Annotated in this window: 109 protein-coding genes, 1 tRNA gene and 1 pseudogene (1 of these 111 running past the window's edge); 52 read left to right on the forward strand and 59 right to left on the reverse strand. The window is 56.9% G+C overall.

Annotation, left to right across the window (positions count from 1 at the left end; genetic code table 11):
- Positions 1–1169 carry the 3' portion of a Gfo/Idh/MocA family protein gene (locus DSD31_RS19905; protein WP_004858665.1) on the forward strand. The gene continues 10 nt to the left of window position 1, outside the view, so 1169 of the gene's 1179 nt are visible here — the last part of the coding sequence; its start codon lies beyond the left edge, outside the window; the stop codon is at positions 1167–1169.
- A gap of 156 nt (positions 1170–1325) precedes the next feature.
- Entirely contained in the window at positions 1326–2690 is a 1365-nt protein-coding gene (locus DSD31_RS19910) for an MFS transporter (protein ID WP_069476206.1), read from the forward strand.
- Positions 2691–2759: 69 nt separating this feature from the next.
- On the opposite strand, the gene DSD31_RS19915 is transcribed toward DSD31_RS19910, so the two are convergent.
- Positions 2760–3251 carry a YajQ family cyclic di-GMP-binding protein gene (locus DSD31_RS19915; protein ID WP_004858653.1) on the reverse strand — a complete coding sequence of 164 codons (492 nt, stop codon included), beginning with the start codon at positions 3249–3251 and terminating at the stop codon, positions 2760–2762.
- A gap of 198 nt (positions 3252–3449) precedes the next feature.
- Here DSD31_RS19915 and panE point away from each other — a divergent pair, with 198 nt between their 5' ends.
- Both panE and yajL read left to right on the forward strand, forming a co-directional pair.
- Positions 3450–4361: a 2-dehydropantoate 2-reductase gene (panE, locus tag DSD31_RS19920; protein ID WP_064368311.1), complete on the forward strand. Its 912-nt coding sequence runs from the start codon at positions 3450–3452 to the stop codon at positions 4359–4361.
- A complete protein-coding gene (gene yajL / locus DSD31_RS19925; RefSeq protein ID WP_004858649.1) occupies positions 4324–4917 on the forward strand; it encodes a protein deglycase YajL in 594 nt (197 codons plus the stop codon). Before panE ends, yajL begins: the two co-directional genes overlap by 38 nt.
- Positions 4918–4983: 66 nt before the next feature.
- Here the strand turns inward: yajL and thiI are convergent, their stop codons facing one another.
- Positions 4984–6432 (reverse strand): tRNA uracil 4-sulfurtransferase ThiI, encoded by a 1449-nt coding sequence (gene thiI / locus DSD31_RS19930; protein ID WP_004858647.1) that lies wholly within the window; start codon positions 6430–6432, stop codon positions 4984–4986.
- Between the two features lie 302 nt (positions 6433–6734).
- Here thiI and xseB point away from each other — a divergent pair, with 302 nt between their 5' ends.
- The 4 genes from xseB to DSD31_RS19950 all read left to right on the forward strand — a co-directional run bounded on the left by xseB (position 6735) and on the right by DSD31_RS19950 (position 10798).
- Positions 6735–6977, forward strand: coding sequence for an exodeoxyribonuclease VII small subunit (gene xseB, locus DSD31_RS19935; protein ID WP_004858644.1), 243 nt, complete (start codon positions 6735–6737; stop codon positions 6975–6977).
- The gene (gene ispA / locus DSD31_RS19940) at positions 6978–7877 is read left to right on the forward strand and encodes a (2E,6E)-farnesyl diphosphate synthase (protein ID WP_004858640.1); all 900 of its coding nucleotides are present in this window, start codon (positions 6978–6980) and stop codon (positions 7875–7877) included.
- A gap of 16 nt (positions 7878–7893) precedes the next feature.
- Complete coding sequence (gene dxs, locus DSD31_RS19945; RefSeq protein WP_044347619.1) at positions 7894–9756, forward strand: 1-deoxy-D-xylulose-5-phosphate synthase; 1863 nt, start codon at positions 7894–7896, stop codon at positions 9754–9756.
- A 67-nt stretch (positions 9757–9823) separates the two neighbouring features.
- Complete coding sequence (locus DSD31_RS19950; protein WP_004858633.1) at positions 9824–10798, forward strand: aldo/keto reductase; 975 nt, start codon at positions 9824–9826, stop codon at positions 10796–10798.
- 49 nt (positions 10799–10847) lie between these two features.
- On the opposite strand, the gene pgpA is transcribed toward DSD31_RS19950, so the two are convergent.
- The 6 genes from pgpA to nrdR all read right to left on the reverse strand — a co-directional run bounded on the left by pgpA (position 10848) and on the right by nrdR (position 15076).
- Positions 10848–11315: a phosphatidylglycerophosphatase A gene (gene pgpA, locus DSD31_RS19955; protein WP_004858630.1), complete on the reverse strand. Its 468-nt coding sequence runs from the start codon at positions 11313–11315 to the stop codon at positions 10848–10850.
- 28 nt (positions 11316–11343) lie between these two features.
- Positions 11344–12318 (reverse strand): thiamine-phosphate kinase, encoded by a 975-nt coding sequence (gene thiL / locus DSD31_RS19960; RefSeq protein WP_004858626.1) that lies wholly within the window; start codon positions 12316–12318, stop codon positions 11344–11346.
- A 76-nt stretch (positions 12319–12394) separates the two neighbouring features.
- Entirely contained in the window at positions 12395–12814 is a 420-nt protein-coding gene (gene nusB, locus DSD31_RS19965; RefSeq protein WP_004858621.1) for a transcription antitermination factor NusB, read from the reverse strand.
- A gap of 22 nt (positions 12815–12836) precedes the next feature.
- Complete coding sequence (gene ribH / locus DSD31_RS19970) at positions 12837–13307, reverse strand: 6,7-dimethyl-8-ribityllumazine synthase (RefSeq protein WP_004858618.1); 471 nt, start codon at positions 13305–13307, stop codon at positions 12837–12839.
- 212 nt (positions 13308–13519) lie between these two features.
- Positions 13520–14623 carry a bifunctional diaminohydroxyphosphoribosylaminopyrimidine deaminase/5-amino-6-(5-phosphoribosylamino)uracil reductase RibD gene (ribD, locus tag DSD31_RS19975; protein ID WP_064357448.1) on the reverse strand — a complete coding sequence of 368 codons (1104 nt, stop codon included), beginning with the start codon at positions 14621–14623 and terminating at the stop codon, positions 13520–13522.
- A 3-nt stretch (positions 14624–14626) separates the two neighbouring features.
- The gene (gene nrdR, locus DSD31_RS19980; RefSeq protein WP_004858609.1) at positions 14627–15076 is read right to left on the reverse strand and encodes a transcriptional regulator NrdR; all 450 of its coding nucleotides are present in this window, start codon (positions 15074–15076) and stop codon (positions 14627–14629) included.
- A gap of 148 nt (positions 15077–15224) precedes the next feature.
- Here nrdR and DSD31_RS19985 point away from each other — a divergent pair, with 148 nt between their 5' ends.
- The gene (locus DSD31_RS19985) at positions 15225–15767 is read left to right on the forward strand and encodes a SadB/YajI family lipoprotein (RefSeq protein ID WP_113991405.1); all 543 of its coding nucleotides are present in this window, start codon (positions 15225–15227) and stop codon (positions 15765–15767) included.
- Between the two features lie 293 nt (positions 15768–16060).
- The gene (locus tag DSD31_RS19990; RefSeq protein ID WP_004858604.1) at positions 16061–16945 is read left to right on the forward strand and encodes a nucleoside-specific channel-forming protein Tsx; all 885 of its coding nucleotides are present in this window, start codon (positions 16061–16063) and stop codon (positions 16943–16945) included.
- Between the two features lie 51 nt (positions 16946–16996).
- Here the strand turns inward: DSD31_RS19990 and DSD31_RS19995 are convergent, their stop codons facing one another.
- From DSD31_RS19995 to queA, 8 genes are all read right to left on the reverse strand, one after another.
- Positions 16997–17692: a helix-turn-helix transcriptional regulator gene (locus tag DSD31_RS19995; RefSeq protein WP_032716748.1), complete on the reverse strand. Its 696-nt coding sequence runs from the start codon at positions 17690–17692 to the stop codon at positions 16997–16999.
- A 47-nt stretch (positions 17693–17739) separates the two neighbouring features.
- Positions 17740–18117: a VOC family protein gene (locus tag DSD31_RS20000; protein WP_044347615.1), complete on the reverse strand. Its 378-nt coding sequence runs from the start codon at positions 18115–18117 to the stop codon at positions 17740–17742.
- 87 nt (positions 18118–18204) lie between these two features.
- Positions 18205–19596, reverse strand: coding sequence for a M24 family metallopeptidase (locus DSD31_RS20005; protein ID WP_004858597.1), 1392 nt, complete (start codon positions 19594–19596; stop codon positions 18205–18207).
- Positions 19597–19709: 113 nt separating this feature from the next.
- Complete coding sequence (secF, locus tag DSD31_RS20010) at positions 19710–20681, reverse strand: protein translocase subunit SecF (protein WP_004858587.1); 972 nt, start codon at positions 20679–20681, stop codon at positions 19710–19712.
- 10 nt (positions 20682–20691) lie between these two features.
- Positions 20692–22539, reverse strand: a complete 1848-nt coding sequence (gene secD / locus DSD31_RS20015; RefSeq protein WP_015585040.1) for a protein translocase subunit SecD — start codon at positions 22537–22539, stop codon at positions 20692–20694.
- 25 nt (positions 22540–22564) lie between these two features.
- Positions 22565–22897: a preprotein translocase subunit YajC gene (yajC, locus tag DSD31_RS20020; RefSeq protein ID WP_004099423.1), complete on the reverse strand. Its 333-nt coding sequence runs from the start codon at positions 22895–22897 to the stop codon at positions 22565–22567.
- A 22-nt stretch (positions 22898–22919) separates the two neighbouring features.
- Positions 22920–24047 (reverse strand): tRNA guanosine(34) transglycosylase Tgt, encoded by a 1128-nt coding sequence (gene tgt / locus DSD31_RS20025; protein ID WP_044347607.1) that lies wholly within the window; start codon positions 24045–24047, stop codon positions 22920–22922.
- 53 nt (positions 24048–24100) lie between these two features.
- Positions 24101–25171, reverse strand: a complete 1071-nt coding sequence (queA, locus tag DSD31_RS20030; RefSeq protein WP_032689270.1) for a tRNA preQ1(34) S-adenosylmethionine ribosyltransferase-isomerase QueA — start codon at positions 25169–25171, stop codon at positions 24101–24103.
- A gap of 252 nt (positions 25172–25423) precedes the next feature.
- On the opposite strand from queA, the gene acpH reads away from it, so the two are divergent.
- The 7 genes from acpH to fba all read left to right on the forward strand — a co-directional run bounded on the left by acpH (position 25424) and on the right by fba (position 31405).
- On the forward strand, positions 25424–26005 hold the full coding sequence (gene acpH, locus DSD31_RS20035) for an ACP phosphodiesterase (protein ID WP_004858570.1): 582 nt from the start codon (positions 25424–25426) through the stop codon (positions 26003–26005).
- A gap of 169 nt (positions 26006–26174) precedes the next feature.
- A complete protein-coding gene (locus DSD31_RS20040; RefSeq protein ID WP_004858569.1) occupies positions 26175–26777 on the forward strand; it encodes a peroxiredoxin in 603 nt (200 codons plus the stop codon).
- 428 nt (positions 26778–27205) lie between these two features.
- Positions 27206–27661 carry a PTS sugar transporter subunit IIA gene (locus DSD31_RS20045; RefSeq protein WP_004858568.1) on the forward strand — a complete coding sequence of 152 codons (456 nt, stop codon included), beginning with the start codon at positions 27206–27208 and terminating at the stop codon, positions 27659–27661.
- Positions 27655–27942: a PTS sugar transporter subunit IIB gene (locus DSD31_RS20050; RefSeq protein ID WP_004858566.1), complete on the forward strand. Its 288-nt coding sequence runs from the start codon at positions 27655–27657 to the stop codon at positions 27940–27942. The genes DSD31_RS20045 and DSD31_RS20050 overlap by 7 nt, the downstream gene beginning before the upstream one ends.
- Before the next feature lie 168 nt (positions 27943–28110).
- Positions 28111–29502: a PTS ascorbate transporter subunit IIC gene (locus tag DSD31_RS20055; RefSeq protein ID WP_004858563.1), complete on the forward strand. Its 1392-nt coding sequence runs from the start codon at positions 28111–28113 to the stop codon at positions 29500–29502.
- A 62-nt stretch (positions 29503–29564) separates the two neighbouring features.
- Positions 29565–30527, forward strand: a complete 963-nt coding sequence (locus DSD31_RS20060; RefSeq protein WP_004858562.1) for a carbohydrate kinase family protein — start codon at positions 29565–29567, stop codon at positions 30525–30527.
- 17 nt (positions 30528–30544) lie between these two features.
- On the forward strand, positions 30545–31405 hold the full coding sequence (gene fba / locus DSD31_RS20065; RefSeq protein WP_004858561.1) for a class II fructose-1,6-bisphosphate aldolase: 861 nt from the start codon (positions 30545–30547) through the stop codon (positions 31403–31405).
- Between the two features lie 89 nt (positions 31406–31494).
- Here the strand turns inward: fba and DSD31_RS20070 are convergent, their stop codons facing one another.
- The 3 genes from DSD31_RS20070 to DSD31_RS20080 form a co-directional block, all read right to left on the reverse strand.
- Positions 31495–33363: an amidohydrolase gene (locus tag DSD31_RS20070; protein WP_113991272.1), complete on the reverse strand. Its 1869-nt coding sequence runs from the start codon at positions 33361–33363 to the stop codon at positions 31495–31497.
- A 24-nt stretch (positions 33364–33387) separates the two neighbouring features.
- Positions 33388–33933, reverse strand: a complete 546-nt coding sequence (locus DSD31_RS20075; RefSeq protein ID WP_044350262.1) for an antibiotic biosynthesis monooxygenase — start codon at positions 33931–33933, stop codon at positions 33388–33390.
- A 183-nt stretch (positions 33934–34116) separates the two neighbouring features.
- On the reverse strand, positions 34117–34758 hold the full coding sequence (locus tag DSD31_RS20080) for a hydrolase (RefSeq protein WP_004858552.1): 642 nt from the start codon (positions 34756–34758) through the stop codon (positions 34117–34119).
- 337 nt (positions 34759–35095) lie between these two features.
- On the opposite strand from DSD31_RS20080, the gene DSD31_RS20085 reads away from it, so the two are divergent.
- A complete protein-coding gene (locus DSD31_RS20085; protein ID WP_015585047.1) occupies positions 35096–35998 on the forward strand; it encodes a LysR substrate-binding domain-containing protein in 903 nt (300 codons plus the stop codon).
- Here DSD31_RS20085 and malZ read toward each other — a convergent pair.
- From malZ to phoB, 5 genes are all read right to left on the reverse strand, one after another.
- Positions 35989–37812 (reverse strand): maltodextrin glucosidase, encoded by a 1824-nt coding sequence (gene malZ, locus DSD31_RS20090; RefSeq protein ID WP_113991273.1) that lies wholly within the window; start codon positions 37810–37812, stop codon positions 35989–35991. The two genes, DSD31_RS20085 and malZ, sit on opposite strands and share 10 nt — an antisense overlap.
- Before the next feature lie 136 nt (positions 37813–37948).
- Positions 37949–39322, reverse strand: a complete 1374-nt coding sequence (gene proY, locus DSD31_RS20095; protein WP_004858545.1) for a proline-specific permease ProY — start codon at positions 39320–39322, stop codon at positions 37949–37951.
- A 122-nt stretch (positions 39323–39444) separates the two neighbouring features.
- Entirely contained in the window at positions 39445–40764 is a 1320-nt protein-coding gene (gene brnQ, locus DSD31_RS20100; protein ID WP_004858542.1) for a branched-chain amino acid transporter carrier protein BrnQ, read from the reverse strand.
- A gap of 414 nt (positions 40765–41178) precedes the next feature.
- The gene (phoR, locus tag DSD31_RS20105; RefSeq protein WP_004858536.1) at positions 41179–42474 is read right to left on the reverse strand and encodes a phosphate regulon sensor histidine kinase PhoR; all 1296 of its coding nucleotides are present in this window, start codon (positions 42472–42474) and stop codon (positions 41179–41181) included.
- 21 nt (positions 42475–42495) lie between these two features.
- The gene (gene phoB / locus DSD31_RS20110) at positions 42496–43185 is read right to left on the reverse strand and encodes a phosphate response regulator transcription factor PhoB (RefSeq protein ID WP_004204861.1); all 690 of its coding nucleotides are present in this window, start codon (positions 43183–43185) and stop codon (positions 42496–42498) included.
- 209 nt (positions 43186–43394) lie between these two features.
- Between phoB and sbcD the strand changes: the two genes are divergently transcribed.
- From sbcD to DSD31_RS20125, 3 genes are all read left to right on the forward strand, one after another.
- Entirely contained in the window at positions 43395–44597 is a 1203-nt protein-coding gene (gene sbcD, locus DSD31_RS20115) for an exonuclease subunit SbcD (RefSeq protein WP_032716742.1), read from the forward strand.
- Positions 44594–47752, forward strand: coding sequence for an exonuclease subunit SbcC (gene sbcC, locus DSD31_RS20120; protein ID WP_048757421.1), 3159 nt, complete (start codon positions 44594–44596; stop codon positions 47750–47752). The genes sbcD and sbcC overlap by 4 nt, the downstream gene beginning before the upstream one ends.
- 325 nt (positions 47753–48077) lie before the next feature.
- Positions 48078–48440, forward strand: a complete 363-nt coding sequence (locus tag DSD31_RS20125) for a hypothetical protein (protein ID WP_004858526.1) — start codon at positions 48078–48080, stop codon at positions 48438–48440.
- 48 nt (positions 48441–48488) lie between these two features.
- On the opposite strand, the gene mak is transcribed toward DSD31_RS20125, so the two are convergent.
- A complete protein-coding gene (gene mak, locus DSD31_RS20130) occupies positions 48489–49394 on the reverse strand; it encodes a fructokinase (RefSeq protein WP_015585050.1) in 906 nt (301 codons plus the stop codon).
- 91 nt (positions 49395–49485) lie between these two features.
- Between mak and rdgC the strand changes: the two genes are divergently transcribed.
- A complete protein-coding gene (gene rdgC / locus DSD31_RS20135) occupies positions 49486–50397 on the forward strand; it encodes a recombination-associated protein RdgC (RefSeq protein ID WP_004858522.1) in 912 nt (303 codons plus the stop codon).
- A gap of 65 nt (positions 50398–50462) precedes the next feature.
- Here the strand turns inward: rdgC and ppnP are convergent, their stop codons facing one another.
- From ppnP to aroL, 4 genes are all read right to left on the reverse strand, one after another.
- Positions 50463–50747, reverse strand: coding sequence for a pyrimidine/purine nucleoside phosphorylase (gene ppnP, locus DSD31_RS20140; protein ID WP_002890284.1), 285 nt, complete (start codon positions 50745–50747; stop codon positions 50463–50465).
- Positions 50748–50834: 87 nt separating this feature from the next.
- Complete coding sequence (locus tag DSD31_RS20145) at positions 50835–51512, reverse strand: AroM family protein (RefSeq protein ID WP_004858517.1); 678 nt, start codon at positions 51510–51512, stop codon at positions 50835–50837.
- A 251-nt stretch (positions 51513–51763) separates the two neighbouring features.
- Entirely contained in the window at positions 51764–51955 is a 192-nt protein-coding gene (locus tag DSD31_RS20150; protein WP_004858514.1) for a YaiA family protein, read from the reverse strand.
- A gap of 98 nt (positions 51956–52053) precedes the next feature.
- A complete protein-coding gene (aroL, locus tag DSD31_RS20155; RefSeq protein WP_004858511.1) occupies positions 52054–52611 on the reverse strand; it encodes a shikimate kinase AroL in 558 nt (185 codons plus the stop codon).
- Between the two features lie 334 nt (positions 52612–52945).
- On the opposite strand from aroL, the gene DSD31_RS20160 reads away from it, so the two are divergent.
- A complete protein-coding gene (locus DSD31_RS20160) occupies positions 52946–53647 on the forward strand; it encodes a DUF2076 domain-containing protein (RefSeq protein WP_004858508.1) in 702 nt (233 codons plus the stop codon).
- On the opposite strand, the gene DSD31_RS20165 is transcribed toward DSD31_RS20160, so the two are convergent.
- Positions 53644–54102, reverse strand: coding sequence for a YaiI/YqxD family protein (locus DSD31_RS20165; RefSeq protein WP_004858502.1), 459 nt, complete (start codon positions 54100–54102; stop codon positions 53644–53646). The two genes, DSD31_RS20160 and DSD31_RS20165, sit on opposite strands and share 4 nt — an antisense overlap.
- Before the next feature lie 116 nt (positions 54103–54218).
- On the opposite strand from DSD31_RS20165, the gene proC reads away from it, so the two are divergent.
- Positions 54219–55028, forward strand: coding sequence for a pyrroline-5-carboxylate reductase (gene proC / locus DSD31_RS20170; RefSeq protein ID WP_004858499.1), 810 nt, complete (start codon positions 54219–54221; stop codon positions 55026–55028).
- A 75-nt stretch (positions 55029–55103) separates the two neighbouring features.
- On the opposite strand, the gene psiF is transcribed toward proC, so the two are convergent.
- From psiF to DSD31_RS20205, 7 genes are all read right to left on the reverse strand, one after another.
- Positions 55104–55424, reverse strand: a complete 321-nt coding sequence (gene psiF / locus DSD31_RS20175; RefSeq protein WP_004858496.1) for a phosphate starvation-inducible protein PsiF — start codon at positions 55422–55424, stop codon at positions 55104–55106.
- Between the two features lie 91 nt (positions 55425–55515).
- Positions 55516–56946 (reverse strand): alkaline phosphatase, encoded by a 1431-nt coding sequence (gene phoA, locus DSD31_RS20180; protein ID WP_032724335.1) that lies wholly within the window; start codon positions 56944–56946, stop codon positions 55516–55518.
- An 87-nt stretch (positions 56947–57033) separates the two neighbouring features.
- Positions 57034–57294, reverse strand: coding sequence for an anti-adapter protein IraP (gene iraP, locus DSD31_RS20185; RefSeq protein WP_004858488.1), 261 nt, complete (start codon positions 57292–57294; stop codon positions 57034–57036).
- A 229-nt stretch (positions 57295–57523) separates the two neighbouring features.
- Positions 57524–58516, reverse strand: a complete 993-nt coding sequence (gene idnR / locus DSD31_RS20190; RefSeq protein ID WP_004858486.1) for a DNA-binding transcriptional regulator IdnR — start codon at positions 58514–58516, stop codon at positions 57524–57526.
- A 65-nt stretch (positions 58517–58581) separates the two neighbouring features.
- Positions 58582–59871, reverse strand: a complete 1290-nt coding sequence (locus tag DSD31_RS20195; protein WP_015585052.1) for an MFS transporter — start codon at positions 59869–59871, stop codon at positions 58582–58584.
- Between the two features lie 105 nt (positions 59872–59976).
- Positions 59977–60741, reverse strand: a complete 765-nt coding sequence (gene idnO / locus DSD31_RS20200; RefSeq protein WP_015585053.1) for a gluconate 5-dehydrogenase — start codon at positions 60739–60741, stop codon at positions 59977–59979.
- Positions 60742–60920: 179 nt separating this feature from the next.
- Complete coding sequence (locus DSD31_RS20205; RefSeq protein WP_004858477.1) at positions 60921–62120, reverse strand: multidrug efflux MFS transporter; 1200 nt, start codon at positions 62118–62120, stop codon at positions 60921–60923.
- 303 nt (positions 62121–62423) lie between these two features.
- Between DSD31_RS20205 and ddlA the strand changes: the two genes are divergently transcribed.
- A complete protein-coding gene (ddlA, locus tag DSD31_RS20210) occupies positions 62424–63521 on the forward strand; it encodes a D-alanine--D-alanine ligase (protein ID WP_004858474.1) in 1098 nt (365 codons plus the stop codon).
- Positions 63522–63622: 101 nt separating this feature from the next.
- On the opposite strand, the gene DSD31_RS20215 is transcribed toward ddlA, so the two are convergent.
- Positions 63623–63832, reverse strand: a complete 210-nt coding sequence (locus tag DSD31_RS20215) for a DUF2754 family protein (protein ID WP_004858472.1) — start codon at positions 63830–63832, stop codon at positions 63623–63625.
- Positions 63833–64086: 254 nt separating this feature from the next.
- Here DSD31_RS20215 and DSD31_RS20220 point away from each other — a divergent pair, with 254 nt between their 5' ends.
- Positions 64087–64389, forward strand: a complete 303-nt coding sequence (locus tag DSD31_RS20220; protein ID WP_113991274.1) for a DUF2755 family protein — start codon at positions 64087–64089, stop codon at positions 64387–64389.
- Here DSD31_RS20220 and DSD31_RS20225 read toward each other — a convergent pair.
- From DSD31_RS20225 to DSD31_RS20235, 3 genes are all read right to left on the reverse strand, one after another.
- The gene (locus tag DSD31_RS20225; RefSeq protein ID WP_032724334.1) at positions 64386–65513 is read right to left on the reverse strand and encodes a DUF1615 domain-containing protein; all 1128 of its coding nucleotides are present in this window, start codon (positions 65511–65513) and stop codon (positions 64386–64388) included. The genes DSD31_RS20220 and DSD31_RS20225 overlap by 4 nt on opposite strands.
- A 40-nt stretch (positions 65514–65553) precedes the next feature.
- Entirely contained in the window at positions 65554–66774 is a 1221-nt protein-coding gene (gene sbmA, locus DSD31_RS20230) for a peptide antibiotic transporter SbmA (protein WP_004858462.1), read from the reverse strand.
- A 119-nt stretch (positions 66775–66893) separates the two neighbouring features.
- A complete protein-coding gene (locus DSD31_RS20235; protein ID WP_004858460.1) occupies positions 66894–67427 on the reverse strand; it encodes an isochorismatase family protein in 534 nt (177 codons plus the stop codon).
- A gap of 200 nt (positions 67428–67627) precedes the next feature.
- On the opposite strand from DSD31_RS20235, the gene ampH reads away from it, so the two are divergent.
- The 3 genes from ampH to olsF all read left to right on the forward strand — a co-directional run bounded on the left by ampH (position 67628) and on the right by olsF (position 71777).
- Positions 67628–68785: a D-alanyl-D-alanine-carboxypeptidase/endopeptidase AmpH gene (gene ampH, locus DSD31_RS20240; protein WP_004858455.1), complete on the forward strand. Its 1158-nt coding sequence runs from the start codon at positions 67628–67630 to the stop codon at positions 68783–68785.
- 115 nt (positions 68786–68900) lie between these two features.
- Positions 68901–69875 (forward strand): porphobilinogen synthase, encoded by a 975-nt coding sequence (gene hemB / locus DSD31_RS20245; RefSeq protein ID WP_004858446.1) that lies wholly within the window; start codon positions 68901–68903, stop codon positions 69873–69875.
- 183 nt (positions 69876–70058) lie between these two features.
- A complete protein-coding gene (gene olsF, locus DSD31_RS20250; RefSeq protein WP_015585058.1) occupies positions 70059–71777 on the forward strand; it encodes a bifunctional ornithine lipid synthase OlsF in 1719 nt (572 codons plus the stop codon).
- A gap of 103 nt (positions 71778–71880) precedes the next feature.
- On the opposite strand, the gene tauD is transcribed toward olsF, so the two are convergent.
- The 4 genes from tauD to tauA are packed head-to-tail and all read right to left on the reverse strand — an operon-like array spanning position 71881 to position 75294.
- Positions 71881–72732, reverse strand: a complete 852-nt coding sequence (gene tauD / locus DSD31_RS20255; RefSeq protein WP_064357461.1) for a taurine dioxygenase — start codon at positions 72730–72732, stop codon at positions 71881–71883.
- Positions 72729–73556, reverse strand: a complete 828-nt coding sequence (tauC, locus tag DSD31_RS20260) for a taurine ABC transporter permease TauC (RefSeq protein ID WP_004858438.1) — start codon at positions 73554–73556, stop codon at positions 72729–72731. The genes tauD and tauC overlap by 4 nt, the downstream gene beginning before the upstream one ends.
- Positions 73553–74320, reverse strand: coding sequence for a taurine ABC transporter ATP-binding subunit (tauB, locus tag DSD31_RS20265; protein WP_004858436.1), 768 nt, complete (start codon positions 74318–74320; stop codon positions 73553–73555). Before tauB ends, tauC begins: the two co-directional genes overlap by 4 nt.
- An 11-nt stretch (positions 74321–74331) precedes the next feature.
- Positions 74332–75294, reverse strand: coding sequence for a taurine ABC transporter substrate-binding protein (gene tauA / locus DSD31_RS20270; RefSeq protein ID WP_004858433.1), 963 nt, complete (start codon positions 75292–75294; stop codon positions 74332–74334).
- Positions 75295–75769: 475 nt separating this feature from the next.
- On the opposite strand from tauA, the gene DSD31_RS20275 reads away from it, so the two are divergent.
- From DSD31_RS20275 to fbpC, 6 genes are all read left to right on the forward strand, one after another.
- Positions 75770–76399 carry a response regulator transcription factor gene (locus DSD31_RS20275; RefSeq protein WP_015585060.1) on the forward strand — a complete coding sequence of 210 codons (630 nt, stop codon included), beginning with the start codon at positions 75770–75772 and terminating at the stop codon, positions 76397–76399.
- Positions 76399–77940 carry an MASE1 domain-containing sensor histidine kinase gene (locus tag DSD31_RS20280; protein WP_004858426.1) on the forward strand — a complete coding sequence of 514 codons (1542 nt, stop codon included), beginning with the start codon at positions 76399–76401 and terminating at the stop codon, positions 77938–77940. Before DSD31_RS20275 ends, DSD31_RS20280 begins: the two co-directional genes overlap by 1 nt.
- Before the next feature lie 84 nt (positions 77941–78024).
- Positions 78025–79326, forward strand: a complete 1302-nt coding sequence (gene uhpC / locus DSD31_RS20285) for an MFS transporter family glucose-6-phosphate receptor UhpC (protein WP_113991275.1) — start codon at positions 78025–78027, stop codon at positions 79324–79326.
- On the forward strand, positions 79326–80357 hold the full coding sequence (locus DSD31_RS20290) for an ABC transporter substrate-binding protein (protein WP_004858421.1): 1032 nt from the start codon (positions 79326–79328) through the stop codon (positions 80355–80357). The genes uhpC and DSD31_RS20290 overlap by 1 nt, the downstream gene beginning before the upstream one ends.
- A 75-nt stretch (positions 80358–80432) precedes the next feature.
- Entirely contained in the window at positions 80433–82511 is a 2079-nt protein-coding gene (locus DSD31_RS20295) for an ABC transporter permease (RefSeq protein ID WP_048022710.1), read from the forward strand.
- Between the two features lie 11 nt (positions 82512–82522).
- The gene (gene fbpC / locus DSD31_RS20300; protein ID WP_004858415.1) at positions 82523–83569 is read left to right on the forward strand and encodes a ferric ABC transporter ATP-binding protein; all 1047 of its coding nucleotides are present in this window, start codon (positions 82523–82525) and stop codon (positions 83567–83569) included.
- A gap of 789 nt (positions 83570–84358) precedes the next feature.
- Here fbpC and mmuM read toward each other — a convergent pair.
- Positions 84359–85291: a homocysteine S-methyltransferase gene (gene mmuM / locus DSD31_RS20305; protein ID WP_004858411.1), complete on the reverse strand. Its 933-nt coding sequence runs from the start codon at positions 85289–85291 to the stop codon at positions 84359–84361.
- Positions 85278–86684 carry an S-methylmethionine permease gene (mmuP, locus tag DSD31_RS20310; protein ID WP_004858407.1) on the reverse strand — a complete coding sequence of 469 codons (1407 nt, stop codon included), beginning with the start codon at positions 86682–86684 and terminating at the stop codon, positions 85278–85280. Before mmuP ends, mmuM begins: the two co-directional genes overlap by 14 nt.
- Before the next feature lie 223 nt (positions 86685–86907).
- On the opposite strand from mmuP, the pseudogene eat reads away from it, so the two are divergent.
- The 3 genes and pseudogenes from eat (at position 86908) to eutC (ending at position 90460) form a co-directional block, all read left to right on the forward strand.
- Positions 86908–88286, forward strand: a pseudogene (eat, locus tag DSD31_RS20315) (ethanolamine permease).
- A 9-nt stretch (positions 88287–88295) separates the two neighbouring features.
- A complete protein-coding gene (locus DSD31_RS20320) occupies positions 88296–89684 on the forward strand; it encodes an ethanolamine ammonia-lyase subunit EutB (RefSeq protein WP_015585064.1) in 1389 nt (462 codons plus the stop codon).
- Positions 89681–90460, forward strand: coding sequence for an ethanolamine ammonia-lyase subunit EutC (eutC, locus tag DSD31_RS20325; RefSeq protein ID WP_113991276.1), 780 nt, complete (start codon positions 89681–89683; stop codon positions 90458–90460). The genes DSD31_RS20320 and eutC overlap by 4 nt, the downstream gene beginning before the upstream one ends.
- Before the next feature lie 106 nt (positions 90461–90566).
- On the opposite strand, the gene DSD31_RS26355 is transcribed toward eutC, so the two are convergent.
- On the reverse strand, positions 90567–90743 hold the full coding sequence (locus DSD31_RS26355; RefSeq protein ID WP_015585065.1) for a hypothetical protein: 177 nt from the start codon (positions 90741–90743) through the stop codon (positions 90567–90569).
- Between the two features lie 250 nt (positions 90744–90993).
- Here DSD31_RS26355 and DSD31_RS20335 point away from each other — a divergent pair, with 250 nt between their 5' ends.
- From DSD31_RS20335 to phnE (DSD31_RS20370), 8 genes are all read left to right on the forward strand, one after another.
- Positions 90994–91803 carry an ABC transporter substrate-binding protein gene (locus DSD31_RS20335; protein WP_004858392.1) on the forward strand — a complete coding sequence of 270 codons (810 nt, stop codon included), beginning with the start codon at positions 90994–90996 and terminating at the stop codon, positions 91801–91803.
- Position 91804: 1 nt separating this feature from the next.
- Positions 91805–92623 carry an amino acid ABC transporter ATP-binding protein gene (locus DSD31_RS20340; protein WP_064357462.1) on the forward strand — a complete coding sequence of 273 codons (819 nt, stop codon included), beginning with the start codon at positions 91805–91807 and terminating at the stop codon, positions 92621–92623.
- Positions 92620–93372 (forward strand): amino acid ABC transporter permease, encoded by a 753-nt coding sequence (locus tag DSD31_RS20345; RefSeq protein WP_004858385.1) that lies wholly within the window; start codon positions 92620–92622, stop codon positions 93370–93372. The genes DSD31_RS20340 and DSD31_RS20345 overlap by 4 nt, the downstream gene beginning before the upstream one ends.
- Positions 93362–94066, forward strand: coding sequence for an amino acid ABC transporter permease (locus tag DSD31_RS20350; RefSeq protein WP_004858383.1), 705 nt, complete (start codon positions 93362–93364; stop codon positions 94064–94066). The genes DSD31_RS20345 and DSD31_RS20350 overlap by 11 nt, the downstream gene beginning before the upstream one ends.
- A 172-nt stretch (positions 94067–94238) precedes the next feature.
- Positions 94239–95081 carry a phosphonate ABC transporter ATP-binding protein gene (gene phnC, locus DSD31_RS20355; RefSeq protein WP_004858380.1) on the forward strand — a complete coding sequence of 281 codons (843 nt, stop codon included), beginning with the start codon at positions 94239–94241 and terminating at the stop codon, positions 95079–95081.
- A gap of 23 nt (positions 95082–95104) precedes the next feature.
- Positions 95105–96046 carry a phosphonate ABC transporter substrate-binding protein gene (phnD, locus tag DSD31_RS20360; RefSeq protein WP_004858378.1) on the forward strand — a complete coding sequence of 314 codons (942 nt, stop codon included), beginning with the start codon at positions 95105–95107 and terminating at the stop codon, positions 96044–96046.
- Positions 96047–96113: 67 nt separating this feature from the next.
- Positions 96114–96986 (forward strand): phosphonate ABC transporter, permease protein PhnE, encoded by an 873-nt coding sequence (phnE, locus tag DSD31_RS20365; RefSeq protein WP_004858375.1) that lies wholly within the window; start codon positions 96114–96116, stop codon positions 96984–96986.
- A complete protein-coding gene (gene phnE / locus DSD31_RS20370; RefSeq protein ID WP_004858372.1) occupies positions 96983–97864 on the forward strand; it encodes a phosphonate ABC transporter, permease protein PhnE in 882 nt (293 codons plus the stop codon). The genes phnE (DSD31_RS20365) and phnE (DSD31_RS20370) overlap by 4 nt, the downstream gene beginning before the upstream one ends.
- Positions 97865–97933: 69 nt before the next feature.
- Here phnE (DSD31_RS20370) and DSD31_RS20375 read toward each other — a convergent pair whose 3' ends face one another.
- On the reverse strand, positions 97934–98596 hold the full coding sequence (locus DSD31_RS20375; protein WP_113991277.1) for an HAD family hydrolase: 663 nt from the start codon (positions 98594–98596) through the stop codon (positions 97934–97936).
- A gap of 178 nt (positions 98597–98774) precedes the next feature.
- On the reverse strand, positions 98775–99584 hold the full coding sequence (locus tag DSD31_RS20380; protein WP_044347146.1) for a sulfite exporter TauE/SafE family protein: 810 nt from the start codon (positions 99582–99584) through the stop codon (positions 98775–98777).
- 102 nt (positions 99585–99686) lie between these two features.
- On the opposite strand from DSD31_RS20380, the gene DSD31_RS20385 reads away from it, so the two are divergent.
- Positions 99687–100469, forward strand: coding sequence for an AraC family transcriptional regulator (locus tag DSD31_RS20385; protein WP_015585069.1), 783 nt, complete (start codon positions 99687–99689; stop codon positions 100467–100469).
- 24 nt (positions 100470–100493) lie between these two features.
- Here DSD31_RS20385 and DSD31_RS20390 read toward each other — a convergent pair whose 3' ends face one another.
- From DSD31_RS20390 to DSD31_RS20400, 3 genes are read right to left on the reverse strand one after another with little or no spacing between them, the layout of a single operon-like run.
- The gene (locus tag DSD31_RS20390) at positions 100494–102281 is read right to left on the reverse strand and encodes an aryl-sulfate sulfotransferase (RefSeq protein WP_004858358.1); all 1788 of its coding nucleotides are present in this window, start codon (positions 102279–102281) and stop codon (positions 100494–100496) included.
- A 24-nt stretch (positions 102282–102305) separates the two neighbouring features.
- Positions 102306–103049 (reverse strand): ABC transporter ATP-binding protein, encoded by a 744-nt coding sequence (locus DSD31_RS20395; protein WP_113991278.1) that lies wholly within the window; start codon positions 103047–103049, stop codon positions 102306–102308.
- Positions 103046–104614 (reverse strand): ABC transporter permease, encoded by a 1569-nt coding sequence (locus DSD31_RS20400; protein WP_113991279.1) that lies wholly within the window; start codon positions 104612–104614, stop codon positions 103046–103048. Before DSD31_RS20400 ends, DSD31_RS20395 begins: the two co-directional genes overlap by 4 nt.
- Positions 104615–104834: 220 nt before the next feature.
- Between DSD31_RS20400 and DSD31_RS20405 the strand changes: the two genes are divergently transcribed.
- Complete coding sequence (locus DSD31_RS20405) at positions 104835–105902, forward strand: ABC transporter substrate-binding protein (protein ID WP_015585073.1); 1068 nt, start codon at positions 104835–104837, stop codon at positions 105900–105902.
- Here the strand turns inward: DSD31_RS20405 and DSD31_RS20410 are convergent.
- Positions 105899–106843 (reverse strand): LysR family transcriptional regulator, encoded by a 945-nt coding sequence (locus DSD31_RS20410; protein WP_113991280.1) that lies wholly within the window; start codon positions 106841–106843, stop codon positions 105899–105901. The two genes, DSD31_RS20405 and DSD31_RS20410, sit on opposite strands and share 4 nt — an antisense overlap.
- A gap of 341 nt (positions 106844–107184) precedes the next feature.
- Here DSD31_RS20410 and DSD31_RS20415 point away from each other — a divergent pair, with 341 nt between their 5' ends.
- Entirely contained in the window at positions 107185–107751 is a 567-nt protein-coding gene (locus DSD31_RS20415; RefSeq protein ID WP_004858341.1) for a C40 family peptidase, read from the forward strand.
- Positions 107752–108426: 675 nt separating this feature from the next.
- Here the strand turns inward: DSD31_RS20415 and phoE are convergent.
- Positions 108427–109479 carry a phosphoporin PhoE gene (phoE, locus tag DSD31_RS20420; protein ID WP_004858338.1) on the reverse strand — a complete coding sequence of 351 codons (1053 nt, stop codon included), beginning with the start codon at positions 109477–109479 and terminating at the stop codon, positions 108427–108429.
- A 290-nt stretch (positions 109480–109769) separates the two neighbouring features.
- Here phoE and proB point away from each other — a divergent pair, with 290 nt between their 5' ends.
- The 3 genes from proB (at position 109770) to DSD31_RS20435 (ending at position 112328) form a co-directional block, all read left to right on the forward strand.
- The gene (gene proB, locus DSD31_RS20425) at positions 109770–110873 is read left to right on the forward strand and encodes a glutamate 5-kinase (protein WP_004858334.1); all 1104 of its coding nucleotides are present in this window, start codon (positions 109770–109772) and stop codon (positions 110871–110873) included.
- A gap of 10 nt (positions 110874–110883) precedes the next feature.
- Positions 110884–112137: a glutamate-5-semialdehyde dehydrogenase gene (proA, locus tag DSD31_RS20430; RefSeq protein ID WP_113991281.1), complete on the forward strand. Its 1254-nt coding sequence runs from the start codon at positions 110884–110886 to the stop codon at positions 112135–112137.
- Between the two features lie 115 nt (positions 112138–112252).
- A tRNA-Thr gene (locus tag DSD31_RS20435) sits at positions 112253–112328 on the forward strand.
- Between the two features lie 459 nt (positions 112329–112787).
- Here the strand turns inward: DSD31_RS20435 and DSD31_RS20440 are convergent.
- From DSD31_RS20440 to DSD31_RS20450, 4 genes are read right to left on the reverse strand one after another with little or no spacing between them, the layout of a single operon-like run.
- Positions 112788–112991, reverse strand: coding sequence for a hypothetical protein (locus DSD31_RS20440; RefSeq protein WP_012542743.1), 204 nt, complete (start codon positions 112989–112991; stop codon positions 112788–112790).
- Complete coding sequence (locus DSD31_RS26360) at positions 112988–113164, reverse strand: hypothetical protein (protein ID WP_012967825.1); 177 nt, start codon at positions 113162–113164, stop codon at positions 112988–112990. Before DSD31_RS26360 ends, DSD31_RS20440 begins: the two co-directional genes overlap by 4 nt.
- The gene (locus DSD31_RS20445; protein ID WP_094909189.1) at positions 113165–113500 is read right to left on the reverse strand and encodes a hypothetical protein; all 336 of its coding nucleotides are present in this window, start codon (positions 113498–113500) and stop codon (positions 113165–113167) included.
- Complete coding sequence (locus DSD31_RS20450; RefSeq protein WP_094909244.1) at positions 113493–114014, reverse strand: hypothetical protein; 522 nt, start codon at positions 114012–114014, stop codon at positions 113493–113495. Before DSD31_RS20450 ends, DSD31_RS20445 begins: the two co-directional genes overlap by 8 nt.
- Between the last annotated feature and the right edge of the window lie 1329 nt (positions 114015–115343).

Raw genomic sequence — 115343 nt, forward strand, 5'->3', positions numbered from 1 at the left:
GCATGAAACCCCTGTCCCGCTCCCTGCGATGGGGAATGGTCGGCGGCGGAGCCACCAGCCAGATCGGCTACAGCCACCGCTCGGCCGCGCTACGTGACAATGTCTTTACCTTGCTGGCCGGCGCTTTTGATATTGATGCCGAACGCGGACGTCAGTTTGGTGAACAGCTCGGGATCGCGCCGGGACGCTGCTATGCCGATTATCAAACGCTGTTCCGCGAAGAGGCCCTGCGCCCTGACGGTATTGAAGTGGTATCGGTAACCACGCCGAACAATACCCACTTCGCCATTACCAAAGCGGCGCTGGAAGCCGGACTGCACGTCATCTGCGAAAAACCGCTCTGCTTTACCGCCGCGGAAGCCCAGGAGCTGCGGGAGCTGAGCATCAAGCATAACAAAATCGTCGGCGTCACTTACGGCTATGCCGGGTATCAGATGATTCAGCAGGCGCGCCAGATGATTGCCGACGGGCTGCTCGGACAGATTCGAATTATCAATATGCAGTTTGCCCACGGTTTTCATAATGAAGCCGTTGAGCTGCAGGCGGAGTCAACCCGCTGGCGCGTTACGCCGAAGTATGCCGGACCAAGCTACGTGCTGGGCGACCTGGCAACGCATCCGCTCTTTGTGGCCGAAACGATGGCACCGCACCTCAACATTCGCCGTCTGATGTGTTCCCGCCAGAGCTTCGTTGCATCGCGCGCGCCGCTGGAAGATAACGCCTTTGTGCTGATGGAATACGATAACGGCGCCGTCGGCTCAATGTGGACCAGCGCGGTCAATAGCGGCGCGATGCACTCGCAGAAGGTGCGGATCGTCGGTGAGAAAGCCAGCATCGAGTGGTGGGATGAGCATCCTAACCAGCTCAGCTACGAGGTACAAGGTGAGCCGGCGCGGGTACTTGAACGCGGCATGCCGTATCTCAGCGCCGCGGCCCTGGCAGACGATCGTATCGGTGGCGGCCACCCGGAGGGGCTGTTTGAAGCGTGGGCAAACCTCTACCGGCGCTATGCGATAGCCATCGATGCGATGGATCGGGGCGATCGCGCGTTTCTGGAGAGCTTCTGGTACCCGGACGTTGAAGCAGGTCTGCACGGCGTCTACTGGGTGGAGCAATGCGTGAAATCCGCCGATGCCGGCAGCCAATGGGTTGACTTTAATTTACAATAAATGCCATTAACCAGTGGAGTCTTCTCCACTGGTTTCTTTGTTTTCCCCGCGTTTACCTCATCATGCAACACAGCGGTAATATCTGTTAAACAAACATTTATTTACGCTTCTGGCTACCACCACTACACTAGTCGCAGTTTTTAGATTGAGGTGGTAATGAACGACAATAAAATGACGCCAGGTGAACTGCGCGCGACCTGGGGTCTGGGGACCGTATTCTCGCTGCGTATGCTCGGCATGTTTATGGTTCTGCCGGTTTTGACCACCTATGGCATGGCGTTACAGGGCGCCAGCGAAGCGCTGATTGGCCTGGCCATTGGTATCTATGGCCTGGCTCAGGCCGTATTCCAGATTCCGTTCGGCCTGCTCTCCGACCGTATTGGTCGTAAACCGCTGATTGTCGGCGGCCTGTTAATCTTCGTTATCGGTAGCGTAATCGCCGCGCTAAGCGACTCCATCTGGGGCATTATTCTTGGACGCGCGCTGCAGGGTTCCGGCGCTATTGCCGCAGCGGTCATGGCGCTACTCTCCGATTTAACCCGCGAACAGAACCGCACGAAGGCGATGGCCTTTATCGGCGTCAGTTTTGGCGTCACCTTTGCCATCGCCATGGTGCTGGGACCGATTATTACTCACCAGCTGGGCCTGCATGCGCTGTTCTGGATGATCGCCGTCCTGGCGACGATCGGCATCCTGCTGACGCTGTGGGTGGTGCCAGACAGTCACAACCACGTCCTGAACCGTGAATCGGGTATGGTAAAGGGCTGTTTCAGCAAAGTACTTGCCGAGCCGAAACTGCTGAAGCTCAACTTCGGCATTATGTGCCTGCATATCATGCTGATGTCCACCTTTGTGGCCCTGCCAGGGCAGCTGGAAGCCGCCGGTTTCCCCGCCGCCGAACACTGGAAAATTTACCTGGTCACCATGCTGATTTCGTTTGTCTCGGTGGTGCCGTTTATCATCTATGCCGAAGTGAAGCGCAAGATGAAACACGTGTTCCTGTTCTGCGTCGCGCTGCTGCTGGTGGCCGAAATTGTCCTGTGGGGGGCAGGCGGCTATTTCTGGGAGCTGGTCGCCGGCGTTCAGCTGTTCTTCCTCGCCTTCAACCTGCTGGAAGCCCTGCTTCCCTCTTTAATCAGTAAAGAGTCGCCGGCGGGCTATAAAGGTACCGCGATGGGCATCTATTCGACCAGCCAGTTCCTTGGCGTGGCGATTGGCGGCGCGCTGGGCGGCTGGGTAGACGGCTTCTTTGATTCACAAACCGTATTCCTGCTTGGCGCGCTGCTGGCGATGCTGTGGCTGCTGGTTGCCGGGACGATGAGCGAACCGCCGTACGTCAGCAGCCTGCGGGTCGAAATTCCCGATGAGGTGGTGGCCGATGGCGCGCTGCAGGAGCGTCTGCAGCGCGCAGATGGGGTCAAACAGGTTCTGGTGGTGCCCGACGAACGTTCGGTGTATATCAAAATCGACAGCAAGGTGACCAACCGCTTCGAAATTGAGCAGGCCATCAAAGGGGTATAAAAAAAGCGGGGAATGCCCCGCTTTTTTATTGGCTGACGTTTACAGATGATACGCCAGCGCACACCCGACTTAGTCGCGGAAGTTTTTGAACTGGAACGGCTGTCCCAGGTCGCCGCCGCGCACCAGCGCCATAACCGCCTGCAGATCGTCGCGCGCTTTACCGGTGACGCGAATCTCTTCGCCCTGAATTTGCGCCTGCACCTTCAGCTTGCTGTCTTTGATCAGCTTGACGATTTTTTTCTGCGTCGCGCTCTCAATCCCCTGCTTCAGCTTCGCATCGACAAACCAGGTTTTCCCGCTGTGTACGAACTCATCCGGCACTTCGATAGAACTGCCTTCAATGCCGCGTTTTAACAGCTTCGCACGCAGAATATCCAGCAGCTGGTTAATCTGGAAATCAGATTCGCTGAGGACCTTGATGGTCTCGTTTTTTTCGTTCAGTTCGAAGCTCGCTTCAACGTTACGAAAATCAAAACGCGACTCCACTTCACGGGTCGCATTCTCTACGGCGTTTCGAACTTCCTGAAGATCGACTTCAGAGACAATATCGAAAGATGGCATCTTTTCCTCTCCTTCTGTTTCTTTTGCGTTGCATAATACCCGCAACGCGACATAACTCAACTGGTTATCCCGCAAGCATAGCCGATGTTCAGATGCGCAATGCCCGCCAGGCCACCGCGGTGTGGGCTGCAGCCGGTAGCGCAACGAGTATATACTTTAGCTATAAATGCCTGGGGTAGTCGCAGGTGAGGAGGAACAATGAAAGTAACCGTACTCGGATGCGGTGCGCTGGGGCAGCTGTGGCTAACCGCGTTATGCAAACACGGACACGATGTCCAGGGCTGGTTACGCGTCCCACAACCCTTTTGTAGCGTCAATCTGATCGAGACTGACGGGACGATTTTTAATGAGTCGTTAACCGCCAACGATCCTGACTTTCTCGCCAGCAGCGACCTGCTGCTGGTGACGCTAAAAGCCTGGCAGGTCTCCACCGCGGTAAAAAATCTGGCGCACACTCTACCCGCCGCGTCTCCGATCCTGCTTATCCATAACGGGATGGGGACCATTGATGAACTGAAAGGCGTGCAGCAGCCGCTGCTGCAGGGCTCGACAACCCAGGCCGCACGCCGCGACGGCAACGTCATTGTGCACGTCGCCAACGGCACGACGCATATCGGCCCGGCGAAAGACTATCCGCAGGATTACAGCGACCTGGCTGATACCCTGCAACGCGTCCTGCCGGACGTCGCCTGGCATAATAATATCCGCCCGGCAACGTGGAGCAAGCTGGCGGTCAACTGCGTAATTAACCCGCTGACGGCGCTGAAAGAGTGCCGCAACGGCGATTTGCGCGACTACCCGCAGGAAGTTGAGGTCATCTGTCGGGAGGTCGCTGCGGTCATGGAGCGCGAAGGTATTCATACTTCACCGGAAAACCTGTTATTTTATGTCCATCAGGTAATTGAAAGTACGGCAGAAAATATCTCTTCGATGTTGCAGGATATCCGCGCGCAGCGTCGTACGGAAATCGACTATATCACCGGTTTTCTACTGAAGCGCGCCCGCGCTCACGGCCTTGCCGTACCGGAAAACGCCCGTTTGTTTGAACTGGTAAAGCGTAAGGAGAATGAATATGAGCGCGTCGGCACTGATTTGCCTCGCCCCTGGTAGCGAAGAGACCGAAGCGGTCACCACAATGGATTTACTGGTCCGCGGCGGCGTGCAGGTCACCACGGCCAGCGTCGCCAGCGATGGCAGCCTGACCATCGTCTGCTCGCGAGGCGTCAAGCTGCTGGCGGATGCGCCGCTGGTAGCGGTCGCCGACGGCGATTATGACATTATCGTTCTTCCCGGCGGGATAAAAGGCGCGGAATATTTCCGTGACAGCCCGCTGCTGGTAGAAACGGTCCGCCAGTTTCATCTTTCCGGACGCATTGTCGCCGCCATCTGCGCGGCGGCGGCGACCGTACTGGTGCCGCATAACCTTTTCCCGATCGGCAACATGACCGGTTTTCCGGCCCTCAAGGATCGCATCCCTGAAGAGCAGTGGCAGGACAAGCGCGTGGTCTGGGATCCGCGGGTCAACCTGCTCACCAGCCAGGGGCCTGGAACATCCATCGATTTTGCACTCAAAATGATCGACCTGCTGGTCGGGCGTGAAAAAGCCCATGAGGTTGCGTCACAGCTGGTCATGGCGGCGGGAATTTATAACTACTACGAAGCCTGATTTGCCGAGGCGGTCGCCCGGACAAGGCAGAGAGCCTTATCCGGGATGACCGTGATTGTTCGCGGTTTACGGGCGGTAAACCTTCACGTTCTCAAAGCCCTGCTCACGCAGGTACAGCGCCTGCAGACGGCTCATCACGCCGCGTTCGCACCACAGCAACCAGGTTTTGCTCTGGTCGAGATTGCCGAACTGGGTGCTCAGCTTGTAGAACGGCAATGACACAACGTCAACGCCTTCAACCTTCAGCGGCTTCTCATCCTGTTCGTCTACGGAACGAATATCCAGAATGACGTCGTTCGGGCTAAAGCCGGTCACGGTTTCAACTTCCACCACGTCCTGCTGAGTCTGCTGGGCGATATCGCGAATATCCACGTTATTCGCTTCCGCCACCACTTTATCGAGGATGCTAAAGTCGAAGTTCTCTTCTTCTGCTTCAATCTTCGCCTTCACCGCTTTCACGGTCGGGCTCTTCGAAATCACACCGCAATATTCCGGCATGGTGCGGGCAAAATCTTCGGTGCCGATTTCACGGGCCAGGTCGATGATGTGCTCTTTATCGTGCGAAATCAGCGGACGCAGAATCAGGGTGTCGGAGACATTATCAATCAGACGCAGGTTGGTCAGGGTCTGGCTGGACACCTGGCCCAGCGCTTCGCCGGTCACCAGCGCCTGCACGCCATAGCGCTCGGCGACTTTCGACGCCGCGCGGATCATCATGCGCTTCAGCACCACGCCCATCTGACCATCGTCGACTTTTTCGAGGATCTCCCCCACGACCGGTTCGAAGTTAATCGCCACGAAACGAACGCGGTGCGAACTGCCGAAGCGGTTCCACAGGTAGTGCGCCACCTGACGAACGCCAATTTCATGCGCGGCGCCGCCAAGGTTAAAGAAACAGTAGTGCACGCGACAGCCGCGACGCATCAGCATGTAGCTGGAGACGCCGGAGTCGAAGCCGCCGGAAATCAGCGACAGCACATCTTCCTGCGTGCCGATCGGGAAACCACCGATGCCTTCGTAGCGCCCTTTTACCAGCAGCAGACGATCGTTTTCAATTTCCAGATTGACCGTAATGTCCGGGTCAGTCAGCTTCACGCGCGCCGTTTCGATATGCTGGTTCAGGCCACCGCCGACGTAGCGTTCCACTTCGATAGAGGTAAACTCATGCTTGCCGCGACGTTTTACGCGCACGCAGAAAGTCTTGCCTTCCAGCGCTTCGCGCCACAGCGGCAGCGTTTTCTCAAAAATATCGTGCAGTGAGGTAAACGGGACGTCTTCGACTTCCAGAATATGGTGGATACCCGGGATTCGGGTCAGCGCATCGCGAATAACCGGACGCTGATTTTCGTCTTTCGCGCGAACTTCGATATGATCCCAATGACGAACGACGGCAAGCGTCTCATCATAGTTTTTGAGAACGTTACGAATGTTCCCGGTTAAGATCTTAATGAAGCGCAATCTCACGGATTGGCTTTTGATGGTGATTTCCGGGAACAATTTAATGATAAACTTCATGGCGACAATAGTTCGTTGGCAAGCCCGACGGGGCTTTAAGCAAAAGTTGTACTGCAGTGCACCGCGGTGCCTGCATCCAGGGAGCGCAGTATATCACCATTGAGTACATTGCGCCTCGCATTGCGCGTTTTACATAAAATCATTCAGGATGCCCGCGCGCGACGGGGGCATAACCCACTTGTCAGCCACCCGTTTGCGCGCTTTCGGCAACGATTCCGCGAAAGGATGAGGTGTATATTTGCTTAACCACGTGACTTCGTTACCATATTGGTGTCGCGACATTACAAGAGTCTATATTCACTATGCCAAAGAAAAATGAGGCCCCGGCCAGCTTTGAAACCGCCCTGGGCGAGCTGGAGCAGATTGTTAATCGTCTGGAAAGCGGCGCGCTACCGTTAGAAGAGGCGCTCAGCGAATTTGAGCGCGGCGTACAGCTGGCGCGTCAGGGGCAGGCCCGATTGCAGCAGGCCGAACAGCGCGTCCAGATTCTGCTGGCCGACAGCGAGGATAGCCCGCTGACGCCGTTTACACCGGATGCTGAATAAATGGACTTCTCGCAACAATTACACGCTTGCGTTGAGCAGGCCAACGACGCGCTACGCCGTTTCCTCGCTCCGCTGCCTTTTCAGAACACTCCACTGGTTGAAGCCATGCAGTACGGCGCACTATTAGGCGGTAAACGCCTGCGTCCGTTCCTCGTCTATGCTACCGGCGAAATGTTCGGCGTCAGCCGGACAACGCTGGACGCACCGGCCGCCGCCGTTGAATGCATCCATGCTTACTCTCTGATGCATGACGATCTGCCCGCCATGGACGATGACGATCTGCGCCGCGGTCTGCCGACCTGCCACATTAAATTTGGCGAAGCGAACGCAATTCTTGCCGGAGACGCCCTACAAACGCTGGCATTTTCTATACTGAGTGATGCGCCGATGCCTGAAGTGCCGGACAGCGATCGTCTGGCGATGGTTTCGACGCTGGCTCACGCCAGCGGCGTCGCCGGAATGTGCGGCGGACAGGCGCTGGATCTGGAAGCCGAAGGCCACCAGGTTGACCTGCAGGCGCTGGAGCGTATTCATCGCCACAAAACCGGCGCGCTGATATGCGCCGCGGTGCGCATGGGCGCGCTGAGCGCAGGTGAACGCGGTCGTGCGGCCCTGCCGGCGCTCGATCGCTATGCGCAAAATATCGGTCTCGCCTTCCAGGTCCAGGATGACATTCTTGACGTGGTAGGGGATACTGCGACCCTTGGCAAACGTCAGGGAGCTGACCAGCAGCTAGGCAAAAGTACTTATCCTGCGCTTCTGGGACTTGAACAAGCGCGTAAAAAAGCGCACGACCTAATTGAAGATGCCCGTCAGTCGCTGAGTGAGCTGGCCGCGCAATCTCTGGATACTACGGCACTGGAAGCGCTCGCGAATTACATAATTCAGCGCGATAAATAAACAATAAGAGTCTCTGATGAGTTTTGATATTGCCAAATACCCAACCCTGGCACTGGTGGATTCCACCCAGGAGTTGCGTCTGTTGCCGAAAGACAGCCTGCCGAAACTGTGCGACGAACTCCGGCGCTACCTGCTGGACAGCGTCAGCCGTTCCAGCGGGCATTTTGCCTCCGGCCTCGGCACGGTCGAACTGACCGTGGCGCTTCACTACGTCTATAACACGCCTTTTGACCGTTTGATCTGGGACGTGGGCCACCAGGCCTACCCGCATAAAATTCTGACCGGACGCCGCGATAAAATCGGCACCATTCGGCAGAAAGGCGGGCTGCATCCGTTCCCGTGGCGCGGCGAAAGTGAATATGACGTGCTGAGCGTCGGCCACTCATCGACCTCCATTTCTGCGGGTATCGGGGTGGCGATTGCCGCGGCGAAAGAAGACAAACAGCGACGTGCGGTCTGCGTCATTGGCGACGGCGCCATTACCGCAGGTATGGCGTTTGAGGCCATGAACCATGCGGGCGATATCAAACCCGATCTGCTGGTGGTGCTGAACGACAACGAAATGTCGATCTCCGAAAATGTCGGCGCGCTGAATAACCATCTGGCGCAGCTGCTCTCCGGAAAACTGTACTCCACGCTGCGCGAAGGCGGCAAAAAGGTCTTCTCTGGCGTGCCGCCGATTAAAGAGCTGCTCAAACGCACCGAAGAACATCTCAAAGGGATGGTCGTTCCCGGAACCCTGTTTGAAGAGCTGGGCTTTAATTACATCGGCCCGGTTGACGGTCACGATGTCCTCGGTCTGGTCAATACGCTGAAAAATATGCGCGACCTGAAAGGACCGCAGTTCCTGCATATTATGACCAAAAAAGGTCGCGGCTATGAGCCGGCGGAAAAAGACCCGATTACCTTCCACGCGGTGCCGAAATTTGACCATACCAGCGGGGTCCTGCCGAAAAGCAGCGGCGGCCTGCCCTCCTACTCGAAAATTTTTGGCGACTGGCTGTGCGAAACCGCGGCGAAAGACAGCAAGCTGATGGCCGTTACGCCGGCTATGCGCGAAGGCTCGGGGATGGTCGAGTTTTCCAGAAAATACCCTGACCAGTATTTCGATGTGGCGATTGCGGAACAGCACGCGGTGACGTTCGCCGCCGGCCTGGCGATCGGCGACTACAAGCCGGTGGTGGCCATTTACTCCACCTTCCTGCAGCGCGCCTACGATCAGGTGATCCACGATGTCGCTATCCAGAAGCTGCCGGTTCTGTTTGCCATTGACCGCGCGGGAATCGTCGGCGCCGACGGACAAACGCATCAGGGAGCATTCGATCTCTCCTTCCTGCGCTGTGTTCCGGATATGGTGATCATGACGCCGAGCGACGAAAACGAGTGCCGTCAGATGCTCTACACCGGCTATCACTACAATCAAGGGCCGAGCGCGGTTCGCTACCCGCGCGGGACCGGCACCGGCGCCACGCTGGAGCCGCTGGCTTCATTGCCGATCGGCAAAGGCGTGGTGAAACGCACGGGCGAAAAAGTGGCGATACTCAACTTCGGCACTCTGCTGCCGGAAGCGGCGCAGGTGGCGGACAAGCTCAACGCCACGCTGGTCGATATGCGTTTTGTCAAACCGCTCGATGATGCGCTTATTTTGCAGCTTGCCGCCGATCACGATGTGCTGGTGACGGTGGAAGAGAATGCCATTATGGGCGGTGCGGGCAGCGGCGTGAATGAGCTGCTGATGGCTCATCGTCGTGTGGTTCCGGTGCTGAATATCGGCCTGCCGGACTTCTTTATTCCCCAGGGAACCCAGGAAGAAGTGCGCGCCGACCTCGGCCTTGATGCCGCCGGTATCGAAGCCAAAATCACCGCCTGGCTGGCCTGAACCCTCTCCGCTAACGGCGCCTGCTATGCTTAAAGGATACCCTTTATGTTGATAGCAGGAGCCGTTCATGCACTACATCACACCTGAAGCAACCCACCTGCGGGTCTCCCGACTTTGCCTCGGCTGTATGACCTTTGGCGAGCCGGATCGGGGCAAGCACGCCTGGACCCTACCTGAAGAGAGCAGCCGTCCGCTCATTCAACGTGCGCTGGAAGGCGGCATCAACTTTTTTGATACCGCCAACAGCTACTCTGACGGCAGCAGTGAAGAGATTGTCGGCCGTGCGCTGCGCGATTTCGCCCGCCGTGACGAAGTAGTGGTGGCCACGAAGGTGTATCACCAGGTCGGGGATCTGCCGGAGGGCCTCTCGCGTGCGCAGATCCTGCGCTCTATCGATGACAGCCTGCGCCGCTTAGGTATGGAATATGTCGACCTGCTGCAGATCCATCGTTGGGACTACAGCACACCGATTGAAGAGACTCTGGAAGCGCTAAATGAGGTTGTTAAGGCCGGGAAAGCACGCTATATCGGCGCCTCATCGATGCACGCCCGCCAGTTTGCGCAGGCGCTGCAGCTTCAGGAGAGCAACGGCTGGGCGCGCTTTGTCACCATGCAGGATCATTACAACCTGATCTATCGTGAAGAAGAGAATGAGATGCTGCCGCTGTGCCATCGTGCTGGCGTATCGGTCATCCCCTGGAGCCCGCTGGCGCGGGGTCGCCTCACCCGTCCGTGGGGCGAAACCACTGCCCGCCTGGTCTCTGATGAGTTTGGCAAATCGCTCTACAGCGCAACCGATGAAAACGATGCGCAGATTGCGCAGAATCTTGCTGAAGTGGCGGAAGAACTCGGCGCCAATCGCGCCCAGGTGGCGCTGGCCTGGCTGCTGAGTAAACCCGGCGTCGCGGCGCCAATCGTCGGAGCCTCCAGACAGGAGCAGCTCGACGACCTGCTGGGCGCGGTGGATTTAACGCTGACGCCTGAACAGGTAGAAAAGCTGGAAGCGCCGTACCAGCCGCATCCGATTGTGGGTTTTAAATAAGCGGGCCGCCCGGGCCACTGGCCCGGGCAAACTCACCCGAGGAGTGAGCTCAGAAAAGACCAATCGGCCAGTGATGGCCTATGACATACAGCACGCCCGCCGAAATCACGCCGGCGACGATATCATCGACCATGATCCCCATCCCGCCGTGGATATTGCGGTCAAACCAGCGAATCGGCCACGGTTTCCACATATCAAAAATGCGGAAGATCACAAACCCGGCGGCGACCCATTGCCAGTCAAGCGTCGGTAGCGCCATCAAGGTGATCCACATCCCGACAAATTCGTCCCAGACGATGCTCCCGTGATCGTGGGTACCCATATCTTTCGCCGTGCGATGGCAGATATAAACCCCGATACAGATGCCCATCATCACCACCAGCGAATAGAGCTGCCAGGGAAGAAAGGTCATCAGATACCAGAACGGAATCGCCGCCAGCGAGCCCATTGTGCCTGGCACCACGGGGCTTAACCCGCTGCCAAAACCGGTCGCCAGCAAATGCCAGGGATTCAGCATATTGAGGCGGCTTTTTGCGATATCTTTACTACGCACCAAAGTGATCGTACCCCTGTAAATCCAGCTGGACCGGTTTACCGGATTGCATCAACTGCAAACCGTCCGCCTCGGCGCTAATCTGTCCAATGCAGGTAAAGCGCGCCCCAAGCTGGCCGATAGCCACATCAAGCGCGCCGCGATTAAGTTCAGGCACGGTAAAGCACAGTTCGTAGTCTTCACCGCCAGAGAGCGCCCAGCGCAGCGCCTGCTCCCTCTCTGCATGGCGCAGCAGCGCATCGGATAACGGCATTGCGTCAAGATCGATCCGCGCGCCGCAGCCGCTGGCCTTCAGAATATGCCCCAGATCGGAAATCAGACCGTCGGACAGATCAATGGCCGAGCTGGCCAGATCGCGCAGCGCCTGTCCTTGCAATACGCGCGGCATCGGGCGCAAATGGCGCGCCAGCAGGTAGTCGGCATCAGCGGCTGACGCCACCACCAGACGATCCTGCAAAATGGCCAATCCTGCGGCGCTGTCGCCGGGGGTGCCGGTGACGTATATCCAGTCGCCAGGTTTCGCCCCGGAACGCTTCAAAGCGCGCCCAGGCGGGACAAAACCGTGAATACCCAGGGTCATCGACAGCGGACCGCGAGTGGTATCACCGCCGATCAGCTGCATATCGTAATAGTTGAGCTGCATGAACAGGCTGTCGCTGAACGCTGCCAGCCACGCTTCATCCGCTTCCGGTAGCGTTAACGCCAGCGTCAACCACGCCGGTTCGGCGCCCATCGCCGCGAGGTCGCTCAGATTGACCGCCAGCGCCTTGTAAGCCAGATCGGCAGGATCGATATCAGGTAAAAAATGGTTGCCCGCCACCAGGGTGTCGGTGCTGATTGCCAGCGTTTTTTTCTCGGGAATGTTCAGGAGAGCGCAGTCGTCGCCGATGCCGGTTTCCACATCGAGACGCATGCTTTTTACGCGATCAAAATAACGGGCAATCAGGGAAAATTCGCCGCATGCCATACGTTATGCCTCAGCAAAAGAAAAGAATAAGGCCGGACCTTGCGTGGATGACATCCCGCGAGACCCGGCCTGGAGTTTACTTTTTGTTGGGACGAATTGCCGGGGCTGCTTTGTCCAGCACGCCGTTAACAAACTTATGACTGTCTTCGGCGCCAAAGGTTTTCGCCAGTTCGATAGCTTCGTTAATCGCAACTTTGTACGGAACATCGTCACGTTTAGACAGCTCGAACAGGGCGATACGCAGTACCGCTTTCTCCACCTGACCCAGCTCTTCAAGCAGGCGGGACAGGTACGGCTTCATCAGGCCGTCGAGGTATGCGCTGTTAGTCGCCACTCCGGACAGCAGTTCGCGGAAATACAGAACGTCGACATCTTTGACATCCTGTTCCGCCAGGAACTGGTATTCAACATCAGCGATGTCGTTCTGGGACAACTGCCAGGAGTAAAGCGCCTGGACGGCACACTCACGGGCGCGGCGACGAGCAGCAGGTTTCACGGAATTCCCCTTACAAAAAAATTCAGGCCTTGATGGCTTTCAATACGTTAATCATTTCCAGCGCGGTCAGCGCAGCTTCTGCGCCTTTGTTACCGGCTTTGGTACCAGCGCGTTCGATGGCTTGTTCAATGCTTTCTGTCGTCAGAACACCAAAAGCTACCGGGATTTCGCTGTCCTGCGCGACATGTGCGAGGCCATTGCTTGCTCCGCCAGCCACATATTCAAAGTGCGCGGTACCACCACGAATCACCGTACCCAGAGCAATCACTGCGTCATATTTACCGGTTTTAGCCAGCACGCCAGCCGCCAGCGGCAGCTCATACGCGCCTGGAACCCAAACAACGGTAATATTTTCATCTTTTACCTGACCGATGCGCTTGAGTGCGTCAATAGCACCTTCCAGCAGGCTGTCATTGATAAAGTTGTTGAAACGCGCAATGGTGATGGCGACGCGAGCGTCCGGGGTAGCAACGTTAGCTTCAATAATGTTCATACTCTTCCTTCGGGTTCATATAGCCCCGCAAGGGGGGCGGATTCTATCATAATAATTTATACACTTCATCCTTCAAACTGCCTCCGCGTTGGCTGCGCCTGTCGATCCCGGTCGCTTACCGCTGTAAGCAAGCGGGGGTTCTCGGGTTGGCTGCCTCGACGCATCTTGAATGATTTCGCGTAGCGATGCTGTTTTCCCTTGCCAGGGGGAGATCATGCGCCCACTAAATGCAGGCAAAGATCGGGGCCTACCTGGCGTATCTCGTTGAATTTGAAATGGGGGGCATCAGCCAGTTTCTCAAGCCCCGGCAGCACGCATAGCCCGCGTGCGTCGCTGCCTAACAGTTTAGGCGCAATATAGACGATAAGCTCGTCCACCAGTCCGGCCTGCAACAGCGCGCCGGCGAGCGTCGGGCCCGCTTCCACCCAAATGCTGTTAACCTGCTGTTTGCCAAGCTGCATCATCAGTAACACCAGATCGAGATGGCCGTTATGTTCCGGCACGATCAGCGTTCGCACGCTTTCCGGCCAGCTGCGATCATCGGCCTGAGTGCGGGCAAACAGCGTCTCTCCCGCCTGCTGCACGATGCGGTGCTCAGGAGTAACGCGATTATGGCTATCGATCACAATACGCAGCGGCTGACGCAGATTTTCCTGCGGGTAGCGGGCGCGAATATCGGCATCGAGCTCTTCCCAGCGTACGGTTAATGCCGGATCGTCTGCCAGGACGGTCGCGCTGCTGGTCAGGATCGCATGGCTTTGCGCACGCAGGCGCTGCACGTCGCGTCGCGCCTGCGGCGAGGTAATCCACTGACTTTCGCCGCTGGCCATCGCGGTGCGACCATCCAGCGAAGCGCCCATTTTTAGCTGTATGTAAGGGAAACCGGTGCGCATCCGCTTAAGAAAGCCTTTGTTCAGCGCTTCGGCTTCGCCCATCATCAGGCCGTGGCTGACGTCAATTCCTTCCTGCTGCAGGCGATACAGGCCGCGCCCGGCCACCTGCGGGTTAGGGTCCTGCATGGCGGCCACGACGCGGGTAACGCCCGCGGCAATCAGCGCGTCGCAGCACGGCGGCGTTCGGCCGTGATGACTGCAGGGTTCCAGCGTCACATAGGCAGTGGCGCCCCGGGCTTTTTCGCCGGCCATGCGCAGCGCATGAACTTCCGCATGCGGCTCGCCGGCACGATAGTGAAAACCTTCGCCGACAATCTCGCCGTCCTTGACGATCACACAGCCGACATTCGGATTGGGATGGGTCGTAAAGCGCCCGCGCTGCGCCAGCTTAAGCGCTCGCGCCATGTACATTTCATCATGCATGGCTTAGTCCTGTAAGCGGGCGATCTCTTCGCCGAACTCTTTGATATCTTCAAAACTGCGATAGACGGAAGCAAAGCGGATATAGGCAACTTTATCGAGCTTTTTCAGCTGCTCCATCACCAGGTTGCCGATCATTTTGCTCGGGACCTCGCGCTCGCCGGTACCGCGTAAATGGGTTTTGATATGATTGAGCGCCATTTCCACATCATCGGCGCTGACCGGCCGTTTTTCCAACGCTTTCAGCATTCCGCTGCGCAGCTTATCTTCATTGAAGGGCTCCCGCACATCGTTGCTCTTGACCACACGCGGCATCACCAGCTCTGCCACCTCGAAGGTGGTGAAACGTTCGTTACAAACCAGGCACTGCCGACGACGACGCACAGAAGAGCCCTCACCCACCAGACGAGAGTCGATCACTTTGGTATCTACGGCGAAACAGAAAGGGCAATGCATAGCGCGTCCTGACAGGAAGTTAAACTGACGGGTAGTTTACCGCGAAGTGCCCCGACAACAAAGAAAGAGCTTTTGAGACAAAGGATCTATGGCTCGTGGACGGAGACGATCTACCATAAAGTATCCCCTGAAAACGGAATCCATGACCATGACAAGACGTTATTTGAAGCTGGCGATGCTGACCACGCTGTTCACACTCAGCGCCTGCGCGCAGCAAAGCGAAGTCCGTCAAATGCATGAAAGCGTAAGCACCTTGAGCAAAGAGATGACTCAGCTTAATCAGCAGACGGTGAAAATTAACCAGCAAAACGCTCTGAATGCGAAATCCACCAGCGGCGTTTATCTTTTGCCCGGCGCCAGGACTCCGGCGCGCCTCGAAAGCCAAATCGGCACATTGCGTATGTCGCTGCGTGATATTGCCGCCAACGCCGACGGTACCCGCCTGACGCTGCGTATTCAGGGGGAATCAAACGACCCGCTACCGGCGTTTAGCGCCACCGTTGCCTGGGGGCAAATCAGCGGCACCACGCAGAATTATCAGGAAGTTAACGTGCACGATCGGTTGATTAGCGCCCCCGCCAGCATCCTGGCGCCGAGCGACGTTGATATTCCGCTACGTCTGAACGGCATCACGCCGGAGCAGCTCGGCTTCCTGCGCATTCACGATATCCAGCCCGCAACCGCACAATAATCCCCTTCACCGGGTGTCGCCGACACCCGGGCCCCCCGTCCAGAAATCCATTTACAATTTTTCTAAACAGTTCAGTAAAAATTGACTGTATGGATGAATTTCAGTGGCATTCTGTCAGGAAATGCATAGAATCGTGAACGCAATCGATTACGTATGTTTACGTTATGTGAAACAACACGTATTTTTGTGAGCAATGATTTCTATAATAGACCCCCACAGAAAGACGAAATATTTAGAAACGCTTCGGCAACGTTCTTAACGCCTTTTGGCTTAATTTAAACAGTGGCATCATTATGAAAAAAACATTACTGGCAGCAGGCGCCGTACTGGCGCTGTCCACATCGTTCACTGCTGGCGCGGCAGAAAACGAAAAACCGCAGTACCTGTCTGATTGGTGGCACCAGAGTGTAAACGTGGTGGGTAGCTACCACACCCGTTTTGGACCGCAAATCCGTAACGATACCTATCTGGAATACGAAGCGTTTGCTAAAAAAGACTGGTTTGATTTCTATGGCTATATCGATGCGCCGGTGTTCTTTGGCGGTAACAGCACGGCAAAAGGTATCTGGAACAACGGTTCTCCGCTGTTTATGGAAATCGAACCGCGTTTCTCTATCGATAAGCTGACCAACACCGATCTCAGCTTCGGCCCGTTCAAAGAGTGGTATTTCGCGAACAACTATATCTACGATATGGGTCGTAACGATTCTCAGGAGCAGAGCACCTGGTATATGGGTCTGGGTACCGATATCGATACCGGTCTGCCGATGAGCCTGTCTCTGAACGTCTATGCGAAATATCAGTGGCAGAACTATGGCGCATCCAACGAAAACGAATGGGACGGCTACCGTTTCAAAGTGAAATACTTTGTCCCGCTGACCGACCTGTGGGGCGGCTCGCTGAGCTACATCGGCTTCACCAACTTTGACTGGGGTTCCGATCTGGGCGATGACAACTTCTATGACATGAACGGCAAGCACGCGCGCACCAGCAACTCCATCGCCTCCAGCCACATCCTGGCGCTGAACTACGCGCACTGGCACTACTCCGTTGTGGCCCGTTACTGGCATAACGGCGGTCAGTGGGCCGATGATGCGAAGCTCAACTTCGGCGATGGCGACTTCAACGTACGCTCTACCGGCTGGGGTGGTTACTTCGTGGTGGGTTACAACTTCTAATCCTGCCTGATGGTCCCCGGCCTCTGCGCCGGGGATATCGATTGACGCGCATTATGGCTCACGCTCCTCGCACCTCACCTTACGCAGAAAATCACTCAATGAACGGTCGGCCCGCTCGCTGAAAAGGCGCCCGGTAGCAGCCACGTCCAGGCAGCGATCGAGACGAAAGCAGCGGTAATCGTCGCGGAGCTCGCACCAGCTCACCAGCAGCCAGCGTTCGCCCCAGAAAAAGAGCCCCAGCGGCAGCACTTCGCGCTGCGACACCTTTCCCGCTTCGTCGCGGTAGTGCAGCGCCAGCACCCGCTGACCGGAAACCGCCCGATGCACCAGATCAAACTGTGCCTTACTGTAGCCCTGGGCGCCAAAATCCGGCGCAAATAGCCGCGATTGTTCGGCCTTACGCCGACTCTCCTCAGGTAAAATCGCGAGCATCTTTTCCCGAGCCGACTCCAGCGCCTGGGACAGCGATTCGCCCCCCCAGGTTTGCAGCAGCCGAATCGCGGCCACCAGCGCTTCCGACTCCTGGGTCGTCAGCATCAGAGGCGGTAAGCTGTAGCCTGCCAGCAGGCGATATCCGCTTCCGGCCTCACCCTCCACCGGCACGCCGGAGAGCGACAGGTCGCGGATATCCCGGTAGATGGTGCGCTCCGATACGCCGAGCCGCTCCGCCAGCAGTCCGGCGGTGGTTAATCTTCTCCCCCGCAGGATCTGCACGATTTGAAAAAGGCGGTCGGCGCGTCGGCTCATTTTTAGCTTATCTCATGGTCAGGCCCGTCCCGCAGGCGTCAAACGCATTAATGGGGCAGGTATTTAGGTTGATGGAGGCCAATCCGGTTACCTTCGCTATCCATAAACAGCGCGATGGTGCCAATATCGTTCGACAGCTCAAGCGGGCCAAAGACGCAGCTCCCGCCAGCGGAATTCACGCGGTCGAGCGTGGCGGCCAGATTGTCAGTATGCAGATAGATAATACATCCCTGATCGGCAGGTTTAACCCCGTCAAACTTCGCCAGCGCGCCGCCGGGGGCCGGATCCTGATACGGAAAAACGGCCATTTCGGCACAATCCATATTTTCCCGACGCAGCGTCACCTGCAGCACCGGCTCGTAAAACGCCACGGCACGATCCATGTCGGCGACCGGAATTTCAAACCAGTTAATTACGTTGTTCATACATCCTCCTGTCCATTGTTTGGGTTCAGGAGGAGTGTATGGCAGGGCTCCTGACAGCGTACTGTCAGGAGCGATCGCCGTCTGCGATTAACCCGCCGAGCAAACCAGGGCCCGCTGCTTATCCAGCAGCCAGGGACGGAGATAGCCCACGGTGTTGGAAAACGGCAGCACCTCCTCCGGCAGGACAATCCCCAGCTGCTGGCGAATATAGGCCCGCCGGGTAACGATGCGCTGCCAGAGAGCCGGCCAGTTCTCCGCCAGCTCCTCACGTAGCGCCTCATCCGCAACCGCTACGGTATCTTCAATACTGGCCCCGGCATAGCCCGCCCGTGAGGGGATAATATCGATTTGCAGCAGCATGCCGCTGCGGATACTGGCCTGAGAGTCCGGCCCTACAGGAGAACACAGCCACTCTTCGTCGGCGACCAGATGGCCGGGGTTCAAATGCCAGTGATACTCTGCTTTCGGTAACACCCGCTCGATAAGATCATACATCTCACCGCCGCGCATACCGATACGCAGGTTCTCCAGCCAGCTGACTACCGCCCGGAAATAGGGCTTCGCCACCACATCGAGGTAGTCCGCCACCTCCGGCGCCAGCTCCGTTTCATCGCCGACTACATAGGCTGCCCGGCTGCTTAAGCCGCCTTTAAACCCGGTAGTGAGCGAAAACTTATCGCCGCGACGGATAACCTTATCGCCAGGATAGAGACGGGCATCGGCGAAACGATCGCCGGTAGCGGCAATCATCACCACGCTGTTGGGCTGGCCTTCTGCTGCCAGCAGCGCGCCGATCTGTTTTTCCGTTTTCCCCGGCTCGATGGCATTCAAAGCCGTGAGGATCGCCGTCGACGCCAGGTTGGCGCCATATTCATAATGCGCCAGCTCATTGGCTGAATTTACCGTTCTCACTCCGCCATCTGGCGCGATAAATATTGCCGTGGCATTGACCACAACCGCCTGCGGCCCTGCAGCCTGCCGAATGGCGTCAACGATAAAAGCAGGCAGATCGAACATCTGTGAACGGTCGTCAGCGCTGCCGGTGAATAGCTTCCAGCCTACCAGGCCCAGCGTTTTCCCGCTGCTAATACCGGCATCCTGCAGCAGCTGAGGCAGACTCTTTTCATTGCTCATGGGTTGATTCGGCAACGAGAACCACGGCGCATGGATCACCCGGTTTTCCAGCCGGGCAAAGGCCGCCAGCTTGAGGTTTTCATTGCCCAGCACCAGCACCGCCTCCCCTTCGCGATGCAGTACCAGCAATGCTTCTTCAAAACGAGGGATAAAGCCGGTGAGATATTCGAAGTTTCCGCCGTGCTCTTTATCGGCATACACGATCAGCGTGTCGTAGCCATGCCGGCGCATTTGCGCAAGTACCCTGGCTTTACGCTGGCGTAGCGTTTGATCGCTGAGCGTAACGGAAGGCACATCGTGCCAGACGGTGGGTTCGGCGACGGCAGAAAGGACTATGGCGGACATGGGGGATCTCCATCTCATTAAGCTAATGAGTGGAGAGTAGCGAAATTTGGCCGGGCTGTAATAAAAAAATCCCGGCCTTGCGACCGGGATTGCTTTATCTGAACGCGCCGGATTTACGGCAGAATTGACGGCTGATCCGCCCCTTCTTTTTCTACCTTCTGCTGCAGCATATGCTCACGCTTCATGCCCAGCTTCAGCGCCAGTGCGGACGCCACGTAGATAGACGAGGCCGTACCGATGGAGACACCGATCAGCATGGTCAGCGAGAAGCCTTCCAGAACCGGGCCACCAAAGAGATACAGCATCAGGATCACCACCAACGTGGTTCCGGAGGTGATCAAGGTACGATGCAGCGTCTGGGTCAACGACACGTTGAAGATCTCATACGGCGTACCGCGGCGGATCTTACGGAAGTTTTCACGGATACGGTCAGATACCACGATGCTGTCGTTTAGCGAGTAGCCGATAACCGACATCAGCGAGGCGACGATAGTCAGGTCAATCTCGATATGGAACAGCGAGAGGATGCCCATCGTAATGACCACGTCGTGCGCCAGAGCGATAACCACCCCGGCGGCAAGACGCCACTCGAAACGGAAACCAACGTACACCAGGATACAGATTAATGCCGCCAGCAGCGCCAGCGCGCCGCTTTGCGCCAGGTCAGCCCCGACGCTCGGCCCCACGAACTCGATTCGCTTAACCGTCGCGGACTGGCTGGTCGATTCGTTAATCACATTAACGACCTTGCTGCCCAGCTCCTGACTGATGTTGGCATCATGTACCGGCGGCATACGTACCATAATGTCGCGGCTGCTGCCGAAGTTCTGCACCTGCGGCTCTTCAAAGCCCGCCTTCTGCAGCGCCTGGCGCATCTGGTCCAGTTCGGCCGGTTTTTCGAGGGTAATTTCGATCACCGTACCGCCGGTGAAATCCAGACCCCAGTTAAAACCGCGCACGCCCATCACGACAATGGCGGCAATCAGCAGAAAACCTGAAATGCCGAAAGCCCAGTAGTCCCAGCGCATAAAGTCATAGACTTTACGGCCGTGGTTCAATTGTTCAACAGTATATTCCTGTGCCACAACGCACTCCTCAGATAGACAGCTTTTTAACGCGCTTGCCGCCGTACAGCAGGTTCACGATGGCACGGGTGCCGACGATAGCGGTAAACATCGAGGTTGCCACACCGATACCGGTAGTAATCGCAAACCCTTTAATTGCACCGGTACCGACCGCGTACAGGATGATAACTTTGATCAACGTCGTAATGTTCGCATCGAAGATCGAGCTGAATGCGCCCCGGTAACCTTCATCAATCGCCTGCTGAACGGAACGTCCGTTGCTCAACTCTTCTTTAATACGTTCGTTGATCAGTACGTTAGCATCGACCGCTACCGCAAGGGTTAACACGATACCCGCAATCCCCGGCATACTCAGCGTGGCCCCAGGAAGCAGGGACATGATACCGACGATCAGCACCAGGTTAGCCACCAGCGCAGAGGTCGCGATCAGACCGAATTTCTTATAGAAGAAAATCATGAACAGGATAGACACCACCAGACCGGCCAGACACGCTTCCAGACCCTGCTTGATGTTCTGCATACCCAGAGTCGGGCCGATGGTACGTTCTTCAACGATCTGAATCGGCGCAATCAGCGCACCCGCACGCAGCAGCAGAGAGAGCTGACGCGCTTCATTTGGGTTGCTGATACCGGTAATACGGAAGCTGTTACCCAGGCGAGACTGGATGTTGGCGATGTTAATCACCTCTTCCTCTTTCACCAGAATGGCACGACCGTTGGCATCTTTCTTACCGCTGTCTTTGTACTCCACGAACAGGGTCGCCATCGGTTTGCCGATGTTGTCCTTGGTGAAGTTAGACATGATGTTGCCGCCGGCGCTGTCCAGCGAGATGTTAACCTGCGGCTGGTTGAACTCGTCCATGCTGGAAGTGGAGTCGGTGATATGGTCACCGGTCAGAATCACGCGCTTGTACAGCACAACCGGCCGACCTTCACGGGTATCTTTCACTTCAGAGTCGCCAGGGACACGACCGGAAGCGGCTGCGGCGCTGTCAACGTTGCTGTTAACCAGACGGAATTCCAGCGTCGCCGTAGCGCCAAGAATTTCTTTCGCCCGAGCGGTATCCTGAATACCCGGCAGTTCAACCACGATACGGTCGGCGCCCTGACGCTGTACCAGCGGCTCGGCAACACCCAGTTGGTTAACACGGTTACGCAGAATGTTGATGTTCTGCTGCACGGCGTATTCGCGGGCTTCTTTCAGGCGCTCATCGGTCATCACCGCTTTCAGGCCAGTAGCGCCCTGCGTGGAGATAACCAGATCGCGGTGACGAGGGCTCAGCCAGGAGATGGCCTGATCGCGTGCGGCGCTATCGCGAAAAGCGATGCTCAGACCATAATTGTCTTCCTTACGCACGGTGGAGTAAGGGATGCCTTTTTCACGCAGCTCGCTGCGCAGGCTGTCGATATTTTGTTCCTGCAGTTTTCCCAGCGCGGTGTCCATATCCACTTCCATCAGGAAGTGTACGCCGCCGCGCAGGTCAAGACCCAGCTTCATCGGCTCGGCATGGATAGCCGCTAACCAGCGAGGAGTCGCCGGAGCTAAGTTCAGCGCCACGACGTATTTATCACCTAACACGTCCACCAGCACTTCACGTGCGCGCAGCTGGACATCGGTGGTGTCGAAGCGCGCAAGGATTGCGCCCTCTTCCAGTGCCACAGACTTAGCGGTAATTTTTTCTTCTTGTAACGTTTTCTGGACCTGGATCAGCGTTTGCTCACTGGCGGCGACACCGCGCGCGCCAGTGATTTGAACGGCCGGATCCTCACCATACAGGTTGGGGAGCGCATACATCAGGCCGACGATAATGACGACGACCAGCATGATGTACTTCCACAAAGGATAACGGTTTAACACGGCAGTTCCCTTAGGGAAAAGTGGATTACAGTGCCTTCATGGTGCCTTTCGGCAGAACGGCAGCGACGAAGTCACGTTTGATAACCACTTCAGTGGTATCGTTCAGCGCGATAGCAATGTATCCGCTTTCAGCCACTTTCGTGACGCGACCTACCAGGCCGCCATTCGTCAGCACTTCATCGCCTTTGGCGATAGAGTTCATCAGATTTTTATGTTCTTTGGTGCGCTTCTGCTGTGGGCGCAGGATCATGAAGTAGAAAATCAGACCGAACACCACCAGCATCAGAATCAGAGACATCGGGCTACCCTGCGCCGCGCCACCGGTTGCTGCTACCGCATCAGAAATAAAAAAGCTCATTCAAATTCCCTCATTATTAAAATTAATCAACGTTCAAAGGAGGAACAGGTCGCCCCTGACGTTGGTAAAAATCGGCCACGAAGCCCTCTAATTTACCCTCTTCGATAGCCTTACGTAAACCAGCCATTAAACGCTGATAGTAGCGAAGGTTATGAATGGTATTGAGGCGCGCGCCCAATATTTCGTTGCAACGATCGAGATGATGCAAGTAAGCGCGTGAATAATTGCGACATGTATAGCAATCACACTCGGCATCCAGCGGCGCGGTGTCGCTTTTATGCTTCGCATTACGAATCTTCACCACGCCATCGGTGACGAACAGGTGGCCGTTACGCGCGTTGCGCGTTGGCATGACGCAGTCGAACATGTCGATACCGCGACGCACCCCTTCAACCAGATCTTCTGGCTTGCCGACGCCCATCAGATAGCGCGGTTTGTCGGCCGGGATCTGCGGGCAAACGTGCTCCAGGATACGGTGCATGTCTTCCTTCGGCTCACCGACAGCCAAACCGCCGACAGCGTAGCCATCAAAGCCGATATCTACCAGACCTTTAACGGAGATATCACGTAAATCTTCGTAAACGCTGCCCTGGATAATGCCGAACAGCGCATTTTTATTGCCAAGAGAGTCAAAACGGTCGCGGCTGCGCTGCGCCCAGCGCAGCGACATTTCCATCGAGCGCTTAGCGTAATCCCAGTCCGCCGGATACGGCGTACATTCGTCGAAGATCATCACGATATCGGAACCGAGATCGTACTGAATCTCCATCGATTTTTCCGGATCGAGGAAAATGGGGTCGCCGTTAATCGGGTTGCGGAAGTGGACGCCCTGCTCGGTAATTTTGCGGATATCGCCGAGGCTGAACACCTGGAAGCCGCCGGAATCGGTCAGGATAGGCCCTTTCCACTGCATAAAATCATGCAGGTCGCCGTGCAGCTTCATGATTTCCTGGCCCGGACGTAACCACAGGTGGAACGTATTGCCGAGGATAATTTGCGCGCCGGTGGCTTCAACTTCTTCCGGCGTCATCCCTTTTACGGTGCCGTAGGTACCAACGGGCATAAAGGCTGGCGTTTCAACCACGCCGCGATCAAACACCAGGCGGCCGCGGCGGGCGCGTCCGTCGGTGGTATCCAGTTCAAATTTCATTTTAACTCCTGCGTCAGAAAAACAGTCTGACGTTAAACACTCATGTCGCGGAGTTATTCCCCGACACGCTCAAAAATAGCCTGCGGATTGTACGTGATAAACATCGCGTCCCCGTAGCTAAAAAAGCGATATTTTTGTTCTACCGCAGCCTTGTAGGCATTCATGGTGTGCTGATAGCCAGCAAAGGCGGAAACCAGCATAATCAGAGTTGATTCAGGGAGATGGAAGTTGGTCACCAGCGCATCAACCGCTTTGTACTGATACCCCTGATAGATAAAAATCTGCGTGTCGCCGAAAAACGGCTCAATCAGGTCGTTTTTCGCCGCCTGCGCCGCGCTCTCCAGCGAACGGACGGAGGTGGTGCCTACCGCGATGACCCGGTTGCCGCGCGCTTTCGCCGCCAGCACCGCATCAACGACCTCCTGCGGCACTTCGGCGTACTCGGAGTGCATGATGTGATCTTCAATGGTCTCCACGCGCACCGGCTGGAATGTCCCCGCGCCAACGTGCAGCGTCACAAACGCCATTTCAATCCCTTTCTCGCGCAGCTTCTCCAGCATCATATCGTCAAAGTGCAGGCCTGCGGTCGGCGCGGCTACGGCCCCCGGCCTGGTGCTGTAGACGGTTTGATACAGTTCGCGGTCGGCGTCTTCGTCCGGACGATCGATATACGGCGGCAGCGGCATATGGCCGATGCTGTTGAGGATATCCAGTACCGGACGTTCATCGTTAAATTCGACTTCAAACAGCGCGTCGTGACGTGCCACCATCGTGGCGTTGATGCTTTCATCATCGCCCAACAGCAGCTCGGCGCCCGGCTTCGGGGCTTTAGATGCGCGAATGTGCGCCAGAATACGTTTGTCATCCAGCATGCGCTCGACCAGCACTTCAATCTTGCCGCCGCTGGCTTTTCGGCCGAACAGGCGCGCCGGGATCACCCGGGTATTGTTAAAGACCAGCAGATCGCCCGGGTTAAGTTTGTCGAGTAAATCGGTGAAAGTCCCATGCGTCAGCGCTCCCGTCGGACCGTCTAACGACAGCAGGCGACAGCGACTGCGCTCCGGCTGCGGGTAGTGGGCAATCAGGGATTCGGGTAGTTCAAAGGAAAAATCGGTAACGCGCATGACGGTGGCTCAGACTAAATAAAGAGGCGGGTAGTCTAGTGCCGGGGCGTCCTCCCTGCAACCTTTACCCCTCTGGACGAATAACATAATCTATACACAAAACCATTCAAGATGCATCGACGCGGCAGCTGAATGACAAATTCGTCAGGAACAGATTTGAACGCCGCGGAGTGGCGGTCCGAGAGGACGAGGCTCAAAGATGAGCCGGGAAGCTGAAGCCAATAAAGAGGCAGTTTGAAGGATAAAAGGTATATGAATTTTCTTGCACACCTGCACTTAGCCCATCTCGCCGACAGCTCCCTGCCCGGCAATCTTCTGGCAGATTTCGTTCGCGGCAATCCCCAGGCGGACTACCCGGCCGACATTGTCGACGGTATTTTTATGCACCGGCGCATCGATGTCATGACCGATAATCTGCCGGAAGTCAAAGCAGCCCGCGACTGGTTTCGCCCGCAGACCCGCCGCGTGGCGCCCATTACGCTGGATGTGATGTGGGATCACTTCCTGTCGCATCACTGGGCGCGTATTTCACCTGATATGCCGCTCAACGAGTTTGTCCGCTATGCCCAGGCACAGGTCACGCCGGTATTACCCGATTCGCCGCCGCGCTTCGTGAATCTCAATGCCTATTTGTGGTCGGAGCGCTGGCTTGAACGCTATGAAGATATGGACTTTATTCAGCGCGTCCTCAACGGCATGGCCAGCCGTCGTCCGCGCCTTGATGCCCTGCGCGACTCCTGGCAGGATCTGGATACGCACTACGATAAACTCGAGCAGCAGTTCTGGCATTTTTATCCGCGAATGATGGCGCAGGCCACCAGGCGCGAACTATAAAGATTGCGCTTTCTCACAGAAAGGCTATTCTGAACACCGTTTTCCGATATAAATTGATAGGCAAAACCTATCTCATTGATTGTCAACGTCACGTTGAGTTCGCATGAACCTGTCCCTATACTTGCCCGCGTTGCGTTCCAATTAACCTTATTATTAACAGGAGAATCATATGGTTCTGGTCACTCGTCAGGCTCCGGATTTTACCGCAGCAGCTGTTTTAGGTAACGGCGAAATCGTTGAGAAATTCAACTTCAAACAACACACCAACGGTAAAGCAACCGTCCTGTTCTTCTGGCCGATGGACTTCACCTTCGTTTGCCCGTCTGAGCTGATCGCTTTTGACAAACGTTATGAAGAATTCCAGAAGCGCGGCGTAGAAGTCGTTGGCGTCTCCTTCGACTCTGAATTCGTTCACAACGCATGGCGTAACACCCCGGTAGACCAGGGCGGTATCGGTCCGGTTAAATACGCGATGGTTGCTGATATCAAACGTGAAATCCAGAAAGCTTACGGTATCGAACACCCGGACGAAGGCGTGGCGCTGCGCGGCTCGTTCCTGATCGACGCTAACGGCGTAGTTCGCCACCAGGTGGTTAACGACCTGCCGCTGGGTCGTAACATCGACGAAATGCTGCGTATGGTTGACGCGCTGCAGTTCCACGAAGAGCACGGTGAAGTTTGCCCGGCACAGTGGGAAAAAGGAAAAGAAGGTATGGCCGCTTCTCCGGAAGGCGTAGCTAAATACCTGACCGAGAACGTGTCCAGCCTGTAATCGGCCCATGTTCAGAAAAAGGCTCGCGCATGCGGGCCTTTTTTATCTCCTGCCGCAGCACATTTTGCGCTCTATCGCGCAGTCGCCGCTCCCTCATGCTTTTCAGATGGCTTTTTTTGTTAGCAAACTCAAACTTTGATAAAAAACTGCCATGATATTTGTGATACGCAAAACACTTCTAAAAAATAAATCGCTCTTATTTTTAATCTTTCCCACCTGATATTATTTCAATAATTGAATACAAAATTATAACTAATTGATAATTAACATAATAATAAATGTTATTTTCCCTAAAAAAATAACGCAAAAATCATTTCGCTGTGATCAACTTCAAGGTTTAAAAATTCAAATGTGATCTGAACCATGATTTCCTGTGTTCTATTTCGTCATGATTTAACTCAGAAAATAAATGCGTTAAGGATTGGATTATGGAAATCATTTTTGATCGCCGGTTAATCGCACTTGATCAGAACATTACCAGCGCCAGTCAGGCTATCGAATTATCCGGGACGCTACTTGCCCGCCAGCAAATTTGTCGCCCCGAATACATCACCGCGATGCTCGACGTCTATAAGGATTTTGGTCCCGCCATTGTTATTGATAGCGGCCTGGCGATGCCCCACGCGCGCCCCGAAAAGGGGGCCATCCGCACCGGCTTTTCTTTAATCACCACCCGCCAGCCGCTTCACTTTGGTCACGAAGAGTTTGACCCGGTGAGCGTCATTATCGGTATCGCCGGCGCCGACGCCGATAACCATATAAAAATGATCCAGATAATCGCCACACTGATTGAATCAGATATTGTGTCGTTCCTTCGCGAAGAGCATGACATCAATGCCGTATTCAATTTCATCCACAATAAAATGGAGTCGTCATTATGTTAGTTATCAGAACAGTTTGTGGTAACGGGATTGGCAGTTCATTAATGGCCGCAAGCAATGTCAAAAAAATATGTGATGAATTAGGGATCAAAGCTGACGTCGCCTCTGTTGATTTTGCTAATGCCGTCGGAGAGAAAGCCGATCTCTATATCACCATCAAAGAATTAGCCAATCAGTTCCCTGCGCATTGTCAGGTCGCCATTATTCGCAGCTATGTACATAAAGCAAAAATTGCTGAAGATATTACCGACGCTCTGACAAAAATTGCTGCAACTCATTCTTAATCATTATTAAGAGCCTACCCCAGCAGGCGTACATTGTTGCAGCCAGTTTGGACACGGACAGCGCGGAAAAACCGGAGCGTACACGCAGTACGTGAGGATTTTGAGCACTGCCCAGGGCCAAAATGGCAAATAAAATAGCCTAATGGGATAGGCTCTAAGGATACGATCATGCAGGCTATACTTACATTCTTATCAGAAATATTCAGCCAACCCGCATTTCTGATGGGGATTATCGCATTTGTCGGTTTAGTGGCACTGCGTTCCCCCGGAAATAAACTTCTCACCGGTACCTTAAAGCCCATCCTCGGTTATTTAATGCTCAGCGCCGGTGCAGGGGTTATCGTTGCCAACCTCAATCCGCTCGGCGGAATTATCGAAGCCGGATTTAATATTCGTGGCGTTATTCCTAACAACGAGGCTATTGTTTCCGTCGCCCAGAAGGTACTGGGTGTTGAAACCATGAGTATATTGCTGTTAGGTTTTATTTTTAACCTGCTTATTGCTCGCTGCACTAAGTATAAATATATCTTCCTTACCGGTCACCACTCATTCTTCCTCGCCTGTCTGTTCTCTGCGGTACTGCAGGCGGCAGAATTCCGCGGCTGGATGCTGGTACTGATTGGCGGGTTCTTACTCGGCTCCTGGTCGGCGATCTCCCCGGCAATCGGTCAGCGCTATACCAAGCAGGTCACCGAAGATGGCGGCATTGCGATGGGGCATTTTGGCTCTCTGGGGTATTACATCTCCGCGTGGATCGCCAGCAAAACCGGCAACCCGGCGAACTCTTTCGCCGATACCGAAATCTCTGAAAAATGGGGCTTTCTGCGCGATACCACGGTCACTACCGGGATCGTGATGTTCGTTATCTACTTTGTCTGTAGCGCCGTGGCCGGCACCGAATACCTGCGGACAATCACGGATCAGAACATGCTGATCTTCTCTATCCTGACCGGGCTGCAGTTTGCCGTCGGCGTCGCCATCGTCTACAACGGCGTGCGTCTGATCCTTGGCGATCTGGTACCGGCATTCCAGGGGATTAGCCAGAAGCTGATTCCCGATTCGATTCCGGCCGTAGACTGCGCGGTGTTCTTTACGTTTAGTCCAACGGCGGTGGTCGTCGGTTTTATCAGCTCCTTTATCGGTGGTCTGGTGGGAATGCTGCTGCTGGGCGCCTTCGGCATGGCGCTAATCATTCCCGGCATGGTGCCGCATTTCTTCTGCGGCGGGACCTCCGGCGTCTTCGCCGACAAGCTGGGCGGCAAGCGCGGCTGCGTCATTGCCTCGTTCATTGGCGGCATCTTCCTCGCCTTCCTGCCGGCGATGTTGCTCCCGGCTTTAGGCAGCCTGGGCTTTGAGAACAGCACCTTTGCCGATTTCGATTTCGCGGTATGGGGCATCATTATCGGTAATGCGTTTACCCAGTTTGGCCAGATAACCATCTATTTGATTTGCCTCGCCCTGCTCATCGCTCTGCTGGTGCCTTTCTGCTTCCGCTCAGTGCGCGTGGTAGGAGATACGCTCAGCTACGAAGCGCTGACGGCGAATAAGAAAAATGAATAGGGTTTCATTTTTCCCTGCGGGAAGCATTCTTCCCGCAGCTGACGACATTATCAGGAGTAGTTATGGCTATATTGTCCATAGGATTTTCATGTTTTGATCAGTTCTTCTTTCTGAATGAGTGGCCGCAGGAAAACACCAAAAACTTCTGCCACGACTTTATTGAAAGCGGCGGCGGTCCGGCGGCAAATGCCGCATGGCTGCTGGGATTATGGGGCGAGGATGTCTATTACATCGGTCATCTCAATGCGGATATTTACGGTCAGCGTATCGTCGATGAATTTGCTCAGGCCGGAGTCGATACCAGCCACATCGTCTTTTCCGATGAGATGATCACCCCGCTGGCATCGGTGCTGGTTAACCGTTTAACGGGCTCGCGAACCATTATTACCCGTAAAATGCAAACGCCACCTTCGTTGACCTACGATCAAAAACTGAAACTTGACGATCTCGCACAGCGCCTTATTGCTTCAGAAGAACCGGTGACCCTGTTAATTGATGGTCATGAAGCGGAAATCAGCGAGTATTTAATTAAAAAACTCCCCGCGGCCCGCGTGGTCATGGATGGCGGCTCATTACGTGCCAGTAATATCAAACTGGCGGCCTGGACTGATTATTTCGTCGTCAGTGAACATTTCGCCAGAGACTATATGAGCTACCGCGCGCTGAGCACTGAGAAAGAGCTAAAAACAGCCCTTCTCGAACTGAATAAAATCTGCCGGGGTGAGGCTTTTATTACTCTTGGAGAAAAAGGCTGTGCCTTTTTAAAGAGCGGGATGCTGCACATTGTCCCCGCCTGGCAATGTCAGGCCGTCGATACGACCGGCGCCGGCGATGTTTTTCATGGTGCTTTCACTTACGGCGTTCATTATTCATGGCATATCGATAATATTATTCTTTTTGCCAGCCTGACCGCCGCAATCTCTATTGAGAAAAAAGGTGTTCGTGAATCCATGCCGGATCTTGCCGTTGTTCATAATGCATTAAACAGCTACGAAAGAAACTTAACGCAGTATTTTGATGAATAATTGATTCCGAGGTGATTATGTTAGTTTCTATGAAGGACATGCTTCAGCATGCCCTACGGGACGGTTATGCCGTAGGGCAGTTCAATATTAATAATCTGGAATGGGTTGGCGCCGTATTAAGCACCGGGCAACAGCTCCGCTCACCCATTATTTTGGGGGTCTCCGGCGGTACGGTAAAACATATGCTGGGCCTGAAATGCATTCATGACATCGTGGTCAATGCGATGGACTATCTACAGATTGATATTCCTGTCGCATTGCATCTCGATCACGGGACCACGCGCGAGGCCTGCGAAGCGGCCATTGAAGCCGGCTTTAGCTCGATTATGTTTGATGGCTCCCATTTGCCGTTTGCGGAAAACCTGGCGATCACCCGCCATCTGGTCGACCTGGCGCACAGCAGAGGCATCTCCGTTGAAGCCGAGCTGGGAACCATTGCCGGCAGTGAAGATGGCATCGTGAATTCTGAGGTTATCTATGCCGATCCGCAGGAGTGCTTTACCCTGGTCAGCGAAACGCAGGTAGACTGCCTCGCGGCAGCGCTCGGTTCTACGCACGGGCTTTATAAAGGGAAGGCTAAACTCGGCTTTGCCGAAATGAAAGCCATATCAGAGCTTGTTAAAGTACCGCTGGTACTTCACGGCGGGACCGGTATTGCTGACGACGATATGCGCAAAGCAATTGCCTGCGGTACGGCAAAAATTAACGTCAACACCGAGAATATGTACGCCTGGTGCGAAGCCGTGAAAGCGCTGTTCGCCGCCGATAACGGTCACGATATTAACGATCCGCGCAAAGTTATCCGCCAAGGCTTGCTGCCCGTGCGCGAGATGGTCGCCCGCCGGATCCAGCTATTTGGCTCTCAGAACCGGGGCTAAGCCCGGCATATCGTTGATGCGTCATCAGATGGTCGCGCTCCGCGCTCCCCCGGCGGCCTCGCCGGGGGAGCGCGTTAACCTGTCAGAGGCTAAAACGCAAAGCAGGAACAGCCCATCACGCCCCAGAACGCCTGCTCGTCCGATACCGGCACCGACGACTGACGGGCAATATCATGCTGATGACCGTGCACGCCGCAGCTGCCGCAGCACTGGTGCATCTGGACTATCGCCCCGATTTTCGCCGCCGCAGGCGGAGCGGAACGATAGTGGCCCGGCACCTTGACCACCGGAGACCACTCCGGCAGAACAGGAATCGGCGGCGGCGCCAGCGGCGAAAAATGCCCTGCGGCATAAACCACTTTGCCATCAACCACCGTCAGCACCGACTCAATGCCTTTGATCTCCTCTTCCGGCACGCTGAAATAGTCTTTGGACAGCACCACCAGATCGGCCAGCTGATCTTTCTCAATACGCCCTTTTTTACCTTGTTCACTGGAGAACCAGGCGCTGCCCGCGGTCCACAGCTCCAGCGCCACCTCGCGCGGCAGACGGTTGCTGTCGTCATACATCGCCATGCCGCCCACGGTACGCCCGGAGACCAGCCAGTAGAGTGCGGTCCACGGGTTGTAGCTCGCGACACGCGTCGCATCGGTCCCCAGTCCCACCGGCACATCCAGCGCCAGCATTTTCGCCACCGGCGGCGTATGCTTAACCGCCTCTTTGCCATAGCGATCGACAAAATATTCGCCCTGGAAAGCCATTCGGTGCTGTACCGCGATACCGCCGCCGAGCGCCTTCACGCGTTCAATATTCCGCTCGGTAATGGTCTCCGCATGGTCAAAGAACCAGTGCAGGCCGTTAAACGGAATATCGCGGTTCACCTTCTCAAAAACATCCAGCATCCGGCTGATGGATTCATCATAGGTGGCATGCAGGCGGAACGGCCAGCGGTGTTCCACCAGATGGCGTACCACCCGCTCCAGCTCGTCTTCCATCCCTTCCGGCAGGTCCGGACGCGGCTGCAGGAAATCTTCAAAATCCGCCGCCGAGAAGACCAGCATTTCGCCGGCGCCGTTGGCACGGAAAAAGTCGGTCCCCTGTCCCGGTTTCAGCATATCGGTCCAGCGTTCGAAATCATCCAGCTCCTGTTTTGGCCGCTGGGTAAACAGGTTATAGGCAATACGCACGGTCATCTGCTCTTGCGCATGCAGCTGTTCAATAATTTCATAATCTTCCGGGTAGTTCTGGAAACCGCCCCCGGCATCAATCGCACTGGTGAGGCCAAGCCGGTTCAGCTCACGCATAAACTGGCGCGTCGAATTGACCTGCTGCTCCAGCGGCAGCTTCGGCCCTTTCGCCAGGGTCGCATAGAGAATCATCGCGTTAGGTTTGGCGATCAGCATCCCGGTGGGGTTACCGCGGCTATCGCGCACGATTTCACCGCCGGCCGGATCCGGCGTCTCTTTGGTGTAACCCACGGCTTTCAGCGCCGCACGGTTCAGCAGCGCGCGATCGTAGAGATGGAGGACAAATACCGGCGTATCCGGCGCCGCCTCGTTCAACTCCTCGAGGGTGGGCATGCGCCGTTCGGCGAACTGAAATTCACTCCAGCCGCCGACAACGCGCACCCATTGCGGAGACGGCGTGCGATCGGCCTGATCTTTCAGCATGCGCAGCGCGTCCGCCAGCGACGGAACCCCCTCCCAGCGCAGCTCGAGATTATAATTCAGCCCGCCGCGGATCAGGTGCAGGTGGGAATCGTTCAGGCCGGGGATCACCGTATGGCCTTGTAGATCAATGATCTGCGTCCCTTGCGCAGCAAAACTCATGATCCGATCGCGGCTGCCGGTGGCGAGGATCTTGCCGTTGGCGATCGCGATCGCCTCGGTCAGCGGGTTCGTGCGGTCAAGGGTATGAATTCGGCCGTTGGTCAGGATCAGTGTGGCAGTTTGCGACATAACGCTCTCCTTCAGGAGGCTGACTCAGTTTTTCTTTAACCAGCCAGCAAACAGACGGGTCACGATGGGCATCCAGAACCAGACCACCAGCGCGACCACACAGGCATCATTTATCAAATGCAGCAGCAGGCTTCCCCGCAACGAGGGAAGGAACATCCCGGTCAGCCAGGGCACCAGGTTAGTACTGGGAAAGATCACCAGCAGCGTCATCAGAAACTGCTTCCAGCGTAGCGGCTGGCGTACATTCGCTGCCGGTGGAGTGAACCAGAATGCGGGTTCGGTCCGCACTTCCGTGCGATCGCCTTCATTGAGCAGCGGCGCAATTTCCGCAACCAGTTCGCGACGCGTTTCTGACTGCGTCCAGGCATAGAGGTGTTCAATGGTGTCAAAACGAATAATGACGCTCCACAAATTCTGCCCGGCGGTCGGGCGAATCACGTTAGCGCCCAGATGGCCGGGAAACTCTGCCGCGACAGGCATAATTTTGCCTAACCACTGCTCATAGCGTTTCCCGTGCTCGGGATCGAGCGTATGGCTTATTACCAGGGTCACCGATTTCTGTTGCGTCATGACCGGGCTCCTTGCTGCGGAGAATGGCGGAAATTGCCGTTATTCTCCATCAATGACAATACACAAAATCATTCATGCTGCCTCGAGGCGGCAAGCTTGTACGTCCCCGGGAACTGACATAAGTCAGTGACCGGGGCGGGCCAACGAAGCCAACAAAGAGGCTGCCTGAAGGATGAAGTGTATTCAGGCTTTACGTTCCGGCGCACCGTGCACCATGGTGTAGGCGTAATCCACGCCCATCCCGTAAGCGCCGCTGTGTTCGCGAACCAGATCCATGACCGCGTCATACGTCTCTTTGCGTGACCAGTCGCGCTGGTATTCCAGCAGGACCTGCTGCCAGGTGACCGGAACTGCACCGGCCTGCACCATGCGGTCAATTGACCGTTCATGGGCGTCAACGGAGGTGCCGCCGGAGGTGTCGGTAACCACGTAGACTTCAAACCCCTCTTCCAAAGCCATCAGCGCCGGGAAGGTCAGGCACACTTCGGTCCACAGCGCAGAAATAATCAATTTTTTGCGTCCGGTGGCTTTGACCGCCTCAACAAAAGCGGCATCTTCCCAGGAGTTCATCGATGTACGTTCAATCGGTTTAACCTGCGGATGGACCGCCAGTAATTCTGGCCAGATATAGCCGCTAAAACTTTTGGTCTCAACGGAAGTATAAATAACCGGAACATTAAAAATTTTGCCGGCTTTAGCCAGGGCAACGGTGTTGTTTTTCAGCGTCTGGCGGTCAATATTGGCAACGCCAAACGACATCTGCGGCTGATGGTCAATAAAAATCAGGGTCGAGTTGGTTGGATCGATCAGTTCCCGAATAGACATGACATACCTTCTTAATCAATGAGTTAAAGAGATATAAAACAAGTTGCTGTGGGTCTGAATCGTGACGGATAAAGCCTGCTGAGTATAGTCAGTTATTTCTAACGAGTTATTAAAGAAATTCTCCGTGCTATTGCTAAATACATAAGCTACGGGCGATAAATTTCAGAGGTATGAAGGCGGAAAGAGAGCAAGACCATCGGGTCAAAATATAAAAAGTTGGCTGTCTGGTTAGCAATACTAATCAAAAATTTACGCGAAAGGGTTCTAAATTATTCACTGGCATTGACCATCCGGCTTCGGTAAAACTGAGTCACCCTTGTTAACCGGTAAGTAATGGATGCGCTTAAACCTTGATGTTCTGCTGATTCTGGACGCGTTAGATACCCACGGATCTTTCGCCACCGCCGCAGAGTCGTTGTATAAGACCCCTGCCGCCCTGAGCTATATGATCCAGAAGCTGGAAAGCGATCTGGATATCACCCTGCTGGATCGCAGCGGTCATCGGGCGAAGTTTACCGATACCGGCAGAATGGTGCTCGAGAAGGGGCGTTTGCTGATTAACGCCGCAAAAGATCTGGAAAAACAGGCCGTACAGCTGGAAGCCGGCTGGGAGCGGGATCTGGCTATCGCGCTCGATGCCTCTTTCCCTTTTGAACGTCTGCTGCCGCTGATCGACGCTTTTTACGCGCAAAATCCGCAAACCCGGCTCAACTTTACCCACCATACGCTGGCCGGATCCTGGGAAGAGCTGACCCGCAACGGCGCAGATATTATGCTCGGCGCCATCAACGAACCGCCCACCTCCGCCGAATGGTCGTGGAAAATGGTCGGTGCGCTGGATAATGTCTTCGTTGTCGCTCCCGCTCACCCGCTCGCCGAGGCGACGCAGCCGCTCAATAACAAGCAGCTGAGCCTGCATCGCGCGGTGGTGATTAGCGACAGCGCCCGCTATTGCCATCCGCTCAACAGCAATCTCCTCGCCGAACAGCCGCAAATTCGCGTCGACGATTTTGCCAGTAAGGTGGCGCTGCTGCGCGCCGGGCTGGGCTGCGGTTTTTTACCTCGCCATATCGCGCAGCCGTGGCTGGAGAACGGAGAGCTGATAGAAAAGCCGGTCCTCTCCTGCCGCGAGAAAGATCTCACCTATATCGCCTGGCGCAGCGACAACGACGGCCTCGCCCAGCGCTGGTGGCGGGAGGCGATTCTCCGCGACCCGTTCCTGAACCAGCTCTACTCCTGACGGCTGAACCAGACGCTGGCGGAAATAGCAGGCAGGCTCAGCACACCATCATGCAACGTGCCGGCGCCCTCTTTCACCTGCCATTCGCCAACGTCCAGCAGCGGCGAATCCTCGACAACGACTTCGCAGGCTTCGCCGCGGTTGATGGCCACCAGCACGCGCAGCTGCTTATACACGCGAGCAAATACCACCACGTTCTCTTCGGCATAAATCACCTGGCAGCCGCCGTATCGCAGTGCCTTATTGGCTTTGCGCAGCTTCGCCATCCGCTTATACAGTCCCAGCAGCACGGTATCCTGCAGGGCGGGATCCCACGGGAAGGGTTTACGACAGAAGGGATCGTTGTTGCCATCGACGCCCACTTCATCGCCGTAGTAGATGCAGGGGACGCCCGGCCAGCAAAACAGCCATACGACCGCCAGCGGCAGGCGTGCGACATCTTTGCCCAGCAGCGACTTAAAGCGCGCGGTATCGTGACTGTCCAGCTGGTTAAACATCCGCAGCTGCTGTTGATGCGACAGCCCGGCGCGATAGTTATCCATCCAGGCGACGCAGGTCTGCGCGTCAATCTTCTGCGGATCGTAAGAGATATCGGTATTGGCGAGGAATCCCCACAGCGGGAAGGTAAAACCGCGGTAGTTCATGGCGGCATCTTCAGCGTCCGCCTGGAGCCACTGGCGGGCGTCGCCAAAGTGCTCGCCGAAGACAAAGGATTCGGGCTGCGTCTGCTTCGCCGCCGCGGTAATACCGGCAATATGGCGCAGGTTGTTGCGCGCCCCGCCGCCTTCACCCAGCATATGCACCACGTCCAGCCGCCAGCCGTCCATGCTCCACGGCGCTTTCAGCCAGTGGCGGACAATGCTGTCTTCTCCGGCGTAGATTTCATTCACCAGGCTTGCGGACTGATAATCCAGCTTAGGCAGGCTGGCGTAGCCCAGCCAGCTATGTGCTTCCCCTTCTGGAGAGATGGTAAACCAGTCGCGCCACGGCGAATCGTCATGGTGACACGCCCCGCTGCTGCCGCGCTGGTGGCGGTCAAACCAGGCGTGCGAATCGCCGGTATGGTTAAACACACCGTCAAGAATCAGACGCATCCCTTCTCGCTGCGTGTTGTGGCGCAGACGCAGCAGCGCACCGTCGCCACCGAATTGCGGATCGACGCGGCGATAATCTTCGGTATCGTATTTATGCACGCTGGGGGCGACGAATACCGGGTTCAGATAGAGCGCGGTTACGCCAAGCTGCTTGAGATACGGCAGTTTCTCGCTGATCCCATCGAGGTCGCCGCCAAAAAACGTCGACCCGCCCGCTTCGCCGGTTAACGGCTCATCCCACGATTTCCGGACAATATCGCGCCCGGCGGCGTGATGATGATAGACCCGATCCTGTTCCGCTTCTCGTGTCTCGCTGCGCGCAAAACGGTCAGGGAAAATTTGATAAAAGACCTGATCGGCCACCCACTGCGGGCCGCTATCCGGCAGATCGACGGCGAACTGTTCCAGTCGCGCCGGCTGAAAACGGTTAAAGCCCTGCGGCGTGAACCAGCGCTGACGATCCGCCCACAGCAGCTTAAAACTGTAGCGCCGACGCGGCTGGCCGCTGGCAAGATTGATTTCGCCCCGCCACGCCACGACGCCCGGATGCGGCTCCTGGCGCAGTCGGTGCATCGGCAGCGAGAGCTCTTCATTATCTTCTTCCGCACGCAACGTCACCCGCTGCGGCAGATCGTCGCCGCTGAGCCATAAAGTGATAAAGAGTCGTTCCTGCTGCTCCTTGATAAACGGAGCCACAGGCAGGTGCCATGCCTTCAACATCGTCATTCCTCTCTCTTTAGAATGGGCACACCTTGCCACAGCCCACCGGCGTATGACTCATCATCACAGGAATTATTGGGGGAGGATAATGGGGGTGGAGAACGCGCCTGCCAAATCCGGCTGGCGCGGGGGAGCGTTACTGTGCCTGCGCCAGCTGGCGGTCGCGGCGAGTTTTCAACTTCCAGCCAGCCAATAGCAGCACAATCCAGGCGAAACCGACGTACAGCGAGATACGGGTATCCGGATGGTAGCCAATCAGCGCAATAATAAAGACGAGGAACACCAGACCCACGGCCGTCGTGGCGACGCCACCCGGCACCTTAAACTTCAGCGCTTTCGCCTCTTCCGGCGACAGGCGACGGCGGAAGGCAATCTGCGACAGCAGGATCATGATCCACACCCAGACGGTGGCGAAAGTGGCCAGTGACGCAATCACCAGGAAGACGTTTTCCGGCATGATGTAGTTAAGATAGACCGCAAACAGCAGCGCAACGGTCATCACCATCACCGTCACCCACGGGATCCCGCGACGCGAGGTTTTGGCGAAAATCTTCGGCGCGCTGCCCTGCTCGGCCATGCCGTGCAGCATACGTCCGACGCCGAAGACGTCGCTGTTAATCGCCGACAGCGAGGCGGTCAGCACCACAAAGTTAAGGATACTGGCGGCAAACGCAATGCCCATATGCTGGAAGGTCAGCACGAACGGGCTGCCGTCAGTGCCCACCTGATTCCACGGATAAATGGACATAATCACGAACAGCGTGCCCACATAGAACACCAGAATGCGCATTGGGACCGAGTTAATCGCGCGCGGAATCGATTTCTCCGGGTCTTTCGCTTCACCGGCGGTGATACCGATGATCTCTATCCCGCCGTAGGCGAACATCACCATCTGCAGCGACATCACCATTCCCAGCCAGCCGTTGCTGAAGAAGCCGCCGTGACTCCACAGATTATGGATACCGGTGGGCTGTCCGCCGTTGCCGATACCCCAGATAATGATGCCGAAACCGGCAATAATCATGATGATGATGGTGGCAACTTTAAAGAACGAGAACCAAAACTCCAGCTCGCCGAAGACCTTAACGCTCATCAGATTGACGGCGCAGATAATCAGCACCACGCTGAGCACCCAGATCCAGTGCGGTACCGTCGGAAACCAGACGCCCATATAAATTCCGAAAGCCGTCACGTCGGCAATCGCGACAATCAGAATTTCAAAGCAGTAGGTCCAGCCGGTGATATAGCCCGCCAGCGGGCCGAGATAATCCTGCGCATAGCGGGAAAATGAGCTGGCGGCAGGGTTATGTACCGACATTTCGCCCAGCGCGCGCATAATAATATACGCGGCCGCGCCGCCGATAATATAGGCCAGCAGGACGCTCGGGCCCGCCATTTTAATGGCGTCAGCTGAACCATAGAACAGGCCGGTACCAATTGCGGATCCCAGCGCCATAAAGCGGATATGCCGGGTACTTAGCCCGCGCTTAAGTTTGTTACTACTTTCCATCGTATTCCATGCCGTTTTTCTCTTCAGGCCTTCGCCGGAGCAGGCGCAAAAGAGGATTACCTGAAAAACAAAAAACCACGGGACCCAAAGTCCCGTGGCTTAACACTGATTAAAACCGTCGGTTAATGCGCGCTGGAGGTCACCTGACGTCCTGCCGCACGGTCCCAGATCACCGCCAGAACCACCATCACGGCGGTAGGCATCAGCCAGGCAAGACCCTGTTCAGCCAGCGGCAGACGCGAGGTCCAGGCCGGTAACATGTCCGCGAATGCCGACGATTTAATGCCGTCAATGATACCAAACATCAGGCTGATAAACATGGCCGGCGCAATGACGCGGGACGAATTATGCCACCAGTTGCGGGTAAAGCTTAAGACCACCAGGGCGATACATGGCGGATAGATAGCCGTCAGTACCGGAATCGAAATCTGAATCAGATGGCTCAGCCCCAGGTTGGAGACCGCCATCGAGAAAATACCGAGGATAAACACCAGCGAGCGATAGGATAACGGCAGATACTGCGCGAAGAATTCAGCGCAGGCGCAGGTCAGGCCCACCGCAGTGACCAGACAAGCGATGAAAATCAGCGCCGCCAGCATAAAGCTCCCCGCGCCACCGAAGGTGTGCTGGACATAGGCATGCAGAATCGCCGCGCCGTTAGCGGATTGATCCACCAGTGTCGCGCTATCAGACCCGAGGCGGAACAGCGCCAGATACAGCAGCGTCAGCCCCACGCCGGCCATCAGTCCGGCCCAGACGGTGTAGCGAGTCAGCAGGCGCGCTTCACTTACGCCGCGGGAGCGTGCGGCGTTAACAATGACGATACCGAATACCATGGCACCCAGCGTATCCATGGTCAGATAGCCGTTGACGAAGCCGTTAGAGAACGGCGCGGTGCGGTAAGCTTCCAGCGCATTGCTGATCGGGCCAGCCGGCCAGATAACTGCCGCAACGGACAAAATGATCAGCGCAATAATTTTCAACGGGGCGAGGAAATTGCCTACCGTATCCAGCAGTTTACCCGGATAGAGCGAAACCAGGATCACCAGCGCGAAATAGATCACGCTGTAAATCATCAGCGGCATCGCGCCGTCGCCGGTCAGCGGGGCAATCCCGACTTCAAAAGAGACCGTTGCGGTACGCGGCGTCGCAAACAGCGGGCCAACGGCCAGGTAGCAGACCACGGCCAGCAGGATGCCGGCCACTTTGCCGATCGGCGTACTCAGGCTTTCCACGCCGCCGCCGACTTTCGCCAGCGCCACGACCGTCAGCACCGGTAAACCCACGGCGGTAATCAGAAAGCCAATAGCGGCGGTCCAGACGTGTTCACCAGCCTGTAAACCCACCATCGGAGGGAAGATAATGTTGCCTGCGCCAACGAACAACGCGAAGGTCATAAAGCCCAACGCGATAATGTCGCGAGATTTTAACTGATGGGTCATAAATTCATTACTGCCTGTGGATGTGGTGTTGTTAACAAACGGAAAATACCGTGTCTTCCCCTGAGGGAGGATACAGCGGTGGTTGCCGGAAAAATCAGCGGGATATGCTCCCGAACACGCGTGGGAAAGAATTGTTTTTTGAATTACCACGCAAAAACAGTCTGTCTGCGACTGCATGGGGGGCAATTTAAACGCTTATAACGTTTTAATGCAAGGCGGGATCGCAAAAGCAGATGATTATGCTAAGTCTATTTTTGTGAGCGGGATTATTGACCATATCTAAGGAAAACCTCCGGCTAATCATGCGAACAAAAAAGCAGCAGGCGTTCATTAATTACGCGGCTAAAAAGTGACTGCAAACGAAAATGACCAGCCGACGCTGGTCATTGGCAAGTCATGTTGACAAGGGTGCGTTCAGGCGCTTTTTTTGGCAATTAAACGTTCCGGGAGTAAGAAACTAAAACGCGTCCCTTGGCCTACCGTACTCTCAATTTCCAGACGACTGTCGTGATGATTCACCGCATGTTTGACGATCGCCAGCCCAAGACCGCTGCCGCCGGTTTGCCGCGAACGCGCCTTATCCACGCGATAGAATCGCTCGGTCAGACGCGGAATGTGCTCGGGCGCAATCCCCGGACCGTTATCCTCGACGCTGAACAACGCGCCATGCGGCGCCCGTTGCCAGCTGACGGTAATCTCTGTCCCCGCTGGCGTATGGTTGATTGCGTTATACACCAGATTGGAGATCGCGCTGCGCAGCTGCTCTTCGTTGCCCAGTACCACCAGCGTCTCATCGACGTGGAAGTGGAGCGTCTGCTTCTGCTGGCTGAGCGTCTGGGCTTCCCGCTCCACCACCCGCAGCATCATCGGCACGTCGATTTTGTCATTCATGGCCAGCGTCGGCGCCGCTTCAATCCGCGACAGCGTCAGCAGCTGCTTGACTAACCCCTCCATGCGCTGGGTTTGCTCGCGCATCGTATGCAGCGCTTTTTCGCGCGTCATCCCTTCCAGCACCTGCTCCTGCATCATCTCCAGATAGCCCTGCAGTACCGTTAACGGCGTGCGAAGCTCATGGCTGACGTTGGCAAAAAAGTTGCGCCGCGCGCCTTCCAGCTGGTGCATCTGCGTGACATCGCGCGCCACCATCAGCCACTGTTTGTCGCTGTAGGGCATGACGCGGATCTCCAGATGACGAGCAGTATTGAGGACCAGATTGAGCGGCTTTGAGAAATCCCTGTTTTTGAGGTAATGGGCAAATTCAGGGTAGCGCAGGAGGTTGAGAATATTTTGTCCGCTGTCGTCCGGCCAACGCAAATTGAGGATCTGCTGGGCCAGGCCATTACACCAGAAGATGGCCCCCTCCTCCGTCGTCAGCACCACCGCATCGGGCAAAGACTCAGCCCCGCTACGAAAGCGTTTGATCAGACTACCCAGTTCGCGTCGGCGCTTTTTATTGCGCATCTGCATCTGGTGAAGGCCGTAGAGCAGCGGTTCCCAGCTGCCTCTTCCCGGCGGTGGCGTCATGCTACGGTCGACCCATAGCCACCATGAAAGACGTAATAAATTCCAGAAATGCCAGATGAGAAGTCCGGTTACTGCCGCCAGTAAAAACCACGGCAGATAACCCACCACCGCCCCAAGAATCAGGGCCGGGATACAACATAAGAAAAGCTCAAGCGCCAGCCTTTTCCATGACAGCCGTTCCAGCACGGTTCACACTCCTGTCGAGATTCAGAAACGGGCGGAGAAACGATATCCCGTGCCGCGGACCGTTTGTACCATCCGGTCATGGCCGCTATGTTCCAGCGCTTTACGCAGACGGCGAATATGCACATCCACCGTTCTGTCTTCTACATACACATTGGTCCCCCAGACGTGATTCAGCAGCTGTTCGCGGCTGTAGACGCGTTCCGGGTGAGTCATAAAGAAGTGTAGCAATTTAAACTCCGTCGGCCCCATGTCCAGCGGACTTTCACCGGTCATCACGCGGTGGGAGGAAGGGTCAAGGCTAAGCCCTTGCATTTCAATCACTTCTTCCACCGCCATCGGCGAAATACGGCGCATCACCGCTTTGATTCGCGCCACCAGCTCTTTCGGTGAAAAAGGCTTAGTGATGTAATCATCGGCACCGGTTTCCAGACCACGTACGCGATCCTCTTCTTCACCGCGAGCGGTGAGCATGACGACCGGAATATCGCGGGTCATCGCCTCACGCTTGAGCAGCTTGATAAACTGGAGACCCGATCCGCCCGGCAGCATCCAGTCGAGGAGAATCAAATCAGGCCAGGGTTCATTGAGTTGATTCACCGCACTGTCATAATCTTCCGCCTCGACGGGCTGAAAGCCGTTTTGCTCAAGAACAAAGCAGACCATTTCGCGGATCGGAGCTTCATCTTCAACGACCAGAATTCTTCTCGCCATTATTTACCCTGTATTTTTTAGCCATCAGTATAGAGTGCGGCGCCATTATGCGTCAGTTTTGTGACAGATTTATGAAGAAAATGACCGTCATATGATAGCGGATTTTTAATAATGACAAGGAGTAACAATCGATCCTGCTGGCGTTAAAGGGGCAACCTGCGGGATGACAGGTATATAATGCGCCTATGCTTTTTCGCCAGGGAATACTTATGCGCATCATCCACACCTCTGACTGGCACCTTGGCCAGAATTTTTACAGCAAGAGCCGCGCCGCCGAACACTCGGCCTTTCTCGACTGGCTGCTGACCAGCGCGCAGGCGCACGAGGTCGATGCCATTATTGTCGCCGGCGACATCTTTGATACCGGCTCACCGCCAAGCTACGCCCGCGAGCTGTATAACCGATTCGTGGTTCAGCTTCAGCAAACCGGCTGCCAGCTGGTGGTGCTGGCGGGCAACCACGATTCGGTGGCGACGCTAAATGAATCCCGCGATATTCTGGCCTTTCTGAAAACCACGGTGGTGGCCAGCGCCGGCCATGCTCCCTTTATTCTGCCGCAGCGCGACGGCACGCCCGGCGCCATATTTTGCCCGGTCCCCTTCCTGCGCCCGCGCGAGCTGGTCACCAGCCAGGCCGGGCACTCCGGCGGCGAAAAACAGCAGCTGCTGTTGAACGCTATCAGCGACTATTATCAGCAGCAGTACGAAGCCGCCTGCGCCCTGCGCGGCGATCGTCCGCTGCCGATCGTCGCCAGCGGCCACCTGACCACCGTTGGCGCCAGCAAGAGCGATGCGGTGCGCGATATCTACATCGGCACGCTGGAGGCGTTCCCCGCCAGCCATTTTCCCCCCGTTGATTATGTTGCCCTCGGCCATATTCACCGGGCGCAGAAGATCGGCGGCAGCGACCATATTCGCTACAGCGGCTCGCCCATCGCCCTCAGCTTTGATGAGACGGGCAAAAGCAAAAGCGTCAATCTGGTGACCTTCAGCGACGGGCACCTGGCGGAGGTGCTTCCTCTGACGGTGCCGGTGACGCAGCCGCTGGCAGTGCTGAAAGGCGATTTCTCCAGCATCAGCGAACAGCTTACCCAGTGGCGGGACGCCCCTCAGGAGCCGGTCGTCTGGCTGGATATTGAAATTACCAGTGACGAATATCTCCATGATATTCAGCGAAAAATTCAGGCCCAGACCGAAGATCTGCCGGTGGAAGTGCTGCTGGTTCGCCGCAGCCGCGCCCAACGTGAACGCATCCTGGCGGGAGAGCGGCGGGAGACGCTGAGCGAACTGCAGGTCGAGGAGGTGTTTGAACGCCGGCTGGCGCAGGAAACGCTGGAAGAGGCGCAGCGGCTACGCCTGACGCAGCTGTTCAACGAAACGCTGCATAGTCTGAATGGTGAGGAGCACCTGTGAAAATTCTGAGTTTGCGCCTGAAAAATATCAACTCGTTAAAAGGCGAATGGAAAATCGACTTCACCGCAGAACCGTTCGCCAGCAACGGGCTGTTTGCCATCACCGGCCCCACCGGCGCCGGGAAAACCACTCTGCTGGACGCGATCTGCCTCGCGCTGTATCACGAAACGCCCCGTCTGAGCAGCGTGTCGCAATCGCAAAACGATCTGATGACCCGCGATACCGCCGAGTGTCTGGCGGAAGTGGAATTCGAGGTCAAAGGGACGGCCTATCGCGCCTTCTGGAGCCAGAACCGCGCCCGCAATCAGCCGGAGGGCAACCTGCAGGCCCCGCGCGTTGAGCTGGCCCGCTGCGACGATGGGCAGATCCTTGCCGATAAAGTCAAAGATAAGCTCGAACTGACCGCTTCGCTCACCGGACTGGATTACGGTCGCTTTACCCGCTCAATGCTGCTGTCGCAAGGCCAGTTCGCCGCGTTCCTCAACGCCAAACCAAAAGAACGCGCTGAGCTGCTGGAAGAGCTGACCGGCACCGAAATCTATGGCCAAATTTCAGCACAGGTGTTTGAAAAGCATAAGCTTGCCCGCAACGAACTGGAGAAACTTCAGGCCCAGGCCTCCGGCGTTCTGCTGCTGAGTGATGAGCAGCAGCAGGCGCTACAGCAAAGTTTGCAAGCACTTACTGATGAAGAGCGTCTACAGCTTTCGGAGCAATCCCGCCTGCAGGCGGCGCAGCAGTGGCTGCTGCGCCAGCAGGAGCTCAGCGCGGAAGCCTCGCAGGCTCAGGTCCGGCTGCAGGACGCGCAGCAGGCGCTGGATCAGGCCCAGCCGCAGCTTGCAGCGCTGCTCAACGCGCAGCCGGCAGAGCAGCTTCGTCCGCTGTGGACCCGACAGCAGGAACAAAGCGCCGCGCTGGCGCAAACCCACCGCCAGGTGGAGGAAGTGAATACTCGCTTACAGGACAGGCTGCGGCTGCGCGCCGGGATCCGCCTTGCCGCCAGCCGGCAGATGACCCGCTTGCAGGATGCCCATCACGCCCTCAACCTGTGGCTTAACGAACACGATCGCTATCGCCAGTGGGGAAACTCGCTGGCGGGCTGGCGGGCCGTCTTCCAGCAGCAGGCGAGCGATGCCCGGCAACAGAACGTCGTGCAACAGAGCCTGGCGGAAATCGCCCGCAAGCTGGCAGAGCTGCCGCCTGCGACGCTGACGCTGGATGCCGACCAGGTCACCGCCAGCCTGGCGCAGCACGCCGCCGCCCGCCCGTTACGCCAGCAGCTTTCGACGCTGCATAGCCGCCTGTTGCCGCTTCGCCAGCGTCAGCAGCAGCTGCAAACCACGGAGCAGGCTCGTCGTGAGGAACAGGAAAAGCTGGAAACAACCCTGGCCCAGCGCCGCCTGGCCTACAAAGAAAAACATCAGCAATTCAGCGATGTGAAGGCTATTTGTGAGCTGGAAGCGCGCATTGTCGGGCTGGAGGAAGAGCGCGCTCGCCTGCAGCCCGGAGCCCCTTGTCCGCTCTGTGGTTCCAGCGAACACCCGGCCGTCGCACAATACCGGGCGCTGGAGCCCGGCGTGAATCAGGCCCGCCGGGATAGTCTGGAGCGTGAAGTCAAACAGCTGGCGGAAGAAGGCGCCCAGCTGCGCGGCCAGCTTGAGGCACTGCTTAAACAACAGGTTAAAGAGAAAGAAGAGCTGGACTCTCTCCTTCAGCAGGAGCAAGCGCTCACCTCACAATGGCAGACAACCGTCAGCGGACTCCATTGCGACCTGCAGCCGCAGGATGATATTCCCGGCTGGCTGGCGGCCCAGCAAGAGAGCGAACAGCAGCTGTATCAGCACCAGCAGCGACTGGCCTGGCAGGCCCGGCAGCAGGCGGGCGAGCAACAGCTCAGGCAGCTCCAGCAGGAGCAGGAACAACGGCGCGCGCAGCTGGAGACAGAACTCTCGCCCTTCGCGCTCAGCGTTCCGCAGGCCGATCGGACGGCGGAGTGGCTGGCGCAGCGGGAAGCCGAGAGCCGCCTGTGGCAGGAACAACAGAACCAATCCGTCGCGCTTCAGGAGCAGCTTCAACAGCTGACGCCGCTGCTGGAAACACTTCCACCGACAGAGCCGGAGCCCCTTCCGTCAACGGACGAGATAGCCGATCCGGCGCCGCTGACGGGCTGGCGTCAGGTGCATGACGACTGCCTGGCATTGCAAAGCCAGTGGCGGACGCTGAGCCAGCAGGAGAGCCAGCAGCAGGAAGCGCTGCGGGAGACGCAAACCCGCTTCGCTGCCGCCCTCTCCAGCAGCCCGTTTGCCGACCAGCAGGCCTTTCTCGCCGCTCTGCTCGACGAAGAGACGCGCCAGCGGCTGGAGCGGCTTAAACAGGCGCTGGAAAATGCCGTACAGCAAAATAACGCTCTGGCGCTGCGCGCTCGCGACGCGCTCGCCCGACATCAGCAGCAACCGCCGACAGACGTCGACCTCACCCTACCGCTGGAACAGGTCCAGGTCCGTCTGCTCCAGCTGGCGCCGCAGCTGCGGGAAAACAGCGCCCGCCAGGGAGAGATCCGCCAACAGCTGAAACAGAATGCCGGAAACCAGCAACGCCAGCAGGCATTGCATCAGGAGATCGCGCTTGCCGGGCAGCAGCTCGAGGACTGGGCATGGCTTAATGCGCTAATCGGTTCTAAAGAGGGCGATAAGTTCCGCAAATTCGCCCAGGGGCTAACGCTGGATAACCTGGTCTGGCTGGCGAACCATCAGCTCAATCGCCTGCACGGACGCTACCAGCTCCAGCGCAAGGCCAGCGAAGCACTGGAGCTGGAGGTGGTTGATACCTGGCAGGCGGATGCGGTACGCGATACGCGGACCCTCTCCGGCGGTGAAAGTTTCCTTGTCAGCCTGGCGCTGGCGCTGGCGCTGTCCGATCTGGTGAGTCACAAAACGCGCATCGATTCGCTGTTCCTTGATGAAGGGTTCGGCACGCTCGATAGCGAAACGCTCGATACCGCGCTGGATGCGCTCGACGCCCTGAATGCCAGCGGTAAGGTGATCGGCGTAATAAGCCACGTTGAAGCAATGAAAGAGCGCATTCCGGTGCAGATCAAAGTTAAGAAAATCAACGGTCTTGGCTACAGCCGGTTGGATAAAATGTTTTCCATCGAGTAACCCCCGAGCCTTTCCCCTGCGCAGACCTTTCCTTTCGCGGAAAGGTCGCACTTCTCCGGTGCATTATCCTTGCCGCAATTTCATGAATTATCTTGATCATGCATGAGTATGCATGATAGTTTCGTTTTATTTTCTAAAACGAGAATAAACAGGCATAAACATGACGTTTAAACCACTAAAAGCGGAAAAAATCTATTATCACCGCCATTCGTGCACAAACGTGCAGAAGCAATGTCCCCGACAGATACGCGCCAGGTAAAAACGCCTTTGCGGATATCCATCGGGTTTCCCGTCTTCCCGCTCACATATTAAGAAGGTCTGAGAGATGAAAAGTTGTCTTATCCTGGTTGCGGGTCCCGTCCGCAGCGGCACCAATGATCGCCCGGAACTGATTGCTGCCAACCTGAACGCCATGGCACAGGTTGCGCTGAATATTTATCGTAAAGGGCATATTCCCGTGATTGGCGAGTGGCTCGCTTTACCTCTGGCCAAAGCCGCTGGTTCAAAGGAAACAGGCGATCCGATCAGCGAAGAGTTTTTATATCCCGTCGCCCATCGTTTGATTAGCCGCTGCGACGCGATTTTGCGTATACCGGGGGAGTCCCGGGGCGCCGATCTTGATGTCGAGGAAGGGAAAAAAAGAGGGCTGACGATTTACTCTCACCTGGATGAGATCCCCGCTCTGTGATTAACTCCCCGTTGCCCCTGCTGACCAGGGCAACGGGGTCACGCTGATTTACAGCGGCCACAGCCAGGCCGCGCCGCGCACGCCGCTGGAGTCGCCGTGTACGGCTTTTCGAATCGGCGTCTCGCACTCCCCGCCGAATACCCATGATTTCACCAGTTCAGGAACCGTCTGGTAGAGGCGTTCAACGTTGCTCATCCCACCGCCGAGGACAATCACATCCGGATCGAGGATATTGACCACGTGGGCCAGCGACTTCGCCAGACGCATCTCGTAACGCTTCAGCGCCTGCTCGGCCAGCGGATCCTGCTCGCTAACCCGCTGCATAATCGCGTTGCCCGTGAGCGACTGGCCGCTCAAACGCTGGTAGTCCGTGGCAAAACCGGTCCCGGAGATAAAGGTTTCAATACATCCCTGCTTACCGCAATAGCACGGCACTTCGGCGCGATAGCGTAGTTCATCATCATCCATCCACGGTAGCGGGTTGTGACCCCACTCCCCGGCGGTGCCGTTACCGCCAATATGGGAACGGCCCTGTATCGCCACGCCGGCCCCGCATCCGGTACCGATGATCACCGCAAACACGGTCTGCGCCCCGGCGGCGGCGCCGTCTACCGCTTCGGAAACCGCCAGGCAGTTGGCATCATTCGCCAGGCGTACTTCGCGGTTTAAGCGCTGGCTCAGATCGTTATCAAACGGCTGACCGTTGAGCCAGGTGGAGTTGGCATTCTTCACTACCCCGGTATAGGGCGAAATCGACCCCGGGATCCCGACGCCAACGCTGCCGCGCTGCCCGGTCGCGTCCTCCGCCATCCCGACCAGCGTCGCGATATTCTCTATTGTTTGCCGATAATCCTCGCGTGGAGTCGGCAAACGGTGGCGGAATAACTGCTCTCCCTGGTCACTCAGAGCAATGACTTCTGTTTTTGTGCCGCCCAGATCAATACCAATACGCACTGTAAGCTCCTCTCCCCGATTAACAATGCAAGCATAGCGACAATTCGCTATCATGCCCGCTGGATTTAACGACAACGCCGTGGAAATTATCATGCTGTGGTTCAAAAATTTAATGGTTTACCGTCTCAGCCGCGAGATTTCATTGCGTGCCGAGGAGATGGAAAAACAGCTGGCCGGGCTGACATTTACCCCTTGTGGTAGCCAGGATATGGCGAAGACCGGTTGGGTATCGCCGATGGGTTCGCACAGCGATGCGCTGACGCATACCGCAAATGGTCAGATCGTGATCTGCGCACGTAAAGAAGAGAAGATCCTGCCGTCACCGGTGATCAAACAGGCGCTGGAAGCAAAGATCCTCAAGCTGGAAGCCGATCAGGGCCGTAAGCTGAAAAAAACCGAGAAAGATTCGCTGAAAGACGAAGTGCTGCACTCGCTGCTGCCGCGCGCCTTCAGCCGTTTCAGCCAGACAATGATGTGGATCGATACCGTCAACGGGCTGATCATGGTCGACTGCGCCAGCGCCAAGAAAGCGGAAGATACGCTGGCGCTGCTGCGTAAAACCTTAGGTTCTCTGCCGGTCGTTCCGCTGGCGCTGGAAAATCCGATCGAGCTGACCTTGACCGAATGGGTCCGCTCCGGGAGCGTCGCTCAGGGTTTCCAGCTGCTGGATGAAGCCGAACTGAAAGCCATGCTGGAAGACGGCGGCGTCATTCGGGCGAAGAAACAGGATCTGGTCAGCGATGAAATCGCCGTGCATATTGAAGCCGGGAAAGTCGTGACCAAACTGGCGCTCGACTGGCAGCAGCGTATTCAGTTCCTGATGTGCGATGATGGTTCAATCAAACGTCTGAAGTTCTGCGACGAACTGCGTGACCAGAATGAAGATATTGACCGGGAAGATTTCGCTCAGCGTTTTGACGCCGACTTTATTCTGATGACCGGCGAACTGGCGGCATTGATTCAGAATCTGGTGGAAGCTCTCGGCGGAGAAGCACAGCGCTAATCAGCGCCGGATGCGCTCGACAAAGCGGGCAACATGCCTTCCTGCCGCGGCAGGAAGGCGAGGAATCACAGATAGCGGCACAGATAAGAGGTTGGCTCAGCCACCTGCAGATGAAACTCGCTGTTGCCTGGTACATTGAACACTTCACCGGCGGCATACACTTTCCACTCGGTTTCCCCCGGCAGCAGCACATTCAGCGCACCGCTCACCACCGTCATCTCTTCCGGCTGCGCGGTACCAAAGGTATATTCCCCTTCTGCCATCACCCCGACGCTCGCGCGGCCGGTGCTGCTGCTGGTGAAGCCAATCGATTTCACTTTTCCGTCGAAGTATTCATTGCTTTGAAGCATAAACAAGCCCTTATGATCTTTTGTTGAAGCCTCAATATAGGGGGCGCTCCTTGCCCCTGTCACGTAAAATTAATCTATCGGACCATGTTAAACTAATAGTTCTGCAGCCAGCCGGGAAACCAGCACATTTGACAGCAGAACCGGCACATCCAGCGCTTTTTGCAATACGTCGCGATGATGCTGGTGGTAACCCAGGCAGTCCAGCACCAGCACGTCGGCGCCCTGCTCCAGCAGCGCCCGTCCGGCGCTCAATAAATCACTATCGCTGCCGCTGATCGGGTTGGCCAACGCGTAGTAAGGCGCGTTTTCTAACGAAAGCCACTTTTGCTGCTGCATGGGCAGCACCTCCTCAACGGGAACGATAACCCCGACCTGATGCCCGTCAACAATCGATGCCACCAGCGGCGGAATAATCCGCTGCGGCTCCAGTAAAATAGCATTGCGCGCCGTGAGGCCACTGAGCATTTCGGAACTCAAAAACAGAATGACATCATATTCTTGCCTGTCGAGCATCGCGATAATATGCTTTAAATCACGCTCGACCTTCTGGCGCGAAACCTCGGCCGGCTGGTTATCATTCAATAACGTCAGCAGGCGTTCATCGCCGGAATCAAGGGCATAATCTTCCATAACATCTTCACGCGTCATTTTGCCTAACAGGCTAATATGAGTGATCTGCTCTTCCCTGATATGTTCGGTTAAAAGCGGCAAAACTTCAGCCACCGGTACCACGCCAACGGTTAAAATAGCCATCGTTGTACTCATATCACGTACCTTTTCACTACCACTGCTTCAGCACAGGCTTACTGCACACCACTTCGCCCCCCCGTTGACTAAAAATCAACCGTCCAGAAGCGTAGCAGCTTACCGCCGCCGTTGAATGTAAAGATTGATGTGGCCTCAGGCGCATGCCTGAAAAATCCGTACCTTAGGGAATCATCAGCAGCGCTGATGAATTAAAAATGTGATGGAGGCCCGGAATTGCTCTGAGCAAAGAGAATACCGGGCGGGCGAGATTATGATTTATCCGGGTCTTCGTAGCGCTGTTTCGCGTCCAGCGCTTCCTGTTCCGTGGGGTGTTCGCTGATCAGTGAATCGGGAGTCGGGAAATCGGCACGCAGCTGATACCAGGTCTCCCCCTGGCCTGCGGGACCTTTCGCAACGGCAACAATACGCGCTTCTCTCGGATATGGAGGTTGGGTTGGCATAGCTCTTCCTTCTTCGGCCATCAGAGCTATTAAGTATAGGGGCCCCTGCGTCGTTTACCGTCAGTAAAGTCTTAACTCACAGCGCGGCCGGCGTCCCGTTACTCTCTTGCGGCCTCGACGCATTGAGCCTCTTGCGGCGCGAAGACATTCTGTAAGGTCGCCAGAATGTGTCCGACGACGTCATCCGGCGTCGCGGTGGCATCAATAATATGATGCGCGGTTGCGCGATACAGCGCTTCCCGCTGCGCCAGCACTTCGCCGACTTCATCGCGCACCGGTTTACCGGTCAGCGTCGGGCGCTGCTCGGTTTTCGGATAGGCTTCAAGGCGTTCGATCAGCGCCGAAACCGGCACCTGCAGGTAAATCACCACGCCGTTTTCGCGCATGAACTGGCGGTTAGCTTCAGCCAGAATAATGCCGCCGCCGGTCGCCACCACCGTCTCCGGTCGCGCGGCCGCTTTCAGCGCCTCTGACTCCAGCTCACGAAAACGCGCCCAGCCCTCCTGCTCAACAATAGTCGCGACCGTACGCTGCTCGCGCTCCTGCAGCGCATGATCGGTATCGGTGAACTGGTAATGACGCGCCCGCGCCAGCGCATGGCCGATTGTCGTTTTACCACAGCCGCGTGGCCCGATGAGAAAGATTGGCAATGTCATTACCGAAGACCCCCTGGTTCCGCATATCGCGGGAAAATGAATACGAATAGTCAGCAATGGTACCGGCAAAATCGCCGGCAATAAGCGTAAAACAAACGTTACATTGCTCTAGCAAAACCTGCTCATCACAGGCAACAAAAGGATTTATCGCGTAAACCTATCATTGCATTAAGTGTGATTCCAGATTTACTTATTCAAAAAGATTATTTTTCAGCCGCTGGCTGGCGTAAACGGTAACACATTTATGCATAGCTTTACGCATCAACATATTTACAACATGGCATGTTCGGTCGCACTCTGACGCTAAACGACCAGTATGACAGAGGAAAGTACCATGCAATCTGAAGAACAACGCCTTATTGATGGACTGTTTTCCCGCCTGAAAGAGGCCGGAACGCAGAGCGCTTCGCGCGATGCCAGCGCCGAGGAGCGGATTGCGCAACACATCAAAGAGCAGCCCGCCGCGCCCTATTACATGGCGCAAACGATACTGATCCAGGAAGCCGCCATCAAGCAGCTCAACGATCGTATCCAGGCGCTGGAAAGCCAGGTGACGCAGCTACAGGCGGCAAAACCGAGCAGCGGCGGGTTCCTCTCCGGGCTGTTTGGCGGCGGTCAGAGCCGCGGCTCCGACCCCATTCCCGGGGCAGAACAATATGGTCGCCCTCAGGCCAGCGCACAGCCGCAGTATGCGCCGCAAATGCCGCAGCAAAACTATGCGCCGCAGGCGGCGCGCAGCGGCGGCGGCTTTATGGCCGGTGCGCTGCAAACGGCGGCAGGTGTGGCAGGCGGCGTGGTGCTGGGCAATATGTTGACCAATATGTTCAGCGGCTCGCATCCGCAGGAGATCGTCAATATTATTGAAGAAAAACCGCAGCCCGACCTCAACCAGACGCAGGAACTGTCCGGCGCGGAGGATCCGTTCCGTCAGGACGATAATCAGTTCCTCGCGGATAACAACACCTGGAACTCTGACTTCGACGCCGGGATGGGTAACGACGACGATTTCGGCGGCGATGACGACAGCTGGGTTTAACCCTGCGGGCGTTTTGTCTCTGACAGCCACTTCTCCAGCGCGGCGGCGAATTGTTGCCGATCGCGCTGCGACAAACTATCCGGGCCGCCGGTTTGTACGCCGCTGGCCCGCATCGTTTCCATAAAATCACGCATCGTCAGACGTTCGCGAATAGTCGCATCGCTGTAGCGCTCACCGCGCGGATTTAAGGCTGCGCCGCCCTTGGCCAGCACTTCCGCCGCCAGCGGTATATCGGCGGTAATCACCAGGTCGCCCGGTTCACACAGGCGGACGATTTCGTTGTCGGCCACATCAAATCCCTGCGGCACGCGCAGCGTGCGGATCACCCGCGACGGCGGCACCCGCAGCGGCTGGTTGGCAACCAGCGTCAGCGAGGTCTGTGTACGCTCGGCGGCGCGGAATAAAATCTCTTTAATGACGTTCGGACACGCGTCCGCATCAACCCAAATAGCCATTCCGGCTCCTGTCGACGAAAAAGGGAGGCATCATTGTCACCTGCTTTTGTCCCCCGGGGAAGCGCTGGAGTGATAAGCTAGAGAACTCACGACAAAATAAGCAAAGGGGAACGGTGATGGAGAAGAAAATTGGCTTTATCGGCTGCGGCAATATGGGTAAGGCCATTCTGGGCGGTCTGATCGCCAGCGGACAGGTGCAGCCTGGGCAAATTTGGGTCTACACCCCGTCGCCGGACAAAGTGGCGGCCCTGCACGACCAGTACGGCATCAATGCCGCGCAGAGCGCACAGGAAGTCGCTCAGGTCGCCGATATCATCTTCGGCGCGGTCAAGCCGGGGATCATGATTAAAGTGCTCAGTGAAGTCGCCTCCAGCCTGAATAAAGACTCGCTGGTTATCTCAATTGCCGCTGGCGTCACGCTCGATCAGCTGGCACGGGCGCTGGGCCACGATCGCAAGATCATACGCGCGATGCCGAACACCCCATCGCTGGTTAACGCCGGGATGACCTCAGTGACACCTAACGCGCTGGTGACCAGCGAAGAGGTCGCCGAAGCGCTGACGATTTTCCGCTGCTTCGGTCAGGCTGAAATTATCGCTGAGCCGATGATCCACCCGGTGGTGGGCGTGAGCGGTTCCGCGCCGGCCTATGTCTTCATGTTTATTGAAGCGATGGCAGATGCTGCCGTTCTCGGCGGTATGCCGCGCGCTCAGGCCTACAAATTTGCCGCTCAGGCGGTCATGGGCTCGGCCAAAATGGTGCTCGAAAGCGGAGAACATCCGGGGACGCTGAAAGATATGGTCTGCTCGCCAGGCGGGACTACCATCGAAGCTGTGCGGGTACTGGAAGAGAAAGGATTCCGCTCTGCGGTCATCGAGGCCATGGTCAAATGCATGGAAAAATCAGAGAAGCTTAGCCGCTCCTGATCCCCGCCTCGTGTCGATATCGGGTGAGGAGCCTCCTCACCCGTTTTTACCCCATCAGCTTCGACCCGCGCCCGCTTATCCCTGTTTCTTCAGGCAGGCACTCATAAACTTATTACGATCGTCCCCTTTCAGAGACTGCTGGGTCGCCTGACCGTTGCACTCGCGCATTTTTTGCTGCTGAGGCGTCAGCCCCTTACTTTCCGGCGCCGGCGCATCTTTCTTGAGGCACTGACTCATAAACGCTTTACGCTCATCCCCTTTCAGCGATTTCGACGAGGCCTCTTTGTTGCAGGTCGTCATTTTTTGCTGCTGGGGCGTGGGCGTTTTTTCCGCGGCATTCACCGCCGTCACAAAGATAAGACCAAAAAGCAGAGTTACCAACAATGTTATTTTCATCACACCATCCTTTTGTCAGTCAATCTCTGTAAGTCTGGTCGCTGATGGGAAAAAAACCAGCCGATGGCCACAATTCACCATCGGCGGCGGCTTATTTCAGACCCAGCGCGGCTTTCATGGTGTAGAACAGATCGGTCTGATCGGTTAAGCCCACCACGTTTGCGGCATGCGGACCGTAGGCGGCAATGCGCAGCTGCGTGCCGGTATGTTCCATCGACTCCTCTTCCGAGTTGCCGTAGCTAATGACCATCACCGAGCCGTCTTTGGTCGTCAGCGCCTGAGTCAGGCCCGGAGCTTTGGAATCGGCCGGAATAATCTGGCTGGCGTGCGCATGGTCAGCGGTGACAACGACCAGCGTGTTACCCTCTTTTTTGGCAAACTCCAGCGCTTTTTGTACCGCTTCATCAAGGTCGACGGTTTCGCCAATCTGACCGCACGGGTTCGCCGCATGATCCTGTTTATCAATGGAGGCGCCCTCAACCTGCAGGAAGAATCCTTTCTCGTTGCTGCTCAGAAGACCGATCGCTTTCTCGGTCATCTGCGCCAGCGTCGGAACGGAAGCGTCACGTTTGCCGTTCGGGGTGCAGGTTATCGCCGGCTTATCAATATTTCCGTGGTAAGAGGCTTTCGGCCCTTCCCAGCGCACCGGCATGTTGCCGTCGGCGAAAAGACCCAGCAGCGGTTTGCCCTGGTTGGCTTCGCTGACCGCGGCCAGCGAGCTGGCATCGGTGACAATCTGGTAGCCACGGGCAATGGCCTGCTCATGCAGCGTTTTGCCCTGCCATTCACCGGCCGTCGCGGTTTCGGCGAAAGTTTTGGCCCCGCCGCCTAAGGTCACGTCCGCGCGGGCATTCAGCAGCTGCTCGGTAATTGAGCCTTTACCGCCCTTTTCCAGCGCGTTGCCGGGACATTTTTCGCTGGTGACGCTCGGGCCATAGCATTTACGCGAAGTCACGTGTGCGACCAGCGCCGCTGGCGTGGCATCCTGCAGCTCTGCCGTGGAGACATTGCCGGTGGCAAACCCTGCGGCTTTCGCCAGTTCGAGGATGGTCTGATGATCTTTTTCATGGATATCAACCCCCAGCGCGCCGTTATAGCTTTTTACGCCGGTGGTCCAGGCGGTCGCGGACGCGGCGGAATCGGTGACGTAATCCGGTTTGCCGGTTTTCTTATCCAGAGAATAATGTGTGTACTGACCGGTCAGCGGCAGCGCATCAATGCCCTTAAAGAAACCGCCGGCGCCTTCGGCATAATTGCGCGCCGCCGTAATTTCAGAGTCGCCCATCCCGTCGCCAATCAGCAAAATAATATTTTTTGCGGGTTTGTTGATTAACGAAGCCTGCAGCGCGGCAGTTTGATCGCCGCTTAAGCGGCGCGCGCCGCCGGGCGTGGTGATATCGCCCTGAGCGGCACGATTTTCCAGAACCGGGGCAGCCGTGGTTTCTGCATGAATAACCGGGGAGCCCAGCAGAGGTAACAGGGCAATAAAGAGGGCGTTTAATTTCACTTTTGTCGTCTCCATGTAAAAATACTTAAAAAACAAAACGAGGGAGACTTTATAAAAGCGAGATGACAGTAAAATGACAGCATCCATGTCCTGTCAAAAGAACTAACTACGCGGATGCCGTAACAGCTTTTTTATATATTGCTGCAGCAGCTGAGCGTCGCGATCGTCCACCAGCGGACCGGGGCTCGCCTGCTCAATAGCGTGCTCAATATCGTTAATTAGTGCCTGCTGCGCATCCTGCGCCATATGGCGAAGCAGCGCCGTCACGACAACTTCCAGCGCCTCAACCTGCACCGTCAGTTCCTTCGCTTCTTCCTCCTTTTGCGCCAGGTTTACCAGTAGTTCAGCAATCAGATTCTTCACAGCACTGTATCCTTATGCGGGTTCCATTATTTGCTAGTTATGTCATACATTCGCCATCGGATACCAGTATTATTTTTTAAAAATGGTTGTTTATCTCTCAATATAATAAGCGAAACGTTTTGCTCATTCGACGATCGCCACCAGGAATAAACTCAAGGCAAGAACAATACCTTTCATAACTAAATTCAATAGATAATAATAAAAAAGAATATTGCTATTCCGGTAATAATTATAACGTATCGCCATAATATATCTGATAGGCCAAATTCACGCTATCTGGCGCGTCTTTCCCCGCCAGACGGGCAATCAGGATTTCACTCGCCGTTTTACCGATGTCATAACGAGGAGTAATGACGCTGGCGATTTTTTGCAGCCGCGCGCGACCAATTTCCAGCCCGTGGAAGCCGGCAATCGCTATCTCCTGCGGCACCGCAATGCCCTGCGCCTGACACTCCAGCAGCACGCCGACCGCCAGATCGTCATTGGTACAAAAAATCGCGTCGATATCCGGGTGCGACTGCTGCATTTGCAGGAACATCTGCCGGCCCAGCGCCACCGAGGAGATGGTACGCGGCGTGATGTGATACGCCTGCAGGCCACAGGCCGCCACCGCCTGTTCAGTCCCGCGGAAACGACTCACATCGCGGGGATCGTCCATCGAACCAAAAAAGGCGATTTTTCGTTTGCCGCTTTCGAGAAACGCATGAGCCATATCCCAGCCGGCTTTCTCGTTATCAAATCCCACCTGGATATCGAGCGGCTGCCCGCCGATGTCCATCAGCTCCGCGACCGGGATACCGCTGGCGCGGACATACTGGATCATGCGGTCAGTGTGCTGCTTGCCGGTGAGAATCAGCCCATCGATATTGTAGGAGAGTAAATTGAGCACTTCGCGCTCTTCACGCTGCGGATCGTAGCCGTAATTGGCAATCAGGGTCTGATACTGGTGGGCAGAAGTGACGGATTCAATACCGGCGAGCACATCGGCGAATATCTGGTTACGAAAGGAGGGAATCAGCACGCCGATGGTTTTACTGCGGGCATTGAGCAGAATCTCCGGCGCCCGGTTAGGAATATAGTTGTTCTCTTCCATGACCTTAGCGATCAATTCACGGCTACGCTGCGATACCTGGCCCGGGTCTCGTAAATAACGGCTGACCGTCATTTTATTAAGCCCGGCCAGGTTCGCGATATCCTGTAATGTCATCCGGTTGTTTTTCATCGGGTTCTCTGCGACAAACGACTCATATGCTCGCAGAGAACCTTACCACAGCAGCTTCGATTCTGTTAACCCGCAAGCTTTTTTGTCGTCATCAGCGCAGCCGTTCGATCGTCGTTGGCCCGCACGTTGTACATCAGCACCACCGATGCCAGCAGCGCAATGGCCATAAAGGTGTACGACGCGCCAGGCCCGCCCATGATGCCATTCAGATATCCCACCAGCCAGGCGCCAAGGAACGCACCGAGCGCGCCGAAGCTATTAATTAATCCCATCGACACCCCCGACACGTTGCGCGGCAGCAGCTCTGGGATCAGCGCGAAAAAGGGACCATACGGCGCATACATACAGGCGGCGGCGATAACCAGCAGCCCGTAGGAGAACCAGAAAGACTGATTGCCGATCATCCAGGAGCCGAAAAACGCCACGGCGGCAATCAGCAACAGCGGCCAGATGAACAGTTTACGATTCTGGAATTTATCCGACAGCCAGGAGACCGTCAGCATCAGACAAATCGCCGCCAGATAGGGAACCGCCGCCAGCCAGCCGACGGCAACGATATCCATCTGCGCGGCATTTTTCAGAATTGACGGCATCCACATCATGAAGCCATAAACCCCGATACTCCACAGCGCATGGACGGCGCACAGCATGATTACGTTTCGTGAACGCAGCGCCTCGCCATAGTTGCGCACCGGTTTGATATGGCTCTGTTCGCTATCCATCGCCTGTTGCAGAACCTGCTTCTCCTGCGCATTCAGCCAGGAGACTTCCGACGGTTTATCCCGCACCAGAATCCACCAGCAGATAGCCCATAGCACCGCCGGAATGCCTTCGATAATAAACATTTCCCGCCAGCCCCAGGACTGAATCAGGTAGCCGGAGACAATCGACATCCACAATACCGTCACCGGGTTGCCAAGAATCAGGAAGGTATTGGCGCGTGAACGCTCGGTTTTGGTAAACCAGTTGCTGATATAAATCAGCATCGCCGGCATCACCGCCGCCTCGACGATCCCGAGCGTAAAGCGAATAACCATTAACATCGGAATATTGCTGACAAACCCGGTGGCCGCCGCGCAAAAGCCCCATAATACCAGGCTGAAGAAAATCATTTTTCGTACGCTGCGTTTTACGGCGTACATCGCACCGGGAACCTGGAAAAAGAAATAGCCCAGGAAGAACAAAGCGCCAATCAGTGATGCCGTTCCTTTGGTAATACCTAAATCACTTTCAATACCGGCAGCGGCGGCAAAACCATAATTCGCACGATCGAGATACGCCAGACTATAGGTAATAAAAATTACCGGCATTAAATACCACCAGCGACGCGCTGGTAATTTCGCGAGCATTTGCATATGCCATCCTCAGATAAAGTGCATAATCAAACGGGGGGTCATTATTTTATATATTCATCAGCTTTTTGGCGGCCGACGTGCGGCCGCTAAAAGGCGATGCAGGACTCAAACGGCGGCAAGCATCCCGCCATCAACAAACAACAGATGTCCATTCACAAAATTAGCCGCCGGGGAGGCCAGATAGACCGCGGCGCCAATTAATTCTTCCGGTTTTCCCCAGCGCGCAGCCGGGGCTCTTTGATACAGCCAGGCAGAAAAATCCCGATCGTTAACTAATGCTGCGGTCATTTCTGTGGCAAAATAACCCGGAGCAATACCATTAACCTGAATATTATATTCAGCCAGTTCCACACACATTCCACGCGTCAGCATTTTGACCGCCCCTTTCGATGCGGCATACGGTGTAATAGTCTTACGACCTAATTCACTCTGCATTGAACAAATATTAATTATTTTCCCTGAGCGGCGCGTCATCATATATTTAGCCACCTGCTGAGAAACAAGGAAAACCCCTTTCTGGTTAACCTCAATCACCTGGTCCCATTCATCCTCAGGAAATTCGGTGAAGGGATAACGACGCTGGATCCCGGCGTTGTTAATCAAAATATCAATCGCCCCGATCTGCGCCTCAATCCGCGCAATGGCCTGTTCAACCTCGACGCTGCGGGTAACATCGAAAGCCACGCCCGTCGCACGATAGCCCTGCTCACGCAGCGCCTGCGCCGCGGCGTCTGCTTTCTGCTGCGTGCGGTCATTGATAATAATCTCGGCCCCATACTCCGCCAGACCTTCCGCCAGCAGATAGCCAATACCTCTGGCGGAGCCGGTGATCAGCGCGCGCTTGCCGGATAAATCGAATAAATTTCTCATAAAAACTCTTTTCCATGAACTGTTATGCGTAACTGTATACGCGTAACAGTTGTATTTTAAAGAGGGAAAAGAAGAGAAATGATCAATTTGTGATCAGTGCGACATTTACAGGAGACAGGCAGAAGATGGACATCTGAACGCGGCATTTACGCCCGGGCGTAAATGCCGCGAGAAAGGCGCTAGGCGGCGGTACGGCGACTGCGTTGCAGCATCACGGCCAGCTGCCAAAGGTTAATCAGCACGATAACTGCGGTTGCGATAAAGACCCAGCGAAAACCGGCCATTGCCGATACCGAAGCGCCAATCAGCGGCCCGACCACATTTCCCAGGTACATAAACGACTGGTTATAACCGAAAATACGCCCGGTCACCTTATCACTGCTGTATTTGAGCAGCAGAGTCTGCACCGCCGGCAACATTGCGCCATCGGCAAAGCCCAGCAGAAAACGCAAGACGCCCAGCTGCAGCGGGGTGGTGACGAACGACATGGCGAAAAACATCACCACCGCGCAGCACAAAGTGGCCAGCAGGATGCGCGAGGTTCCGATGCGATCGCCAAGTTTGCCTAAACGCGGCGCGGAGATCAGCGCGGAAACTCCGGGTACCGCGGCAATCATCCCGGCGAGAAAGGCGATATTGTTGCTGTCCGGCGCCATTGACTTGATAAACAACGCCAGTATGGGGCCGATAGAGCCATTGCACAGTTGAATGACCAGGGTTGTGAAAAACAAGCTAATCACCAGCCCAGGATAAGGTAGCGACGCCAGCACTTCCCTGCCGCTTAAGCGATCGGCCTTGCTGGTCTGCGGCCGGACGCCCTCTTTAATCAGAAATAGCGTGACAAGAAAACTGACCGTCAGCAGAATCGCGGTGATAAAAAAGACCGCCCGCAGCCCAACATGGTCGGCCAGGAAGCCGCCCAGTAGCGGCCCGCCGATAACGCCGCTGATTTGCGCCGTCGATAGCGTACTGAGCGCCCAGCCGCTGCGTTCCCGCGGTACCTGAGAGGCCACCAGCGCCATCGCGTTCGGAATATAGCCTGAGGTCAACCCCATTACCGCACGCAGGATAAACAGCTGCCAGACGTTGGTGGCGAAGGCCTGAAGCAGAATGGCAATCGCCATACCCAGCGAGGCGCGCAGCAGCATCAGCTTACGCCCTTTACGATCGGCCAGACTGCCCCACATGGGTGAGACAATAGCCGATACAAGGAAGGTGACGCTGAACGTCAGCCCCGACCACATCGATAACGCCTCGTGAGACGTCACGCCGAGCTGAGAAACATAAAGCGGCAAAAAAGGCAGAATTTGACTGATCGCCAGGCCGGTGAAAAAGCAACCAAACCAGACGGAGATGAGATTGACCTTCCAGGATTCCATAACTACACGTATTCATTAATTTTTTGTGAATTATTACCTAGCTTAGCAATTTCCACTCATCGACGTATTACCAGAGATGCGCTGAGCCTGAGTTTAGTGTTTTATCGCTCGATTAAATTTTTTGTCGAACATTATCAGGACCAACCGCCGCCCCTTCAGCGCGTTCTGCTGACCTGCAGGGTGCGCTGGACGGCAATCGAACAGCTTTTAGCCTGCCGCTTTCCAGGAGCAACATTCTGGCAGCCATGCGCGCATTGCACATGCTATGTTATGTGCTTTGTTGTCATCAGGATGGAAGTTGAAATGGCTAAGATGAGGGTTGGGATCGTTTTTGGCGGTAAGTCGGCAGAACATGAAGTGTCGCTGCAATCGGCGAAAAATATCGTTGAAGCAATTGATAAAACACGCTTTGATGTCGTTCTGCTCGGCATTGATAAACAGGGACTCTGGCATATCAACGATGCCGGTAACTATCTGTTAAACCCGCAGGATCCTGCCCGTATCGCCCTGCGTCCTTCCGACGTCACCCTGGCGCAAATTCCTGGCCGTGACGCGCAGCAGCTGATCAACGCCGACAGCGGCCAACCGCTGGCCGCCATCGATGTGATTTTCCCGATTGTTCACGGTACCCTCGGGGAAGACGGATCGCTGCAGGGCATGCTGCGCATGGCTAACCTGCCCTTCGTCGGTTCCGACGTCCTCGGGTCCGCCGCCTGTATGGACAAAGACGTCACCAAGCGCCTGCTGCGTGATGCCGGACTGGCGATTGCCCCGTTCATCACCCTGACCCGCGCCAATCGCCAGCAGTTCAGCTTTACGCAGGTGCAAGACAAACTCGGCCTGCCGCTGTTCGTCAAACCGGCCAACCAGGGTTCTTCGGTAGGCGTCAGCAAAGTCAACAGCGAAGAGCAGTACCAGCAGGCGGTCGCGTTGGCCTTTGAATTCGACCATAAAGTGGTGGTGGAACAAGGAATTAAAGGACGGGAAATTGAGTGTGCGGTGCTGGGGAACGATCATCCTCAGGCCAGTACCTGCGGCGAAATCGTCCTCAACAGCGAGTTCTACGCCTACGATACCAAGTACATCGACGATCAGGGGGCGAAAGTGGTGGTTCCTGCGGCCATTGCCAGCGATATCAACGATAAAATTCGCGATATTGCCATTCAGGCCTACCAGACGCTGGGCTGCAGCGGCATGGCCCGCGTTGATGTTTTCCTGACGGAAGAGAACGAAGTTATCATCAACGAAATCAATACGCTGCCAGGTTTTACCAACATCAGTATGTATCCGAAGCTGTGGCAGGCCAGCGGCCTGGACTACACCAGCCTGATCAGCCGCCTGATTGAACTGGCGCTGGAGCGCCATGCGGCAGACCGCGCGCTGAAGACATCCATGAACTGATTGTCTTTTCCCGGGTGACGGCGCGTGGCGCCTTACCCGGGCTATCTGAGACGCAGCGCCGCAATCCCGGCCACCTTCCCGCTACGGAGAACGCGTCCGGCCTAGGCTTCTTCCACCCCGGTCTGGCGGCGGCGGATAATCTTTCCTGCAATCCAGAAGCTAATCACCCAGGTCACCAGCCCGACGGCATAGGATTGCCAGCCTTGCGTTTCAAAGCCCAGCAGCCCCACCACGCCGTTCAGAATAAAAATTAATCCCAGCGCAAACGCGTAGTAATGCCAGTCACGGCGAATTTTTTCAGTGAGTTTCATGGCCCCTCCGACAACAAAAAAAGCATCTTCGCACAGCCGGAATCCGCGGTCTGTAGCCCCGGGGAGAATTATCACACATTGGGATATCGCTCTAAGTTCCGCAAAATGATCCGCCCACCCGCTCCCGGGTAGAAAACAGGAATATTCCTGGTCGTAAATTACCAGCAATCTGATACTGAGAACCCCTTCCCGCTGCCAGAATAATCGTTATGCCGCGATGCACACCAGCAGGTCAGTCAAGTTCGGAGGGTAAGATGGCTGAGTTCGCCTTTTCAAAATCACTTATTGCCGCTAAAAAAAGAAGTGCCATCACCCGCAGCAATATTGCCTATGCCCTGTTTGTGCTGTTCTGTTTCTGGGCCGGCGCGCAGATGTTAAGTATGCTGGTACATGCCCCCGGCGTTTTCGAGCACCTGATGCAAATCCAGGACAACAGCTCGCCCCGAATTAAGATTGAGCTGGCGGTGGGGACCCTGTTTGGTCTGATCCCCTTCCTGTTCGGCGGCCTGTTGATCGGCGTACTGGGGCTTATCCTGCGCTGGAGCGATAATCGCTAGCGACGCGCCATACAGCTGGCCCGCCTCTCATCAACGCGTTTCGCAAACCAGGCCGTGGTCAGATTGCGCGTAATTTTAGGGCTCTCAAGCTGAATCCCCGGCAGTATCTCCCGCGGCAGCGCTTTGCCTGCTTTCTTATCCGCCAGACGGAAAACCTGTTGGTACAGTTCGGTTTTTTCAAACGCCAGGCTGTCGCCTTTTTTCAACTGCCGGTGGATGTCATCATCGCTCATCGCCAGCTGCCCGGCTAAACGGCGTACCGCCAGCTCCGTCGTCCCTGCATCATCGCTATCATAACGAATTAAATCACCGTCCAGCGCCAGCTTCACGCCGCTCGCTTTACTGACGGCATTCTGAAACGCAGCATTGCGGCTGGCGTACCAGCCCGCGTTAAAATCTGCAAAACGGTACAGCGGCACGCTGTAGTTCGCCGGATAGTTGAGCAGGTGCCGGGTACCAAACCACAGGCCGCCGCGCAGGCTGAACACTTCCTGGCGCACGGTGCCGTTGATTTTCCACGGGTAGCCATCGGTATGCTGTTCGGCAAACGCAATGCTCACCTGCATTGGTCCGCCGGTATGCACCGGGTTAAGTGAACCGAATAACTTCTGCCCCATAGGCACCATGCCGATAAAATCGTCAAACACGGCGCTAAGCTGCTTTTCCGTTTTCACGTTATCCAGCCGCTCGCTGTAGCTTTTGCCGTTGGGTGACGGAATTTTCAGCGCCGTGTGCACAAGGAAAACCGGGATATGCATCTTCTCGGCCCGGCGGTCTATCTCTTGCCAGGCGATTTTGCTCAGCCCCGGCACCACCGGATCGGATTGATAGTTGGACTCCTGCTGCGCGACGGCCAGCACCGAACAGACGTTCTCTTCCGTCGGTGCCAGCTTCTGACTTTCGAAGGTTTTGGCAATCGCCTGCGCCCATTCATCCCTGTCCTTCACGCTGGCGGGCATTTTTTGCCGCACCACCGCGGCAACGTCAACGGGCTTTTCGCCCTCTTTCAGTACCGGCGCCGTGTTGCTGGTACAGGCGCTCAGAACAACCCCAGCCAACAGCGTCAGGGCGCAGGAAACTCGACGTGGTACCGCGGCTGCCCTGCACTTTCCTTGTCTTTGCATCATCCTTCAATCTGCCTCTGCTATGGGTGGGGATCGGTAATCAGTTTAGCGTCTGGGTAACAGGCTGCAGCTCTTTACCATCCAGTTCGCGTTCAAAACTACGCAGACGTTTGTAGATGGACATCAGTTCCACCAGCGTCGTCCACGAGCTAATCAGGTACTGGAACGAGCCGCGTACCTGGCCGAACACGTTGGTAATCTGCGTCATCAGGCCCAACGTAATCGTACCGGCAACGATCGACGGAAACAGCAGGAACAAACCGAAAACGTTATCCACCTGCAGATAAAGAATGCGGGCGATGTTGAAATACATGTAGTGGAAATAGAGGCGGAAATAGTTGCGACGAACGGCGCTAAACAGCTCGCGCACTGTCGGCGGCGTGGCGCGGGATTCATCATCTTCGCCATACACCAGCTCTTTACGATACGCCGCTTCCACGCGCTGGTTTTTAAATTCCAGCCCCGGCAGTTTGATCCCCACGACCGCCAGCAGGCCGGTCCCCATCAGTGACCACACCACCGCTGCAATCACCAGGCCATACGGCAGGTGACCTACAATCGGCAGATCCGGCACGTGTTCAGACAGCGTGACCAGCACCGGCAGGAAGGCAATCAGCGTCATCACGGCGTTGATAAAGCTCACGCCCATATCCTCAAGGGTAGAGGCAAAGCGCATGGTATCTTCCTGCACACGCTGAGCGGCACCTTCGATGTGGCGCAGGTGATGCCAGTGGGCCATATAGTGTTCGTTCATCGCCGTACGCCAGCGGAAAACGTAGTGGCTGACGAAAAAGTTGTTCATCACGCCAATTATCACCGCGATCACCGCAATGCCGAGGAACACGCCAATTTCCTGATAGAACTGGTTAATACTGACTTTATGCGGCGTGGCCAGCGCGGTCTGGATCAGATCGTAGAACGGCGCATACCAGGCGTTGATCGCGACCCCAACTTCCACCAGAAACCAGGTTACAAAGATGATCAAAGAGGTGCCGAGAATCGACCAGTATTGCCAGCGGTGTGGGCTGTAGGTAAACCAAAACAGCGCAAAAATGCCCACGCAGAAAACGTAGTAGGCATAAAATACCAGATAGTTCAGCGACCAGAATCGCGCAGCGCTGATGGCAACATTTTGTGATGCCCCGGTCAAACGCAGCAGCCAGTCGCCACCGCCCGCCTGCCAAAAGATCACTGCAAGCAGCGACCAGACAAAGGCAGAAAGAAAAAACGGCCCCGGTTTGGGGAAAAAAGATTTAAACATCATCTACTCCTGCTAACTTCTTTATCGTTCTGGCTATGCTGTGTACCACGAAAACGCCCGCCGCATCACTGTAGCAGCCTGGGGAGGGCGGTCGGATGATGAGACCAAATATCAGCAGCTTAGTTCGTCTGCCATTCGGCCAGAATTGTTTCTACGGATTTCACGCGTACGGGATTGCCGGGTACGGTTAGCGTACGCCAGACGTCGTTGTAGTGGTCAATCAGCGTTACGGCCTGCGCAGCCGGACGGTTCGCCGTGGTGTGCGCATCCTCAGCCACGGTGATGGCATAGCCGCGGCTGGCGCCGTTTTTGATGGTGGTATCGACACAGTAATCGGTCGCGCAGCCGCAAATCACGAACTGGTGGATTTGATGCTCGCTCAGTACCTGCTCAAGACGCGTTTTATAGAACGCATCGCAGGCGGTTTTGGTGACATAGAGGGCGTCTGCGGGGGGTTCCAGATCCGCCAGCAGCGCAAAGCCTGCACTCCCCTCTTCCAGACCGCCGTCCTCGGCATGCTGAATAAAAATCACGCGATCCGCGGCGCGAATCAGACGGTTAATATGCGCGACGCAGCGTTCGCGCTCAATACGCGGCGTCGCAAAGACGCCATTTTGCATATCTACTACCATCACCACTCGTTGAGCCGCCATGTTTCTCTCTCGTCACCCGATACATCAAACGCTCATCATACGCGCCCACCGGAGAAAGCGGATATCCGAAAGCATAAAAAAGTCCTTTTTACGCACGGTTACGTTTTTCTGCTAAATATTGTCGTTATTCCACTTCGTTCAGCCGCGCTTCGTAGTATAAATATGCCCTATATCTCTTCTTATCATTATGGATACCCCAGTTGAAACGTAGTCTGCTTATTTTTGCTGCGCTGTGTGCGGCGTCATGGACATCGGTCCAGGCAGCTCAACCGATCGTTGACCCGGAATTTGCCGCCAATGTGGTCGATCGTTACGCCAACCATATCTATTACGGTAGCGGTGCCACCGGCATGGCGCTGGTTGTTATTGATGGCAACCAGCGCGTGTTTCGTAGCTTTGGCGAAACGCGTCCGGGCAACAATGAGCATCCGCAGCTGGATTCGGTTATCCGCATTGCTTCGCTGAGTAAACTGATGACCAGCGAGATGCTGGTAAAAATGCTCGATCAGGGCGTCGTCAAGCTCAACGACCCGCTCAGTAAATACGCGCCGCCGGGTGCCCGGGTACCGACGTATCAGGGCACGCCGATTACGTTGGTCAACCTGGCGACCCACACCAGCGCGCTGCCGCGCGAACAGCCCGGTGGTGCGGCGCATCGTCCGGTCTTCGTCTGGCCAACGCGCCAGGATCGCTGGTCGTGGCTGTCGACAGCATCGCTGAAAGCGGCCCCGGGATCGCAGGCCGCTTACTCTAACCTCGCGTTCGATCTGCTGGCAGACGCCCTTTCTACGGCAGCGGGAAAACCCTATCCGCAGCTATTTGAAGAGCAAATCACCCGGCCGCTGGGTATGAAAGACACCACCTTTACCCCTTCACCGGATCAGTGCCGCCGCCTGATGGTCGCCGAGAAAGGCGCCAGCCCGTGCAACAATACGCTGGCGGCAATCGGCAGCGGCGGCGTCTACTCGACGCCGGGCGATATGATGCGCTGGATGCAGCAGTTCCTTTCCTCCGATTTCTATACCCGCGGGCAGCAGGCTGACCGTATGCAGACGTTGATTTATCAACGTAGCCAGCTAACACGGGTTATCGGTATGGATGTGCCGGGCAAAGCGGACGCTCTGGGTCTTGGCTGGGTCTATATGAAACCGAAAGATGGCCATCCGGGGATTATTCAAAAAACCGGCGGCGGCGGTGGATTCATTACCTATATGGCCATGAACCCGCAGGCAAATATCGGTGCCTTTGTGGTGGTCACCCGCTCATCGCTGACCCGCTTTAGCAATATGAGCAACGGTATTAACGATCTGGTCAGCGAACTCAGCGGCGGACAGCCGGCGCCGATCCCGGAGTCCTGATCGTCATCACGGCATGGGTTCCAGGGTAACGTGGGCTTAATGCTTCCTTTGGCGAAACATCTCACCGGAATTTCGGTTAGACTTGTTGTTTTCATTTCACAAAATCAGGCAAACCATGACAGATTTAATCACTCGCCCCCGCCGTTTGCGTCAATCCGCTGCGCTGCGCGCCATGTTTGAAGAGACAACACTGAGTTTGAATGACCTGGTGTTGCCGATCTTTGTTGAAGAAGAAATCGACGATTACAAAGCCATCGAAGCCATGCCTGGCGTGATGCGTATTCCGGAAAAATACCTGGCGCGGGAAATCGAGCGTATCGCCAACGCAGGTATCCGCTCGGTGATGACCTTCGGTATTTCGCACCATACCGACGCGACCGGCAGCGATGCCTGGAATGAGAACGGCCTGGTGGCGCGTATGTCACGCATCAGTAAGGACGCAGTACCGGAGATGATTGTTATGTCCGATACCTGCTTCTGTGAATACACTTCACACGGCCACTGCGGCGTATTGTGCGACCACGGCGTCGACAACGACGCTACCCTGGTGAACCTTGGCAAACAGGCGGTGGTTGCCGCTGCGGCAGGCGCCGATTTTATCGCGCCCTCCGCGGCAATGGATGGTCAGGTGCAGGCGATTCGCCAGGCGCTGGACGCCGCCGGTTTTACCCGTACGGCCATCATGTCCTACTCCACCAAGTTTGCCTCTTCATTCTATGGCCCGTTCCGCGAAGCGGCCGGTACCGCGCTGAAAGGCGATCGTAAAACCTACCAGATGAGCCCGATGAACCGCCGTGAAGCTATTCGCGAATCCCTGCTGGATGAAGCCCAGGGCGCAGATTGCCTGATGGTCAAACCGGCCGGCGCCTATCTTGATATTCTGCGCGATATCCGCGAACGCAGCGATCTGCCCCTCGGCGCCTATCAGGTGAGCGGCGAATACGCGATGATCAAATTTGCCGCTCAGGCCGGCGCTATCGACGAAGAAAAAGTGGTGCTGGAAAGCCTCGGTGCCATTAAGCGCGCCGGTGCCGATCTGATCTTCAGCTACTTCGCCCTCGATCTGGCTGAAAAGAAAATCCTGCGTTAATTTCCCGTCATTCCCCCGGTAGCCCTACGCTTACCGGGGCTACGGCCTGCTCCGGTAGCCCCGTTCAGGCGCCAGCCGCAACCCGGGGGAATGAACTCGCGCCAGTCCCAAATCTTCACTCAACTGTAATCTGAGCGACATCTGCACCTTCTACTGTCTGGGCAGGACGGAGGAGGAAGCGCTATGTTTAGTCTCGACAATGTACTCGACGACCTGTGGCCTCAGGCGAGGCCTGCCCCCTGGCAAAAAAAACTACTCAGAAAATTACTCCATGAGGAAGAGTTTCAACAATTTGCCGCTCGCCATCGCCACCTGAAAGGGCTTGATACGGTCGAACAGGTGCTCGAACATCTCAATATCCGCTGCGCCATCCCGGCACACGATCTGGAACAAATCCCTGAACACGGTCCGCTGGTGATCGTCGCTAACCACCCCACCGGCACGCTTGACGGCCTGGCGTTACTCTATGCCGTTTCCCGCGTGCGCCGCGATGTCAAAGTCGTGACTAACCGCCTGTTAACCCATCTTGAACCGCTGAGCTCGCTGTTTATTCCCGTTGACAATATCAACGGCCGTACCGCCAAAACTGCGCTGCAACAGATGGATAACCAGCTGCAGAACGGCGGCGTGCTGATCTTTTTCCCTGCGGGAGAAGTCTCACGCCCGACGCGCCGGGGGATCCGCGATAAAAAATGGCACTCTGGCTTTATCAAACTGGCGACCAGGTACCGCGCCCCGCTGCTGCCGGTATGGATCCGGGCGCACAACAGCGCGCTGTTTTACGCCAGCACTCTGCTCTCCGACAATCTGCCGCTGCTGCTACTCATGCAGCAAATGTTCCGCCGGCGTAACAGCAGCCTGCCGATCGCTATCGGTCAACAGATTGCCTGGTCCTCGTGGTACAGCGCGCAAACGCCTCCGCGCGAACTGGCGGATCGCTTCTATCGCCACGTTGAGCGGCTGGGCAAAGGGATGCCGGGGGTATTTAAAACAGAAAGCGCCATTGCCCGTCCCGAGGATCGCGCCCTGCTTAAGCGCGAGCTCAGCCAGGCGGAGTGCCTCGGGCGCACGGCAGATGGCAAAATCATCTATCTGTGGCAGCGCGACGGTAAGGAAGATGCGCCGCTGCTGCGCGAGCTGGGCCGCCTGCGCGAGATTGCCTTTCGCGCGGTGGGCGAAGGCAGCGGCAAACGCCGCGACGTTGACAGCTATGATGACGATTACCTGCACCTGATTCTGTGGGACGAAGAGGACCTGGAAATCGTCGGCGCCTATCGCTTTATGCCTACCGCCATGCAGCTGGAAAAACGCGGCCTGGAAGGGATCTATAGCTACAGCCTGTTTCACTACGACGCGCGGATGGAGGATATCCTCACCCACGGGATTGAACTGGGTCGGAGCTTTATTCAGCCGCGCTACTGGGGGCGTCGCGGGCTGGATTATCTGTGGTGCGGCATCGGGGCCTGGCTGGCGCGCTACCCGCACTATCGCTATCTGTTCGGCCCGGTCTCCATTTCCGGCGGCCTGCCGCCCGCGGCTCGCGATCTGCTGGTGGCATTCTACCGTCTGTGGTTCCCGGCGACGCATCCGCTGGCGGAATCCCGTCGCCCTTATCCTGCCTCCCTACCGGATGTGCTGGCGCAGTTTGGCGGGGAAGATTACAACGACGACCTGGCGCGGTTGAAATCCCTGCTCGGCAACCTCGGCTGCGCGATCCCGCCGCTGTATAAGCAGTATTCGGAAGTCTGCGAGCCTGGCGGCGTGCAGTTTATCGATTTCGGCAGCGACCCGGATTTCAACAACTGCGTGGATGGTCTGGTGCTGGTAGATTTGACCTATCTGAAGGCCAACCGCTATCAGCGCTATATTGGGGTGCATTTAGACGGGCAAAAATCGGCATAAAGACCTCTTCCCGGAGGCGCGCTATCAGCACTAAATCGGCGCGCATTTATCGCGCGTTATCTCCCGGCCTGCGGCGCGTTGCGCCTTAGCCGGGTGACAGAAATTACCCCGCCCGGTAATAGGGCTTATCCCCGAGAATCGTCGCCCGGTGCATAATGCGCCGCTGCGGCAGGTAATCGGCGTTGGCGTAGTGCTGGGTGACGCGGTTATCCCAAATCGCCACGTCGTTCGGCTGCCAGCGCCAGCGTACCTGAAACTCCGGCTTTGTGACGTGGGCGAACAGGAAGCTGAGCAGCGCCTCGCTCTCTTTTTCCGTCACGTCGACAATGCGGGTGGTGAACCCCTCATTGACAAACAGCGCCTGTTTGCCGGTCACCGGGTGGGTGCGCACCACCGGGTGCAGCAGCGGCGGGTTTTTCGCAACCGCCTCCAGCCAGCGCCGATGCTCCTCTTCGGTTTTGCGGTATTTATACTCCTGGAACGATTTACGAAAATCATGCTCCGCCCGCAGGCCGCTTAGCAGCTGGCGCACAGGCTCAGAGAGCGCCTCATACGCCGCAACGCCGCTGGTCCACAGAGTATCGCCGCCGGTTGAAGGCAGCTCTTTTGCCGCCAGGATCGCCCCGGCGGGCGGCGTCGCAATAAAGGTGACATCGGTGTGCCAGTTATCGTTATCCGGCGGATTATCGTCGTGGGTATCGAGAACGATAATCTCATCAACGCCCGGCGCATGGGGATAAACCGGATGAATATGCAGGTCGCCAAAGCGCAGGGCGAGATCCCGCTGCTGCTCGGGCGTAATGTTCTGCTCGCGAAGGAACACGACCTGATGGCGCAATACCGCGTGATACAGCTGCTCAAACTGGTTGTCGCTCAGCGGGCGGGTAATGTCGACGCCGGAAACCTGCGCGCCAATATATGGCCCCAGCGGGGTAATGCTTAAACGTTCGCTCATTGTACTTCTCCATGCCAGGGCGTCAGGCGACGCTGCAACGCGCGCAGCCCCAGTTCCAGTAAAAAGGCGATGATCGCAATCACCGCGATCCCGGCCAGCACCACATCGGTGGCGAGAAACTCACCGGCGGACTGCACCATAAAACCTAATCCGCGGGTGGCGGCAATCAGTTCGGCGGCCACCAGCGTTGACCAGCCCACCCCGAGCCCGATACGCAGGCCGGTGAGAATTTCCGGTAATGCGCCGGGCAAAATCACCAGCCACAGCACCTGCGCCCGGCTGGCGCCTAAAGATTGCGCGGCGCGAATCCGTACCTGCTGGGCGCTTTTCACCCCCGCCAGCGTCGACATCACCACTGGCGCAAAAATCGCGAGATAAATCAGTAATATTTTTGGCGTTTCGCCAATGCCGAACCAAATGATCACCAGCGGCAGCCAGGCCAGCGGCGGCACCGGTCGATACAGTTCGATCAGCGGATCGAGAATCCCGCGGATCGTCGGGCTCAGGCCCATGGCGATCCCGACCGGCACGCCAAGGATCGTCGCCGCAACCAGGGCGACCGCGATCCGTGTCAGGCTCGCCGCCAGATGTTGCCAGAGCGTGGCATCCATAAAGCCCTGCGGGCCGGCAATGACGATCAGTTTCTGTAATACCTGCTGCGGCGGCGGAAGAAACAGCGGGCTAATCAGCTGCAGGGCGGTCACGCCCCACCAGATCGCCAGCAGCACCGCCAGCGTGGCGAAACTCAGCGTCAGCTGGCGGGAGAGCGGCCAGCGCCACTTCAGCGTCCGCGGCTGGGGTTTGTCATTAATCACCACGCTCATGAGAAGGCCTCCCGTTGTTCAAATACCCGGCTCAGGACATATTCACGCTGTGCGATAAACTGCGGGTCAGATTTAATGCTGCGGCAGGATTCGCCGGCGATAAAGCGGCGACCAAAATTCAGCGGCAGCCGCTCCAGCACCCGGCCCGGCCCCGGCGACAGCAGCACCAGTTCGGTGGCCATAAATACAGCCTCTTCAATGTCATGCGTAATCAGCAGTACCTGTTTGCCGGTCTCGTGCCACAGGCTAAGCAGCAGGGTTTGCATCTGCTCGCGGGTGAAGGCATCCAGCGCACCAAACGGCTCATCCAGCAACAGCAGCTGCGGGTTTGCCGCCAGCGCTCTGGCAATGCCGACCCGCTGGCGCTGGCCGCCGGAGAGCTGCCAGATAAAGCGCTTTTCCGCTCCTTCGAGGCCCACTTTCTTCAGCATCCGCACCGCGGTTTCCCGGCGAGCAGCTTTGTCCACGCCCGCCAGCTGGAGTCCCAGCGCGACGTTATCCTGTACGTTGCGCCAGGGCAGCAACCCTTCATGCTGAAACACCACGCCGCGCTCGGCGCCCGGCCCTTCTACCCGCTGGCCTTCGAGGGTGATGCTGCCGTGCTGATAAGGCACGAATCCGGCAATCAGGTTCAGCAGCGTGGTTTTACCGCAGCCGGAGGGTCCGAGGACCACCAGCAATTCGCCGCTGTCCAGCGTCAGGTTGATATCCGCCAGCGCCGGTTTACCGCCGTAGTCGGCGGAAAGATGCGAGATTTGCAGCATCGTGGCCTCCTTTACTTCACAAAACGGTCGGTGACGTACTGGCTGTAGTCGGTGCCGGCCGTCGGGACTTTGCCCTGCTCTTTGAGGAACTTCGCGGTGTCGACGATCGCTTGATTCACCGGACCATTCAGCTCCTGGGCCTGCTGCGCGGCGGTGAGATAGGTATTGCCTTTTACCAGCCCCGGCACATCGGCATCCGGCACGCCGCTCAGGCGCGACAGCTTGCTGATATTATCCGGCTGCTTCAGCCACGCATCCGGATTGGCAATGTACGGTTGCTGGGCATCGATCGCGCTTTTCGCAAAAGCTTTCACAATCTCAGGGTGTTTCTCGGCAAAATCTTTGCGTACCACCCAGACATCCAGCGTCGGCGCGCCCCACTCTCCCACCTGGGATGAGTCGGTCAGCACTTTGCCCTCTTTTTCCAGTTCGTTCACCGCCGGGGCCCAGACATAGGCGCCGTCAATGTCTCCGCGCTGCCAGGCGGCAATAATCGCCGGCGGCTGCAGGTTGATAATCTGCACCTGACCCGGCTTAATGCCCCAGTGTTTGAGCGCCGACAGCAGGCTGTAATGGGTTGTGGAGATAAACGGTACCGCAATGCGTTTACCGATCAGGTCTTGCGGTTTGCTGATGCTCTTTTTCACCACCAGCGCTTCAGAGTTTCCGAGCTTTGACGCCAGCAGGAACACTTCAATCGGCACCTGTTGCGTGGCGGCGACCGCCAGCGGGCTGGAACCGAGGTTGCCGATTTGCACATCGCCGGATGCCAGCGCCCGCACGATGCTCGAGCCACTATCGAATTTGCGCCAGTCAACGGTTGCGCCGCTCGCTTTGGCAAAGGTGTTATCCGCCTGGGCGACTTTCGCCGGCTCAGCGGAAGTCTGATACGCGACGGTGACGTTGACCGCCTGCGCCTGGAATGCGGCCAGTGCCAGTGCGGCAATGAGTGTAATACGCGATGATAGTGCCATAGTGTCTGCTTCCCATAGTTGTTATGGGTGCAGTATTTCCGCCGCGATGCATTTGATGAAGTAATTAAAAATTCTTGCTAAGAACAAAGTGTTTTTAGAAAAAAAGCGGCAATGCTTATACACAAAACCATTCAAGATGCGTCGAGGCGGCAAGGGAACGACAAATCCGTCGGGAACGAATTTGTACAGCCGCAGGCTGCCCCCGAAGAGAAGCTGGGATGACTCTCATACAATCCCTGGAGCATAGATAACGATGTGACCGGGGTTTCTGACAAATCTGCGGGAGCGGATTTGAACGCTGCTCGCAGCGGCCTCGTAAGGGGCGGGCCGAGTAATCTACAGCCCACAAAGCGGCAGCTTGAAGGATGACGTGTATTAAGATTTCGTTACATTCGTTACATATCCGCACCCCGGAGATTGCCAGCGCAGCGGCGGCAGGCATCATACAACCATGATTCGCTATGAGAGTATGAATATGATTCGTGTTGTGCTGGTCGATGACCATGTGGTGGTGCGCTCCGGTTTTGCGCAGCTACTCAGTCTCGAAGAGGATCTCGACATCGTTGGCCAGTTCAGCAGCGCGGCGGAAGCCTGGCCGGCGTTATTACGCGACGACGTCAACGTGGCGGTCATGGATATCGCCATGCCGGATGAAAACGGTCTGAGTCTGCTCAAGCGCCTGCGCGCGCAAAAACCGCAGTTTCGCGCCATTATTCTCAGCATTTATGACACCCCGACTTTTGTACAGAGCGCACTCGATGCGGGCGCCAGCGGCTATCTGACCAAGCGTTGCGGCCCGGAAGAGTTAGTGCAGGCGGTCCGTTCTGTCGGCATGGGCGGACACTACCTGTGCGCCGATGCGCTGCGGGCGCTGCGCGGCGGTGAACAACCGGCGAGGGTGCTGGAGGGACTCACCCCGCGTGAACGTGAAGTGTTTGATTTACTGGTCAAAGGCGATAGCGTAAAAGAAATTGCCTTCAAGCTCGATCTCAGCCACAAAACGGTGCATGTCCATCGCGCCAACGTGCTGGGCAAATTGCACTGCCAAAGCACCATCGAACTGGTGCACTTCGCGCTCGACCACCAGCTGCTGGCAGGGCATTAATGTCGCGCAGCCTTCGCCACGGGGTCATTTCGCTGTTCATTGTGCTGGCCTGGGGAACCGGCTGGCTGATGCTGTGGACGCTCGGGTTTTATCTGACCCATAACGGCCAGCAGGCGGCGCTGTTCCTGCCGCACGGCGTCTATCTGGCGCTGCTGATCCTGCTTTCGCGTCGCTACTGGCCCGCGCTAGTGATCCCCCCTCTGCTGATGCTGCTCTGGCTGCGCAGCGAACAGCTGCTGAACGGTTATATTCTGCTGGCCGCGCCGTTGATTAGCCTGCTCCCTGCCGCTCTCGCTCAACAGTTCTGGCATCGTTTTCCTCTCTACTGGCAGCGGCTGACGCTGCTGCTGGCCACGGTGACCGCCAGCGCATTACTCAACACCGCCCTGCTCTCGTCGTTTGTCAAAAGCCCGGCGATGATGCTCGGCCTGGCCTCGTTTACCGGCGGCGTGCTGCTGACGCCGTTTGTCTATCTGATTTTTGAATTCCTGCGCCAGCAACACCGCTACCACCTGCTGGGGCTGGATACCAACAACCCGCCGTTGCGCACTTCGTTAATCATCTGGTGCAGTCTGTTCTTTATCATCGGCATCGGCACCCAGATGGTGCTGTCGCCGGAAATCGAGCGCCTGCTGTTAATTGTGGTGTTTTTGCCAAACGTGGTGATGGCGTGGAAGTTCGGCTGGCAGGGCGGCGTCCTCTCTGGCCTGCTGGGCAGCATGATGATCACTATCGCCCGCCAGGTTGGCGTCGGATTCAGTAATCTGGTGGAGCTGGAAATTTTTCTGGCGACTCAGGCGCTGCTCGGCATCGGGCTGGGCATTGCCATCAGCCGTCAGCAGCATCTGGCGCAAAACCTGCACCACTACCGCCAGCGGCTGGAAACGGAGCTGGCGGCGCGACGGGCGCTGACCGAAAAGCTGATCCACACCGAAGAGGACACCCGCAAAAACCTGGCGCGCGAACTGCATGACGAAATAGGCCAGAACATCACCGCCATTCAGATCCAGTCGCAGCTGGTAAAACGGGCGCGCGATCCGGCGCAGAGCCAGGCCGCCGCCAGCCAGATTAACGAGCTCGCCCGGCGTATTCACCACTCCACCCGCCAGCTGCTGCGCCAGTTGCGTCCCCCGGCGCTCGACGAACTGTCGTTTAAAGAGGCGCTGCACCATCTGCTCAATGAGTTTGCCTTTGCCGAGCGCGGTATCCGCTGCCATTTTGACTACCAGCTTACCGCCACCCCGGAGAGCGAAACGGTGCGTTTCACCCTCTATCGGTTGCTGCAGGAGTTGCTCAATAACGTCTGTAAACACGCCGACGCCAGCGAGGTCGCCATTGCCCTGTTTCAGCAGGGGACGCGGCTGCGCCTCGAAGTGAAGGATAACGGCGTCGGTATCAGCCCAGACAAAATTGCCGGATTCGGTATCCAGGGCATGCGCGAGCGGGTCAGCGCCCTGGGCGGCGAGCTGACGCTGGAATCGCAGCGCGGGACGCGGGTAATTGTTAACCTGCCCACAACTTTGCAACAAACAGCCTGCTAACCAGGAAAAAGTCTTAGCCACTGCGGACTTTCTCTCATCCCCTTTCGAATTCACTTTCTTATAGTCAGCAAAACGGAGACGGCTATGCACGCACGCTCAGCAACCGACATCAATCAACATTACCGGACGCTGCGTCCACAGCTGCTGATGTACATGGTGATCGGCTATGCCGCGTTTTACCTGACGCGTAAAAGCGTCAACTACGTACTGCCGGCGCTGCAAACGGATCTGGGGCTGGATAAAGGCGATATCGGCCTGCTGGGGTCGCTGTTTTATCTGGCCTACGGCGTGTCGAAGTTTACCGCCGGGCTGTGGCACGACAGCCACGGGCAGCGCTGGTTTATGGGCGTTGGCCTGTTCGCTACCGGCCTGCTGAACGTGGTGTTCGCCTTTGGCGAGTCGATGATGCTGCTGCTGGCGGTCTGGTCGCTGAACGGATTTTTCCAGGGCTGGGGATGGCCCCCCTGCGCCCGCCTGCTGACCCACTGGTATTCGCGCAACGAACGCGGTTTCTGGTGGGGGTGCTGGAATATGTCGATCAATATCGGTGGGGCGATTATCCCCCTGATTAGCGCCTTTGCCGCCCACTGGTGGGGCTGGCAGGCGGCGATGCTGACACCGGGGATTATCAGCATGGCATTGGGGATCGGGTTAACGCTGCAGCTGAAAGGGACGCCTCAGGAAGAGGGACTGCCGTCAGTGGGCGCCTGGCGCCAGGATCCGCTGGAACTGCGGCAGGAGCAGCAAAGCCCGCCGATGGGGCTATGGCAGATGTTGCGGACCACGATGCTGAAGAACTCCATGATCTGGCTGCTGGGCGTCTCTTACGTGCTGGTCTACCTGATCCGCATTGCGCTCAACGACTGGGGCAACATCTGGCTGACGGAGAGCCACGGCGTCAATTTGCTCAGCGCCAATGCCACGGTCATGTTGTTTGAAGCGGGCGGGCTGCTTGGCGCACTGTTCGCCGGTTGGGGCTCGGATCTGCTGTTCAGCGGCCAGCGGGCGCCGATGATTTTGCTTTTCACGCTGGGGCTGATGGTCTCCGTCGCCGCCCTCTGGCTGGCCCCGGTGCATCACTACGCGCTGCTGGCGGTCTGTTTCTTTACGGTGGGCTTTTTCGTCTTTGGCCCGCAAATGTTGATTGGCCTCGCGGCGGTGGAGTGCGGACACAAAGCGGCGGCGGGTTCGATTACGGGTTTTCTCGGCCTGTTCGCCTATCTGGGGGCAGCGCTGGCGGGCTGGCCTCTGTCGCTGGTCATTGAACGCTACGGCTGGCCGGGCATGTTCAGTTTGCTCTCGGTCGCCGCGGTACTGATGGGTTTATTGCTGATGCCGCTGCTGATGGCGAGCATTACTACCTCTGCTGCTCAAAGGATAAAATAATGAAAAAAACGCTGGTCACTACCCTGATTGCTTCCGGCATTGCGCTGGCGACGCTAAGCGGCGCGGCGCACGCCAAAGGTCGACTGGTGGTCTACTGCAGCGCCACCAACGAAATGTGTGAAGCCGAAACTAAAGCCTTCGGCGACAAATATGATGTGAAAACCTCGTTTATCCGCAACGGTTCCGGTAGCACGCTGGCGAAGGTCGATGCCGAGAAGAAAAACCCGCAGGCCGATGTCTGGTACGGCGGCACCCTCGATCCGCAGTCCCAGGCCGGTGAAATGGGTCTGCTGCAACCCTATCAGTCGCCGAATCTTACGCAGGTGATGGAGCAGTTCCGCGATCCGGCGAAGCTGAAAGGCAACTACTCTTCGGCGGTGTACGTCGGCATCCTCGGCTTCGGCGTGAATACCCAGCGCCTGAAAGAGAAAAATCTGCCGGTGCCAAAATGCTGGAAGGATCTGACCAAAGCGGAATACAAAGGCGAAATCCAGATCGCCGACCCGCAAAGCTCCGGCACCGCCTATACCGCGCTGGCGACCTTCGCCCAGCTGTGGGGAGAAGATCAGGCCTTTGATTACCTGAAACAGCTCAACGCCAACGTCTCTCAGTACACCAAATCCGGTATCGCCCCGGCGCGTAACGCCGCCCGTGGTGAAACGGCCATCGGCATCGGCTTCCTGCACGACTACTCGCTGGAAAAAGAACAGGGCGCACCGCTGGAGCTGATCTCTCCCTGCGAAGGCACCGGCTATGAAATTGGCGGCGTCAGTATTCTGAAGGGCGCGCGCAACCTCGACAACGCCAGGCTGTTTGTCGACTGGGTGTTGTCGAAAGATGCCCAGGAGCTGGCGTGGAAAAAAGGCAAGTCTTATCAGATCCTGACCAACACCACCGCCGAAACCTCGCCGAACTCGCTGAAGCTCGACGACCTGAAACTTATCAACTACGACATGGATAAATACGGCTCAACCGACGTGCGTAAAGCGCTGATCAATAAATGGGTCAGCGAAGTGAAGATGGGTAAATAAGCCCACTCTTGCGGTTAATGCCGGGCGGCGGCTTCGCCCTGCCCGGCCAATACCTTCCTCAACACCGGAACCGCTATGTCACACACACTTGCACTCCATCCCGTGAAAAAACGGGATGCGATATTCCTTTGGGTTTTGTTTGGCTGGCTGGCGTTCGCCCTGCTGCCAAGCTGGAGCCTGGATTACGGTCTGCTGGAGTCCACGCGCGATGAAATCGTCGCGGCCTACGGCTGGTCACAGTTCAATATCAGCTGGCTGTGGTATCTGTTGCCGAGCCTGCTGCTGATTCGTCCATGGCAGGAAGCGGCGCGGGAGCAGCGCGGCCGCCACTACCTCGACGCGGGCTGGGCGCTGTTATGTATGGCGTTTATCGTCATCAGCGCCACCGTTGAAGGTCGTGGGTTAGGCTACGCCACCATCGTGCTGTTTGTCGCGCTGGGCGCTATCATGACACTGGCGCTCACCCGCCTTGAATGGCTGGGCGGCGACCGCTTTGTGATTGGTTCGCTGGTCACCATCGTCGCGTTAATTGGCGTCTTTATCGTCTGGCCGAGCATCGCCATTTTTATCCCGATGTTCACCAACGACACCGGCGAGTTCGCGCCGCTGGCGTTTATGGCCGTGCTGTCGCAGGCGCATATTGTCCAGGTGATCCTCAACTCCATCGCCCTGTCGATTGCGGTAGGCATCGGCTGTACCTTCTTCGGGCTGGTACTGGCGATTTACACCACCCGCATCGCCAGACGCAGCGCCGTTATTGGCCGCATCTTCTCGATTCTGCCCATCGTCACCCCGCCGTTCGTCGTCGGCCTCGGCGTAACCCTGATGATGGGCCGTTCCGGCTATGTCACCGAGTTTATGGTGGAGTGGTTCGGCTTAACCAACACCAACTGGCTGTACGGGTTTACCGGTATCTGGTTAGCGCAGGTGCTGGCCTTCACCCCAATGGCGTTTATGATCCTCGACGGCGCGATTAAGACTATCCATCCGTCGCTGGAGGAGGCGTCGTACACCCTGCGCGCCAGCCGCTGGCAGACCTTTAACGGCGTCTTCGTCCCGCTGCTGAAACCGGCGCTGGCGAATGCGTTTTTGATCGTCATCGTCCAGTCGCTGGCCGACTTCAGCAACCCGCTGGTGCTCGGCGGCAACTTCGACGTGCTGGCAACGCAGATCTACTTCTACATCACCGGTTCACAGCTCGATTATCAGGCGGCTAGCACGCTGGGCGCGTTCCTGCTGCTGTTCTCCCTGCTGGTGTTCTGTATTCAGTATATGTGGATCGGCAAGCGCTCCTACGTCACGGTCTCCGGTAAGTCCTATCGCGGCGACGTGCAGCCGCTGCCGGTGACCCTGGTGTGGAGCGTGATCGCCATTCTGGCGGTGTGGGTAGCCTTCAACGCCCTGCTCTACGGCAGCATTTTCTACGGCAGCTTCACCGTCAACTGGGGCGTGGACTACACCCTGACGCTGGATAATTTTATCAAGTTGTTCGGTCAGGGCATGAGCGACGGGGCGTGGCCTTCGCTACTCGACACCCTGCTCTACGCCGGGATCGCCGCGCCGATCACCGCCGCCTTCGGCCTGTTGATCGCCTGGGTCGTGGTGCGCCAGCAGTTTAAGGGCAAAAAGACCATCGAGTTCACCACCATGCTGTGCTTCGCGGTACCGGGCACCGTGGCGGGCGTCTCCTATATTCTCGCCTTTAACAGCGCGCCGGTGTACCTCACCGGAACGGCGGCGATTGTGATTATCTCAATGGTGATGCGTAACGTGCCGGTGGGCATTCGGGCGGGCATTGCCGGCTTAGGCCAGATCGATAAATCGCTGGATGAAGCCTCGCTCAGCCTACGCGCCGGAAGCCTGCGCACCATTACGCACATTCTGCTGCCGCTGCTGCGCCCGGCTATTTTGTCGGCGCTGATCTACAGCTTTGTGCGCGCCATTACTACCGTCAGCGCCATTGTGTTCCTCGTGACGCCGGATACCCGCGTGGCGACGGCCTACATTCTGAACCGCGTGGAAGACGGCGAATACGGCGTGGCGATCGCCTACGGTTCGATTCTGATCGTGGTGATGCTGGCGATTATTTTCATCTTTGACTGGCTGATCGGGGAAGCGCGTATCTCCCGTTCAAAAGCCAAAAACCAGGCGTAATGGAGCGCACTATGAGTCAGAAAAATTTTGTTGAGCTGCGCAACGTCACCAAGCGATTCGGCAGCAACATGGTTATCGACACTATCAATCTCACCATTCCGCAGGGGCAAATGGTGACGCTGCTCGGCCCTTCCGGCTGCGGTAAGACGACTATTCTGCGCCTGGTGGCCGGGCTGGAAAAACCGAGCGAAGGACAGATTTTCATTGATGGTGAGGACGTTACCCATCGCTCGATTCAGCAACGCGACATCTGCATGGTGTTTCAGTCTTATGCCCTGTTCCCGCACATGTCGCTGGGGGATAACGTCGGCTACGGTCTGAAGATGCTTGGCGTGTCGCGCAGCGACGTGAAAGCGCGGGTGAAAGAGGCGCTGGCGATGGTGGATCTGGAAGGATTCGAAGACCGCTATGTCGATCAGATCTCCGGCGGTCAGCAGCAGCGCGTGGCGCTGGCGCGCGCCCTGATCCTCAAGCCGAAGGTGCTGCTATTTGATGAGCCGTTGAGTAACCTCGACGCCAACCTCAGGCGCAGCATGCGCGATAAGATCCGCGAACTGCAAAAACAGTTTGATATCACCTCGCTGTACGTAACCCACGATCAGAGCGAAGCCTTTGCGGTTTCCGATACCGTGCTGGTGATGAATAAAGGTCATATCATGCAGATCGGCTCGCCGCAGGATCTTTACCGCCAGCCCGCGTCGCGCTTTATGGCGAGCTTTATGGGCGACGCCAACCTGTTCCCGGCCGCCTTCAGCGAGGATTTTGTCGATATTTATGGCTATCGGCTGCCGAGACCGCTGCATTTTGCCGCCCAGGGCGAAGGCAGCGTCGGCGTACGTCCGGAGGCGATTACCCTGAGCGATCGCGGCGAGGAGAGCCAGCGCTGCACCATCCGCCACGTGGCCTATATGGGACCGCAGTATGAGGTGACGGTGGAGTGGCACGGGCAGGAAATTTTGCTGCAGGTGAACGCGACGCGGCTGCAGCCGGATGTCGGCGAGCAGTATTACCTCGAAATCCACCCGTACGGGATGTTTGTGCTGGCCGATGCGGCGTAACGGATGCCGGGTGGCGGCTTACGGTTCGGATACCTTGCCGGTCGGGTAAGCGCAGCGCCGCCTGCGCATGGGGTCCTGCAACCGGATGACCCCAGAATCCACCCGGACCGGATGTTTGTGCTGGCCGATGCGGCGTAACGGATGCCGGGTGGCGGCTTACGCCTTACCCGGCCTACGGTTCGGATACCTTGCCGGTCGGGTAAGCGCAGCGCCGCCTGCGCATGGGGTTCTGCAACCGGATGACCTCGGAATCCACCCGGACCGGATGTTTGTGCTGGCCGATGCGGCGTGACGGATGCCGGGTGGCGACTTACGCCTTACCCGGCCTACGGTTCGGATACCTTGCCGGTCGGGTAAGCGCAGCGCTGCCTGCGCATGGGGTCCTGCAACCGGATGACCCCGGAATCCACCCGTACGGGATGTTTGTGCTGGCCGATGCGGCGTAACGGATGCCGGGTGGCGGCTTACGCCTTACCCGGCCTACGGTTCGGATACCTTGCCGGTCGGGTAAGCGCAGCGCCGCCTGCGCATGGGAGTTCGGATACCGGATGACCCCGGAATCCACCCGGACCGGATGTTTGTGCTGGCCGATGCGGCGTGACGGATGCCGGGTGGCGGCTTACGCCTTACCCGGCCTACGGTTCGGATACCTTGCCGGTCGGGTAAGCAAAGCGCCACCTGCGCATGGGAGTTCGGATACCTTGTAGACCGGGTAAGCGCAGCGCCATCTGCGCATGGGAGTTCGGATACCTTGTAGGCCGGGTAAGCGCAGCGCCACCCGGCGCCCACTCAGCGCTGCGCGTTCAGCTCAGCAATATCCTTCGGCGTCGTCCGGCAGCAGCCGCCAATCAGTTTCGCCCCTGCGGCCAGCCATCGAGGTAAATATCCCGCCAGCGTTTCACACGCTTCGCCGTGGTGATGCCAGGTTTTGCTCACCGGGTCATAATGCTCGCCGGAGTTGGGGTAGACCACCAGCGGCAGCGCCGTCAGGCTATGCAGATGCTCCAGCGCCGCGGTGGTCTCTTCCAGCGCAATACAGTTAATGCCCAGCGCCACAATCTGCGGGTAGTTTGCCAGTATGGAAATCACTTCCCGCAGCGGCGTCCCGTCGCTGAGATGCTGCGCATCGCGCAGGGTAAACGAGAACCACGCCCGCGCACGAGGATAGGTACTCAACAGCTCAGCCAGCGCCTTAATCTCGGCAAAGCCGGGCATGGTTTCACAGGCCAGCAGATCGGCCCCGGCGTCGAGCAGCGCTTCCACCCGCGGACGGTGGAACGCCTGAAACTCTTCGTGGCTACGGACATAATCGCCACGATACTCCGAACCGTCCGCCAGGAACGCGCCGTACGGCCCGACTGAACCGGCAACCAGCAGCGTGCCCGCCTGCGGGTTCTCCGCCAGATACGCTTCCCGTGCCTTGCGCGCCAGTTCAACGCTTTTACCGATCAGCGCCTTCGACTGCGCTTCATCCAGCCCGCGGGCGGCAAACCCCGCCGGAGTAGCCTGATAGCTGGCGGTAATCGCCACCTGCGCACCGGCGCGAAAGTAATCCAGATGGACTTCGCGGATAAGTTCCGGGTTGTCGACCAGCACTTTCGCCGACCACAGGCTGTCGGCAAGATTGCAGCCGCGCGCTTCCAGCTCCGTCGCCATCGCGCCGTCCAGCAAAATAAAGGGCTGTGCGTCCAGGATGGCGGTTAACGGATTATTCTGCGACATGTTGAGGCTCCTGGGTCAATGCCCGTGAACGAGTCAGGTAGTACGCACCATAACACAGGGCGACGAACGGAATCCCGCACCACAGCGCAATTCTCTGGCTGGGGTCAAAGGCGAGACCAATGCAGGCCACCAGACACAAAATAAAGCCCAGCACCGGCACCAGCGGGTACCACGGGGCGCGATAGTGCAGTTCGCTCAGCGCTTTCCCCTGCTGGAGGTGGCGGCGGCGGAACATAAAGTGCGATGCGCAGATGCTTAGCCAGACCGCCACCACCGCAAAGCCGGAGATAGCCGACAGCGCAACAAAGACCGTATCCGGCGCCACCACGCTGGAAAACAGCGCCAGTACGCCGCCCAGCATACTGACCGACAGGGCGATCAGCGGCACGCCGTTCTTGTTGACTTTGGCAAAACAGGCCGGCAGCGTCTTTTCATTCGCCAGCGACCACAGCATCCGCCCGGAAGCATACAGCCCGGAGTTGGCCGCCGAGAGAATGGCCGTGAGGATCACAAAGTTAAAAATGTCCGCCGCATAGGGGATACCCACCTTCTCGAACACCAGCACAAACGGGCTTTTTTCCACCCCCGCCTGCTGCATCGGGATCAGCGCCGCCAGCACAAAAACGGTGCCGATAAAAAAGATAATCAGCCGCGCGATGGTCGTGCGGATAGCGACCGGGATGACCTGATGCGGGTTTTGCGTCTCGCCGGCGGCAATCCCGATAAGCTCAGTACCGGAGAAGGCGAAATTCACTGCCACCATGGTCATCAGAATCGGCAATCCACCGTGGGGGAACCAGCCTTCGGCGGTGATGTTGTGCAGACCCGGCGCCGGTGAACCATCCTGCATAGGAATAAAGCCAAAAATGGCGGCGCCGCCAAGAATAATAAAGGCAATGATGGTGACGACTTTCACCAGCGAAAACCAGAATTCACCTTCGGCGAAGAAGCGTGTGGAGATGACGTTAAGGCCAAAGATCAGCGCGCAAAACAGGACGCACCAGATCCACACCGGCACCTGCGGAAACCAGTACTGCATGCAAAACCCGGCGGCGGTGAAACTTGAGCCCAGCGCCACCGTCCAGGTCAGCCAGTAGAGCCACGCCACGGTATAACCGGTCGCCGGACCGAGATAGCGTGCGGCATAGACGTGAAAAGCGCCGGTTTCCGGCATCGCCACCGACAGCTCGCCCAGACACTGCATCACCAGCCAGACCACCAGCGCGCCGATCAGATAGGCCAGCAGCGTACCCGCCGCGCCGGTCGTGGAGATGATATACCCGGTATTAAAGAATAACCCTGTGCCAATGACGCCACCCAGCGACAGCATAATCAGATGACGCGTCTTCATGGTGCGCTTTAACTGCCCACCTTCTTGTTGTGTTGTTTGCATATTACCTTCTAAACGTATGGACATCTAAACATCCAAAGAGGGTCTGTTATACCCTGACGATGGCTAAAATGCAAAGCGTGCTGCACCATCCCGTCGCGCGATTGCCCCGTCTTTTGCCCCATTTTTGTTCATCTTGTGCCGCCGGGTGAAGCGCAGACGCCAGCCCTGTTCTGGCATCCTCTTTGCAGCGTCCTGCTCATCTTCATCTGGCGAGGCAGCGAATATGACAGGGCACACCACGACATTAAAAAGAACGCTCGGCAGTTTCCGTTTATGGGGGATCGCCGTCGGGCTGGTCATCTCAGGCGAATATTTTGGCTGGAGCTACGGCTGGTCGCAGGCCGGGACCTTGGGCTTTATGATTGTGGCGCTGGCGATTGCCGCCATGTACTGCGCCTTTATCTTTAGCTTTACCGAGCTGACCACCGCCATTCCGCACGCGGGCGGCCCCTTCGCTTACGCCTACCGCGCATTCGGCCCGACCGGCGGTTTTATTGCCGGTTTCGCCACCCTGATTGAGTTTGTCTTTGCCCCGCCGGCGATTGCCATGGCGATCGGCGCCTATCTTAACGTCCAGTTCCCGGCGCTGGACCCTAAATGGGTCGCCTGCGGCGCCTACGTGGTCTTTATGACCCTCAATATTCTCGGCGTCGGTATTGCCGCCACCTTTGAGCTGATCGTCACCCTGCTGGCGATTTTCGAACTGCTGGTGTTTATGGGCGTGGTGGCGCCGGGCTTCTCATGGAGCCACTTTACCGCCAACGGCTGGGCAGGCGCAGAGAGTTTCAGCGGCCTGGCGCTGCCGGGAATGTTTGCCGCGATTCCCTTTGCTATCTGGTTCTTTCTGGCCATTGAAGGCGCATCGATGGCGGCCGAAGAGGCAAAAGATCCGCAGCGTACCATCCCACGCGCGCTGGGGGCGGGATCCTGACCCTCACCGTGCTGGCCCTTGGCGTGATGGTGTTTGCCGGCGGCGTTGGCGACTGGCGCACCCTGGCCAACATCAACGACCCGCTGCCGCAGGCGATGAAAATGGTGGTCGGCACCAGCAGCGGCTGGCTGCATATGCTGGTGTGGCTGGGTCTGTTCGGTCTGGTGGCTTCGTTTCACGGCATCATCATGGGCTATTCCCGGCAGATCTACTCGCTGGCGCGGGCGGGCTATCTCCCTGCCGGTCTTGCCACTCTCAACCGTCGAACCCGCACGCCGCATCTGGCAATCCTCGCCGGCGGCGTGGTTGGCGTGGCCGCGATTTTCTCCGACTCGCTGATTACCATCAGCGGGATGCCTCTGACCGCCTGTATCGTCACCATGTCGGTATTTGGCGCTATTGTTATGTATATCACCTCGATGGCGGCGCTGTTTAAGCTGCGCCGCAGCGAGCCAAATTTGATTCGTCCGTTCCGCGCGCCGCTCTACCCGTGGGCACCGGCGTTCGCCCTGGCGATGGCGGTACTCTGTCTGGTGGCGATGGTCTGGTATAACCCGCTGCTGGCGCTGATTTTCGCGGCGATGATGCTGGGAGGCTATCTGTGGTTTCGCAAAACCGCGTCCTCCCGCGAGCGTGCGCCGGCGGATCCACAGCTGCGCATTGTCTCCTGAGGAGGCGGCATGTATAAAACAACGCTATCGGGCCAGGTCTGGCGCTTTGATAGTCTGAAGACGTTAATGGCGAAGGCCTCTCCGGCGCGCTCCGGCGATGCGCTGGCGGGCGTGATCGCCGAAAGCGCCGAAGAGCGAATGGCGGCAAAAATCGCGCTGGCGGAGGTCCCGCTGACCGAGATTCTGGCCAATCCCCCGATCCCATATGAACAGGATGAGGTCACCCGGCTGATTATCGACACCCACGATAGCGGTGGATTCGCCGCTATTCGCCACCTGACGGTCGGGGATTTTCGCGACTGGTTGCTGGATGACGCGACCGATACCGCCACCCTGCAACGGGTCGCGCGGGCGATAACGCCGGAAATGGCGGCGGCAGTCAGCAAACTGATGCGCAATCAGGATCTGATCCTCGCCGCCAGCAAGTGCCAGGTCATTACCCGTTTTCGCAATACGATCGGGCTGCCGGGTCATCTTAGCGTCCGCCTGCAGCCCAATCACCCGACGGATGACATGAAGGGCATCGCCGCCAGCATGCTTGACGGCCTGCTGTACGGCGCGGGCGATGCGGTGATCGGCATTAACCCGGCAAGCGACAGCCTGCCGGTGCTGGCGCAGCTCAACCAGATGCTCGACGATATTATTCAGCGCTTCGCCATCCCCACTCAGTCCTGCATTCTGACCCACGTCACCAACACCCTGCAGCTGATTGAGCGCGGCGCGCCGGTCGATCTGGTGTTCCAGTCGGTGGCGGGAACCGAGGCGGCCAACAGCGGTTTTGGTATTAATCTGGCCTTACTGCAGGAGGCGCGTGAGGCGGCGCTAAGCCTGAATCGCGGCACCCTCGGCAACAACGTGATGTATTTCGAAACCGGCCAGGGAAGCGCCCTCTCCGCCAATGCGCATCACGGCGTCGATCAGCAGACCTGCGAAGCGCGCGCCTATGCCGTTGCCCGCCATTTTGATCCGCTGCTGGTCAATACGGTGGTCGGTTTTATCGGCCCGGAATATCTCTACGACGGTAAGCAGATCATCCGCGCCGGTCTGGAGGATCACTTCTGCGGCAAGCTGATGGGGCTGCCGATCGGCTGCGACGTCTGCTATACCAACCACGCCGAAGCGGATCAGGATGATATGGATACTCTGCTGACCCTGCTGTGTACCGCCGGGCTGACGTTCTTAATCGGTGTGCCGGGCGCGGACGATATTATGCTCAACTATCAGAGCACCTCCTTTCACGATGCGCTGTACGCTCGTCGCTTACTCGGCCTGAAACACGCCCCGGAGTTTGCCGCCTGGCTGACGAAAATGCGCATTATCGACCCGGATGGCACCCTGCGTCTGACCGATGCCCGCCATCCGCTGCTGTCCGTCCTGCCGCAAGGAGAACCGGTATGAATCCCCCCGACGCCTGGAACCCGCTGCGTGAATTTACCGATGCGCGCATTGCGCTGGGGCGCAGCGGCGCCAGCCTGCCCACGCGCGAAGTGCTCAATTTTGGTCTGGCTCATGCCAGAGCCCGGGACGCTATTCACCGGCCGTTTGACAGCGAACAGCTGGCACCGGGGCTGGCGGAAATGGGGCTCTCCTCGCTCACGGTACGCAGCGCCGCCGGCGATCGGCATATTTACCTTAACCGTCCGGATCTCGGGCGCCGACTGGATGAGGCCAGCCGCGCCGATCTCGCCGCCAGCGGCGTGCGCCCGGCGGATCTGCTGCTGGTAATTGGCGACGGGCTCTCCTCGTATGCCGTGCATCGTCAGGCTCTGCCGCTGATCCGCGCGCTGCTGCCCTATCTACACACGCTGGGCATAAGCCTTGCGCCGATCGTGCTTGCTCATCAGTCCCGGGTGGCGCTGGGGGATGATATTGGCGAAACGCTGAAGGCCAGGGCGGTGGCGATATTAATCGGCGAGCGGCCGGGGCTCTCTTCACCGGATAGCCTTGGCGTCTATCTCACCTGGCAACCGCATCGTCAACGGCTGGAGTCGGAGCGTAACTGTATTTCGAATATTCGCCCGGAGGGGCTGAGCTATGATGCCGCCGCCTTTAAGCTGGCGTGGCTGCTGGAGCAGGCTTTTTTACGTCGTTTGACCGGCGTGCGTCTTAAGGATGAGAGCGATAACCCGGCGCTGCATGGCAAGGTAAGGCCGCTGGGGATGGCACAGATTTAAAGCCGCTGGAGGCTGCGGCATGGCATCCCGCTCGCCGCAACCTCCAGCAGCCTCGCGCTACACAAAGCACACCTCGTTCCAGTAGGCTTCACGCGTCCAGCGTCGCTCAGTATGTCTTATCATGACGGAACCACCGTGTTTCAACATTGCCGATATCCACGCCGTAAAGGCTGGCGACCGGCAATATTGCCTCCATCATTCGTTGGGTATCCTGCTGCCCGGCTTCACCGTTAGATAAAAAAGCCAGCCAGCGCGTTAATCGTTGCCATAGAGCTACTTTCATTTTTCCTCCGTCGGGAAGCGATTTGCCTGACCGTATTTCAACCACAGATGACCCGAGCCTGGAAATATCAATTCCGGGTTTTCAATCCCGGAAGACGCATATCGTCCCGCCGGTCACGTCGGCAAATACCCATGCGCTCTCTAAGTTCTTTTTTGCTATAGATAAGAACTTTTTCTTCTTTGCCGGAGACGGTCGGTTTGTGGGAGCGTGATAAGCACAAAACAAAAACAGGGATTCAGGGGAAATAATCATGCGCATTGCAAAAACGAAAATCGCGCTGGCGCTGGGTGTTCTGGCGCTGACCGCACAGGTTCAGGCAGACCAGCTGGCGGATATTAAAGCCGCCGGCGTGGTGAAAGTCGCCACCTTCGACGCCAACCCGCCGTTTGGCTCGGTCGACCCCAAAACTCACCAGCTGGTGGGCTATGACGTCGATTTCGCCCAGGCGTTGGCAAAATCGCTTGGGGTAAAACTGGAGCTGGTCGCCACCAACCCAGCCAACCGGATCCCGCTGCTGCAATCCGGGAAGGCCGACCTGATCGTCGCCGACATTACCATCACGCCGGAACGTGCGCAGGTCATTGATTTTTCGACCCCGTATTTTGTTACCGGCCAGCAGTTCCTCGTGCCGGTCAAATCTGCCGATCGGCTCGACAGCTATAGCAAAGCACGGATCGGCGCGGTTAAAGGCACCACCGGCGAACAGGCGCTGCATCAGCGTTTCCCGCAGTCTCGCGTGCTCTCCTATGACGATATTCCGCTGGCGCTGACCGCCCTGCGTAACGGCAACGTCCAGGCCATCACCCAGGACAGCACCATTCTCGCTGGCCTGCTGGCAGAGGCGCCGGACAAAGCTAACTTTAAAATCATCCCCGATTTGCTGAGCAAAGAGGAGATCGGCGTTGGCGTCAAGAAAGGCGAACCGGCGCTGCTGAAAGCGGTCAACGACGAGCTGGTCAATCTGGAAAAATCGGGCCAGGCCGCCAAAATCTATGATGTCTGGTTTGGCCCTGCCACCAAAACTCCACAGCCGCGTGCGTTTACCATAGAAGCTAAATAATATGTTATCGGGTCTGTTTTCACGCTCCGCGGCTTCGTCCGCGGATTTTTCGCATTTGCAGCGCGCCAGTATTGAATTTCGCCAGGCGGCAAAACGCTACGGCGACCATCAGGTGCTCAACGGCATCAATCTGCAGGTAGAACCCGGGGAAGTAGTCGCGATCCTCGGGCCATCAGGATCGGGAAAATCAACGTTGATCCGTCTGATCAATCAGCTCGAATCCCTCAGCGGAGGCGAGATTCTGATCGACGGCAAACCCACTCGCCACCTCACGGACAGCGCGCTGCGTCAGCTACGCAGCCGCGTGGGCTTTGTTTTCCAGCAGTTCAACCTCTATGCCCATCTGACGGCGCAGGAAAATATCACCCTGGCGCTGGAGCGCGTGCACGGCTGGGAAAAAGCCGCCGCGCGCGAACGCGCGCTGGCGCTGCTGCAACAGGTCGGGCTGGAGGATAAAGCCCGCCAGATGCCGGCCCAGCTCTCCGGCGGCCAGCAGCAGCGCGTGGCCATTGCCCGCGCCCTCGCCTCGTCGCCGCAAATTATTCTTTTCGATGAGCCCACCTCGGCGCTCGATCCGGAAATGATCGGCGAAGTGTTGCTGGTCATGAAGAAGCTGGCGCACAGCGGCATTACCATGGTGGTCGTGACGCATGAGATGCAGTTTGCTCGCGAAATTGCCGACCGGGTGGTGTTTATCGACGGCGGCGATATTCTCGAAGTGGCGCCGCCGGCGGACTTTTTCGCCCGGCCACAGCACGCCCGCACGCGGCGTTTTCTGCAAAAGGTGCTCAATCCGCTGCACCAGGAGAGTCTCGAATGAACCCGGTTCTCGACTGGCACGGCGTGCTGAGCGGGCAGCCGCTGCAGTGGATCATCTCCGGCTTTCTGACCACCGTGTGGGTCAGCCTCGCCGGGATGATCCTGGCTACCGTCCTGGCGGTACTGCTGCTGGCGCTGCGCTTAGGCGGCGGCCGCGCCGGACGCGGCCTGGTAGCCTGCTGGGTCTCGCTGTTTCGCAATACGCCGCTGCTGGTACAGCTGCTGTTCTGGTATTTCGCTGCCTGGAACCTGCTGCCGCTGACGGCGCGGGATTTCATCAATGCCGACCACGCCTGGTCCATTCTGCCGGGTAACGTCTGGTGGCTGACCCCGGAGTTTCTCTGCTCGATGTGGGGGCTGGGAGTATTCACCTCGGCATTTCTGGTGGAAGAGATCGCCTCCGGGCTGCGTGCCGTCAGTCACGGTCAGCGGGAAGCCGCTCTTGCGCAAGGTTTTACACCGTGGGGCGAACTGCGTCATATTCTGCTGCCGCAGGGGCTGGCGAACGCCTGGCAACCGATTATCGGCCAGTATCTGAACCTGATGAAGCTCTCGTCGCTGGCCAGCGGCATCGGCTTTGCCGAACTGACCTATCAGGTGCGGCAAATCGAAAGCTATAACGCCCATGCGCTGGAGGCCTTCGCCGTCGGCACGGCGCTGTATCTGGTGCTTGGGGTGGTGATGGGGATGGCGCTGGCGCGTCTGGGTCCGGGCGCCACGCAGCACAGGAGCGCACAGCATGAACGCTAATCTGGCGGTCATCGCCGATAACCTCGATTACCTGCTGTGGGGACGGCTGGCGGACGGCATTCCCGGCGGCGTGGCGCTGACGCTGATGATGGCGATCGGCGCCGCGGCGCTGGCGCTTCCTCTCGGCATTCTGCTGGCAGGCGCCGCCTGGCGCTATGGCGGGCTGGTGCGCCGATTGCTGTTCCTGTGGGCCGAGCTGATTCGCGGCATTCCGCTTATTTTCGTCATTTTTTGGCTCTGGTATCTGCTGCCGATGCTGACCGGGAGCGACCTGCCGGGGGCGGTAACGGTCACCCTGGCGCTGGCGTGGTTTACCGCCGCCTCGGTGATGCATTCGGTGCTGGCGGGGCTGCAGTCATTGTCCGCCGGACAGTTTGAAGCGGCACGAACCCAGGGATTTTCTGCCGGACAAGCGCTGCGTTTAATCCTGCTGCCGCAGGCGCTGCGCAATGTTCAGCCTTCACTGGTGGGGATTTTTATCAACCTGCTGAAAGACACGTCGCTGGCGTTCATTGTTAACGTGCCGGAACTCACCACCGTTGCCGGCCAGGTCAATAACCGGGTGCAGATCTACCCGCTGGCGATTTTTGTCTTCACCGGCGCGGTCTATTACCTGCTGTGCTGCGGCCTGAGCCTGCTGGCTAACCGTCGTTATATCCGGCGCAACGGCGACAGGCGTTACGCCCGCGGATAAGACACGGCGGCGCATTCGTGCGCCGCCGGTCTGGCTTCTCTCCCGGGCAGATAGCGCAACATCGCTCGCGCAATAACCGCACCGTTCACTGTTTTTTCGTCTTACCGTCATATAACGATCACATAAAACGCCATTAATAGTGCCCAGTTTAATGATGAATCTGGACGCTCTTATGAATAGTTCTCTTGCCGCGGTAACCGACACCGATTATCCGCATTTTGGTCAGCCGAATACCGCCCGGCAGCGGAAAGTCTTAAGCGTGCGCAACCTGAATAAGTCTTACAGCGCGCAGCAACCCGTACTCGATAACATCAGTTTTGATCTGCATGCCGGCGAACTGGTGGGCGTGATCGGCCGCTCTGGTGCCGGTAAGTCGACCCTGCTGCATGTGCTGAACGGCACCCACAGCGCCACCGGCGGTGAAATCCTCAGCTACCCGGAAGTGGGCATGCCGCACGATGTGGCGAAGCTAAAAGGCCGCGCGCTGAACGCCTGGCGCAGCGAGTGCGGCATGATTTTCCAGGACTTCTGCCTGGTGCCGCGTCTTGACGTGTTAACCAACGTGCTGCTGGGTCGGCTGAGCCAGACTTCAACGCTGAAATCCCTGTTTAAAATCTTCCCTGATGCCGACCGGGCGCGGGCCATCTCCCTGCTCGAATGGATGAACATGCTGCCGCATGCGCTGCAGCGGGCGGAAAACCTCTCCGGCGGGCAGATGCAGCGCGTGGCGATTTGTCGCGCGCTAATGCAGAACCCCGGTATTTTGCTGGCCGATGAGCCGGTTGCCTCTCTCGATCCGAAAAACACACAGCGCATCATGAACGTACTGCGCGAAATCAGCGAACAGGGCATCAGCGTGATGGTGAACCTGCACTCGGTGGAACTGGTGAAAGAGTATTGCACGCGGGTTATTGGCGTAGCGAAGGGCAACATTATTTTTGACGACCATCCCTTACTGCTGACTCAGGATATTCTGCATCAGCTGTACGGGGATGAAATTAGCCAATTGCATTAATTTCCACTCACACGGACAAGATAATGAAACAATACATCACTGGTGCAGTTCGTATATCCGCCGCGGTCGCGGGAATGATGATGGCATGGCAGGCAGGTGCTGCGGAGCAGCCGAAAGAGTTAAACCTGGGGATCCTGGGGGGCCAGAACGCCACCCAGCAAATTGGTGATAACCAGTGTGTAAAACAGTTTCTCGACAAAGAGCTGAACGTCGATACCAAATTACGCAACTCCTCTGACTATTCCGGCGTTATTCAGGGTCTGCTGGGCGGTAAAGTCGACGTGGTGCTCAGTATGTCGCCTTCCTCTTACGCCTCGGTTTATATCAATAACCCGAAAGCGGTGGATATTGTCGGTATCGCCGTGGATGATAAAGATCAGTCCCGCGGCTACCACTCGGTGGTCGTTGTCAAAGCCGACAGCCCGTATAAATCGTTAGACGATCTGAAAGGCAAAGCCTTCGGCTTCGCCGATCCGGACTCCACTTCCGGCTATTTGATCCCGAACCACGCCTTCAAACAGAAATTCGGCGGTACTTCGGATAACAAATACAACAACTTCTTCTCCAGCGTAACCTTCTCCGGCGGCCACGAGCAGGACATCCTGGGCGTGCTGAACGGCCAGTTCGCGGGTGCGGTCACCTGGACGTCGATGGTCGGCGACTACAACAGCGGCTATAGCGTCGGTGCCTTCAACCGCCTGATTCGTATGGATCACCCGGATCTGATGAAGCAGATCCGTATCATCTGGCAATCGCCGCTGATCCCCAACGGACCGATCCTGGTCAGCAACGCGCTGCCGGCTGACTTTAAAGCCAAAGTCATCAGCGCGATCAAAAAGCTGGATACCGAGGACCACGCCTGCTTTGTGAAAGCCATGGGCGGTACTCAGCATATCGGCCCGGGTAGCGTGGCTGACTTCCAGCAGATTATCGATATGAAACGCGAGCTGGTAAGCGCCCGTTAATCCCGCCCCAACGCCGCCTCCGCGTAGGCCCGCGTGAGGCGGCGGCATACTGAAGACCCATCGACGTATGAATATACCGAATACCGAATTTGAACGTTATTACCAGCAGGTACGCGCGCGACAAAAGCGCGATACCTTTAGCTGGTCGCTGCTCCTGCTGGTGCTTTATTTCGCCGCCGGCAGCGCCGCTGAATTTAATCTCTTCACCATCTGGCGCTCGCTGCCGAATTTTCTCGATTACATGTTTGAGACGCTGCCGACGCTGCACGTCAGCGCTCTGTTCGCCGATGTCCACACCAAAGGCTCGCTGGCCTACTGGGGCTATCGTCTGCCGATTCAGCTACCGCTGATCTGGGAAACATTACAGCTGGCGCTGGCTTCCACTCTGATTGCGGTGGTCATTGCCACTCTGCTGGCGTTCCTCGCCGCCAATAACGCCTGGTCACCGCCGCCGCTGCGTTTTGCTATCCGCGTTGTGGTGGCATTTTTACGCACCATGCCGGAGCTGGCGTGGGCGGTGATTTTCGTGATGGCCTTCGGCATCGGCGCCATTCCCGGATTTCTGGCCCTGATGCTGCACACCATCGGCAGCCTGACCAAGCTGTTTTACGAAGCGGTGGAAAGCGCACAGGACAAACCGGTACGCGGCCTGATGGCCTGCGGGGCTTCACCGATCCAGCGCATTCGCTTCGCGCTGTGGCCGCAGGTCAAACCGATTTTTCTCTCCTACGGCTTTATGCGTCTGGAGATTAACTTTCGCTCGTCAACCATTCTTGGGCTGGTGGGCGCCGGCGGGATCGGTCAGGAGCTGATGACCAACATCAAGCTGGATCGTTACGATCAGGTCAGCATCACGCTGCTGCTGATCATCATCGTGGTGTCGCTGCTGGATATGCTGTCCGGCCGCCTGCGGCAGTGGGTTCTTGAGGGCAAAAAATGAGTCAATGGCAAAGCCAACCGGATGTCGCCGCCAGCCGTCGGCAGCATCGTCAACTGTATCAAGCCCAGGGGCGCTATTTGCGTTTCGTCGCTCTGCTGACGCTGGCAAGCTTACTTTACTACGTCTGGTTTTTTACCCAGTTTGGCATCAGCGGCGAGCAGCTCACCACCGGTCTGCAGCAAATTAGCCGCTATCTGCTGCGGATGTTTGTCTGGCACGACTTTTTCAACTGGCCGTTTGCCTACTACTTCACGCAAATCGGCATCACTCTGGCGATTGTCTTCGTCGGGACCCTGACCGCAACGGTGATTGCGCTGCTGCTCTCTTTCCTCGCGGCACGTAACATTATGCGCGGGTTGATTCCCGGATTTATCGCCCTGCTGATGCGCCGCCTGTTTGACGTGCTGCGCGGTATTGATATGGCTATCTGGGGGCTGATTTTTGTCCGCGCCGTGGGCCTTGGGCCGCTGGCCGGGGTGCTGGCAATTATTATGCAGGATACCGGACTGCTCGGGCGGCTGTATGCGGAAGGACATGAGGCGGTTGACCGCTCACCGGGGCGCGGACTAACCGCCGTGGGCGCAAACGGCTTGCAGAAGCATCGCTTTGGCATTTTTACCCAGTCTTTCCCGACATTTCTGGCGCTGAGCCTGTATCAGATTGAGTCGAATACCCGCTCCGCCGCGGTGTTAGGCTTCGTCGGCGCCGGCGGTATCGGCCTGATTTATGCGGAAAACATGCGGCTGTGGAACTGGGACGTGGTGATGTTTATCACCCTGCTGCTGGTCGTCGTGGTCATGGCGATGGACACGCTCTCGGCGTGGCTACGCCGCCGCTATATTGGCGGCAACGTGGTGCCCTTGTTCAAAGCGGAGTAACCTGCCTCCCCGGCTACCGGGGCAGCAGAGCCGGCAGGGATGATGCCGGGGGCCCGGTAAAAATCGGGCTCAAAGGCTCCACGCCAGCACCGGCCAGTTGTAGCTGGCATTCACCGCCGTCAGCTGCGGACACGGGTTAACCAGTCGGACATGGTCTGCATGCAGGCACAGAGGCAGGTCATTGATCGAATCGGTATAGAAGGTCACCTGGCCGCTCTCGTGCGGCCAGGTTTTCTGCCATACCGCCAGCCGCACCACTTTTCCCTGCTGGTAGCTTGGTGTACCGGCAATCACTCCGCTATAGCCGCCGTCGGCCATCTCCACGTCGATACCTAACGCCTGCTCAATCCCCAACGCCGAGGCCACCGCCTGCACCAACAGGCTAACCGAGGCCGAAATCACCAGCATCTGTTCGCCCTGTGCACGCAGGGTTTGCAGCAGATCCCACGCCTGCGGATAGACGCGCGGCATAATATCCTGCTGCACGCAGCGAGCCACCAGAGCATCGACCTCCGCCTTCGGCACGCCAATGAGCGGCGCCTGGATTAAGGCGACGTAGTCGGCGATATTCATTTCACCGCGATCGTAATCGTCCATCAGCATCGCCTCCCGCGCCAGATACGCCGGATCGCTCACCCACCCTTCCCGCACCAGGAACCGGCTCCATACCGTGCTGCTGTCGCCCTTAATCAAGGTATTATCCAGATCGAAAATCGTCAGATTTTTGGACATTGTTCATTTTCCCTAATCAGCAAAATTGGCTCGCCAGAGCATGCTTAACGAAGATGACAGGAGAATGACTCGCCTGCGCACCGGACAAAGGGTAGCAAAAAGAGAGGAAAAACGGGTCAGATTAGCGGATCGGTGGCGATATGCCGCGAACCATGACGACATTAATGTCGCCCTACGACTATCCCTGAAGGCTCATCACCAGCAGTACCGCTATCAGCAACAGCGGGTAAATCCGCGCGTGCCAGCGATCCGGCAGACGTGTCAGCCAACGGGCGGCTAACCGCAGTCCCAGCCAGCTGCCGGCGACCAGCAATGCCGCGGCCGACAGCCAGATATGCCCCAAAAATCCTGCCGGCAGCCCTGTGGGCGATACGCCGGTCATCGCCACCCACGTGGCGGTAGCGCTCGCCGACAGCGGCAGCGTCAGCACATTGGCCGTTGCCGCCGCTTCCGGCATCGTCGCGCCGCGACGACGCATCAACGGAACGGTCATGACGCTGCCACCGACGCCAAGAAACGACGCGATCAGGCCAATTACGCCTCCCGTCGTCAGCTCGCGCGCGGCAACCGGCGCAGAACGTCGGACGCCAGGGGCCATAAAACCCGGACGAAAATAGCAGTCGAGAATGGTCACCAGCAGATAGCTGACGAACAGCCAGCGAATCCACCGCCCGTTCGCCGAGAGCGCCAGCAACGCCCCGGCGATCCCCCCAAGGGCAATGCCCACGAACATCATCCGCAGAGGACGCCAGCACAGCGTTCCACTGCGAAGATGACGCCAGGTTGCCAGCAGCGCCGCGCAGAGCATCACCAGCGCAGAGGTGGCCACCGCAATATGCATCGCCTGCCCGCCGACATCGCTCTGCGCGCCCCACGCCGCGGTCACCAGAAGAGAGATCAGCGGCACGGTGACAAAACCGCCGCCAAAACCAAACAGCCAGGTCGTGACGCCACACGCTACACCGCAGATAAAAAGCCAGCACATCATTCGATTCTCCTCCATTCAGAGTCATCACGATATAGAATAACGACATGGCTGACTTACGATTAAAAGCCATCATCTTACGATTTTCAGCCAGAAGGATGCGTCATGCGCAATATTGCGGTGAACGATGTCGATGACCTCCCGCGCCGGGTGCTGGCGCTGGGTAGCGATTACCCGGCCAATACGCAGCTGGCGCGCCACAGCCATCGCCGGGCGCAGTTTCTCTATGCCATGAACGGGATGATGAAGGTGGAAACGGATGACGGGCAGTGGCTGGTTCCGCCCTACAGCGGCGTGTGGATCCCGGCTACCCGCCCGCACCGGGTGCTGATGCCGGGAGTCAGCACCCACAGCCTGTACATCGAACCGGATGCGGCGCCGCGTGCCGGAGAACGCTGCGAGGTGCTGCAGGTCTCTCCCCTGTTGCATCAGCTGCTGCTGAGCGCCTGCCAGCTACCGCTGCTTTACCACGAAGACGGACACGATGGCGCGTTAATCGAACTGGTTTTGCATGAGTTGAAGGCCGCTACTCCGCTGCCGATGTTTACCCCCCTGCCGCAGAGCGCGCCGCTGGTTGCGCTGTGCAGCGATTTTCTGCGCCAGCCGGATATTCACAGTACCCCGGAACAGTGGGCCGTCAGGCTGAATAAAAGCGCCCGGACTTTTCATCGCCTGTTTCGCCAGCAGACCGGCATGGCATTTCGCGACTGGCGCCAGCAGGCCTGCCTGATGTACGCCCTGACGGCGCTGCGAGAAGGCAGAACGATCACCGACGTGGCGCTCAGCCTGGGATATGAACACCCGGCGGCCTTTACCAGCATGTTTCGTAAAACGATTGGCCAGGCGCCCACCGCGTTTGTCCGCCAGATGAACGGCGGCCCGGTCTGACGCCGCCGCCCTTTCCAGTCGGCGTTACCGCACCGCGCTCTGCAGCCAGTCCAGCAGGCTCGCCACGGAGAGATCCGCCGGGGCCCGCGCCGTCGGTTGACCCGATTTCACCATCAGCAGCGCAGGTAAACCACGAACCCCCAGCGCTGTCGCCAGTTCCTGATGGCGATCGGCATCCAGATAGCGTGTCTCCAGCGCCGCCAGGTGGCTTGCGAGGTTCGCATGACCCAGCAGCTGCCACAGCTTACGGCAGTGGACGCAGCGTTCGGCGCCGACGAACAACAGCAGCGCAGACGCACTATGCAGCTCGCTTTCCGCGCTCAGCGGTGTGAACCGGCTCTCCGCGACGCGGAACAGTTTCGGGCTGCGACGCAGGGTATCGTTATCGGTCGCCACACACAGCGCATCGGCGCTTTTACTGTAGGGCTGCACGCCGGCGACGCGCACCACGCTCTGCGCCGGACCTGCCGCCGCTGCACCGGGCTGGCGTAAAGTCCGCACGTCAACCGCCGCAATCGGGACTTCGGACGGTTGCGCCAGCTGCGGGATCCAGGCATACGGAATACGGTAGGCGCGGTAAACCATATTGTTATTCAACGTCTTGCCCCAGAATGGCGAAATATATTCCCAGACAATTTCATGGTCGCGGGTCACTTCAAAAATGCGGCCGTTGGAACCTTCGTTGATGAGGGTATTGCCGTTTTCCAGGCGCTGCATATTGCTGATATACGGGCTATAGAACCGATACGAGTCGGTTGGCTGCGGGAGATCCGCCTCATACGGCGAGTAGCGCCATTCGATATCGAGCGTCACCGGGTTGATCTCAAGGATCCGCGAATAGTCGCGCCAGGCATTTTTCACCCCGTCCGCCGACGCCGGATTGGGGGCGCCGTACCCGGCCCAGCCGCCGTTATCGAAGATCAGAATATTGCCCGCCCCCGGTAGTCCCTGGGGGATCATATGCGCATGGTGCTGGCCGATAATCCAGCCGATGTGCTTCAGCTCCGGTTTGCTGTAGTCCGGGCCGAGCTGCCAGACGATCTTGCCGCTCTGTTTATCGATAATGGCGATAATGTTGGATTCGCGCGCGTCCCAGATAATGTTGTCAGGATGGAAACGCGCGTCGCCGGCGTCATACCATTTGTTCGGTCCCAGCGCCGACATGGAGTTGATGTGCATCCAGTCCCCCATCCCGCCGCCGCTGGCGCGCATATTGGGGTTATTACGCAGCGCCGCACGCGCCGCGTCGTCAAAACCCAGCTCGTGGAAATGATCGCTGCAGCGCCATTCCCACACCACATTGCCCTGCCAGTCGACCTCAATGATGGTGTCATCGAGCAGCAGCTTGTCGGAAATCTCTTCGTTCACCAGGTTGGTGTGGGCCAGAATCAAGGTGTTGCCGCCGTCAACCTGCGGCTCCAGCCCCGGAGCGTAATAGCCCACCGGATTCCCGGCGCGCTGATAATCATGGTGCGCGCGCGCCATCCAGCGCGGTGTCTGACCCGGGTCGCTCACCTGCTCATAGCGGTCAAATTTCCAGGTGATATTGCCTTCCCAGTCCACCTGAATCAGGTCGAGCATATCCTGCATACCGTAGCGGGGATCGCGTTCGCCGCTGTGGCCCAGAATCGTCCCGCCGGGCAGGATCTTATTCGGAAAGCCGTGCAGCTCGGGCCATTCACGGACCACGTTGCCATTCATATCGACCAGAATCGCCCCGCGTTCGGTGGCCTGAAAAACGGTATAGCCGCTCCATGCGCGCTGCGGATCGTAAAGCGTGGCGCCGGTCGGGTAGACGGAAGGATGTCCCATATTGTCACTCCTTAAATAGTCAAATCAGGCACAAGTAATCAAGTTACGAATCTGGCGGCAGGCGGCGGAGAACGACTCATCATCGCGCTGTCGCGGATGCGGTAGCGCCAGCGTCACCACCTCACGAATCCGACCCGGACGGGGAGAGAGCACCACGACCCGGTCGGCCAGCGCCACCGCCTCTTCCACATCGTGGGTCACCAGTAGCGTGGTGGTCCCCGCGCTGCGATGAATATGCAGCAGCTCCTGCTGCAGGGTATGGCGCGTCAGGGCATCCAGCGCGCCGAAGGGCTCATCAAGCATCAGAATTTGCGGACTGGCGATCAGCCCACGGGCAATCGCCACCCGCTGGGCCATCCCGCCGGAAAGCCGGGATGGCAGCGCATGGGCGAATTCCTGCAGCTGTACGCGCTCCAGCATCGCCAGCGCGCGCTGGCGCTTCACCCCACGACTCAGTTTTTCATCCGCGAGGCCCAGCATCACGTTGTCGATCACCGTCAGCCACGGAAACAGCCGTGGCTCCTGAAAGACGATACCGCGCTCTTTGCCCACGCCGCGTACCGGCTCGCCGTTGATGCGGATCTCCCCCTGCGTCACCGGCTCAAGGCCAATCAACATCCGTAGCAGCGTAGATTTGCCGCAGCCGCTGCTGCCAACCAGCACCACCAGTTCGCCGGCGGAGATATCGAGGCTGAAGTTCTGGAGTGCCGTCACCTGTTGCCAGGATTTACGCACGTGGCGAAAAGAGACCAGGGTCGAGGCGGTCATAGTTGCTCCTGTTGGCGCCAGCGGGTGGCGCGAGATTCCAGTAAACGTCCGGCTTTATCCAGCGCCGCGCCGGTGATTCCAATCAGCACCATGCCGCAGAGAATGGTCGGCATATCCAGCAGCTGCTGGGCGTTGATCATCAGACTGCCGATACCGGTCCCGGAGGACATGAAATATTCCGCGCCGATGTTGCCCAGCCATGCATAAATCAACGCCAGGCGCAGACCGGCAAATATGCCCGGCGCCGCCCCCGGTAAAATCAGCGCCCGCAGACGGGGCAGCGGGGCAAAGCGCAGCACCTTTGCCACTTCATCAAGCTGCGGATCGCGCTGGCTGACGGCCTGCAAGGTGCTGAAAAACATCGGGAAGAAAGAAGCCAGGGCGATAAACACGATTTTTCCGCCGTTATCGTTGCCGACCCACGCGGTCAGCAGCGGCAGCCAGGCAAAGAGCGCGATATGGCGCAGGATATTCAGCGTCGGGGTCAATATCTGCCCGGCGCGCGGGCGCAGGGCCAGCAGCAATCCGCACAGCAGCCCAATCGCGATCCCCAGCGCGCCGCCGGCAAAGGCCCGTCCCAGACTGGCCAGCATCGCAACGGGCAGTTCCCCGCTGACCGCTCCGGCCATAAAGCGCTGCGCCACCGCCAGCGGCGAAGAGAATAATGTGCTGTCGATCCAGCCGCGATGGCTGGCCAGCTGCCACAGCACCAGCAGGATCAGCGGCAGCTGGAATGCATGCCAGCTGGCCTGCGGCTTCCAGGCCAGCCGTCCGGTAGCGGCCTGCGGCCAGAAGACCAGCCGGGCATAGACCCGGTTGGCCGCCCACTCCATCAACAACCCGCTCAGCCCCACCACCGCGATGGTGACGAAGACAATATCCAGCTGAAACAGCTGGCGGCCCCAGACCATCAGGTAGCCGATCCCTTCCGACGAGGCCAGCAGCTCGACAACAATCAACGACACCCAGGCCTGGGATAGCGCCAGCCGCAGGCCGGTAAACCAGCCCGGCAGGCTCGCGGGAATCACCAGCCAACGCAGCCTCTGCCAGCGGGAAAAATTCATCACCTGCGCCGCTTCCCCCAGCGCTGGCGAGACGCTGGTCACCGCCAGTTGCGTGTGGATAGTCATCGGGACAAGAGTGGTTTTGACGATAACCGCCAGCTTCAGGCCGTTATCGATGCCAAACAGCACCATAAACAGCGGGATCCAGCCGAGGGTGGGGATCTGCGCCAGGGCATAAAATAGCGGTTCTACCCGCTGAGCCGCGGCCGGTACGAGACCAAACAACGCCCCCAGGAGGGTACCCGCCGCCACCCCCAGCAGCAGCCCGACGGCCAGGTGCTGGAGGCTAAACCCCCATTGCGCCAGCAAATCGCCGCTGAGGAGCGACAGCGCGGTATCGGCGACGACCGCCGGGGCGGGCAGGATCTGCTCCGGCATCCAGCGCTCTACGGCGGCGATGTGCCACAGCAGCACGATCAGCGCCGGCAGCAGCAAGGGCCAGCCGTTTAGCCTGATAGCAGGCCAGGAGAGCCTGCGTCTTTTCAAGATCATCTGCGACATAGCGGTCCGTTTTGAGTGAAATCATCACCCTATAAAACCGTCCTCGCCGTCTGGCGTCATTGCGTTTGGTGAATGATCCCGATGCAACAAATGCATCTCAGCCTGGCAGACAGGCGGGCTCTGATTTAGCTTATTTTTGCCTTTGCTCTGCGAATAAAAGCATTTAACAGGACGCGGTGAGCCTCTTTAGGGTGAGAAAAAACTCAGGGAGTCACCACCAATGATGAAAGCTATTTTTACCCGTACCGCGCTGGCGCTGGTTGCCGTAGTTACGCTGATTGCCAGCGCGCAGGCCGAGAGCCTGCGCACCATTCGCATTGGCGTGCCGGATCAAAGCGCCGGCAGCAAACCGTTTATTGAAGGGCCGGTCGGGATGGCCTTTATCCGTCATCAGCTGGAGACGGTGTTTAAACCGCAGGGTGTGGAGGTGCAGTGGCAATTCTTTAAGGGCGCCGGCCCGGCGGTGAATGAAGCGCTGGCCAACCGGCAGCTCGATTTTGTCTATCTCGGCGATCTGGCGGCGATTATCGGCAAAGCCAACGGTCTGCCAACCCGCCTGCTGCTGGGCAGCCGCGGGTCGGAATCCTACCTCGCGGCCACCAGAGCATCGGGAATTAAACAGCTGGCAGACCTGAAAGGGAAACGCGTGGCGGTCTATCGCGGTACCGCAGACCAGCTGGCTTTCGATCGCGCCTTGCAAACCGTCGGGCTTAGCGAACGCAATATGCAGGTCATTAATCTCGACTGGAGCGCCGGGAAAGCCGCGTTGGCCGCCGGTCGCGTGGATGCGGTGTGGGGCGGCGTCTCGCTGCTCGCGCTGCGCGGCGATAAGATTGACGTGGTGGTAAAAAGCGGTGATTCAGGCCGGCAAAATACGACCCAGGCGGCTTTTCTCGGAACTCAGGACTTTATTCAGGCCTGGCCGCAGGCCACCCAGCAAATTATTGACGTGCTGGTGAAAAACGCGGCGGAAATCAGCAACCCGGCGAATCGCGAGACCTGGTCGGCAGAGATGGCGCAGCAGAGCCAAATTCCACAGGCGCTGTTCCTTGAGGATCTGCAGCCGCAGGATCTCAACTTCAGCACTTCGCCGCGCATCGACCCCTTCCTGGCCGACAGCTTCAGCAGCAGCGTCGAGCAGGCCAAAACGGGTCGCCTCATTCGCAACGCCTTTGCGGTAACGCAGTGGGCAGACGGGCAGTTTGTCGAACAGGCGCTAAAGACCCTGCAGCTGGAAAACCACTGGCCGCAGTATGATAGCCAGGGCCAGGCGGCGAACGCCGGCTAAGCCTCCTCTTCCTGCGCCAGCAGCTGGATCTGATTCTGGCGGTCGGTATGCAGGATAATATCGATAAACCTGGCGACCAGCGGCGAAAGCGCGGCATGAACCGGGGAGATCACCGCGAAGCGGGTCTGCATCAGCCGCCACTCTTCCGGAAGGTTGCTGAGCTCCAGCTTCACCAGGCGATGGCTGTGCTGACACAGGGCGAAGCCGTCTTCGCTGGCAAAACTTATCGCCTGAGTGTGCGCTAGCGTCGACAGCAAGGCGTAGACGTGATCGCATTGAATCGCCGGGGTGAAATCCTGCCGCTGGCTGAGAGTCGCCAGCACTTTTCGCACCCCAGGAGGCAGATACGGCGCGGCGAAGGGATAGCGCAGCATCTCCTCAATGGCTACCGGGCCGATCTGAGCCAGGGGATGGTCGGCATGACAGATGAAAAAACAGCGCTGCGGGTTGAGCGGCTGTACCCGCAGCTGCGGATCCAGCTCCGCATGCCAGCTGTCGGCCACCACAAAGGGAAACTGCTGGGTCGTCAGCGCGTGATGCAGGGCAAACCAGTTATCGACCTGAAAGCGCACCCTCGCCTGCGGGAGACGGCGATGAAACTCTCCGATGGCCGCCGGGATCAGGCGCGCCGCGGGCGCCGGGCCACAACCGAACGCCACTTCGCCATTTTCACTATCGTCCGTTTCCCCCAGCAGGCTGCTCAATTCAATATTTAACTCCTGGAAACGGCGGGCGTAGGGCAGCAGCTTTTGCCCGTGTCGCGTCAGCGTCGGCAGCTTATTCTGCCGGTCGAATAAAGGATGGCCGACGCTCTGCTCCAGCGACTGAATACTGCGGCTGAAGGCCGATTGCGACAGGCATACCGCCTCGGCGGCGCGGTGAAAACTACCGTATTCAACCAACGCGACAAAATTGCGCAGCTGGCGAAAATCGAGATGCATAAGCTTGCCTCACAGGGACCTGGAGCGGACAAAGTACTGGACACCGCCCCCAGCGTGCAATGGCCGGATGATGAGGATCTTTCACCTTCGGCAAAGAGAAAAGAGTCATTAACATCAGATGCGTCTTATAGGCGATCGCGAAATAGTGTTTCATGGTGAAATAATTTATTAACAAGCGACACCACAGCTTTTTCTCTTATATTTAACTGGAGCAATGAAAAACGTGAAGTAACAAGTTTACTCTACGTAAGGTTTCGTAAATTTTTCAGCGAACCATTCTGACAATATAGCGGATACGCTATAAATACCCACGGCCCATTCCCCTCACGAAAAATAACGATATGACGCCTAAACTTGCTCACGCTTTATTATTGGTGCCTTTTTTGATTCTGGCAGGATGCTCATCTTCATCTAAACATCCGCCAAAAACCGCCGCCAAACACCAATATGCCCCGATCGATAGCGGATCTGACGATCTGATTCCGGTGGTTGCCGCCCTTCACGATCAAATGCACACCTGGCACGGCACCCCCTATGAATGGGGCGGTACCGAGCAAAGCGGCGTCGACTGTTCCGGCTTCGTCTGGCGAACGCTCAAGGACCGCTTCAATTTGCCCATGGATCGCGTAACAACGGGCGATCTCCTGCATATGGGCGTCCGCGTCAGCAAGCAGCAGCTCCGTCCGGGGGATCTGGTGTTCTTCCGCATTCGTGGCGGGATGCACGTCGGTTTCTATGACACCGAGCACAACTTCCTGCACGCCTCCAGCAGCCAGGGCGTTATGCGCTCCTCGCTGGACAACCCTTACTGGAACTCGGTCTTCTACCAGGCGCGTCGCCTGCCGAAAGAGTATAACGCGCAGATCACCATGAATAGCGACCATCAGCACCTGGCTAAAAATCATTAACCCATTTCAATAAAAAACCGCAGCAATAACGCTGTAATGCCGATCGTTTAAGGGTCGGCAGACCGATTTGGCAGAGATGTAAGAATCGGTCATCTCACCGAGATGACCGATTCTTATGCGGCGCTGTCAGGTTTTCAACATATCTGCAGGAGTTTCTGGCTCGTGTGTTCTGTGGAATATTCCGTTCACGTGAGGTTCCGCACGCTGCTTTTTCCTGCGCTGCAGGTGAACGGCCCCCTGCGGCATGTCCTGTTATTCCATGCTGACCATTCCGCCGCTGAAAAACCTTCTGCAAGGATATCGCAACGTGACGGCCACGGGAGGACAGCGCGGGAGTTAAGGCGCCTCAGGAAAACGGGCGAGAACGCAGGTGCGCATCGAGAACTGGCCGCCAGATGAAGCCGGAGTGGAGCATACCGCGCAGCGCCCGTTTTCAGCGCAATGCCGTTCCCCACAGCGGGTATGAGAAAAGGGGCGGATTCACCGTGAACGGAACATGCCACCGTTCTGGCAACAACAAACGTTCGCACAAACCACCGTTTACCGGCTCGCCCTGGCCTGCGATAAAGCAAAAAAATGCTGGTCACCTTTAAGTGACCAGCATTACAGCAATAACGCTGCGGTTTTTTGTTCCGCCAGCTAACCGCCTCGGGAGTCTCCTTCGGCGGTCGCGGATTAGAACTGGTAAGTCATACCCAGTGCGACGATGTCGTCATTGTTGATAGCGAGTTTATTATCGCTGTTCAGCTGGTTGATTTTATAATCAACGAAGGCGTTCATGTTTTTGTTGAAGTAATAAGTCAGACCCACGTCAATATAGTTCACCAGGTCCTCGTTACCAACGCCTTCAATATCTTTGCCTTTTGACAGCACATAGCCCAGAGACGGACGCAGACCGAAGTCGAACTGGTACTGAGCAACGGCTTCAAAGTTCTGCGTTTTATTGGCAAAACCACCGCTGATTGGCGTCATTTTGCGGGTTTCAGAATACATAGTGGCCAGGTAAATATTGTTGGCGTCATATTTCAGACCGGTCGCCCAGGCTTCCGCTTTTTTACCCGCGCCGCGCGCCAGCAGGTTCTGATCATTGGTACGGTCAGAGCTGGTATAGGCCGCGCTGATGGCAAAATCGCTGCCGCCGAAGTCATAGCTTAACGAGGTCCCGAAGCCGTCGCCGTTCTGTTTTTTCGCTTCGCGGCCTTCGTTTTTACCCTGATATTGCAGAGTCATATCCAGGCCATCCACCACGCCGAAGAAATCGGTATTGCGGTAGGTTGCCAGACCGCTGGCACGCTTGGTCATGAAGTTGTCGGTCTGAGCGGAAGAGTCACCGCCGAATTCCGGGAACATATCGGTCCAGGCTTCAACGTCATACAGGGCGCCGAGGTTACGACCGTAATCGAAAGAACCGTAGTTTTTCAATTTCAGGCCGGCAAACGCCAGACGGGTTTTCTGGGTGGAGTCGCTTTCCGTTTTGTTGCCGGAGAATTCAGATTCCCAACGACCGTAGCCGGTCAGCTGGTCATTAATCTGCGTCTCGCCTTTGATACCGAAACGGACATAGGTCTGGTCGCCATCTTTACTGTCATAGTCGCTGATGTAGTGCATCGCTTTGACTTTGCCGTAGACGTCCAGTTTGTTGCCGTCTTTATTATAAACTTCTGCTGCCTGTGTAGCTGAAGAAGCGACAAGACCCATCATCATTAATGCCAGTGAGCTCTTTTTCATTATTCAGTCCTGGTGATTTATTTATACGCGCTAATCAATTCCGGGCGAAGGCCCCGTGAAAAACAGGAGGTTTTTTAACGCTCCGATATTAAAAATTTATGACAATGTGGAACTTTTTATAAAAAAGAGTGTTTAGATGTTTCCGTCATAAATTTGTCATCGTGTTACTCCACAATGCCCGATCTCGCGCAATAAAGTGGCTCGTCCAATACGCCAGGTGTTGGCAAGCGGCCTGAGTCCTGTTACAACATCAGCTCGATATCGATATTCCTTTTGAACGGCAGAGAATCATGAGTGATAGCCAGACGCTGGTGGTAAAACTGGGCACCAGTGTTTTAACGGGCGGATCCCGTCGCCTGAACCGCGCCCATATCGTCGAATTAGTGCGTCAGTGCGCACAGCTGCACGCGATGGGCCACCGTATTGTCATTGTGACCTCCGGGGCGATTGCCGCCGGGCGTGAGCACCTCGGCTACCCGGAACTGCCCGCGACCATTGCGTCGAAACAGCTTCTGGCTGCGGTAGGACAGAGTCGTCTGATCCAGCTGTGGGAACAGCTGTTTTCCATTTATGGTATTCACGTTGGCCAGATGCTGCTGACCCGTGCGGATATGGAAGATCGCGAGCGCTTCCTCAATGCCCGCGATACCCTGCGCGCGCTGCTCGATAACAACATCGTGCCGGTCATTAACGAAAATGACGCCGTGGCGACCGCCGAGATTAAAGTCGGCGATAACGACAATCTCTCCGCGCTGGCGGCAATCCTTGCCGGCGCCGATAAGCTGCTGCTGCTGACCGACCAGCCGGGTCTGTTCACCGCCGACCCGCGCAATAACCCGCAGGCGGAACTGATCAAAGATGTCTACGGCATTGATGACGCCCTGCGCGCCATCGCCGGCGATAGCGTTTCCGGCCTCGGCACCGGCGGTATGGGAACCAAGCTGCAGGCCGCCGATGTCGCCTGCCGTGCAGGTATCGACACCATTATTGCCGCCGGCAACCGTCCTGGGGTGATTGCCGATGTGATGGAGAGCGTGTCGGTCGGTACCCGCTTCCACGCGCAGGAATCGCCGCTGGAGAACCGCAAACGCTGGATCTTCGGAGCCCCGCCGGCGGGTGAAATTAGCGTTGATGCCGGCGCCACCCAGGCGATTCTGGAACGCGGCAGCTCCCTGCTGCCAAAAGGCATCAAAACCGTCACGGGTAACTTTTCCCGCGGTGAAGTTATCCGCATCCGCAATAGCGAAGGTCGCGATATTGCCCACGGCGTCAGCCGCTATAACAGCGACGCGCTGCGCCTGATTGCCGGCCAGCACTCGCAGCAGATTGATGCCATTCTGGGCTACGAATACGGCCCGGTTGCCGTGCATCGTGACGATATGATTATCCGTTAAGGAGCTGAAAATGCTGGAACAAATGGGCATTGCTGCCAAGGCGGCCTCGTACAAACTCGCGCAACTCTCCAGCAGTGAAAAAAATCAGGTGCTGGAAAAGATCGCCGATTATCTCGAAGCGCAGAGTGAAGAGATTCTGCGTGCAAACGCCGAAGACCTGACGGAAGCACGCGCCAATGGCTTAAGCGACGCGCTGCTCGACCGCCTGGCGCTTAACCCGGCGCGTTTACGCGGCATTGCGAACGATGTTCGCCAGGTGTGCAACCTGGCCGATCCGGTCGGCCAGGTGATCGACGGCGGTCTGCTTGACAGCGGTCTGCGCATCGAACGCCGCCGCGTGCCGCTGGGCGTGGTGGGGGTGATTTATGAAGCCCGTCCTAACGTCACCGTCGATGTGGCTTCCCTGTGCCTGAAAACCGGCAATGCCGCGATTCTGCGCGGCGGGAAAGAGACCTGGCGCACCAATGCCGCCACGGTGAAAGTGATTCAGCGGACGCTGGAGGAGTGCGGGCTGCCGGCCGCGACGGTCCAGGCGATTGAGAACCCGGATCGCGCGCTGGTTGGCGAGATGCTGAAGATGGATAAGTACATCGATATGCTGATCCCACGCGGCGGTGCCGGTCTGCACAAGTTGTGCCGCGAGCAGTCCACGATTCCGGTGATCACCGGCGGGATTGGCGTGTGTCATATCTATATTGATGATTCGGCCGACATAGCTGAAGCGCTGAAGATTATCGTCAATGCCAAGGTTCAGCGCCCAAGCGCCTGTAACTCGGTAGAAACCTTGTTGGTCAATCAGCATATCGCCGACCGTTTCCTGCCAGCGCTGAGTAAACAGATGGCGGAAAGCGGCGTGACGCTGCATGCTGACGCCACCACCCTGCCGGTTTTGCAAAACGGCCCGGCAAACGTCGAGCCGGTGAAGGCGGAGCAGTACAACGATGAGTATCTGTCGCTGGATCTGAATGTCAAAGTGGTCGCCGGCCTCGACGAGGCCATCGCCCATATCCGCGAGCACGGTACCCAGCACTCTGACGCCATCCTGACCCGCACGCTGAGCAATGCCAACCGCTTTATCAACGAAGTGGATTCCTCTGCGGTATACATTAACGCCTCTACCCGCTTTACCGACGGCGGCCAGTTTGGCCTCGGCGCAGAAGTGGCGGTCAGCACCCAGAAGCTGCACGCGCGCGGCCCGATGGGCCTGGAAGCGTTAACGACCTACAAGTGGATTGGTTTCGGCGACGATACGATTCGTGCTTAATACTGAGCGGGTGATGCAAAAGTAGCCGTTTGATTCATAAGGCCATTGACGCGTCACCCACTTAGTTTTAACCTTTTACCCCGTGATTCACGTTCGTGGACGCGTCCTCTTCAGGGCCGATATAGCTCAGTTGGTAGAGCAGCGCATTCGTAATGCGAAGGTCGTAGGTTCGACTCCTATTATCGGCACCATCACGTAAAAATCCTTATAAATCAATGAGTTAGACTTAAAAATCTGTCTTTTATTCATCTATAAGAATCGGTAAATCATCCCTCATAACTGCCGTTATGGTTGATATGGCAATTGGGAATGTTAACTGTAACGGCCTGTAGTTGTACAGCTCGAACAGGTACAAGCTCAACTCGAAGCCTATGACGTTGCCAGCGTCTCTAATCAATCCCAACACTTTTAACCGTTCCACACTTAGCGCGGTGTCCCGTAACAGCCTGTCGTGATGACACGCCACGGATAAACGAGCAAATGATGGGAATCCTAACCAGTCCGGGAAAGGGGCTGGCTCTCTCGTGGTGTTCACCGTGCCATAAACGAACGGTACTCGATAAGAGAACGGTTAACTGAAAGATGCGCATAAGGCGCTTGTTATGGTGTCCCATCACGGCGCTAAATGGCTGCTATTGTCTTTAAATCACTCATGCCGATTCAATCAGGTGAGCCAATGCCAGCAATCTCACGCGCTGCTCTGATAATCCGCCCAATTTGTAACGTCCCGCGAGTTCATAGCCTACTCTGTCCAGCTTCTGTAGCATTGGGACAGGAATATTCAGGGCGAGATTTTGAGTTAACGGAATTGCATCCCCTTGAGACTTCAGAGGATTACACGGATAAAGCGTCATTCAAGCCTCCTGAGCATCTCACCGATTGCCAGTGTTAAACGCTGGTCTTCTGATACCACACCTTGACCAATCTGTTCAGAAAGCTTTTCCAGCTTTGTGATAAGCGATGGATGCAGCGTCATCAGAAGATTACAACTTACTTTCTGACCATATTCATTGAAGAGTTGATTCATTTACAGCCCTCCCATCGACTGAGCAACTTCAACCGCTTCTGAGGCTGCTGTTATGGCTTTGTTTCGTTTTGTCTGTGCTTCGAGGATTCGTACAGTTGCATCACGCTGCAAGCGGGTGACCTTTGAAGAAGCCGCTTTCAAAATCCCGTCACAGAACGCTTTATGCTGGTTACTCATAGCGCTGGTGGCCTTAACGTAATCAGCGGGATTGATACCTATAGCTTCACAGAAAGGCTGTACAGCGTCGATGGCAGTCACTGTATGACGTTGCATTAACTGAGCCTGTAAAGTGGCAATCTGAGCCTTGTAAGCGGCCTCAGTGACTTTGTTAGTCATTACCCACCTCATCAGCGACAATCACAGATAGATACGATTCAAGCGGTTTAATTCCCGATAACGCTTCTTCAGCCTGTTTCACCAATACGTTGTGAGCATGGGTAGCCTTATTTACCTTATTCGCTTTCTCAGTGATTCCTGCATCAACAAATTTCTCAGCGGCTTTCTTACATGCCTTTTCAATCTCAGCAAGCGGGTTATTTTTTGGTGACTGCTGTAATGGTACAAACTTGATAAATCCAGCGCCCATCTCATACACAACGTAATTCTCATTCATCATGTTCTGAATAATGGTCTGTACCATCGCTGGGTGTGTAACCTGTCGGATTCTGAATCCATAATCTTCGACTGGCTGAGACATTAGCTGCTTAGTCTTGATAGCAATAAGAGTATCTTTATTCAGGCTGTCTGCGTTGTAAATATCCTTTGCATCTTCGATATTTTCCAGTGCAGCTTTAATTTTGGGGATGAAATGTGATTCGATTTCAATTCGTTTCTGTGTAGGACTATTCATTATTAACGCTCTCGTGAAATTCAGATACAAAAATACACCACACAGGCCGTCTTTTACGTAACCCGTGTAGTGTCATCTGGAATGTGTAAGGGGTTGGCTAACCTGTCCCCGAGGAAGGGATGCCACAGGAAAGCCATTAATTTGTTAGGAAATCAATCCAATACATAAATGTTAACATTTTGTTAAATTATGTCAAGGGGTTTCAGTTTTCTGACAAATAGCCTTAATGATTTCATACCGTCTGGTTTTAGTCATCATACGAGGCGGGGTGTAATCGGTGGGGGATGTAATTCCTGTTAATTCGGAAAGACCCTTATATTGCATGTAGAACCGATGTGCCTTTTCAGCTACGACAGTAAAGTATTTCTTTCTTTTTTTCATTCATGTTAATACCCCTGAAACAGGAAAGCCCCCCCCATGATAAAACCTGAGAAAGTGACCTTCCAGCTATTCTCATCTATCTAAGACCCTGTTGACCGATTTTGATAAATGAGCATTACTGTATTATTATCATACGAAACTGTGTTTTTGTCCAGTAGTATTTTGTTATTGCAGTAATTGATGAATGGTTATTATTGGCGGGAGGGATGGGATTGCAGAAATACATATTTAGCACTTTTTGCTATTGACGGATTTTTTACGATTGATATAATGCATTAAGACCTTTAAAGTTTCTGATTATCACTAATTGAATACTACAATAAGAAAATGGCTTACGCCAAAAGCCATTAAAATCTTATTATCTCTTCAAAGATACTTAATCAATACCTTTAAAGATTACTGTTAAGATGTGGAATCACCAATCAAGGAATTATCCTTTCAACATTCGCATGGCTTCGCGTTGTCATGCTTCTTGCTTTCGCCTTGTCATCTATTCAGATAGCCTATCAGAACCCCTGTATGCCATTCTGAAGCGTTCCCAATATCAACCATACATTCTCCCCTCAAGGCCCATCATAAGCCCTCAGAGAGCGCTAAAATAGCTCAGGTTACAATTGCATCAAACCATTGCGTTTGATATAATAATCAACCTGTTAGAGATGAGTTCTCTTTGAGTTGTGGGAATATCTGGTGTCGTTGCTTAAGCCCCCGTTGAGTCGGGATAGCTTGAGAGTTCAACTAGTCCAGCCATATCTAAAGAGATTTATCAAATGGCAGACATTCACAATAAGAGTGAATACTAAACAACCCCAAATTGTTGAGTCACCTCACCCTACAGCAATATTGTGAATTGCAACTTTTCAGACTTTCCCATCTGTTAAGCCATAGGCAATCCATCACGGTGAAAAGGGTTCCTTCCCATCAAGCGTTAATCGCTGGTGGGCTGAA

Source organism: Klebsiella sp. X13, from assembly GCF_003323835.1.
GTDB lineage: Bacteria > Pseudomonadota > Gammaproteobacteria > Enterobacterales > Enterobacteriaceae > Klebsiella > Klebsiella ornithinolytica.

Excerpts from the sequence above, each read along its gene's own strand:
- DSD31_RS19910 (WP_069476206.1), top strand. The coding sequence starts at position 1,326 with ATGAACGACAATAAAATGACGCCAGGTGAACTGCGCGCGACCTGGGGT.
- DSD31_RS19915 (WP_004858653.1), bottom strand. The coding sequence starts at position 3,251 with ATGCCATCTTTCGATATTGTCTCTGAAGTCGATCTTCAGGAAGTTCGA.
- panE (WP_064368311.1), top strand. The coding sequence starts at position 3,450 with ATGAAAGTAACCGTACTCGGATGCGGTGCGCTGGGGCAGCTGTGGCTA.
- yajL (WP_004858649.1), top strand. The coding sequence starts at position 4,324 with ATGAGCGCGTCGGCACTGATTTGCCTCGCCCCTGGTAGCGAAGAGACC.
- thiI (WP_004858647.1), bottom strand. The coding sequence starts at position 6,432 with ATGAAGTTTATCATTAAATTGTTCCCGGAAATCACCATCAAAAGCCAA.
- xseB (WP_004858644.1), top strand. The coding sequence starts at position 6,735 with ATGCCAAAGAAAAATGAGGCCCCGGCCAGCTTTGAAACCGCCCTGGGC.
- ispA (WP_004858640.1), top strand. The coding sequence starts at position 6,978 with ATGGACTTCTCGCAACAATTACACGCTTGCGTTGAGCAGGCCAACGAC.
- dxs (WP_044347619.1), top strand. The coding sequence starts at position 7,894 with ATGAGTTTTGATATTGCCAAATACCCAACCCTGGCACTGGTGGATTCC.
- DSD31_RS19950 (WP_004858633.1), top strand. The coding sequence starts at position 9,824 with ATGCACTACATCACACCTGAAGCAACCCACCTGCGGGTCTCCCGACTT.
- pgpA (WP_004858630.1), bottom strand. The coding sequence starts at position 11,315 with ATGCTGAATCCCTGGCATTTGCTGGCGACCGGTTTTGGCAGCGGGTTA.
- thiL (WP_004858626.1), bottom strand. The coding sequence starts at position 12,318 with ATGGCATGCGGCGAATTTTCCCTGATTGCCCGTTATTTTGATCGCGTA.
- ribH (WP_004858618.1), bottom strand. The coding sequence starts at position 13,307 with ATGAACATTATTGAAGCTAACGTTGCTACCCCGGACGCTCGCGTCGCC.
- ribD (WP_064357448.1), bottom strand. The coding sequence starts at position 14,623 with ATGCATGATGAAATGTACATGGCGCGAGCGCTTAAGCTGGCGCAGCGC.
- nrdR (WP_004858609.1), bottom strand. The coding sequence starts at position 15,076 with ATGCATTGCCCTTTCTGTTTCGCCGTAGATACCAAAGTGATCGACTCT.
- DSD31_RS19985 (WP_113991405.1), top strand. The coding sequence starts at position 15,225 with ATGACAAGACGTTATTTGAAGCTGGCGATGCTGACCACGCTGTTCACA.
- DSD31_RS19990 (WP_004858604.1), top strand. The coding sequence starts at position 16,061 with ATGAAAAAAACATTACTGGCAGCAGGCGCCGTACTGGCGCTGTCCACA.
- DSD31_RS19995 (WP_032716748.1), bottom strand. The coding sequence starts at position 17,692 with ATGAGCCGACGCGCCGACCGCCTTTTTCAAATCGTGCAGATCCTGCGG.
- DSD31_RS20000 (WP_044347615.1), bottom strand. The coding sequence starts at position 18,117 with ATGAACAACGTAATTAACTGGTTTGAAATTCCGGTCGCCGACATGGAT.
- DSD31_RS20005 (WP_004858597.1), bottom strand. The coding sequence starts at position 19,596 with ATGTCCGCCATAGTCCTTTCTGCCGTCGCCGAACCCACCGTCTGGCAC.
- yajC (WP_004099423.1), bottom strand. The coding sequence starts at position 22,897 with ATGAGCTTTTTTATTTCTGATGCGGTAGCAGCAACCGGTGGCGCGGCG.
- tgt (WP_044347607.1), bottom strand. The coding sequence starts at position 24,047 with ATGAAATTTGAACTGGATACCACCGACGGACGCGCCCGCCGCGGCCGC.
- queA (WP_032689270.1), bottom strand. The coding sequence starts at position 25,171 with ATGCGCGTTACCGATTTTTCCTTTGAACTACCCGAATCCCTGATTGCC.
- acpH (WP_004858570.1), top strand. The coding sequence starts at position 25,424 with ATGAATTTTCTTGCACACCTGCACTTAGCCCATCTCGCCGACAGCTCC.
- DSD31_RS20040 (WP_004858569.1), top strand. The coding sequence starts at position 26,175 with ATGGTTCTGGTCACTCGTCAGGCTCCGGATTTTACCGCAGCAGCTGTT.
- DSD31_RS20045 (WP_004858568.1), top strand. The coding sequence starts at position 27,206 with ATGGAAATCATTTTTGATCGCCGGTTAATCGCACTTGATCAGAACATT.
- DSD31_RS20050 (WP_004858566.1), top strand. The coding sequence starts at position 27,655 with ATGTTAGTTATCAGAACAGTTTGTGGTAACGGGATTGGCAGTTCATTA.
- DSD31_RS20055 (WP_004858563.1), top strand. The coding sequence starts at position 28,111 with ATGCAGGCTATACTTACATTCTTATCAGAAATATTCAGCCAACCCGCA.
- DSD31_RS20060 (WP_004858562.1), top strand. The coding sequence starts at position 29,565 with ATGGCTATATTGTCCATAGGATTTTCATGTTTTGATCAGTTCTTCTTT.
- fba (WP_004858561.1), top strand. The coding sequence starts at position 30,545 with ATGTTAGTTTCTATGAAGGACATGCTTCAGCATGCCCTACGGGACGGT.
- DSD31_RS20070 (WP_113991272.1), bottom strand. The coding sequence starts at position 33,363 with ATGTCGCAAACTGCCACACTGATCCTGACCAACGGCCGAATTCATACC.
- DSD31_RS20075 (WP_044350262.1), bottom strand. The coding sequence starts at position 33,933 with ATGACGCAACAGAAATCGGTGACCCTGGTAATAAGCCATACGCTCGAT.
- DSD31_RS20080 (WP_004858552.1), bottom strand. The coding sequence starts at position 34,758 with ATGTCTATTCGGGAACTGATCGATCCAACCAACTCGACCCTGATTTTT.
- DSD31_RS20085 (WP_015585047.1), top strand. The coding sequence starts at position 35,096 with ATGCGCTTAAACCTTGATGTTCTGCTGATTCTGGACGCGTTAGATACC.
- malZ (WP_113991273.1), bottom strand. The coding sequence starts at position 37,812 with ATGTTGAAGGCATGGCACCTGCCTGTGGCTCCGTTTATCAAGGAGCAG.
- proY (WP_004858545.1), bottom strand. The coding sequence starts at position 39,322 with ATGGAAAGTAGTAACAAACTTAAGCGCGGGCTAAGTACCCGGCATATC.
- brnQ (WP_004858542.1), bottom strand. The coding sequence starts at position 40,764 with ATGACCCATCAGTTAAAATCTCGCGACATTATCGCGTTGGGCTTTATG.
- phoB (WP_004204861.1), bottom strand. The coding sequence starts at position 43,185 with ATGGCGAGAAGAATTCTGGTCGTTGAAGATGAAGCTCCGATCCGCGAA.
- sbcD (WP_032716742.1), top strand. The coding sequence starts at position 43,395 with ATGCGCATCATCCACACCTCTGACTGGCACCTTGGCCAGAATTTTTAC.
- DSD31_RS20125 (WP_004858526.1), top strand. The coding sequence starts at position 48,078 with ATGAAAAGTTGTCTTATCCTGGTTGCGGGTCCCGTCCGCAGCGGCACC.
- rdgC (WP_004858522.1), top strand. The coding sequence starts at position 49,486 with ATGCTGTGGTTCAAAAATTTAATGGTTTACCGTCTCAGCCGCGAGATT.
- ppnP (WP_002890284.1), bottom strand. The coding sequence starts at position 50,747 with ATGCTTCAAAGCAATGAATACTTCGACGGAAAAGTGAAATCGATTGGC.
- DSD31_RS20145 (WP_004858517.1), bottom strand. The coding sequence starts at position 51,512 with ATGAGTACAACGATGGCTATTTTAACCGTTGGCGTGGTACCGGTGGCT.
- DSD31_RS20150 (WP_004858514.1), bottom strand. The coding sequence starts at position 51,955 with ATGCCAACCCAACCTCCATATCCGAGAGAAGCGCGTATTGTTGCCGTT.
- aroL (WP_004858511.1), bottom strand. The coding sequence starts at position 52,611 with ATGACATTGCCAATCTTTCTCATCGGGCCACGCGGCTGTGGTAAAACG.
- DSD31_RS20160 (WP_004858508.1), top strand. The coding sequence starts at position 52,946 with ATGCAATCTGAAGAACAACGCCTTATTGATGGACTGTTTTCCCGCCTG.
- DSD31_RS20165 (WP_004858502.1), bottom strand. The coding sequence starts at position 54,102 with ATGGCTATTTGGGTTGATGCGGACGCGTGTCCGAACGTCATTAAAGAG.
- proC (WP_004858499.1), top strand. The coding sequence starts at position 54,219 with ATGGAGAAGAAAATTGGCTTTATCGGCTGCGGCAATATGGGTAAGGCC.
- psiF (WP_004858496.1), bottom strand. The coding sequence starts at position 55,424 with ATGAAAATAACATTGTTGGTAACTCTGCTTTTTGGTCTTATCTTTGTG.
- phoA (WP_032724335.1), bottom strand. The coding sequence starts at position 56,946 with ATGGAGACGACAAAAGTGAAATTAAACGCCCTCTTTATTGCCCTGTTA.
- idnR (WP_004858486.1), bottom strand. The coding sequence starts at position 58,516 with ATGAAAAACAACCGGATGACATTACAGGATATCGCGAACCTGGCCGGG.
- DSD31_RS20195 (WP_015585052.1), bottom strand. The coding sequence starts at position 59,871 with ATGCAAATGCTCGCGAAATTACCAGCGCGTCGCTGGTGGTATTTAATG.
- idnO (WP_015585053.1), bottom strand. The coding sequence starts at position 60,741 with ATGAGAAATTTATTCGATTTATCCGGCAAGCGCGCGCTGATCACCGGC.
- DSD31_RS20205 (WP_004858477.1), bottom strand. The coding sequence starts at position 62,120 with ATGGAATCCTGGAAGGTCAATCTCATCTCCGTCTGGTTTGGTTGCTTT.
- ddlA (WP_004858474.1), top strand. The coding sequence starts at position 62,424 with ATGGCTAAGATGAGGGTTGGGATCGTTTTTGGCGGTAAGTCGGCAGAA.
- DSD31_RS20215 (WP_004858472.1), bottom strand. The coding sequence starts at position 63,832 with ATGAAACTCACTGAAAAAATTCGCCGTGACTGGCATTACTACGCGTTT.
- DSD31_RS20220 (WP_113991274.1), top strand. The coding sequence starts at position 64,087 with ATGGCTGAGTTCGCCTTTTCAAAATCACTTATTGCCGCTAAAAAAAGA.
- DSD31_RS20225 (WP_032724334.1), bottom strand. The coding sequence starts at position 65,513 with ATGCAAAGACAAGGAAAGTGCAGGGCAGCCGCGGTACCACGTCGAGTT.
- sbmA (WP_004858462.1), bottom strand. The coding sequence starts at position 66,774 with ATGTTTAAATCTTTTTTCCCCAAACCGGGGCCGTTTTTTCTTTCTGCC.
- DSD31_RS20235 (WP_004858460.1), bottom strand. The coding sequence starts at position 67,427 with ATGGCGGCTCAACGAGTGGTGATGGTAGTAGATATGCAAAATGGCGTC.
- hemB (WP_004858446.1), top strand. The coding sequence starts at position 68,901 with ATGACAGATTTAATCACTCGCCCCCGCCGTTTGCGTCAATCCGCTGCG.
- olsF (WP_015585058.1), top strand. The coding sequence starts at position 70,059 with ATGTTTAGTCTCGACAATGTACTCGACGACCTGTGGCCTCAGGCGAGG.
- tauD (WP_064357461.1), bottom strand. The coding sequence starts at position 72,732 with ATGAGCGAACGTTTAAGCATTACCCCGCTGGGGCCATATATTGGCGCG.
- tauC (WP_004858438.1), bottom strand. The coding sequence starts at position 73,556 with ATGAGCGTGGTGATTAATGACAAACCCCAGCCGCGGACGCTGAAGTGG.
- tauB (WP_004858436.1), bottom strand. The coding sequence starts at position 74,320 with ATGCTGCAAATCTCGCATCTTTCCGCCGACTACGGCGGTAAACCGGCG.
- tauA (WP_004858433.1), bottom strand. The coding sequence starts at position 75,294 with ATGGCACTATCATCGCGTATTACACTCATTGCCGCACTGGCACTGGCC.
- DSD31_RS20275 (WP_015585060.1), top strand. The coding sequence starts at position 75,770 with ATGATTCGTGTTGTGCTGGTCGATGACCATGTGGTGGTGCGCTCCGGT.
- DSD31_RS20280 (WP_004858426.1), top strand. The coding sequence starts at position 76,399 with ATGTCGCGCAGCCTTCGCCACGGGGTCATTTCGCTGTTCATTGTGCTG.
- uhpC (WP_113991275.1), top strand. The coding sequence starts at position 78,025 with ATGCACGCACGCTCAGCAACCGACATCAATCAACATTACCGGACGCTG.
- DSD31_RS20290 (WP_004858421.1), top strand. The coding sequence starts at position 79,326 with ATGAAAAAAACGCTGGTCACTACCCTGATTGCTTCCGGCATTGCGCTG.
- DSD31_RS20295 (WP_048022710.1), top strand. The coding sequence starts at position 80,433 with ATGTCACACACACTTGCACTCCATCCCGTGAAAAAACGGGATGCGATA.
- fbpC (WP_004858415.1), top strand. The coding sequence starts at position 82,523 with ATGAGTCAGAAAAATTTTGTTGAGCTGCGCAACGTCACCAAGCGATTC.
- mmuM (WP_004858411.1), bottom strand. The coding sequence starts at position 85,291 with ATGTCGCAGAATAATCCGTTAACCGCCATCCTGGACGCACAGCCCTTT.
- mmuP (WP_004858407.1), bottom strand. The coding sequence starts at position 86,684 with ATGCAAACAACACAACAAGAAGGTGGGCAGTTAAAGCGCACCATGAAG.
- DSD31_RS20320 (WP_015585064.1), top strand. The coding sequence starts at position 88,296 with ATGTATAAAACAACGCTATCGGGCCAGGTCTGGCGCTTTGATAGTCTG.
- eutC (WP_113991276.1), top strand. The coding sequence starts at position 89,681 with ATGAATCCCCCCGACGCCTGGAACCCGCTGCGTGAATTTACCGATGCG.
- DSD31_RS26355 (WP_015585065.1), bottom strand. The coding sequence starts at position 90,743 with ATGAAAGTAGCTCTATGGCAACGATTAACGCGCTGGCTGGCTTTTTTA.
- DSD31_RS20335 (WP_004858392.1), top strand. The coding sequence starts at position 90,994 with ATGCGCATTGCAAAAACGAAAATCGCGCTGGCGCTGGGTGTTCTGGCG.
- DSD31_RS20340 (WP_064357462.1), top strand. The coding sequence starts at position 91,805 with ATGTTATCGGGTCTGTTTTCACGCTCCGCGGCTTCGTCCGCGGATTTT.
- DSD31_RS20345 (WP_004858385.1), top strand. The coding sequence starts at position 92,620 with ATGAACCCGGTTCTCGACTGGCACGGCGTGCTGAGCGGGCAGCCGCTG.
- DSD31_RS20350 (WP_004858383.1), top strand. The coding sequence starts at position 93,362 with ATGAACGCTAATCTGGCGGTCATCGCCGATAACCTCGATTACCTGCTG.
- phnC (WP_004858380.1), top strand. The coding sequence starts at position 94,239 with ATGAATAGTTCTCTTGCCGCGGTAACCGACACCGATTATCCGCATTTT.
- phnD (WP_004858378.1), top strand. The coding sequence starts at position 95,105 with ATGAAACAATACATCACTGGTGCAGTTCGTATATCCGCCGCGGTCGCG.
- phnE (WP_004858375.1), top strand. The coding sequence starts at position 96,114 with ATGAATATACCGAATACCGAATTTGAACGTTATTACCAGCAGGTACGC.
- phnE (WP_004858372.1), top strand. The coding sequence starts at position 96,983 with ATGAGTCAATGGCAAAGCCAACCGGATGTCGCCGCCAGCCGTCGGCAG.
- DSD31_RS20375 (WP_113991277.1), bottom strand. The coding sequence starts at position 98,596 with ATGTCCAAAAATCTGACGATTTTCGATCTGGATAATACCTTGATTAAG.
- DSD31_RS20380 (WP_044347146.1), bottom strand. The coding sequence starts at position 99,584 with ATGATGTGCTGGCTTTTTATCTGCGGTGTAGCGTGTGGCGTCACGACC.
- DSD31_RS20385 (WP_015585069.1), top strand. The coding sequence starts at position 99,687 with ATGCGCAATATTGCGGTGAACGATGTCGATGACCTCCCGCGCCGGGTG.
- DSD31_RS20390 (WP_004858358.1), bottom strand. The coding sequence starts at position 102,281 with ATGGGACATCCTTCCGTCTACCCGACCGGCGCCACGCTTTACGATCCG.
- DSD31_RS20395 (WP_113991278.1), bottom strand. The coding sequence starts at position 103,049 with ATGACCGCCTCGACCCTGGTCTCTTTTCGCCACGTGCGTAAATCCTGG.
- DSD31_RS20400 (WP_113991279.1), bottom strand. The coding sequence starts at position 104,614 with ATGTCGCAGATGATCTTGAAAAGACGCAGGCTCTCCTGGCCTGCTATC.
- DSD31_RS20405 (WP_015585073.1), top strand. The coding sequence starts at position 104,835 with ATGATGAAAGCTATTTTTACCCGTACCGCGCTGGCGCTGGTTGCCGTA.
- DSD31_RS20410 (WP_113991280.1), bottom strand. The coding sequence starts at position 106,843 with ATGCATCTCGATTTTCGCCAGCTGCGCAATTTTGTCGCGTTGGTTGAA.
- DSD31_RS20415 (WP_004858341.1), top strand. The coding sequence starts at position 107,185 with ATGACGCCTAAACTTGCTCACGCTTTATTATTGGTGCCTTTTTTGATT.
- phoE (WP_004858338.1), bottom strand. The coding sequence starts at position 109,479 with ATGAAAAAGAGCTCACTGGCATTAATGATGATGGGTCTTGTCGCTTCT.
- proB (WP_004858334.1), top strand. The coding sequence starts at position 109,770 with ATGAGTGATAGCCAGACGCTGGTGGTAAAACTGGGCACCAGTGTTTTA.
- proA (WP_113991281.1), top strand. The coding sequence starts at position 110,884 with ATGCTGGAACAAATGGGCATTGCTGCCAAGGCGGCCTCGTACAAACTC.
- DSD31_RS20440 (WP_012542743.1), bottom strand. The coding sequence starts at position 112,991 with ATGACGCTTTATCCGTGTAATCCTCTGAAGTCTCAAGGGGATGCAATT.
- DSD31_RS26360 (WP_012967825.1), bottom strand. The coding sequence starts at position 113,164 with ATGAATCAACTCTTCAATGAATATGGTCAGAAAGTAAGTTGTAATCTT.
- DSD31_RS20445 (WP_094909189.1), bottom strand. The coding sequence starts at position 113,500 with ATGACTAACAAAGTCACTGAGGCCGCTTACAAGGCTCAGATTGCCACT.
- DSD31_RS20450 (WP_094909244.1), bottom strand. The coding sequence starts at position 114,014 with ATGAATAGTCCTACACAGAAACGAATTGAAATCGAATCACATTTCATC.